Consider the following 101,282-nt stretch of genomic DNA (forward strand, 5'->3'; position numbering starts at 1 on the left):
GGACAAAGTTAACCGGAGGCTCATCTTCCGCCCATGTGTGCCGGTTAGGGTTCACGCCATGACCCAGTCGAACCCCAGGATCAGCAAGGCCGTCATCCCGGCGGCGGGCCTCGGGACCCGCTTCCTGCCGGCCACCAAGGCCACTCCCAAGGAGATGCTGCCTGTCGTCGACAAGCCTGCCATCCAGTACGTCGTCGAGGAAGCGGTGGCCGCCGGACTGCACGACGTCCTGATGATCACCGGTCGCAACAAGCGGCCCCTGGAGGACCACTTCGACCGGAACTACGAGCTGGAGGGCGCGCTGACCCGCAAGGGCGACGCCGACCGGCTGCGCAAGGTCCGCGAGTCGAGCGACCTCGCCACCATGCACTACGTCCGCCAGGGCGACCCGCGCGGCCTCGGCCACGCCGTGCTGTGCGCCGCGCCGCACGTCGGCGACCAGCCCTTCGCGGTGCTGCTCGGCGACGACCTGATCGACCCGCGCGACCCGCTGCTGTCCCGCATGACCGAGGTCCAGGAGCGCGAGGGCGGCAGCGTCATCGCCCTCATGGAGGTCCCGCCGGCGATGATCCACCAGTACGGCTGCGCGGCCGTGGAGACCACCGCCGAGGCGGACGTGGTGCGCGTCACCGGCCTGGTCGAGAAGCCGGACCCCGCCGAGGCGCCCAGCAACCTCGCCGTCATCGGCCGCTACGTCCTGGACCCCGCCGTCTTCGACATACTGCGGAAGACCGAACCGGGCCGGGGAGACGAGATCCAGCTCACCGACGCACTGCAACTGCTCGCCGAGGACGAGAAGGCCGGCGGCCCGGTGCACGGCGTCGTCTTCAAGGGCAGGCGCTACGACACCGGCGACCGCAGCGACTATCTGCGTGCCATTGTCAGACTCGCGTGCGAACGTGAGGATCTGGGGCCGGAGTTCCGCAGCTGGCTCCGCAGTTACGTCACCGAGGAGATGTAGCACGTGAGCAGCACGATCTGGTCGGTGGACGAGCACCTGGAAGACATCCTCGCCGCGGTGAGGCCGCTCGAACCCATCGAGCTGCAACTGCCCGAGGCGCAGGGCTGCGTCCTGGTCGAGGACGTCGTGGTGGAGATCGCCCTGCCGCCCTTCGACAACAGCTCGATGGACGGTTACGCGGTGCGCGTCGCCGACGTCGAGGGCGCGACCGAGGAGTTCCCCGCCGTCCTCACGGTCATCGGCGATGTCGCCGCGGGCGACGACGGCCTCGGCACCGGCCGGCGCGTCGGACCGGGCGAGGCCGCCCGCATCATGACCGGCGCCCCGCTCCCGGAGGGCGCCGAGGCCGTCGTCCCCGTCGAGTGGACCGACGGCGGTACGGGCGAGGGCCCCGCCGCCGCGATGCGCGCCCACAGCGACGCCCCCGAGGGCGCGGGCGGTGAGGTCCGCGTCCACCGCCCGGCCGAGGCCCGCGCCCACGTCCGGGCCAGGGGCAGTGACGTACGCCCCGGCGACCTGGCGCTCAAGGCGGGCACGGTGATCGGGCCACCGCAGATCGGGCTCCTCGCCGCGATCGGCCGCTCCACCATCAAGGTGCGCCCGCGCCCGCGCGTCGTCGTCCTGTCGACCGGCAGCGAACTGGTGCAGCCCGGCGGCGAGCTGAGCGGCGGCCAGATCTACGACTCCAACAGCTTCGCCCTCACCGCGGCCGCCCGGGACGCCGGAGCGATCGCCTACCGCGTCGGTGCCGTCGCCGACGACGCCGAGACGCTGCGCGCCACGATCGAGGACCAGCTGATCCGCGCCGACCTCGTCGTCACCACGGGGGGCGTCAGCGTCGGCGCGTACGACGTGGTCAAGGAGGCCCTGTCCTCGGTGGGCGACGAGGACGAGCCGGGCGGCGGCGTCGACTTCCGCAAGCTCGCCATGCAGCCCGGCAAACCGCAGGGCTTCGGTTCCATCGGCCCCGACCACACCCCGCTGCTCGCCCTGCCGGGCAACCCGGTCTCCAGCTACGTGTCCTTCGAGCTGTTCGTGCGGCCCGCGATCCGCACCCTGATGGGCCTGCCGGAGGTCCACCGCCCCACGGCCAGGGCCACGCTCGCCGCCGACAAGGCCCTGACCTCACCGGCCGGCCGCCGCCAGTTCCTGCGCGGGAGCTACGACGCCGAGGCCGGCACCGTCACGCCCGTCGGTGGTTCCGGATCGCATCTGATCGCCGCACTCGCCCAGGCGGACGCGCTGATCGTGCTGCCCGAGGACGTCACCTCCGCCGAGCCCGGCACCGACACCGAGGTGGTCCTGCTCCGCTGACCGCGGGCCGGTGGCGGTACGGTATCTGCCGCTGTGCCTTCGGGGGACACCCCCCGGGCCCCGGCCCCGCACCCGGTGCGGCACCGGGGAATCGGCGCCCTACCGCTAGGCGGAGTGAGTTGAGTACGCAGAACAGGCTGACGCACATCGACGAGGCGGGGGCCGCCCGGATGGTCGACGTCTCCGGGAAGGACGTCACCGCGCGCGTCGCCCGCGCCAGCGGCCGGGTCCTCGTGTCGCCGCGTGTCGTCGAGCTCCTCCGGGGCGAGGGGGTCCCCAAGGGCGACGCCCTCGCCACCGCCCGGATCGCCGGGATCATGGGCGCCAAGCGGACCCCGGACCTGATCCCCCTCTGCCACCCGCTGGCCGTCTCCGGTGTGGGCGTCGAGCTGAGCGTGGCCGACGACGCCGTGGAGATCACCGCGACGGTGAAGACCACCGACCGCACGGGCGTCGAGATGGAGGCCCTGACCGCGGTGTCGGTCGCCGCGCTCACCGTGGTCGACATGGTCAAGGCCGTCGACAAGTCCGCGGTCATCACGGACGTCCGCGTCGAGGCGAAATCGGGCGGCAAGTCCGGCGACTACGTCCGCACCGCGCCGCCCGGAGCCGACGCGTGAGCGCCGGGCCCCCGTACCGCGCCCTCGTGGTGACCGCGTCGAACCGCGCGTCCGCCGGGGTCTACGCCGACAAGGGCGGACCGCTGATCGCCGAGGCGCTGACCGGGCTCGGCTTCACGGTCGACGGCCCCGAGGTCGTGCCCGACGGCGACCCGGTCGAGCGGGCGCTGCGTGCCGGGAAGGCCGCCGCGTACGACGTCATCGTCACCACCGGGGGTACGGGCATCTCGCCCACCGACCGCACCCCCGAGGCCACCCGCCGGGTCCTGGACCACGAGGTCCCCGGCATCCCGGAGGCGATCCGGGCCGAGGGCCGCGACAAGGTTCCCACCGCCGCGCTCTCGCGGGGCCTCGCGGGCGTCGCCGGGCGCACCCTGATCGTCAACCTGCCCGGCTCGACCGGCGGGGTGCGCGACGGGCTCGCCGTCCTGGAGAGGCTGCTGGTGCACGCCGTCGACCAGCTGCGCGGCGGCGACCACCCCCGACCCGGGAGCCCGAGCTGAACGTCCCGACCTGGCCGGTGATCCTGGCGGACGGCGATGTCGCCCTCCGGCCCATCAAACTGCGCGACCAGCGCGAGTGGCGCGAGGTCAACCGCCGCAACCGGGACTGGCTGCGCCCCTGGGAGGCGACGGTCCCGCCGCCCGCCCCCGGCGGCCCCGTCGCCCAGCGGCCCACGTACCGCCAGATGATCCGCCACCTGCGCGCCGAGGCCAACGCGGGCCGGATGCTGCCGTTCGCCATCGAGTACCGGGGCCGTCTGGTCGGTCAGCTGACCGTGGCCGGGGTCACCTGGGGCTCGATGTGTTCGGGGCACATCGGCTACTGGGTGGACCAGGAGGTGGCCGGGCGGGGAGTGATGCCGACGGCTGTCGCTCTCGCCGTCGACCACTGTTTCCGCGTGGTCGGACTCCATCGGATCGAGGTGTGCATTCGCCCGGAGAACGGGCCGAGCCGCCGCGTCGTGGAGAAACTCGGATTTCGCGAGGAAGGGCTGCGTCCCCGTTATCTGCACATCGACGGGGCCTGGCGGGACCACCTGATCTACGCCCTCACGGCGGAGGAGGTGCCGGACGGGCTGCTGCGCAGATGGCACCGGGCCCGGCCGGAGCGGCCGGAGCACCCCGCAAAATGAAATGCGTGTTCGAATTGGATCGGGACTGTCCGTGTACAAGGCGAAGCATGACCGCTAACGAACACGCAAAGACCCACTGTTGATCTGAACAATCACAAAAAAAGTCCGCGATATCAGCCGGATCGTGCGACACACCGCGCCAATTGGCGGATGCCTCCGCGCAAACCCCTCTACGGTGTGAGATGTGAGCAGCAGCGGCCTCATCTACGCAGTCATCGTCGGGGCCTGGGCCGCCTACTTGGTGCCGATGTGGCTCCGCAGGCAGGACGAACTCAACGAAGCGCGTCCCACGGAACGCTTCAGCACCGCCATCCGGCTGCTGTCCGGCCGGGCGGCGATGGAGCGCCGATATGCCAAGGGGCTGCAGGAGCGCACCGACGACGAGGCGGCACCCGACGCCGACCCGGACGTGAGCACGGACCGAATGGAATCCGTCGACGTCCGGGCCTTCGCCGCGCCCCCGGCGCACACCGAGGCCCGGGTCCACGACCCGGCCGGTGCGCCGGAGCGCGCGCCCCGCAGACGGCGCGAACGGCCCGCCGAGCCCGCCGAGTCCGCCGCCCCGGGCCCCGCCCGGCGGCGCGTGCGCCCCGGCGGAATCGACGCGGAGCGCGCCCGGCGCGCACAGCGCCTCCAGGTCCTCGCGCGCCGTCGGCGCACCACCGTCGTCCTCTTCCTCGTCTTCACGCTCGGCGCGATCGTCGCGGCGGTCGGCGGCCTCCGCTTCCTGTGGGCCCCCGCCGTCCCGGCCGTCCTGCTCAGCGCGTACATCGCGCATCTGCGGGCGCACGAGCGGCGCAGGTTCGCCTTCACCATGGACCAGCGCCGCGCCGAGGTGGCCGCCCAGCGGCTGCGCGAGAACCGCCCCCGCCGCCACCAGCCCGCCGCGCCGGCCCCCGCCGACGCCGACGAGGACTCCGAGGCGCGCCACCCCGCCCCCGAACCCGCCCCCACGGTCTCCCCCCAGGAGGCCGGCCGCCGCGCCCTGGTCGAGCAGACGGACCACGCGGAGTGGGTGGACCAGCAGCGCGAGCGCGGCCCGGTCCAGGGCGACAGCTGGGAGCCCGTCCCGGTCCCCCTCCCCACCTACGTCACCGCCCCGGTCGCCCCCCGCGCCACGGGCGGCGTCGAGGTCGGCAACCCGGAGACCTGGAGCGCGGCCCGCTCCAGCACCGCCGAGCCCGCCCAGGACACCGCGACGCCCCCGGCCGAACCGGCCCCACGCCGGCGCGCGCCCCAGTCCCGCCGCTCCCGCGACCGGGGCCGCACCCCGCTCTTCGACCAGTACGAGGACGGCGACCGCCCCCGCGCCGCCAACGAGTGACCCGCCCGCCCGGCCCGCGGCGACACCGCCACAGCTGACCAGCGCGGAACGGATTTCCGAGCACCCCGTTGAGGGTGCTAGAGTTTCACTCGTTGCAAGGGCCTGTGGCGCAGTCTGGTAGCGCACCTCGTTCGCATCGAGGGGGTCTGGGGTTCAAATCCCCACAGGTCCACCGCATCGCAACAGAAAGCCCCGCCGGGAGACCGGCGGGGCTTTCTGCCGTTCCGGGGCTGCCCTCGCTCCTCGTCAGGACTCTTGTACGGGTCCGGAGTCCCGGTGACACGGCCGCGGGTGCTTCTCTTCCCTGGTTTCGGTCACGTGCTCGTGTCGGCATCCGTTTGAGGGTGATGGTGCGGTTATGCCGCGGCAGCCCTGTCCGCCGCATGATGATCGGCGGCGGCGCTGGTGGTTCGGCTGATGATGCTGATGAACCCGGTGGAGCCGCATCGCGCTGCCGACACATGTTCGTCCCCGGATCCGGAAGAGGCCCCAGGCATCGGTGGATGCGTCCTGGTGGCCCGGAACGCGGCGGAGGCGGGCGGTGTCGTCGTCCCCGGCCGGAGAGCCGGGGGCGCTCTCACCATCACAGAGGAGCACGGATGCATCTGATTCCTTCGGAGCAGGAGAAGCTGCTGCTCAGCATGGCCGGGATGCTGGCCAGCTATCGCAAGGAGCGCGGCATCAAGCTGAACTACCCCGAGGCCGTGGCCTACATCAGTTGCTGGGTCATCGAGGAGGCACGGGCGGGCACTTACACCGTCGACCAGATGACGAGCGACGCCGGCGTTCCCCTGGACGAGCGGAAGGGGGACACCCAGGGCGAGGGCGAGAGCGTTCTGACGACCGCGGACGTCATGGACGGCGTGGCCGAGATGCTCGACATCCTCCAGATCGAGGCGACCTTCCCCGATGGCCGCAAGCTCGTCACCCTCTATGACCCGATCCGTGCCCCGAAGGCCGCGACGACGCCCGCCCCTATCCGCTGAGGACGAACCCATGCCCTACTTCCAGCCGCTGGCTGCGAATCCGTCGACGCCGGTGCCGGTCGTGTGTCCGTGCGCCGACCGGACACATGGTTGTGGCCAGGAGCCCGGAGTCCGGCCGCCCTCCGACCTGGACCCGGGCGAGGCCTGCTCACTTTCCCGGTACAAGGTCGGAGGAGTGTGGGTCAAGGACCCGGCCGCGGAGCATGTGCTCAACTCCCGGGGCGGCAAGGGCACGGTCTACGTGGTCAATGTCGGTGACCGCGACATCCAGGTCGGTTCGCACTTCCACCTGGCCGATGTCAACGAGGACCTGTTGTTCTTCACCGATCTGGAGAGCGCGACGGAGGCGGAGACCGTTCTGACCGATCCCCGGCGCGTGCGGGCCGAGCAGATCGCCGCGGCCCGCGCGCTGGCGTACGACCGGTCGAAGACGCCGGGGAAGGCACCTTGGGGGTGCCGGCTCGACATCGCTCCGGGGGACTCGATGCGGTTCAGCCCCGAGAACGCGCCCAGCGATGCGATCGAGGTCGTGCCGATCGGTGGACGGCGCCGTGTTCCGGGCCTGAGGAAGGGCAAAGGGCCCGACGACGTCGCCCTCGACTGACCGGGCCTCGTACATCCAGCTGGAGGAATGCAATGGCGAACATCACCCGCGCGCAGTACGCGAAGTCCTACGGCCCGACCGTGGGCGACCAGGTCCGCCTGGGCGACACCAGCCTCTGGATCGAGGTCACCGAGGACCTGACGTTCGGTGGTGACGAGGCGATCTTCGGCGGCGGGAAGACCATCCGCGAGTCGATGCTGCAGGGGACGACCACGAGTGCGGAGGGCGCCCCCGACACCGTGATCACCAATGTGATCATTCTGGATGTCGAACCCGCGCTGGAGCGGGGAAACGCCCATTCCATCGTGCGTGCCGACGTCGGAATCAGGGGCGGCAAGGTCGTCGCGGTCGGAAAGGCCGGCAACAGCGATGTCATGGACGGGGTCACTCCGGGGCTGGAGATCGGTTCCTCCACGGACGTGATCTCCGGCGAGGGCAAGATCCTCACCGCCGGAGCCGTCGACACGCATGTCCACTACATCTCCCCCTCGGCGGTGCTGGAGGCCCTGTCCACCGGGACCACCACGCTGATCGGCGGCGGTGTGGGCCCCTCGGAAGGGTCCAAGGCAACCACGGTGACGCCCGGACCTCAGCACCTGGTGAACCTGCACCGCAGCTTCGACGACCTGCCGGTCAACGTGATGCTGCTGGGCAAGGGCAACACCGTCAGCAAGGACGGCCTGGACGAGCAGGCGCTCGCGGGGGCCGGCGGGTACAAGGTCCACGAGGACTGGGGCGCCACCCCGGCAGCGCTGGACGCGGCGTTGAGGGCCGGGGAGGAGTGGGGTCTTCAGGTCACCCTGCACGCCGACTCCCTGAACGAGTCCGGCTTCGTCGAAACCACCCTCGACGCCATCGACGGGCGCGGAGTCCACGTCTTCCACGCCGAGGGCGCCGGCGGCGGGCACGCCCCGGACATCCTGAAGGTGGCCGCCGAGCCGAACGTCCTGCCCGCGTCGACGAACCCGACGCTGCCGTACACCGTGAACACGCTGGCCGAGCACATCGACATGCTGGCCTCGGCCCACCACCTCGATCTGAGCAACGAGAACGATCAGGCGTTCGCCGACTCCCGCATCCGCTCCACGACCATGTTCGCCGAGGACGTGCTGCACGACATGGGTGCCATGTCCATCACCTCCTCCGACGCCCAGGCCATGGGCCGCATCGGGGAGGTCGTGACCCGTACCTGGCAGGTCGCCCACGTCATGAAGGAGTGGAGCCACCTGACCTTCAAGGACGCGAACTTCTTCTACGGGGCCGACCGGGGACGGGGCGACAACGCCCGTGCGCTGCGGTACGTGGCCAAGTACACGATCAATCCCGCCATCGCCCACGGCATCGACGCGTACGCCGGCTCGGTGAAGGCGGGCAAGCTGGCGGACCTCGTGCTGTGGGACCCGCGGTTCTTCGCCGTGCGGCCGGAAGTGGTCATCAAGGGCGGCGCCATGGTGGTCGGCAACCTCGGCGATCCCAACGGCTCGGTCTCGACCCCGCAGCCGACGCTCCTGCGCCCGGCGATGGCCGCCGCCATCGCCGCCCACCTGTCCTACTCGTTCGTCTCGGACGCGGTGCTCAACCCTCCCCCGGACTCCGACCCCTACGACGGAGTGAAGGGCAAGGGTGTGTTCAAGGACTCCCTGGCGACCACCCTCGGCCTGCGGCGTGAACTGAGGGGCGCCAAGCCCGTCAAGGACGTCGGCAAGGCGGACATGATCTTCAACGACGGGCGGTACGGCATCGACATCGACCCGAGCACGTTCAAGATCGCGGTGCAGATCCCACGGGTCGACCCCGCGGCGGGACACAACCTCACCCGGCACAGGAGCCTGAGCGACTACTGGTACCTCGACCAGCCGAAACCGCCGAGGAGCCTGCCCCTCACCCAGCGATACATGCTGTTCTGAGGCGCCCCATGAGCACTTCTCCGCTCCTGCTCGCCCTGCTGGGCGACGCCAGACTCCCGTCCGGAGGACATACGCAGTCCGCCGGTCTGGAGCCGGCGTTGCGGGCCGGTACGACGCCTGCCGAGGTGCCCGCGTACCTGCGCTCCCGTCTTCGTACCGTCACCCGCGTGGAGGCGGGCACCGCCGTCGTCGCGCGTGCGGTCGCGGAGGACGGCGGTGACCTGGCCGAGGTCGAGGCCGCCTGGGCCGCCCGGACCCCCAGCCGGGCGCTGAGGGCGAACGGGCGGCGTCTGGGGCGCGGATACCTGCGGGTCCTGCAGGCGCTCTGGCCCGGCCCCGTCGACGCCCGCGCACGCACCTGGTCCCGCCCGGTCGTCCTCGGCCTGCTCGCGCACCGCGCCGCGATGGACCCCGCCGACGTGGCCCGTCTCGTCGGGTACGACGACGCCCAGACCGTCACAGCGGCCCTGCTCAAGCTCGAACCGCAGGACCCCCTGCTCGTCGCGGCGTGGGTGAACGAACTCCTCCCCGACATCGACGAGATGGCCGATCAGGTCTCCCTCCTCCGCCTCCCGGAGCACATCCCCGCCCACGGCGCTCCCCTCATCGAGCGCTGGGCCGAGACCCACGACACCGCCACAGAGAGGCTCTTCAGTGCCTGAGAACGCCACCGCCCCCACCCGTGCCATGCGCCTGGGCGTCGCCGGGCCCGTCGGCACCGGCAAGAGCTCGCTCATCGCGACGCTGTGCCAGGCCCTCTCCGGGGAACTGAGCCTGGGCGTCATCACGAACGACATCTACACCGACGAGGACGCGCGCTTCCTCAGGAGCGCCGGAGTGCTGGACCCCGAACGCATCCGCCCGGTCGAGACGGGCGCCTGCCCCCACACGGCAATCCGCGACGACGTGACGGCCAATCTGCTGGCGGCCGAGGACCTGGAGGCCGACTTCGGCCCACTGGACCTGGTCATCATCGAATCCGGCGGCGACAACCTCACCGCGACCTTCTCCCCCGCACTGGTGGACGCCCAACTGTTCGTCCTGGACGTCGCCGGCGGCGGTGACGTCGTACGGAAAGGGGGCCCCGGCATCGCTCGCGCCGACCTGCTCGTGATCAACAAGACCGACCTGGGCGAGCATGTGGGCGTGGACGTCGAGCGCATGACACGCGAGGGGCGTGACGCCCGGCAGGGTTCCCCCGTGGTCGCGCTCTCCCGGCACGACGAGGCGTCCGTCCGACTGCTGACCTGCTGGGTCCGCGACACCCTCGCCCGCTACCGCACCGGCGAGCACACCCCGGTCGACCCCGGCCCCATGGCACCGCACTTCCACGCGGGTCAGGACGGCGGGGAAACCCACACGCACACCCGGACCGACGGCACCACGCACACCCACGACCACGCTCCGGCGCATGCGGGGCAGCGCGCGTGACCGGCCCGACCCGCCTGAGCGTCACCCCCGCGGGGAGCCGCAGCCGCGTCCACCGTACGACCGGGCACCTGACGGTGCGGATCATGGATCAGGACGCCCGTGGTGCCAGAGTGGGCCTGCTCGCCACCCAGGCGCTGCTGCTGTCCGGCGACGACGTCCGCATCGAAGTGGACGTCGCTCCCGGCGCGTGGCTGGACGTCGTGGAGTCGACCGGCACGGTCGCGTACGAAGGTGACGCGCCGTCTTCCTGGACGGTCCACGCGACGGTGGGCGACGGAGCGGTGCTGACCTGGGCGGGCAAGCCGTTCGTGGTCTCGGACGGGATCGCCACCCACCGGGACACCAGGATCCGGCTGCACGGCACCGGCAGGATCCTGATGCAGGAGAAGATCGTCCTGGGGCGCGCAGGCCAGACGGGCGGGGACCTGACCACCTCCCTGTGCGCGACCGACGACACAGGGCCGGTGCAGGTGGAGCACCTGGACCTGAGCAGGGGGACCCGCACGATGCCGGGCGTCCTCGGGAACCTTCGTTCCATGGACACGGTCACCGCTCTGGGATGGACACCCGAACCGCCCGGCAGGCCGGAGGCCGGCACCACCGGGCCCGGCGAGACCTACTTCCCTCTGGACCGGGCCGGTGGCGTACTGCGCTGGGTCGGAATCGGCCGGTTCCGTGACCGCGTGTGCGACCCCACCTTCACCGCCTGGTGCGAGGACGCCATGCGAGGGACCCCGGCCGGGCAGCCTGTGGCCTCGTCGGCCTGACGCCCCGGGCGGGCACCCGCCCTGCGCGTGGCCTTGCCCGGGGCCGTCCCCGGTGGGCGGTGCCGCCCGCCCACCGGGCTGCTCGCGAGGGCTACTTCCGCAGCGAGCGGTAGAAGTCCAGGGCCTCGTCCGGGAGCCACGGCATGTCTTCCTGGGGGGTCCATCCCGGGATGCCCAGGACGTCGTCGTGCCAGGTGTTGGTGGTGTGGCGGATCTGTACGTAGTGGGCGTTGTTGAGGACGGTCTCCAGGTGGCCGCCCGCGGCGAGCACCCGGTCGAGGAAGGTCGTCTGCTCGAAGAAGGACAGGTCCGGGTAGCCCTCCGTGCTCTGCCAGGCCTTCTTCGTGTAGACCAGGGTGCCGCAGTGGATGCCGTTCTTGTGGTGCAGCCGCATCAGGCTGTTGGGCGCCGACCAGGTGCGCTGGGTGGGCAGGTGGTAGAAGGGCGCCCCTTCGAATGCCGTGATGGACGCGTTCCCCGCCAGGATGGGCGCCACCTGGGTGGCCATCCGGTTCGGGCCGTGCCAGTCGTCGTCGTCCCACTGGGAGAGGATCTCGCCGTGTGCGGCGTTCGCGCCGGCGTTCATCTTGGAGCCGATGGTGTTCTTTCCGTCGAGACGGAGGTAGCGGATCGAGTCGTTCTGCGGGACGAGGTGGTCCACGGGGGTCAGGCCGTCGTCGACGACCAGGAGTTCCTTGGACCGGTACGTCTGCTCCATGAAGTACTTGATCGCCCGCTGGACGAAGTGCGGCCGGTCGGCGGTCGGCATGACGGCCGTGACCAGGGGGCCGTCGGTGCGGGTCGCGGGGGTGGCGAGGCCCTCGAAGGCGCTCGCCGGGCGGGCGCACGGTGCCAGGCCGCCACGCGGCACGAACGCCCAGTCGCCCCCGCCCGGCCTGGCCCACAGACAGCCGCACGGCTCGGGGACGGTCCAGGGCCACCAGGAGACGTCACGCCTGGTGCCCAGGCTCTCCGTGGGGGTGTGCTGCGGAAGGTCGTACGGGGGCCAGAGCTCGGGGCGTACCTCGGCCTTCCCCTGGTGGCCCACCGCCATGGGGAGCGGTTCGCCGTCGTGGCCGCGTCGGTTCGACTCGGGGCGGCCCACCAGGAGGGAGACGGGGCCGGAGGCGCTGAGTTCCGCGGCGGCCTCGGTGACGGCGCGGGTGAGTTCCGCCTTGCCCCGCTCGCTCAAGCCGTGGACCGGTGCGTCCCCGGCGGCCGGGTCGGTCGCGACCGCCTCCAGGAGCTTGCCCGTCCGCAGCGCGAGCAGGGCGCTCTCGGCGGCAGGGGCGTTTGCACCGTGCCGGTCCATGGCCGCCGTGAACTCCGCAGCGGTGAGCGGTCCGTCACGGAAGAGGGCGAGGGCGCTGAACTCGTCATGCATGGGACAACCTTTCGATGGATGCACGGTGTGTGACGGTGGTTCGGGGGCTGTGAGCGGGCGGGGGCACGTGACCTGGGCGGGACTCAGTCGGTGTTGCCCGGCACGATGCGGTCCAGGCGGATGCGGAGCATCACCCGGGTGCTCTTGATCTCGGCGTCGTAGGGCTTGCCGCGGTACTTCTCGCTCAGTTCGTCTATGTGGGCCCTGGCCCGGTCGCCGTGGATGATCTCCACGACCTCCCCGCGCCCCTCGACGTAGCGGTACGGGTCGGTCCGGTCGAACACCGTGACGGTCACCCGGGGGTCGGCGACGACATTGCGGTATTTCCTGCGGTGCACCTCGGTGTTGACGACGAGGCACGACTCCTCGGCGTCGATCCACATGAGCTGGCTCTGCGGCCGGCCGTCGGGCATGAGCGTGCTGAGTACGGCGAAGTTCGGCTCCGAAGCCATTGCCTTGATGCGTTCCCAACTCATCCGAGCCTCCTGGTGGATTGCTTTCCTGATCGCTTTCAGTTCCCGACGCTCTGGTAGCCGCGGATCTGCCTCCGCCACAGCCGGTAGGCGGCCGCGAACCACAGGGCGCCGATCAGCGGGGCGCCGAAGGCGACGGCCTGCTGTACGTGGAGCTCGCCGGTCTTGTCGAGCAGCACGCTCGACGGGATGTAGGCGACGAAGGCCACCGGGATGATCCAGGTGAAGGCCCAGCTCAGGGCGGACCCGAAGATGCGCGTCGGATAGGAGCCGAACATCAGGTAGATGTTGTCGACGAGATGGTTGGCGGCCCAGGTCTGCACGAACCGGAAGCTGAGCGAGGAGACGATCATGATCACGGCGCCCTCGGCCATCGCGCCTCCGGCGACCGCCAGCAGGAGGTACAGCACGTTCAGTGCCGAGAAGTCCAGGCCGGTGAGGACCGCGGCGACCGAGAACAGGGCGACCGCGGCGACGACGTCTCCGATGACGTTCATCTGGAACCGTGTGGTGACCACCTGGAGGAGCGGGTTCAGGGGGCGCACCAGGTAGCGGTCGAACTTCCCTTCGCGGACCGTGTGGTCCAGGAATTCGATCTGGTGGAACGGGACGACCCAGGCGGCGTGTGCGAGCAGCCTCATGGAGTACAGCAGGGCCAGTTCACCGAACGACCATCCGGCGATGGTGTCGAACTTGCGCAGTACGACCCAGACGAAGGCGAAACCGCTGCCCTGGTAGACCAGGCCGAGGACGGTGAGCATGACGAAGTTGAGACGGTATTGCATCTCGCTTCTGATGGCGGCTTTGTAGAACGCCCAGGTGATGCTCAGGCTCTTCACGGACGCTCACCCTCCCTGCACGACGACGCGATGCAGTGCCGCTTTCCAGATCCGGCGGGCGAGGAGGGCCAGGAGCACCACCCACAGGATCTGGATTCCGATGGCCCGCGCGGCCCGGTCCTCGGCGATCTGGCCGACGTAGATGGCGACCGGTGTGTAGGTCGTGGCCTGGAAGGGAAGCAGGTCGGCCAGGTGCCGTAGGACGTCGGGGAAGAAGGAGAGGGGGACCAGCGCCCCTGCCAGGAACTGGTTGATCAGGTAGTAGAGCACGGTGACCCCGTTGATCTCCATGGTCCAGAAGGCCACCATGCCGATGATCAGATTCAGCAGGATCGCCACCGCGTACCCGCAGACAAGACTCACCAGCCAGTACCCGAGGGCCATGGCCGAGGCGGGCGGGCCGAGCGCGCCGGCGAACGCGACCACGGGCAGCGCCGCGACGGCGAACAGCAGCATGGCCAGGCTGGAGCCGCAGAGGTGGGCCAGCATCTGCGGGACGAAGCCGGGCGGTCGCAGGAGGTCGAAGGCGACTTGTCCCTCGCGGATTCGCCCGTACATGTAGGAGCCGACCGAGGGGTCCTGAAGGGCCCAGTTCTGAAGGTTGGCGAGGGTGAGATACACGAGCAGCGACTGCAACGCGACGCCGTCGACCTCCGCCGCCCCGTCGTAGAGCGTCGTCCACACCTTGCGCAGGATGTAGGTCTGGACGATGACGACGGCCAGCAGGAACGCCGCGTTCTGGCGGTAGACGACCGCCGTCCGCAGGCGGCCCCGGATGATCTGCGCGTATGCCGGTGCGTTACGGAAGCGACGGTGCGGGGCGCGGGCCTCGGTGGCCAAAACCTATGTCACCGTCTTTCGGGCTCCGTAGATCTCCCGTACCACGCCCTCCAGGTCCGGTTCCACGATGGACAGGTCCACCACGGGGTGGAGCGCGTTGAAGGAGGCGATCACTTCCTGCGCCGATGTGCTGTCCGCGTCGAAGGCGACCTTGACCTCGCTGCCCTCCTGGGAGAGCAGCGTCCATTCCGGGCGGCCGTCCAGGGACACCCGCGGGAACTCGCCCGTGGCGGTGTCCAGGGCGATCTGGGCCACGAGGGTCCGGTTCGGGGCGTAGGCCTTCTTGAGCGTGTCCACCGCTCCGTCGTAGAGCACGCGCCCCTGATCGATGAGAACGACCCGGTCGCACAGGCGCTCCACGTCGGCCAGGTCATGGGTGGTGAGGACGATCGTGGTGTTCAGCTCCCTGTTGATCTCCTCGACGAAGACCCGCATGCTCTCCTTCGCCAGCGCGTCGAGGCCGATGGTGGGCTCGTCCAGGTAGAGCAGCGGCGGTTCGTGGAGCATGGAGGCGACCAGGTCGCCGCGCATGCGCTGGCCCAGACTGAGCTGGCGCACCGGGCGGTCGAGGAAGGGGGCCAGGTCGAGCATCTCGATGAAGCGGTCGAGGTTCCTCCGGTAGGTGGCCTGCGGGATTCGGTAGAGCTTCCCGACCAGTTTGAACGATTCGATCAGTGGCAGGTCCCACCAGAGCTGGCTGCGCTGGCCGAAGACGACGCCGATCTGGAGGGCGTTGTTCTCCCGGTCGCTCCAGGGGACGACTCCGTTGACCTCCAGCAGGCCGCTCGTGGGGACCAGGACCCCGCTCATCATCTTGATCGTGGTGCTCTTGCCCGCGCCGTTCGGGCCGAGGTACCCGACCAGTTCGCCCGCCTCGATCGTGAAGCTGACGCCGTCGACCGCGCGGACCTCCTCGACCTCGCGGGTGAACAGCGTGCGCACGCCCCCGAGGAACCCGTCGAAGCTCCTCGGCCGGCGGTAGTACTTGGTGAGTTCCTCGACCCGGATCAGGGGATCGCTCCCGGCCGTCATGAAGTGCCCGGCTTCTGGGCGGTGTGGGGGTGGGCGGCGAGGATGCGGGTCCGCTCCTCGGCTCCGGGCCGGGGGAAATAGACCAGGTCGTGCGGTGTCTCCACGCACTGCGCGAGGGCCGCCAGCTCGCCGTCCCCCGTGTGGTCGATCAGGAGGAGGGGGGACTGCCGGGCCAGTTCGGGCAGTTCGGCGCGCGCCCGCTCCACGTCGGCCTCCGCGACCTCGATGAGCCGGTAAGGGGTCGTTGTGGGGAGCCGGCCCTCGAAGGCGCGTGCCGCGTACTCGAACCGCAGGCAGCATTCCACCCAGCTCAGGTCCGTCGTCGCGGGGTCGAAGGAGCGGTCCAGCACCCATTGGGCAGCCACCTCGGGGGCGGGATGCAGGGTGGTGAAGTGGGAGAGGTTGACCCGCCAGTCCGCGTACATGTCCTTGTCCAGGACCTGTGCGTGCTGGTGGTACAGGACGGCTTGCGGGTTGTAGGCGAAGGCGAGGCCCCGCTGCCGCAGGCGGTAGCCGAGTTCCGAGTCCTCAAGGCCCCAGCCGGTGAAGGACTCCTCGAATCCGCCCACGGCCGACAGATGTTCCCTGCGCACGGAAGCGTTGCAGCTGAAGAGGTAGTGCCAGCACGTCGCCATGTTGTTGAGATTGTGCGAGAGCTTCGCCAGGACTCCGCCTCGGGAATCTCCGCCGATGACCGGCGGCAGCGCGTCGAAGGTGAATTCCGAACTGAGCCGCTCAAGGTCGATGTGTCCTTCGGCGAAATATCCCCGCGGTCCCAGAACGACCAGATCGGGCCGACGTTCGTGGTACCGGATGTGCTCCGCGACGCAGGTGGGCGGTACGACTTCGTCCGCGTCGATCATGACGACGAGGTCGCCCGTTGCCGCTTCGATCCCGGTATTCCGTGCGGCGGACCGGCCGGATTCCGGGGTCCGTGGCTTGTGGATGCAGCGCAGGGGGAATTTGCACGAGAAGTTCTCGACCATGGAGCGGGTGCCGTCGTCGGAGCCGTCGTCGACGACGACGATCTCAAGGCTGTCCGCCGGCCCGAGGCGCTGATGGTTGAGGGATGTCAGGCAGACCTCAAGTGCGTTCCGGGAATTGAAGGACGGAATGATCAGACTTACTAACATTAGTTCACCCCGAGTATGGACGGTCCCGTTGGCTGATGGTCATGTTCTGCAAATGAATCGGCATCGATCCGCGTCTGCCAATGGCGGCGGCCTCCCGGCACGAGGGAGAATATACCCGCGCCGATGGTGATTCACGGGTTCCCGGAAAATTTGCGCCCGATGCCAGCTGGGGTTGGCACCATGTGGCACGAAAGGGGTATCTCTGGCTGCATCTTGTCCGATTCGATCTGATGTTTCCCCTCTGTAGCACATGTGGCCCGATGTCCCGGGCCGGCCGATGGTGCGCGCGCCTCCGAACTGCGGCGTCGCACCGGATTCGGGGGAGCCGGGGGATGTCGACCGATTCGCGCCCTGTCGGATTGCGCGGTATCCCTCACCGTATATGGCGATTAATGGTCCGTGTGACGGGACCCGGGTTCGTTCGCCATTGATGCTTCATCCATCCGGAATGATCAGTCCCGCTAAGCGGCCAATAGGCGCCATTGACGGGCCCACCTGCTTGCGGCAGGATCTCGGCTACGCGTGGACCGGACAGAGTGAGAAGGCGGTCGAATAGTTGACGGGTCGGGAAGCACTGAGCGAGGAGGAGGCTCTTGCTGCTACCTCCGTCATCATTCCTGTGAAAGACGACATCAAGCTGGCGCAATGTCTGGAAAGTATTGACGAGGACGTCGAAGTGGTATTCGCCCTCAATGGTGCCAGCGATGAAGTGCGAGAGATCGTCAAGAACTGCCGGCACCGGCACACCGTGGCGGAGATACCCGAGGCGAATATCGGTGCCGCATACAACATCGGTGCGCAGGTGGCCAGTGGGCGGTTTCTCTTATTCATGGACTCCGACTGCACCTTTCGCCCGGGGACGATCCGGCTCATGGCCCGGGAAGTGGTGGAGCACCCCGTGGTCAAAGGCCAGTGCGTCTTCACCGACGGTAAGGGGTGGAGCAGCAAGGTGATCCGGCGGGCCCGCGAGTTCCAGACGTCGGACCACAGCAATGCCTATTCTCCGCCACTCATCTACGACGTCCGCATCCTGCCGCGGATCGGCGGGTACCACTACTCCGACCTGATCCACTTCCAGGAGGACCGGGAATTCGACTTCCGCCTCCAGCTCGCCGGAATCCCGGTCCGGCTCCGGACCGAAGCGGTGATCCATCACGCCGAGCAGACCGGCGCGGCCGACCTGCGCAGTGGCTACAGATACGGCCTGGGCGAGGCGATCGGGCGGGAGCTGGGCCTCTTCGTGACGCCTTCGCCGTGGTGGCGGCTGGCCGACGACGCCCGCTCGATCGCCGAGGTCTTCCGCGTCAAGGGTGCCGCACCCGCCCTGTACCGGGTGGCCTGGCTGGGGATGTACAACCTCGGCACCTGTGTGCACACGCTGTTCGACCCCTTCAAGGTCCGGCCGCGCTACCCGGCTAGGGCCCGCCGCATCCGTAACCGGGGCGGAGTCCCGGTGCACTCGACGAAATTGGACGCGTCCTACCGGGACGCCCTGCGGAAATCCCACGAGAGGCAGGGACGGAGGATCACGCCGTCCGACAGCGTGTGAAGGAAGCGCGTGGTGCGTCGGCTGCTGTGACGTCCGATGCGGCCCCTGGTGCGTCCCGCATATCTGACGAGCGGTAAGGAGAAGCATGTCGGTCCTGCGCGGGCATTCCGGTCTTCCATCGGCTCCGGCAGCGGAGGGGAGGCCGGCGGAGGGAAGTTCGGCGGAGGGAAGGCCGGCGGCGGAGATCATCGGCGCCTACGCGGCCACGTGCCTGTGGGAGCTGGGCGCCGACCACGTGGAGCTGGAACTGCGGGCGGACGGGCGGCGGGTGCTGTTCACGTTCCGGGAGTCCGACGGCGGGCCCGGGGGCCCCGGACTGCCGCCGGGCACGGCGGGGCCCCGTCCGGTGACGGTCGGCTGCCCGGTGGCGGCGTCGGCCCCCGCTTCCGCCCGCGCCCTGGTCTCCGCCTGCCGGCTCCGGCTCTCCTGGTCCGACGACGGAACGGTCGAACACCGGCTCGTTCCCGCCCCCGGAGCCCGGGTCGAGGCCGGACTCGCGCGCCTGCGGCTCGCCGACCGCCTGGCGCGGCCCGGCGAGGGCATACCCGGCCGCCGCGAGCGCGAAGCACTCACCACGGCACCCTGGACCGGCGGCGGTGAACCCGTGCGGTGGCCCGACCTGTGCGACGCGTTCACCGCGCAGGCGCGGGCCACACCCGGTCTCGTGGCGGTCACGGACGACACCGAGGAGCTGACCTACGCCGAACTGGACCGGTGGACCGGCTCCCTCGCGCTCCGGCTCCGGGCGGAGGGCGTCGGAACCGGCGAGATCGTGGCCGTGGGGGTGGAGCGAGGGGTCGCCTCGGTGGCCGCCGTGCTCGGCGTCCTGCGCGCGGGAGCCGCGTACCTCCCGGTCGGGGTGGACCTGCCGCTCTCCCGGCAGCGGCGGTTCCTCACGGTGAGCGGGGCGCGCGTGGCCGTCGTCGGCGACGGCTCGCCACTGAGGAACCTCGTGGAGCGCCCCATCGATGTCGCTTCCGCGCGTGAGGAGGCCGTGGCGTCCGCGCGCGAAGAGACCATCGCTCCCGCACGCGACGACGACGCGGCCGTGACGCGGCTGCCGTCGCCGCCCGGTCCCGAGACGCTCGCCTACGTCCTGTTCACCTCCGGGTCGACCGGCGAACCCAAGGCCGTCGCCATGCCGAGGCGTTCGCTCAACCATCATGTCGACTGGTACCGGCACCACTCGTCCTCGCCCGTCGGCGGCCGCAGCCTGCACTTCGCGGACCTGGGCTGGGACACCTCCACCGCGGAGATATTCCCGACCCTGTGCTCCGGCGGAACGGTGGTGGTGGCCGGCCGACGGGCCCGGCGGGACCCGGACCGGCTGGTCGACCTCCTGCGCACGTCCGGCGTGCAGAGGATGGTCCTCCCGCCGCAGGTCCTCGCGCAGATCGCGGAACGCTGCCTGCGGTCCGGCGGCCCGGCCCTGCCGCTGCTCGACGTCGTCAGCGGCGGCGAACAGCTCGTCCTCACCGACGTGCTGCGGCGCTGGCTCCTCGGCCTGCCCGGAGCCGTGCTCCAGAACCACTACGGCCCGAGCGAGACCCAGCTCGTCACGGCGTACGTCTCCGATCCGGCGCAGGCGCCCGACCTCCCGCCGATCGGACGCCCCTGCGGCAACAACCGGCTCTACGTGCTGGACGAGACCGGCCGCCCCGCGGCGGTCGGCGAGCCCGGGGAACTCGTCATCGCAGGTCCGGGCGTGGCCTCCGGCTACCTCGGCGACCCCGCCGCCACCGCCGCGGCCTTCGTCCCCGACCCCTCCGGTGCGTCCGACGGCCGGGCCTACCGGTCCGGCGACCTGGTCCGCCGGCTCCCGGACGGGAACCTGCAGTTCGTCGGCCGGGTGGACCGGCAGGTGAAGGTACGGGGATACCGCGTGGAGCCCGCGGAGGTCGAGCGGGTCCTCACCGAGCTGCCCCGGGTGCGGGCCGCCGCGGTGACCGCCGTCGAACGCCCCGGACACCGCTCCCTGGTGGCCTTCGTGGTCACCGACGCGGACCCGGCGGACCTGCTCGGCGAGCTGGAGCGGCGGCTGCCCGGCTACATGGTGCCGTCCAGGATCGAGCCGGTCGACGCGCTGCCGCTCACCCCGAACGGCAAGGTCGACGTATCCGCCCTGCTCGACCACGGGGCGGACGCGCCGGCGGACGAGCCGGTCGCCCGGCCGGTCGCGGCCGTCATCGCGGCCTGGACGGAGGTGCTCGGCACGCCCCCCGGGCCCGACACCGACTTCCGGGCGGCCGGCGGGGATTCGCTGACCGCCATGACGATCGCGGCCCGCTGCCACGTCCGGGGGCTGCGCGTGAGCGCCGTCGACGTGCTCGAAGCGGCGACCCCCCGCCGGCTCGCCGACATCGCCGGCCGGGCCGGCGGAGGAGTGACGCGGGACCTGCCCGGGGCCGGGACGCTGCTTCCGCTGCTCCCCAGCCAGGCGGACGCCCTGCGTACGCCCACACCGGACCGCGACCACTGGTACCAGGCCGCCCTGTTCCGTACCGGAGCCGACCTGGACACCGGCCTGCTGAGGGAGGCCGTACGGGCTGTCGTGGCCGCGCACCCCTCGCTGCGGTGCGCGGTCACCGACGACGGGCAGCGGGTGGTGGAACCGTACGAGGTGGTGGCCGACGCGCGGAGTGACACCGCGTCCGGTGGGCTCACCGGAGCGTTGGCGCGGGTACGGGGCGGTGGTCTGGACCTCGGCTCCGGCCGGCTCGTCGATGTGACGCGGCTGAGCGGCGACCGGCTGCTGCTCGTCGTGCACCAGATGGCGTTCGACGCGGTGTCCTGGGGGACGTTCACCAGCGATTTGCAGGAGGCCTACCGGACGCTGCGCCTCGGGGGAGTGCCCGCGCTCGGTGAGGCCACGTCGACGGCGGCCTGGCTGGAGGCGCTGCGGGGTTACGCGGCGGGCGCGGCCCGCGACGAGCTGCCGGTCTGGCGGGACCAGGTGCGGGGCGAACCGGCCCTGCCGCCCGACGTTCCCGGCGGGTCACGGGCGACGAACCTCGGCGGGACCGCGTGCGGACTGGAAAGGGCCCTGGACGCCGACAGCACGCGGCGGCTGCTGCGGGAGACCCCGCTGACGGCGTCCTGCCGGGCGGACGAGGTGGTCCTGCACGCGCTGGTGAGGACCCTGGCGGCGGGCCGTACCGGCCCGGTCCGGCTGGACACCCTCCAGCACGGCCGCGCCGAGCGGATCGCCCCCGGTCTCGATCTGTCCAGGACCACCGGCTGGTTCACCACCGTCGCCCCCCTGACGGTCGCTCTGCCGCGCTCCGGCGGGCCCCGGGACGAACTCGCCGCGACCGTCGCCGCCAACCGTTCACGGCCCCTGTCGGGAGTGGGCTTCGGGGCGCTGCGCCACTTCGGCACGGGTGCGCCGCGCGAGGCTCTGAACGGCATCGGGCCGGCGGACGTGTCCTTCGACTTCCTGGGCACCGCGGCTTCCCTCTACCCCGGTGAACTCCTCGTGGAGAAGCTCGACGCGGCTCTGGGCCCGTACGTCCACGACGGCTGGGAGCGCCCGCACCCGGTCGAGGTGCAGGCGTACATCAGCGAAGGGCGTCTCGTCATCGGCTGGACGTACTCCAAGGCCCTGCACAGCGAGAGATTGATCCGTCGGACGGCCGATCGTCATATCGCCGACCTCGTCGCCATGGTCGACGGCCGTGCGTGGACGGCTGCTTCGTGAAGGCTCCATTCATCACCCCGGTGGTGTGCACAAGCCCTGGGGGCGACCATTCCTGGAGGGATGGATGTTCCATGTCGAGGACCACCCTTTGCTCACCGCGCTCGACGACATCAGGCCGAGGCTCAGGACGATGCTCGGAGGAATCGACACGGAGCGGTGCCTGTCCGACGCGATCGTGAACGAGATGCGGGAGTCCGGGGTCTTCAGGATGGCCGTCCCCGCCGAGTACGGCGGCTGGGAGGCCGACCCCCTGGTGCAGCTCCGCGCCGTCGAGATGCTCGCGGAAGTGGACGCCTCGATCGGCTGGTACGCGATGATCGGATCGGACGGCGGGTTCTACGGCGCCTTCCTCCAGCCCGAGGTCGCCAAACGTCTCCACAGTCCCGACCCCAACGTCATCACCGCGGGGTTCGTCGATCCGGCGGGCGTGGCGCGCCCGGTGGAGGACGGCTATGTCATCACGGGGCGCTGGCCGTTCGGCAGCGCCAGCCGGCACAGCCAGTGGCTGGCCAGCGGCTGCCGGGTGCGGCACGACGACGGGCGGGCCTCGCCTCCGATCGTCGCCATGCTGGCGTCCGAGGAGTGCGAGATACATGACACCTGGAACGCCATGGGACTGCGGGGGAGCGGCAGCTTCGACTACAGCGTCGGGGAGTACTTCGTCCCCAAGGAGATGACCTTCAGTTTCCAGAATCCTCCCGTGCGCACGGACCCTCTTTACCGGTTTCCGATGATGTACCGCGCCAACGTCCCCGGGGTGGCGCTCGGCCTCGCCCGCGCGGCCATCCGGGAGTTCACGGAATGGGTGAGCGGCCGGCGCGACGCGGCCACCGGCCGCGACCGCCGGGAGAACGCCGGCGTCCAGCACGCCGCGGGCCTCGCCGAGGCGCAGGTCTCGGCGGCCCGCGCCTATGCCGTGGACGTGATCGGGGAGCTGTGGGAGACGCTGCTGCGGGGCGACGAGCCCGCGCCGGACATGCCGGACCGCTTCCGCCTGATGATCGCCCACACCGGAATCTCCTGCCGGCAGGCGGTGCAGAGCCTGTTCACGGCGTGCGGCGGCAGCGCCGTGTACGACCGGCATCCGCTCCAACGCCGCATGCGGGACGCCATGACGGTGACGCAGCACGCCCTGCACGACGAGCAGACGTACTCCACCATGGGCGGAAGACTCCTCGGTCTCCCGGCGGGCGGCGGGGTCTCCTGATGCCGTCCCCGGGCCGTGTCCTGATCACCGGAGCGCGCAGTGGTCTGGGGCGGGCGGCGGCCCTCCTCTTCGCCGAGCGGGGCCATCGCGTCTACGCCACGATGCGCGATCCGCGACCGGGGGAGGGGGCGGCCGGCCGCCACGGCCGGGGCGTCATCCACGTCCTGCCGCTCGATGTGCGCGACCGGGACTCCGTCGACGCGGCCCTCGCGGCCACCGCGGAACTGGGCGGGGAGCCCGACACCGTGGTGCTCAACGCGGGCGTCGAACTGCAGGGGCCGGTGGAGAGCCTGGACCCGGCGGATCTGCGGTGGCAGCTGGAGACCAACCTGTTCGGCGCGCTGACGGTCGTACAGGCCGTCCTGCCGGGCATGCGGCGGCGCGGATCGGGCCGGCTGGTCTTCGTGTCGTCGATCGTGGGACGGGTGGCGCGGCCCCTGCTCGGCGGGTACTGCGCGAGCAAGTTCGCGCTGGAGGGCCTCGCGGAGGCACTGCACCTGGAGACCCGGCATCTGGGCATCCACGTCAGCCTGCTGGAGCCCGGACGCTTCCCCAGTGAACTGGGCGGCCGGGCCCGCCGGGCGGCCTGGGAGGGTGCGGGAGCCGACCCGTACGCATCCGTACGGGCCGGGCTCGCCGGGAGCCTGGACCGCCTCGAACCCCCCGGTTACGCGCCGGAGGTCTCGATGGTGGCCCAGGCGCTGCTGGAGCTGGCGACGGACCCGGAGCCGCCGTTGCGGAAGCTGGTCGGCGACGACGCGCTGTACACCGGCCGGCTCGTCTCGCGCGGCGGCTTCGGGGAGTACGCCACGCTCTTCGGCTGACCGCCGCAGGTCACTTCTTGCGCAGCAGGAACGGGCCGATCGCCATGGCGTCGAGACCGAGGCGGAAGAACGTACGCAACGCGTCCGCCGGGGCCCAGACGATCGGCTCGTCATTGCCGTTGAACGAGGTGTTGAGCACGGCGGGGACACCGGTACGGTCGCCCACCCGGTCCAGCAGCCGGTGGTAGAGCGGGTCGTCGCCGGCCGAGACGGTCTGCGGCCGGGTGGTGCGGTCCTGGTGGCTCACCGCGGCCATCCGGTCGACGGCGGACGGGCGCAGCGGTGTCGTGACGACCATGTACGGAAGTTCGGCGGCCGAGTCGATGAGCTCGCCGTGGCCCTCCACCGTCATGCTCGGAGCGAGCGGCCGCCACCCTTCGCGCCGTTTGATGCGCAGGTTGATGCGGTCGCGGGTCGCCGCGAGTGCCGGGTTGGCGACGATGCTCCGGTGGCCGAGGGCCCTCGGGCCGACCTCGCCGGCCCCTTGGAACCACCCCACGATCCGGTCCGCGGCCACCAGGTCCGCCACGGAGGCCGCGATGTCCGCGGGCTCCTCGTAGGAGACGCCCGCGCTGTCGAGGCCGTCCCGGATGTCCTGGTCCTCGAACGCGGAGCCGAAGGCCAGTGACCCGGAGAACGGTGCGATGGCGTCGCCGTGCCGGTGCGCGAGGTGGAGCGCCGCGCCCAGGGCGACGCCCGCGTCCCCGGCCACCGGCTGGACGAACAGGCGCTCCACGTCGGGGCGGCGCAGCAGCAGGCCGTTGAGCGAGGCGTTGAAGCCGACGCCGCCCGCCACATGCAGGACGCGCGACGGTGTCAGGGCGAACAGCTGGTCCACCAGGGCGTGCACCGCCCGCTCCAGGACGTGCTGGGCGGAGGCGGCGAGGTCCTTGTAGGTGAACGGGTCGTGCCGGGTGTGGGGGACGTACCGGGCGGAGGCGGGATCGTAGCGGGAGGAAGCCGGATTGGCCGGCATGCCCGCCACCTTCTCCACGTGCTGGAGCCAGGCGTCGACCGACTCCGCGCTGTCGTCGATGGACCGGTCGGACCGCAGCCCCGGGTCGATGGAATCGACCCGGTACCCGGGCCCGTCGAACCGGAACGCGTCGAACATGTCCTCGCGCACCGTGCCGTAGGCCGCGAGGCCCATGAGCTTGCCCGCCTGGTCCCGGCCCAGTCCGATGTAGCGCCCGACCGCGTCGTAGAAGTACCCCAGGGACCAGGAGACGGGCACGGTCTCCAGCACGCTGATCGCGCCCGCCCGGCCCACCGCGAGGCTGGCGCTCTCGTTCTCGCCCTGCCCGTCGATGACCAGGACGGCCGCCTCCGGGTCCCCGCTGACGTGGTAGGCGCTCGCGGCGTGGGCCAGGTGGTGCGGGACGAATTCCAGGCGTGGGTCGCGCGTGCGGGGGAAGAGCGCGCGGGGCAGCAGCGCTTCGAGCGCGCCCTTCTCGTCGTACGGCCAGGGCTGCCCCCGGTCGCGGTGCAGGGCCGGGGTGTCCCAGCCGAAGCCGACCACGTCGATGTCGTCCAGAGTGAGGCCGGCCCTGTGCAGGGCGGCGGCGACGGCGTGCACAGGGGCCCGCCCGTAGGCGTGCTTCGCCCGTACGAAGCGCTCCTCCTCGGCGAACGAGATCACCCGGCCGTCCACCACCAGGGCGGCCGCGGCGTCGTGGCCGCGGCCGGCCCATCCGTTCAGTCCCAGAACGCGCATGTCAGCGTCCGTCCTCGGCGGTCGGGTCGCCGCCCCGCCCGGCCAGCAGCGATTCGACCACCTCGATGATCTCCGGGGCCACGTCCTCCAGCTTGCGGCCGTTCAGCATCAGATGGCGGACGGTGGTCACCTCGGACAGGCCCCAGACCAGCGGGGTGTAGTCCTGGTCGTCGTCCAGCACCAGGAGGACGGGCTTGCGGTGTGCGGAGGCCCAGCCCAGCTCGATGTGGACCCCGTAGGACGGGGGCGTCCCGAGGTAGGCGCAGACCACGTCGGTCTCCGTCATCTCCCGGTAGTCGAGCGGAGTGCACTGCTGCGGGGTCATCAACTCCTCACCCCAGGCCTCCCGTTCGTGAGCGAGGAACACGCTGTGGCCACGTTCGAGCATGGCCGCCCGCAGGGTGCTGAGCTGATTGCGGGCGGGGGCTTCCACGATCCGGCTCTCCGTGTCGATCAGCTGGGTGAACGGGGCCGCCAGGAACACCCGGCCGGGACGCCGCGACGCATCAGTCATGATTCATCCTCGTGAGTAGGCTGGTTCCCAGTGCTGGGAAGGTGCGGAAAGGGTGGATCCGGCGCTCTCGCGCAACCGCTGGAGATGAGCCGGGAAGATCGGTACGCGGTCGACCGCCACGCGCAGGGCGTCGGACACGGCGTTGGCAACGGCCGCCGGGACCGGGACGGTTCCCGCCTCACCGACTCCCTTCGCCCCCAGGGCGTTCATCGTGGACGGCGTGCAGATGTGGTGGACCTCGATGTCCGGCAGGTCCGCGGGTCCGGGCAGATGGAAGGTGCGCGGGCCGCTGTTGAGGAGCCGGCCCGCGGCGTCGTACTCCATGCGCTCGTAGAGGGCACCGCCCAGCCCCTGGGCGACGCCGCCGACGATCTGGCCCTCGACGATGCGGGGGTTGAGGATCACCCCGCAGTCGTGGACGACCGCGTAGCGCAGCACGGTGACGGTGAAGGTCCGCGGGTCGACGTCCACGAGCACGGCATGGGCTCCGCTGCCCCAGGCCCCGCGGCTCGCGGCGACGGTCCGGGCCGCGCGCAACTCGGTCGGGGAGTCACCCGGCGCGTGCGGAGCCGGAGGCCCGGGGCGGTGCGCCAGCGCCCGCAGCGCGGTGATGCGGGAGGCCGACTCGCCGACCGAGAAGGCGGCCGGATCGGCGATGCGGGCGAGGTCTCCGAGGCTGATGTGGCGTGCGGGGTCGTCGATGCAGACGACGAAGCCGCCGTCCAGCACGAGCCGGTCGGGGGGCAGCTCCATGCAGCGCGCGGCGAGGCCGATCGCCCGCTCGGCGACCGCGTCGGCCGCGTCCACCGCCGCGTTGGCCGCCAGCACCGCGGTCCGGCTGGCGTACGCCCCCGTGCTGGAGAGCCGGGCCGCCGTGTCCCCGCCGCGCACCCGGACGGCACCCAGCGGGACCCGGAGGCGGTCGGCGACGACCTGGCCGAGCACCGTCTCGTGCCCCTGCCCCTGGCTGGAGAGCGCCACCTCGACGGTGACCTGCCCGTGCGGCCCGACCGAGACCGAGGCGCTCTCGTAGGGCCCCAGCCCGGTGCCCTCCACATACGTGGCGACCCCGAGCCCGCGCGGCCGGCCCGCCCGGCGCCCCTCGTCGCGCAGGGACCGCAGCTCCCCGAGCGCCACGTCCTCCAGCCGGTCCAGCAGAGCGGGGAAGTCGCCCGAGTCGTACGTCGCGGGGAAGCCGTCCTGGTAGGTCACGCCCACCGAGTACGGGAAGTCGTCCGGCGGTATGAGGTTGCGGCGGCGCACCTCGACGGGGTCGACGCCGACGTCCAGGGCGATGAGGTCCATGACCCGCTCCATGACGAAGACGGCCTGCGGCCGGCCCGCGCCCCGGTAGGGGGCGACCGGGACCGTGTTCGTATGGACGCCGGTGAACGTGTACCGGTAGTGCGGCAGCCGGTACATCCCGGGCAGCTGGCTCGCGGTCACCATCGGCACGATCAGGCCGTACTGCGCGGAGGCACCCATGTCGTGGCAGAAGTCCGTCACCAGCGCCCGCAGCCGGCCGTCGTCGTCGTAGCCGACGGTCACCTCGTGGTGCTGGCCGCGCTCGTGGGCGGTGGCCTCGAAGTGCTCGCGCCGGTCCTCCGTCCACTTGACGGGGACGCCCGTGTGCACGGCGAGCCAGGGGACGACGACCTCCTCGGGGTAGAAGTAGACGCCCTTGGCCCCGAAGCTGCCGCCGATGTCGCCGGTGGTGACCCGCACATCGTGCGGGGCCAGGCCCAGCAGGTCGGCGAGGCCCATCTGGATCGAGGTCGGTGACTGGGTGGTGTCCCGGACGTGGAGCAGGCCCTCGGCGAACCGCGCGGAGACGACCCGCCCCTCCATGGGCAGGCCGGCGCTCCGCTCGACGTCGAAGGCGTGCCGCAGTACCCGGGGCGCGTCCCGCAGCGCCTCGTCCACGGCGCCGGTCTCCTCCGACACCACGGCGGCCACCCCGCCGGCCCGCCCGGTGTGGGCGGCGGGGAAGTCGCCCGCGACCGCGGCGGTGAGCCCCACCACCGGGTCGAGCGGTTCGTAGTCGATCCGTACGGCGTCCGCCGCGTCCTCGGCGATGTAGCGGTCACGGGCGACGACGGCCACCACCGGCTGCCCGGCGTAGCAGACCTCGTCCCGGGCCAGCGCGGGCTGTGTGACCGGCTGTTCCAGGGCGGGGTGGCCGAACAGGACGGGCAGCGGTGCCCGGAGGGAGGGCGGCAGGTCGGACCAGTCGGCGACGAGGAGTACGCCCTCCATGGCGAGGGCGGCCGACGTGTCGATGTGCCGCACCAGGGCCCGTGCCAGCGGAGCGCGGACGAAGTGCACATGATGCGCCTCGCCCGCCAGGTCGTCACCGAACCTGCCCCGCCCCGCGAGCAGCCGTTCGTCCTCCGCCCGGCGCACGGAGGCCCCCAGGTAGTGGTCCTTTCCGCGCGAGCGCCGGGAGGTCCAGGACGTGCCGCTCATGGCGCGCCCCCGTCCGCGAGGACATCGCTCACCGCGTCGATGACGGCCGCGTAGCCGGTGCACCTGCACTGCTGACCGGTGAGGCGTTCGCGGATCTCCCGGCGGTCCCTGGGCCGTTCCCCGTCCAGCAGGGCCGCGCAGGCCAGGAACATGCCCGGGGTGCAGAAGCCGCACTGGAGGGCGCCCCGGCTGCGGAAGGCGTGGCGCAGGGCGTCGTGCCGGCTGCTCTCGGCCAGTCCTTCGATCGTGGTCACGGCGGAGCCGTCCAGGGTGATCGCGAGGGTCGTGCACGAGGTCACGGGTTCACCGTCGAGAAGGATCAGGCAGGCGCCGCAACCGCCTTGCTCGCAGCTGACATGGGTGCCGGTCAGGCCGAGTCGGTGCCGCAGGACGTCGGAGAGGAGTGAGCGCGATTCGACGGCGACCCGGTGGGCGGTTCCGTTCACGAGCAGGTCGATCTCGACCGTGTCGTGGGGCTCGACGCGCACGTTCACCCACCCGTGCCGGTCAGGACGCGGCGGGAGACCGAGACCGAGAGCTCGCAGGCCAGGCGCAGGCGGTAGTCGGCCGGGGCGTGGACGTCGCCGCGCACGACCAGCTGACTCCGTACGCGGTGACCGATCTGCTCGGCGAGGTGGTGGGGTGCGGTCCCGGCCGGGCCCTCGGCCGCCAGCTGGAGCGGCTTCGTGCCGGCGCCGAAGACGGCCACCCGGAGGCTGGAGCGGCCGTCGGCCGTGCGCCCGGCCGCCGCGACGGCACCGGCGACCGCGGTCGCCGCGAACCGCCGCCCGCTCTCCTCGAAGGCCATCCGGGTGCCCGGCGCGGGCCGGGAGAGCAGGAGTTCGCTCACCCACTCGCCGTCCGCCGGGCCCCCGGCGACGCGGTCGTGGCGCGGCGAGGTCCGCTCGGTGAGCGGCCGCGTGCGGGTGGACCCGCCGGGGCCGCGCGTCACGACGCGGGCGTCCAGGAGGGCTGCCAGCGCGGGGAGTTCGGCCGCGGACTCGCCGCACATCATGTTGCCGATCACGGTGGCGCGATTGCGTACGGGGACGGTGGCGACGCTCCTGAGCAGCTGCCCGGCGACCGGAACCGCCGTGAGTAATTCGGCGCACCCGAGCAGGGCGGAAATGCGCACCAGCGGGCCGATCCGGAATTCGTTCTTTTCGGCGACGGGGTGCCGCGGTTCGTTTCGGAGGTGATTCAGGTCGACTATATGGACCGGTCGAATGGTGCGTGAGTTCAGGGCCGGCACCAGGGACTGCCCTCCCGCGAGCAGGTAAACATCTGCCGGTAGCTGGGCGAGGAGGGCGTCGACCTCGTCGCGTGTGGTGGGGCGGTGATAGCAGAATGGGGCGGGCTTCACTGCAATGAAGTCGTTCTGGAGGGATTGCCGCATATGGATATTGCGGCACCGATCGAGGACCCCACTGCTTGCCTCCGCATGTCGGTGACGGTTCGTCCGGCAGTGACGGCTTATTAGATCCGATTGTTTGCCCTCCGTCAATCATTGAATACGGAACGGAGGAATCCGGTGGGTTCCTTATGTGTCATCGGGGGAACTTTTCGTACCTGCGCTGGACTGCCCCGTAACCGCCGGGCATAGGCGAAATGACCCGGTGGTGTCCGGTGTGATCGCGTCGCCGGAATCGTCATGGACGCCCCCATTCACTTGCGCGGATTACGGGCATTGCGGCGCCGGCCGATGCGGGTGAGCGCACGTCGGGTCTTTGTATCGGCCACCTCTCCGAAGTTTTTCAAGATCGATTGTTTTGTCGATGTGGGATGAGGGCATTGTGGGCGTTCGCGGGCCGTGAGCGCTTCCGTTCACCGGCCTTGGGTGCCATTGCGGCGCGCGGCGGGCCTCTGTAGGCTCCGGGTGGCTTGCAGGGGCTGATCCGTGAATCAGAATTCCTGTCGCACCATCAATTTATTTCGAAGCCGATGACAAGTCCGGCTGTAATGAAACATAATTCCCGGTCGCTTGCTCGGCGTGTGATGCGCGACAGTGGCTGCTCCGGCCGTGAGTGCGGCGTTGATGCGAAGGGTGGATTCAGATGGCCGAATCAATGACCGAATCATCGAAAATTACCCCCGTCCGGCTCGGAATCTTCGGCTGCGGGGCCGTCGCTCTGCGCTGTCACCTTCCGGCTCTGGCCCTGACCCCCGAGGTGCGCGTCGGGGCCCTGGTCGATTCGGACGTGCGGCAGGCCGAAGTGGCCGCCGAATTCATGGCCGGTGAGGGCCTCGGACCGCGCCCCGCCTACGTCGGGGACTCGCTCGACGCCGCACTGCCCCACATCGACGCGGCACTCGTCTGCACGGCCCACACCTCGCACGGAGACGTGGCCGGTGCGCTGCTGCGCGCCGGCGTCCACGTCCTGGTCGAGAAGCCGCTGACGACGACGGTGGCCCAGGCCCGCGAACTGGCCCGGCTCGCCGCGGACACCGGGCTCGTCGTCCAGGTCGGTCACGTACGCCGCCTCTTCCCGGCCGCCGTATGGGTCGAACGGGCCCTGGCCGCAGGGGACATCGGGGAACCGCTGCGGGTCCGCTGGCGCGAGGGCGGCCCCTACACCTGGCCGCTCGCCTCGCCCTCGATGTGGCGCCCCGATCTCGCCGGGGGCGGTGTCACCCTCGAAGTCGGGGCGCACGTCTTCGACCTGCTGCTGAGCTGGTTCGGCGGCGAGGCCGAGGTGACCGGCTACGCCGACGACCACCGGGGCGGGGTGGAGAGCGAATCGCTCACCCGCCTCACGCTCGGACCGGTGGAGGCCGAGGTCGAGCTGTCCCGCCTGCGCGACCTCGGCAACACCCTGGAGATCGTGGGCTCCGAGGCCACGCTCCGGCTGGGTACGCGCTACCAGACCGAATACGAGATCATTCCCGCGGACGGCGGTCCGGCGCGGAGTGGAACCGTGCCCGTCCTGCCCCCGGCGGCAGGGGCCTGGTCCGAGCTGTTCGCGGCCCAGCTCCGCTCGTTCGCCCGAGCGGTCCGCCTCGGCGAACCCCCGCTGGCGGACGCGGAGGACGGACTGCGCACCGTCGCCATCGCGGAGACCTGCTACGCCGACAAGGGCCGCGGCACACTCGCGCTCCAGCCCGCACCGGCGGCGCCCCTGCCCGATGAGCGCCGCGCCGAGCTGTCCCGCCTCAAGGTCCTCGTGACCGGCGCGAGCGGCTTCGTCGGCGCCCGGACCGTGGAGCGGCTGGTCGGTGAGACGGACGCCGAAGTCGTCGCGGCGGTACGCGGCTACGAGCGGCTGGCCCGGCTCTCCGCGCTCGACCAGAGCCGGCTCTCCTTCGCCGTCACCGACATCGACGAGCCGGCGAAGCTGGCCGAGTCCTTCGCCGGCGCCGATGTCGTCATCCACTGCGCCTACGGCAACGCGGGCGAGGTCGAGGCGCGCTGGCGGACCTCGGTCGAGGGCACCCGCAACGTCGTCGACGCGGCCCGGGACGCCGGTGTCCGTCGGGTCGTCGTCGTGAGTTCGGTTTCCGTGTACGCGCCCTCCGACGCCGAGACCCTCACCGAGGACAGCCCGCTCCTGGCCGAGGACCCGGACGACCGCGAGTACGGTCAGCAGAAGCTCGCGTCCGAGCTGATCGCCCTGGCCGGTGCGGGCGACGGCCCGGAGGTCGTCGTCGTCCAGCCCACCGTCATCTACGGCCCCCACGGACCCGGCTGGACCGTACGCGCGCTCACCAGGATGCCCACCGATTCGGCGGTGCTGCCCAGTGGCGACGAGGGCACGTGCAACGCCGTGCACGTGGACGACGTCGTCACCTCGCTCCTGCTGGCCGCGACCGTGCCCGCCGCGGCCGGCCGCCGCTTCCTGATCTCCGGCGCCGCCGCCACGTCATGGGGGCGCTTCTACGACTCCTACCGGGCGATGCTGCCGCCCGCCACCGCCGCGCCCGAAGCCGGCGAGGGCCTTCCCGACTGGGAGCGGAGCGTCTACGGCTCCCCGTCGGCCGTCCGGATCGACGCGGCCCGCGAGGTGCTGGGCTACCAGCCGGCGTACGACCTGCCGAGCGGCATGGAGACCGTACGCGCCTGGGCCGAACGCACGGGCCTGCTGGGCTGACACCGGACCCCCGCGAACGAGGACTTGGAGCGATTGGTGTGAGAGTAGTAGCGATAGCCCCGCACCCCGATGACGAACTCATCGGTGCCGGGGGCTCCCTGATCGCCCACGCCCGCGACGGCGCGGACATCACGACCGTGCACGTGGTCGAGAGGGACCGCAGCACCCTGGACGACGAACTGGACGACGCGGCGTTCCAGGCGGAGGTCGACCAGGCCAACAAGCTGCTCGGCGTCACGAGGTGCGTGCAGCTGTTCCGCCGCTCCCGGGACCTCTCGCTCAGCCGCGATCTGCGGCTGGCGCTCGTGGAGGTGCTGCGCACGCACCGGCCGGACATCGTCTACCTCCCGCACGCCGACGAGGCGGACCAGGAGCACGAGCTGGTCCACCGGCTGGCGATGGACGCCCTGTGGATGGCCGGTTCGAAGTTCTTCGGGGAGGCCGGCCCCGTCCCCGCGCCCCCGCCCTCCCTGATCCTCGGCTACGAGGTGTGGACGCCGATGAGACGGTTCTCCTACGTCCAGGACATCGGTGACGTGCTGGACCAGAAGGTCGAGGCCATGCGCGCCTACACCTCCCAGCTCCGTCACGCGCGCTGGGACTCCGCGATCCGGGGGCTGAGCGCCTACCGGGGGGCGGTCGCGCTCGGGGGCGGCTCGGCCGAGGTCTTCGAGGTCCTGCGGTACGCGCCACGGGGAGGCGTGCTGCCGGACGGGGCCGGAACGGACCCCGCCCCCCGATGACCGCACACCACTACCCGGCCGACTGCTGGCTCACCCCCGCCGCCGTGGTCCGGCCGTCCGGGATCGAGGGCCTCGGCCTGTTCGCCTCCGAACCGATCAGGGCGGGGGACGTCGTGATGGTGCTGGGCGGGAAGGTCATCGACGACGCGGGGCTCGCCGCGCTCGTACCGCCCTACAGCAGCCTGGCGGTCGACCACGGCCGTCACCTGCTGCTCGATCCCGCGCATCCCGCGCGGTACGGGAACCACTCCTGCGACCCCAGCCTGTGGCACATCAGCGCGACATCGGTCGCCGCGCGCAGGGACATCGGCGTCCACGAGGAGCTGACCGTCGACTACGCCACCCACACGCTCGCCGAGACGTGGTCGATGGCCTGCCGGTGCGGGAGCGCGCTGTGCCGTGGGCGTGTCACCGGGGGCGACTGGCGGCTGAGCGGACTCCGGAACGCCTACGGCACGCACTGGGCGCCGCCCCTGCTCGAACGGATCGAGGCCCGCGGACACTCGACGCCGCCCGGTGACCCGCCGCCCTGAGCGGTCCGGTACGCCCACCCCGGGACCGAACCGCCCACCGGATACGGCCCGGACGCGGTCCGCGTGTCCCGCGCGGTCACCGAAGGGCGCGGCCACTGACGGGTCCGGGGCCGCGGTCACGGGTTGTTCAGATACGCCAGCACCGCCAACACCCGGCGGTTGTTCGTGCCGTCGTCCGTGATGCCCAGCTTGCCGAACAGGGAGGTCGTGTACTTGCTGATCGCGCTGTCGCTGAGGAACAGGCGCCCCGCGATGGCCTGGTTGGACAGGCCCTGCGCCATCAGCGCCAGCACCGAGTGCTCGCGCTTTGTGAGTCCGCCCAGCCGGCGGTGCGACGAGCCGCTGGACAGCAGCTTCGCGATGACCGCCGGGTCCATGGCCGTGCCCCCGGCCGCGACCCGCTCCAGCGCGTCGATGAACTGGTCCGCGTCGAACACGCTCTCCTTCAGGAAGTAGCCCACCCCGCCCGAGCCGTCGGCCAGCAACTCGCGGGCGTACAGCTGCTCCACGTACTGGGACAGGATCAGCACGGGCAGCCCGGGGAGGTCGGCGCGGGCGGCCAGTGCCGCGCGCAGGCCCTCGTCGGTCTGCGTCGGCGGCATGCGGACGTCCACCACCGCCACGTCGGGGCGGAACTCGCGCAGCGCGGCCAGCGTCCCGGGCCCGGTCGTGGCCGTACCCACCACCTCGTGGCCGTACGCCTCGATGAGGCGGACCATGCCGTCGCGCAGGAGATACAGGTCCTCGGCTACAACGATTCGCATGGCACCATGATCCTCGCGCGGGTCGGGCCGCCGGGCGGGCTCGTGAGGTCCAGGGTGCCGTCGAAGACCGCCAGCCGCCCCCGCAGCCCCGCCAGCCCGCCGCCGTCACGGACGACGGCCCCGCCGCGCCCGTCGTCCTCGGCCTCGACCACGAGACCGGTGGCGTCCCGGACGAGGGAGATCCGCAGCCGGGTCGCGCGGGCGTGCTTGACCGCGTTGGTGAGCAGTTCGGCGACACCGAAGTACACCGCCGACTCGACGGGCGCGGCCGGCCGTTCGGGCACGGCGGCACTCACCTCCGTTTCGAGCGGGCTGTCCAGGGCCAGGGCCCGCACGGCGTCGACCAGACCCCGGTCGTTGAGCACGGGCGGGTTGATGCCGCGGACCAGGGCGCGCAGCTCGGCCAGCGAGGCGGTGGCACCGGCCCGCGCCTCGCGCATCAGCGCCCTGGCCCGGTCGGGGTCGGTCTCCATCAGCTTCTCCACCGTGGCCAGCGAGAGCCCGAGCGCGACGAGCCGGGCCTGCGCCCCGTCGTGCAGGTCGCGCTCGATGCGGTGGATCTCGGCGGCCTGCGCGACCGTCGCGTCCGCCCGCCGGCCGGTGAGCTGGTCCACCCGGTCGGCCAGCGCCATCCTGGCCGACGGCCGCAGGAAGCGGACCGCGACCGGGGCGAGGGGCCGCCAGGCGTACGGGGCGGAGGCGACGGCCACGACGAGCCCGGCGACCCGGCCGGCGGTCCCGGTGCCGAGCCCGGCGGCGGCCAGGACCACCCCGGCCGGCGGGACGATCGCGACGAGCCCCGCCGTGAACGGGACGATCGCGGTGAACCGCAGGTCGCGCCAGTTGGCCGGGTCCTTCCAGCGCAACCGCCACCGCTGGTCCAACAGGGCGTCACGGCGGGTGCGGTGGTAGTCGAAGCCGTTCCACCAGTAACCGGTGGCCATCCTCGTGACCGGCGGCGCCTCGCGGTAGCCGGACGCGATCCCGGTGCCCGTCCAGCGGGCGACCAGGAAGCGGACGGCCCGGCAGACGGGCCGCGCCGTCAGGAGCGAACCCACGCCCACCAGCAGCACGGGAGCCACCCACGACCACGGGTTCCCCGGCCCCCACCACACCCCCAGCGCCACCGCGCCCGCCCATACGCCCGGGACCAGCAGCGTGACGGCGGCGACGGCACACGCCCGTACGAAGCCGACGCCGACCCGGGCCGGCCACGAACCCAGCACTCTCATCTCTCGCCCTCCGCGTTCTGTCCGGTGCCTCCACTCTGTACCGCGCGGAACGCGTCGAGACCCTGCTCGGCGAAGGAGTGGGTCCAGCCCCACCCCCTTGTGCGTCCAGACGCATACCGGGCCGGACCGGCGGTTCGTAGCGTCGTCGGCATGGACTTCCGGACGAACACCCGGCCCGCGGAGAATCCCGCCGCCCGGCAGGCGCTCGACGCGGCGCGCAACAGCATCGGGCTCTACGGCGTACTCGGCGCCGCCGCTCTCGTCGCGGTCGCCGCGGTGGCCGCCACCGGGCACACGGTGAACACCTTCATGTGGGTCCGCGCGGCCCTGCTGCCCGTGATCGCGTACGTGGTCCTGCGGGTCCTCGCCGCCGCCGCCCGGGGCTCCCGCCGCGCCTTCGAGCGTGTGAGCGCCCTCGCGGTGATCATGCCGGTCGCGATCATCGGCGTGGACCTGATCCCGGGGGTGTGCCCGCCCTGGTACGCGGTGGTGCAGACGCTCTGCGTGCTGCCGGTGATCCGCGTCGCGTTCCTCACCCGGGGCGCGGCCCTGAAGGCGGCCTTCCCGAAGGCGGGCTGAGGCGGCGGCGGTTGGGCGTTCAGGCCGTGGTCCCGCCCTCCTGGAGCGGCTTGGCGTAGCAGCGGCTGCTGTCGTACGTGCGGTAGTGGCCGAACTTCTCGCACGGCGCGTACCCGCTGGAGAGGTAGAGGGCGATGGCCTCCGGCTGCTGGTCACCGGTCTCCAGCACCATGCGCGTGCGCCCCGCCGCCCGCGCGTCGGCCTCCAGCGCGGCCAGGATGCGGCGGGCCAGGCCCCGGCCGCGCCCCTCGGGTATCACGTACATACGCTTCAGCTCGGCGTCGCCGTCCGAGTAGCCTTCCTCGTTGCGCTCCTGCGCGCGCCAGCCGCCCGTGGCGACCGGCAGGTCCGACGCGTCGTACGCGATCAGGTACAGGCCGTGAGGCGGGTCGAACATCGTCGCGTCCAGCGGTGTGATGTCGCCCTCGTCGCCGTAGCGCTCGGCGTATTCGAGCTGCACGCGATCGTTGAGTTTGACGGCATCGGGGTGGTCGAAGGCCCGGACGTGGATATTCATGCGTGGCATCGTACATGTATGCGGCACTGATCGTCGGTATCGTGCCGGAATGCTCACCGTGACCTCTGTGAATGTAAACGGTCTCCGCGCCGCGGCGAAGAAGGGCTTCGTCGAGTGGCTGGCGCAGACCGACGCCGACGTGATCTGCCTCCAGGAGGTGCGCGCCGAGGCGCGGCAGCTGCCCGATGAGGTCCGTGAGCCCGAGGGCTGGCACACCGTGCACGCCCCGGCCGCCGCCAAGGGCCGGGCCGGCGTCTCCGTCTACTCCCGGCGGGCCCCGGAGCGCGTACAGATCGGCTTCGGCGGGTACGGCCACGCCGGCTGCGAGGAGTTCGACACGAGCGGCCGGTACGTCGAGATCGACCTGCCCGGCGTCACGGTCGCCAGCCTCTACCTGCCCTCCGGCGAGGTCGGCACCGAGCGCCAGGACGAGAAGGAGCGCTTCATGGCGGCCTTCCTGCTCTACCTCGTCGGCCTGAAGGCCCGCGCCGCCGCCGACGGCCGCGAGGTCGTCGTCTGCGGCGACTGGAACATCGCCCATCAGGAGGCGGACCTCAAGAACTGGCGGGCCAACCGCAAGAGCTCCGGCTTCCTCCCCGAGGAACGGGAGTGGCTGACCCGCGTCTTCACCGAGGCCGCGTACGTCGACGTCGTCCGCACCCTGCACCCGGACGTCGAGGGTCCGTATTCGTGGTGGTCCTACCGCGGCCGCGCCTTCGACAACGACACCGGCTGGCGGATCGACTACCAGGTGGCGACCCCGGGCCTCGCCGCCCGCGCGGTGAAGGCCTGGGTCGAGCGCGCCGCCACCCACGGCGAACGCTGGAGCGACCACGCGCCCGTGACGGTGGTGTACGAGCAGTAGGGAGTGGCGGCGGCTCGCCCTCTCTGGGCGGACCGGGACGACGGCCGCCCTGCCGCCGCGTGCCCGGCAGGCCCCGGCGGCAGCACCGCGGCGCCGCTACCTCACAGCGCCCGGCGCATGCAGCTCCGGGGCCACCGGTCCAGGCCGTGTGCCGCTTCGTGTTCGCGGATCCTCCGCAGCCCCGGGGTGAGCCCGCCGTCGTCCAGGAGCTGGAAACCGCAGCGTTCGTAGTAGGGGGCGTTCCAGGGGACCTCGGTGAATGTGGTGAGGGTCAGGGCGGGCGCCCCCTCGCGCGTGGCCTGGTGCGCCAGATGGTCCAGCAGCGACCGGCCGACGCCGCGGCGCGCGCTGTCCGGGTGCACCGAGACCTGTTCGACATGGAGGTTGCCGTCGACACGGTCGGCGATCAGGTAGGCGACCGGGGCGTCGGCTTCGTCGGCCGCGACCCAGGCCAGTGCGGCCTGTTGGTAGCGGGCGAGCTCTTCGAGCGGGAGCGGCTCGTCGTCGGCGATCTCCGGCATGCCGATGTCGCGGAAGCACCGGCCCGCGGCCCGCTCGATCTCCTGGAGAAGGGGCAGCTCGTCCGGCCCCACGGCTCGCATACGCATGGGCGCATTGTTCAGGACCGGCCGTTGCGGGGCCACCGACATATCCGCCGGACGTGGGCGGGCCCCTGCCGTACGCGGCTCACGAGCCGTGGCGGTCCCTGTGCGTCAGGCGCGGCGCCAGCGGTAGTCCGCGCCCTTGCCGTACTGGCACTTCATGAGCGTTCCGGCATCGGTGTAGCCGAGGGCTCCGGGGTCTCCGCACCAGGCTCCGGGGTGTACGCCCCGCTGCGGTCCCGGGGCGGCGGCGGGGCCGTCCCCCGTCGTGCCGTCCCCCGTCGTGCCGTCGTCGGTCGTGTCGTCGGCTTCGTCATCCGTGGGTTCGGGGCCGGGCATGCCGGTCGTGTCGTCGACGTTCTCCTCGGAGCAGCCGCCGTCGTCCGGGTCGGCGATCGTCACGAGCCACAGTTCGTCGCTCTCGTGGACGCCGTCGCCGTAGTCCTCCTGAAGGCTCAGCCGGTGATCGGGGTTGCGGCCCCAGTCGTAGTCGGCCAGACCGTCGTCGGTCGTCAGTTCGGCGGTGCACACGGGCCAGCCGGCGAACGAGGACCGTCCCTCGTAACCGTCGCTGTACCTGTCCAGGTTCAGCGGATCGCCGGTGGCGTGGTTCCTGACGACGACGTGTCCCCGGTCGTGTTCCCGCAGCAGGGACCACGCCTCGGCCCACGTCCTGTCCGGCAGGTCTTCGTCCGTCGCGAGCGACGGCGTACCGCCTCCCTCGTCGTCCGTCCCGGAGGGGGTGGGGCCAGGGGCGGCGGCCACGGATTGCGCGGGCTGCCCGCCATCGGCGTGCTCGGCTATGAGCGCCGTGACGGCGAACGTCAGCAGGAGCGCGAAGACGGCCAGAGTCCACTTCGCGGAGGAGGGCCAACGCGAAGAACGCGAAGAACGCGCCGGGTCGTCGGCCGCAGGTGTCCGCGCCGCGTGCCCGGCCGCCGGCTCCGCCTCCTGGCGGGCGGGGGCGGGTGGGCGCCCTTGGCAGAGGTCGCAGCGGTATACGTCCCGGCTGATCCGGGTACGCGCGGCCCGCGTGGTACCGCACCGGTCGCAGGCCGGCCTCGGCGGCTTCGGCCCCCCGGGGGGCTCGGGAGCGTGCCACCGCTGCACGATCCCGTTGGGCCGCTCCCTGCGCACACCCGCCGGAGGATGCCCCGCGGCGCGCGCGTGTCCGCGCACCGCCGAGGCGATCGTCACCCCCTCGGGCTGAGCGACCGTGCCGCCGCACGCCTCGCACGTCCAGCGATCCGATTCCGCCATGTGCCGCCCCCGTCCCCCGCGTCTCCGGCTGCCGCTCCCGTCCCCTACGCCTCCGGCTGCTGCTCCCGCCGCAGTCGCCGGTCCAGGGCCATCGACAGTTCCGCGTCCATCACCGCGCGGGCCAGCGGGCGGAGTTGGGGTGGTTCGGGCTCCGCGCTGTAGGCACGGAGCACCGTGACGAAGAGGTCGGCCAGCGCCTCCGCGTGCTCGCGGACGTGGCGTCCGGTGGCCAGGACCGTGGCGAGCGGGACGCCCTCCCGTACCAGCTCGGCCGACACCTCCAGCAGGCGGCGGCTGATGTGGACGATCTCCTCGCCGTCCGTGCCGAGGTAGCCCAGCTCCAGGGCGGTCGCCAGGTTCTCCGGGGTCGACTCGTCCTGGAAGTAGTCCGCCAGCTGCTCGGGCGTGAGCCGGACCGGGACCTCCTCGGTCGGCTCGCCCAGGCCCAGGACCTCCGCCACATCGCGCCCGCTCTCGAAGGTGCGGGCCAGGTCGGCGATGCCGGTCAGGGTGTGGCCGCGCTCCAGGAGTCCGGTGATCGTGCGCAGGCGGGCCAGGTGGTGGTCGTCGTACCAGGCGATGCGGCCCTCGCGGCGGGGCGGCGAGATCAGGCCGCGTTCCCGGTAGAAACGCAGGGTCCGTACGGGGATGCCGGCTTCCTTGGCCAGCTCCTCCATGCGGTACTCGCGGTGCTCGCTTCCTTCTGCCACCCCCGCACCCTACCGGCCGCCCCGGTACGGGAGGAGCGTGTTGTACCGCCGGTAACTTTCCCGCGTCCGCCCCCTACCCATCGGTACGAAGCTGCTCTACCCTCCCAACAATGCCAGTGATTGCTGGCAGAGTCGTGTGACGTACCGCGGGAGGCGGCAGCATGGCCCAGCACGAGCATGTACGCGTGGCGGTGATCGGAAGCGGATTCGGGGGCCTCGGGGCGGCGGTCCGGCTGCGCCGCGAAGGCATCACCGATTTCGTGATCCTGGAGCGGGCCGGTTCGGTCGGCGGCACCTGGCGCGACAACAGCTATCCCGGCTGCGCCTGCGACGTACCGTCCCACCTCTACTCCTTCTCGTTCGCCCCCAACCCCGACTGGCCGCGCACCTTCTCCGGGCAGGAGCACATCCGCGCCTACCTGGAGCACGTCGCCGACACCTTCGGGCTCCGCCCGCACCTGCGCCTCGATCACGAGGTGACGCGGATGCGCTGGGACAACGACGAGCTGCACTGGATCATCGACAGCGCGGGCGGCACCACCGTCGTCGCCGACGTCGTCGTCTCCGCGACCGGCCCGCTCTCCGACCCCAAGACGCCCGACATCCCCGGGCTCGCCGACTTCCCGGGCAAGGTCTTCCACTCCGCTCGCTGGGACCACGAGGCCGACCTCGCCGGCAAGCGCGTCGCGATGATCGGAACCGGCGCCTCCGCCATCCAGATCGTCCCCGCGATCCAGCCGAAGGCCGGAAAGCTCACCCTCTTCCAGCGCACCCCGCCCTGGGTCATGCCCCGCATGGACCGCGAGATCAGCGGCGCCGAGCGCTGGCTGCACCGCGCCGTCCCCGCCACCGGCACCGCCCGCCGCGGCCTGCTCTGGGGCATCCGCGAACTCCAGGTCAGCGCCTTCACCAAGCACCCCGACCAACTCGGCCTGGTCGAGCGGATAGCCAAGTCCAACATGGCCCGCGCCATCAAGGACCCCGCCCTGCGCGCCAAGCTCACCCCCTCGTACCGCATCGGCTGCAAGCGCATCCTGCTGTCGAGCACGTACTACCCCGCCCTCGCCCAGCCCAACGTCGATGTCGTCGCCTCCGGCCTCGCCGAGGTGCGCGGCTCGACGGTCGTCGCCTCGGACGGTACGGAGACCGAGGTCGACGCGATCATCTTCGGCACCGGCTTCCACGTCACCGACATGCCGATCGCCGAGCGCGTCGTCGGCGCCGACGGCATCACGCTCGCCGAGTCCTGGAAGGACGGCATGCAGGCGCTGCGCGGCGCGAGCGCCGCCGGCTTCCCGAACTGGATGACCATCATCGGCCCCAACACCGGCCTCGGGAACTCCTCGATGATCCTCATGATCGAGGCCCAGCTGAACTACATGGCCGACTACCTGCGCCAGTTGGACGTCCTCGGCGGCAAGGTCGCCCTCGACGCCCGCCCCTCCGCCGTCGGTGCCTGGAACCGCCGCGTCCAGGACCGCATGAAGCGCACCGTCTGGAACACGGGCGGCTGCAACAGCTGGTACCTGGACGCCAACGGCCGCAACACCACCGTCTGGCCCGGCACCACCACCGAGTTCCGCAAGGTCACCCGCAACGTGGACATCTCCGAGTACCAGGTCCTGCGGACCCCCGTACCCGCGCAGCGCAAGGCCGGCGAGGCCGTCGCCGAGGAGGTGGCCCGATGAGCCGGCCCCTCCCCGTCTCCGGACGCCGTCCCGTGCCCGCCCGCGAACTCCTCGCCGTGTCCGCCGACGGCTCCCGCATACACGTCGAGATCCACGGCCAGGACGGCGCACCCGCCGTCGTCCTCTCCCACGGCTGGACCTGCAACACCCACTTCTGGGACGCCCAGATCAAGGACCTCGCCGTCGACCACCGCGTCATCGCCTACGACCAGCGCGGACACGGCACCTCACCCGCCGCCGCCCGCGACGGCTACAGCACCGACGCCCTCGCCGACGACCTCGAAGCGGTACTCGCCGCCACCCTCGCCCCCGGCGAGAAGGCGGTACTCGCCGGACACTCCATGGGCGGCATGACCATCATGTCCGCCTCCCGCCGCCCCGGGCTCCGCGAGCACGCCGCCGCCGTCCTCCTGTGCAGCACCGGCAGCTCCCGCCTCCTCGCCGAGTCCCGCGTCGTCCCGATGCGCCCCGGCGCCGTCCGAACCCGCCTCACCCGCGCCGTACTCGGCGCCCGCGCCCCCCTCGGACCGGTGACACCGGTGTCCCGCCGGATACTCAAGTACGGGACAATGGGGGCCGGTTCGGCCCCCGATCGGGTCGACACCTGCGCCCGCATCGTGCACGAGTGCCCCCGCAAACCCCGGGTGGCCTGGGGCCACGTCCTCGCCGACCTGGATCTGGACGAGGGCGTACGGGAACTGCGCGTACCCACCGCGGTCGTCGCGGGCACGGAGGACCGGCTCACGCCGCCCGTCCACGCCCGCGCCATCGCGGCAGCGCTGCCCGACTGCCTGGGGCTGACCGAGCTGGCCGGCATGGGCCATATGACTCCGGTGGAGGCTCCGGAGGTGGTCACGGCGAAGATACGGGAACTGGTGACCGCATACCTCCCGGTTCTGCCGGAACGGGACACCACTGACGTCGAGGGCAAGGAGGAGGTCGCATGAGCGGCAGGGGAATTCTCGAAGGACAGGTCGTCGTCGTCACCGGAGCCGCCCGCGGCGTCGGCGAACTCCTCGCCCGCAAGCTCTCGGCCCGCGGCGCGATCCTCGCCCTCGTCGGCCTCGAACCGGACGAGCTGAAGAAGGTCTCCGAACGCCTCCACGGCGAAAGCGACCACTGGCACGCCGACGTCACCGACCACGAGGCCATGGCCCGCGTCGCCCAGGAGGTCAAGGCCCGCTTCGGCAAGGTCGACATCGTCGTCGCCAACGCGGGCGTCGCCACCGGCGGCCCCCTCATCGACTCCGACCCCGTCGCCTGGCGCCGGGTCATCGAGGTCAACCTCATCGGCGGCGCCGTCACCGCCCGCGCCTTCCTGCCCGTACTCATGGAGAGCCGCGGCTACTTCCTCCAGATCGCCTCCCTCGCCGCGATAACCCCGGCCCCGATGATGAGCGCCTACTGCGCCTCCAAATCGGGCGTCGAGGCCTTCGCCCACAGCCTCCGCGCCGAGGTCGGCTACCGGGGCGTGAAGGTCGGCGTCGGCTACCTCTCCTGGACCGACACCGACATGGTCCGCGGCGCCGACGAGGACGACGTCATGCGCGACCTGCGCAAGCGGCTGCCCTGGCCGGCCAACCGCACGTACCCGCTCGGCCCCGCCGTCGACCGCATCGTCGCCGGCATCGAGCGCCGCTCCGCCCATGTCTACGCCCAGTGGTGGCTGCGCGGCATGCAGTCCGTACGCGGCTACCTGCCGACCCTCATCGGCGTCGTCGGCCAGCGCGAGATGCGCCGCTTCGGCCCCCGCCTGGAAGGCGTCAGCAAGGGCCTCGTGGGCGCGGGCGGCGCCGCTGACCAGGACGAACGCTCGGCGCGTACGCAGCGTAACTGATCGACATGCGGAGCGTGGGCGGCCATGTGAATCTGGTCGAGGCCCCACCGGGGCCGTCCCCCACGCACCACATAGGAGTGAACAGCATGGGCATCGCCGACCAGTTCAAGGACAAGGCCAAGGACCTCGCCGACCAGGCGAAGAGCGCGGCGCAGGACCAGGGTCAGAAGCAGTCGAAGGACCGCAAGGGCGGCGAGGGCCGCGACAAGGCCCGCAACACGGCGGAGCAGGGCCGCGACCGTGCGCAGGGCGCTGCGGACGACATGCGGGAGCGCTTCGACCGTTGACCGGTCGACGGCTGCCTTACGCGCCGAGGGGCGCGCCCGGACCACCACCGGGCGCGCCCCTTCGCGCTGCCCGAGGGGCCGCCTCGGCGGGCCCCGACAGCCGCCCTTGCCTCAGCCTCAGCCGCAGATGGACGTCACCCCGCGAACTCCTCTCGGGTCACCCTGCCTTGCTCTCGTGGGCCTGGGGCCCTGCTCCGCCGGCCGTGGATCCATGAAGAGTTGCCGTTCTCAGTTGCTGCGGGCGGTCAGGCCATCACGGAACTCCTGTGACCGCCCCGACATCAACCTCAGGTTGACCGGTCTCTGGCGCCCGGCTAAATTCGCACCGTGCGGCTCATGCGCCTTGACGGAGACCCCCAAAGGAATCTCCCGCGCCGGGACCCGCGACCGTAGGCGTTAACGTCAATCAACGCGTCACACCTTTCTGCCCGCAATGACACGGCAGGAGGCGGCGCGTCGATATACGAGGGCCGTTGCCTGCCGGGAATCGGAGTCCCCGGTGGCCGACAATGCCCCCCAGCCCACCGCGAAGACCGAGGACCCCGAGTCCGCGCCCCCCGGCATCGCCCAGCGCCGCAGACGCTTCACCGTCGACACCACGCCGCTGCGGATCAAGCCCTTCCGCCGCTTGTGGTCCTCCACCATCGTCACCGCGATCGGCAGCCAGCTCACCGCGGTCGCCGTCCCGCTCCAGATCTACGAGGACACGGGATCCTCCGCCCTCGTCGGTGTCGCCGGAGCCGTGGCACTCGTGCCGCTCATCGTCTTCGCACTGTGGGGCGGTGCCATCGCCGACCTGCGTGACCGCCGCACGCTGCTGCTCTTCAGCAACGCCGGCATCGCTGTCACCTCGCTCCTCTTCTGGGTGCAGGCCGCCCTCGGGATGCAGTCCGTCACGGTGCTCTTCGTCCTGCTCGCCTTCCAACAGGCCCTCTTCGGCATCAACTCCCCGACCCGCACCGCCTCCGTCGCACGCCTCGTCCCCGAGGCGCAACTCCCCGCCGCGACCGCGCTCACCTCCACCGTCGCGCAGTTCGGACAGATCCTCGGCCCGCTGCTCGCAGGGGCGCTCGCCCCCGTCCTCGGCATCTCCACGCTCTACCTCATAGACACGCTCGCGCTCGTCATCACGCTGCGGGCGGTGTGGAAGCTGCCGCCGCTGCCGCCGCTCAAGGTCACCGCGCGTCGCGCCCGGCTCACGGACATCTTCGACGGCTTCCGCTACCTCTGGCCGCGCAAGCTCCTCCTCGTCTCCTTCCTCGCCGACATCGCCGCGATGGTGCTCGGGATGCCACGCGCCCTCTTTCCCGAGATGGCGCACTCGTACTTCGGCGGCGATGCCGCGCTCGGCGTGCTCTACGCGGCGCTGCCCGTCGGCGCACTGTTGTGCGGCGTCTTCTCGGGGCTCTACTCACACATCCGCAGGCACGGCATGATGGTCGTTCTCTCGATCGTCGGGTGGGGCCTCGCCGTCGCGGGTCTCGGCCTCGCGCACTCGCTGTGGCTCGCGGCCCTCATGCTCGCGCTCGCGGGAGCCGCCGACATGATCTCCATGGTGTTCCGCGGTGTCATTCTCCAGACCGAGGCCACGGACGAGATGCGCGGCCGGACGCAGGGCGTCTTCACCGTCGTCGTCGCGGGCGGCCCGCGCCTCGCCGATCTCCTGCACGGCACCGTGGGCGAGGCGGCGGGCGCGCGCTCGGCCACGTTCGGCGGGGGACTGCTCGTAGTCGTCGCCGTCGTGGTCCTCGCCCTCGCGGTACCGGCCTTCTGGCGGTACCGACCGGATCCCTTGAAAAGCGCATGACCCGCGATCCGGAGTCCCGCTCGACGACAAGAAGCGCACGAGCCGGCCTTCCGGACGGGACCCGGCGGCTACTGGACAACGGCGGACGCCGGGCTGACGAGAACCAGCAGTACGGATCCGAGTCCGAGCCCGACTCCGACTCCGACGACTCCGACGACTCCGACGTCGAGATGGCTGGGTGGGGGCTCAGCGGTGTCACGCGGCGGTCAGGCGGCGTGCCAGCGCTGGTTGTCACGGCCGTTGCACTCCCAGAGCACGATCTGCGAGCCGCTCGCCCCTCCGAAGAGATCCAGGCACTTTCCGGTGGACGCGGACAGCAGCGCCGTACCGGAAAGGCTGACGCGCTGCGCGGAAGCCCCGGTGCAGCCGCTCAGGACGACCGGAGTGCGGTCCTCGGTTCCGGTGAGCGTCGCGCAGAGTCCGCCCTGCCGCAGACTGCCGTCGGCCCCGGGACTCCAGGACTGGCCGGACGAGCCGTCGCAGGCGGACGCCACGAGCTGCGACCCCGAGCCCGCGCCGGTCAGGCACTTGCCCGACGCCTCGACGGCCAGCGGGAATCCGTGGACCTCGTTTGAACCGCCGCCCTTGCCGGTGGCCGGTTTCCCGGCGCCGTCCGTTCCGGTGCCTTCCGCGTCCGACGACGCCCCGGACCCGGCGGGGGTGGTGCTCCTGCCCGGATCGGGCGTGCTCCGGGGCTCCGTGCTCGATGACGGGGAGGTGGTGGCGGACGGGGCGGCGGTGGGGGACGCCGACTGCTCCGCCGTCGAAGCCCCCGGCAGTGGCGAACGGTCCCCGGCTCCCTCGGCCTCGCCGTCGGGCCGTACGGGACCCTCGGCGGGCGCGTCGGCCCGGCGGCCGGCACCGTCGGAGCCCCTGCCGGCCGTAACGGCCACACCCGCGGCGACGGCAACGGCCACCACCGCGACCACCGCGGCCAGGATGCGCGCCCGTCGCGGGAACGCCCGGCGACGACGAGGGGCGGCGGCCGGTGATATCTCATGAGCCGACTCCGCGGGCGGCTGCGTGGCACCGGGGCCCGCGGGGCCCTGCGCCGGTGCGCTCCGGCCCGCCTCCTTCTCGGCGTTCTCGGCGCGCTGCGCCGCCATGGCGCGAGCCAGTGCGGCGCGGGCGGAATCGAGGTTCGCCGCGTCGTTGCTTCGAAGGGGCTTGACCGGCCGTGAGCTGACGGGACCGGTGACGTTGCGCTTCGGCAGCTCTGACATGCGGCTGTGCTCCTTGGAGATGAGGTCGAGCCCCGAGGAGCGCCCTGGAACGAAGGGGCGGTCCCGTACCAGTGGACGGGGGCCTTCGGGGCGCGTTGAGGAGGGGCGGAGTGGATCAATCCTCATCCAATCGCCGCATGACCTGATAAAGGAAGGCGAACACGCCGGGGAAGGGCGTGTGTTGGCAGCGGTGTGTTCCGCGATGGGGCCAGGACCGAGAAGAGCGCGCCCGGTCGGACCGGGCGCGCTCTGTCTGCGTGGTGGCTGTTGCGTCAGGCGGCCTTGACGCTCTCGATGAAGGGCGCCCAGGCGGCGGCGCCCAGGATGAGCGCGGGCCCGTCGGGCCGCTTGGAGTCCCGGACGGGGACGAGACCGGGGTGGCCGTCGGCCACTTCGAGGCAGTCGCCGCCGCTGGCGTTGCTGTAGCTGCTCTTGCGCCAACTGGCGAAGTTCTGTGCCACTTCGAGGCAGTTCCCGCCATCGCCATTGCTGTGACTGCTCTTGCGCCAGGTCGCAGCGCTGAGATCAAGATCCGTGCTGGCCATGCCGGTACTCCTCAGCCGCCTTTTCGATCAAGGTGAGGGATGCCTCTGGCGGCAGTGCGGCAGCCCTCAAGCGATCGTAGGCCCTGATGTACTGCTTAACGAGTCCTGGATCATCGATGGTCTGGCCGTGGTAGGGCCCCTCCGTGTAGACGAGCGGAGGCTCATCGTCGAAGTCCATGAGGAAGAGCGGCAGGTCTGTGAGGGCCCGGGTGGGGCCGTCCCATGGGAGGACTTGCAGAACGATGCGACGCCGCCGCACCAGGTCGGCGATGTGGTCCAACTGCTGGGCCATTTCCGCAGACGGGATGATGGGATGGCGCAGTAGGGACTCGTGCAGGATCACCCAGTACTCGGGTTTCTTGGGCTCCTCGAAGAGTTTGGCCCGCTGCAACCGTCCCTGGATCTTGGCTTCCACCTCTTCAGGTGTGTCCAGTGTGTGGGCGGAACGGATGACGGCTTCGGCGTACGCCCCGGTCTGAAGCAGCCCCGGAATCAGGGTGCCGGACCACTCACAGATCGCCCGTGCCCGCTTCTCGGCCTCTACGACTCCGGCGAAGTACGCAGAGTGGGCCCCTTGCTTGGCCTTGCGTACATCTTCACAACGGCGCCTGAAAAACCCGTCCGTCCGCAGTACGCGGTCCACATGCTGTGCAAGCTCCGGCGGCATCCGGCGGTTGCCGTGCTCGACCTCGCTCAGGAACGTGATGCTGAAGAAGCTGCCCTCTGTCAGCCCCTCCAGGGTCAGGCCCGCCTCCTCCCTCTTGAAGCGGAGCTCCTTCCCGTAGAACTGCGGGACCCCCGCCGAGCCGTCGATCTCCTTGCGTGTGGCCACCGCTGACCGCCTTTCACATGCATATCCGTGGAGCGGAATCCCCTTTCAAGGTAGAGGTCCATGCGGCAGCGTGTGAGGTGTTCGTCACAGCAAGCAACCGAAAGGTGGACGGCCCTCATGGACCATGCCCCGTACGACATCGGCCCCGACATCGACGCACTGCGCGCGGCGCTCAAGGCGCACGAAATCACGCTGCCGTCACTCGGAGTTGACCCGCTGACGCTCGCCGGCTGGACCACCAGGCCGCCTCTCGTCGCGCTCGGTAACTGCAACGCGGAGACCGCCCGCCGGCTGGCCGAGGTGCTGCGCGAGGCGGCGGGGGGATGAGCGGGCTGCCGCTGACGTGGGAGTTCCTGGCGGTCCCCCGGGCGGTGCCGGAGGTGCGGCGGATACTGCGGGCGCGGTTCGCGGGCGACGACGCGGGCGATCTCGTGTTGTGCGTCTGCGAGTTGCTGACGAACGTGATCACGCATGTGGGGGAGCGCACGCCGGTGACGTTACGAGTGAGCGCCACGCACACGGGGCGGGTACGGGTCGCACTGAGCGACCCCGCGCCGACCGTGTGGCCGGCGCTCCGGGAGGCGGGGCCGGAGGGTACGTCGGGGCGCGGGCTCCAGTTGGTGGACGCCGTGGCCATGCGCTGGGGCGTGGAGCAGGCCCCGTACAGCAAGACGGTGTGGTGCGAGCTGCGGGCCCCGAGAAGCCGGTCGGTTCTCCGGCCCGACGGGGCGGGGCTGCTGAGCGGGGGAAGCGGAGCCCGCTGAGGCCGCAGTCGTCACGGCGGCCGTGGTCGTCCACGGGAAAGCCGGAACGGCCTGCCGGAGAAATCGGCAGGCCGTCACGGAAGCAAACGCGTATTCAGCTCTTCGCCTTGTACGTGGTGTGGGCGACGCTCGACGTGGGCCAGAAGTAGTCGTCCACGCCCAGAATGGCGAGCGTGGCGTTTCCGGAATTCGACGCGCGGTAGGTCCATCCCTTGGTCGCCTTCACGGAAACGGTGGGCGTGGTGCAGGTCTTCGCCTTGCGGCACGCCTTTCCGTTCGACTTGAACGTCTTCCCGTTGTTCCCGGACAGCGCCACCGTGGGGCGCAGGATGAGCCCCTTCTTCTTGCACGTCATCTTGGCGTTGGCGTACACCGTGGAGCCCTTGCGCCAGAGCGTGACGGAATTGGTGCAGCCGCCGTACGCCTTCCCCTTGCCGGTCTGAGCGGCCTGGGCCGCGGTGCCGGAAGCGACGATGAGACCGAGCGCGGCAGTACCGATTGCCACGCCCTGGACGATCCGCTTCTTCAATGTACTTCCTCCCGTTTCACTGACATCTGCCAGTGCAAAGACGGCCTGACTTCTCAGGCCTCGGTGGGAGACTATGCGTGACCGGCGGAAGCAGGCCATGGACTTGAGGGAAACGTGAGCTAGTGGTCCAACTGCGTTTGCAATGGTGAGGGTTGAGCGAAGCGGGAAGTGCGGCTCGGTACACGGGGAGGCCGAGGGAGCGGTCCCTCGCGCGCAGCCGGGGCAGGGCCCGGCGCAGGGCCGACCGGGGCCGCCGGGGGGATGTTCGCGGGCCCGGCGGCGGTGCTGGCCCGCCTTCCGGGCGGCCAGTGGGTCTCATGGCCGTATGACCATCGAACGACCGGTGTACCGGGTCAAGCGGCGGCTTCTCGGCAAGCCGCTCACCACCGAACGCGTCGGCGAGGAGAAGCTGAGCAACCGGACGGCCCTCGACGTGCTCGCTTCCGACTGCATCAGCTCGTCGGCCTATGGCTCGGAGGAGATGCTGAGGGTCCTGATGCCGGTGGTCGGGGCGGCGGCCTTCACTCTGGTGATGCCGGTGACCGGGGCGAGCCTCGCGGTCCTGCTGTTTCTGACGCTCCGTTACAGCGATGTCGTCTCGATCTACACCCGGGCCGGCGGATCCTACGTGGTGGCCCGGGAGAACTTCGATCAACCGCGAGTACTGGCGCGAGGCCGCCGCTCTCGGGCGGCTTCCCAAGGGCGCCGACCGGCCGCGTACACAGCACCACCAGGTGTTCGTCCTGGTCGAGACGTTGGATCTGGCCACGCTGATGGCCCTGTACGCACACGAGTTGCGGCCCGACAACGTCCGCGCGGTGCACTTCGTCATCGACGGGGCGCAGGCGGGTCGGCTGTCCGCTCGCTGGGCGTCGACCTTCGCGACCTCCGTCGAGCTGGAGTTGTCGCGTACCGTGCCCGGTCCGCCGGCGCCGGGCGTCGCTCGCCGGCTGAACGTTCATGCCGTGACGTTGCGTTTCCCGGAGCAGTCCGGGGCGTCGGTGACCACCGAGAACCACATCTGGGCGTCAAGGTCGTCACTGGCCGGACGCGGCGTGCCGAGCATTCCGGAGACTTCGTGCCGATCCGCAGCCCGTGCCCACTCCCGGACGCGCCTTTGACACCGGTCCCGGCCTACGGGACGGTCTTCGCAACTACGCGCAACCCGACCTAAGGGGAGTACGTGATGACGTTACGGTTCGTCGGGATCGACCCGAACACCGGCGGCGAGGGATCACCGACGGTGTGGGTGGAAGAGGAGAGCGCGGACCTGGTCCTCCAGGGTGAGGAAGCCGATGCCCTCCTCAAGGCCCTGGTCGACTCCACCGAGTGGGTGGCCGGCCACAAGACGGGTATCCCGCCGCATGAGCGGGTGATTCGGTTTCCGTTCCGCATGGTGCAGATTCTCAAGGAGGCGTGCGATGCCGCTGAACGCGCAGCAGCTGAACACCGCGACGTTCGCTGAGCTGCTCGCCGACACCCACCACACGGCGTTCCACCTGGAGATGCGCGACCTGTACTCCGTCGGCGACGAGACGGACGACTACGCCGCCTTCCTGCGCACCGGCGTCCCCAACCTCGACCCCGCCCGCTCGTTCTGGCCCCAGTGGATGCCGCTCGTGACGGACGCGGTCGCCCGCGGCGTGGTCATACGCCGCGCACGGATCGTCTCCGAGCCGGTCACCGACTACATCCGCTACGAGCACGCCATCACCCCGCTCAACCTCCAGGCCGGAGAGGACGTGCGCTGGCTGTCCCGCCGCCGTGCCTCCGATATTCCGCTGCCCGGTAACGACTTCTGGCTTCTTGACGGCCGTCTTGTGCAGTTCCACCACTTCACCGGCACCGGCGACTGGGCATCGGACGGCAAGGAGCGCACCACCGACCCGGTCGCCGTCGCGCTGTGCCACGCCGCCTTCGAGACGGTGTGGGAGCGCGGCATCCCGCACGAGAAGTACACCGTCTAGGCCCCTGAGCACCCCCATGACCGCATCCCCGTCGTCCAGTGCACAGGCAGCCCGTGAGGCGCTGGCCGTGCGCTTGAGGCACCTGCGCAAGGACGCCGGCCTCACCGGGAGGGACCTCTCCACCCGATGCGGCTGGCACCCCGCGAAGACCACCCGCATCCAGAAGGGCGACGCGCCGCCCTCCGACGCGGACATCCGCGCCTGGTGCGCGGCGTGCGACGCGGACGACCAGGCCGACGACCTCATCGCCACCGCCCGTGCCGTCGACTCCATGTACATGGAGTGGCGCCGCCTGCACAAGGACGGGATGCGCAAGGTCCAGCAGGACTGGAACACCCTGCACGAACAGACCCGCGTCTGCCGGGTCTACGTCTCCAACGTCCCGCCCGGCTTCTTCCAGACGCCCGGCTTCGCCACCGCCCTCATGGAGCAGATCACCGCCTTCCAGGGCACCCCCAACGACGTGGCCGAAGCGGTCGCCGCCCGCGTCGCCCGCTCCCGGTTCCTCTACGAGGGCGGACACCGCTACGTCGTCCTCATGGAGGAAGCGGTCCTGCGCTACCGCACCGCCGACTCCGGGGCGATGCGTGGCCAGCTGCGTCACCTCCTGACGGTGATGCCGCTGGCCTCCGTCTCGCTGGGGATCATTCCGTTCACCGCGCAACGCACCGTGTGGCCGCTGGAGGCGTTCTACCTCCACGACGACACCACCGCCGTAGTGGAGACCCTGACGGCGGAGATCAAGGTCAAGCAGCCGCGCGAGCTGGCCGACTACGCCAAGGCGTTCACCGGCCTGGCGAAGATGGCCGTCTACGGCGACGCAGCCCGCGACCTCATCCGGGCCGCGATCGACGTCCTGGAGTGAAGTTCCGCAATTACCCGCAACGTTGTTGAGACTCGACCGGTGGCATCCGTAGCGTCGAACCCAGCGCCACGCCCGCCTCGTACGCGCACCAATGGACTCCGGGTGCACGGCGTACGGCACCACCAGGCACCGCACCTGTTCCCATCCGGGATGGGGCGAGCACCACTCGACACCGAGAGGGGCACCACCATGAGCACCGCAACGACCGAGCTGCGCCGGTTCCTGACCATCACCGGCCGGCGTTTCAAGAACGGCCAGAGCGCACCCGAGATGTTCTCCCCGGCTGTGGACAAGGCGTGGCACGACCTGCTCGGCACCCCGGCCTACGAGGCCCTGTGCCAGGAGAGTGCCGGCCAGTCGATCCGGCACGTCGCGAACAACGGCCACGGCCCGATCGCCTGGGTCACCGCCTACGAAGAGGCGTACGGGCCGCTGCCGGAGATCTGGTTCACCGACGCCGAGGGCAACGTCGACCAGGACGCCGTCGCCCGCTACCGGGAGAACGGCATCGTGGTCGCCGAGTGGGACTGCGGCCCCGCCGGTGGCGACGGCGACCTCGTGCCCGACCAGCCGGAGACCGCCCACCGGTGACCACCAGCAGCAGCGCAGCGCCCCGGCCCACCGACGGGGCGCTGCGCCTCGTTGAGGCCGGCACCACCCGACCGCGCTCCGTGGACATCGGTGACTACGCACACCGGATGACCGCCCACTGCCCCTACCTCGCCCCCTCCCTCCAACAGGGCCTGACGACCTGGACGGTTTACCGCGCCGACGGCGACGCCGAAGCCGTCCAGGCGGAGCTCTTCCACGCGGGCGCCCAAGCAGCGGAGTGGCTGCGGCCCTTGCTGAGCCGGCCCCACGGCCTTCTGCGGTGCGAGAACATCGTCCTGCTGGGCGAGGTGCCCGGCACGGGGCACAGGGGCCTGCTGGCCTGGCCGCACTGGGTGTTGAAGAACCTTTACGGACCGGTCGGGGTGATGTTCGGCAAGTTCTACGCCGGAGAAGCGGAAGTCACCGGGGTCGGCCACCCGATTCCGGCCGCGCCCGCCTCGTTTCTCCCTGTGCGGGCCGCCGTCCGCCGCCGCGACCCTCGCTTCCTGCACGCGACCCCCGACCTGGCCGCCGCGCTCGCCACGGCCGAGGACGACGGACGCGACGTGTTCGAGCACATCCCCACCCAGTGGAAGGACATCCGCACATGGGCCAGGGACCACCTCCCCCCACCGAAGCCGTCGCCCTCCTCACCGGACACACCGGCGACCCCACCGCGATCCAGCTCCTGAGCGACCGGCGCGGCTCCCGGGTCTGGAAGGTCCAAGGCCCCGGAGGAGCGGTTGCCGTGAAGGCCAACAACCCCGCCGGTGACAACGCCCACGAGAAGGCCGCGGAGATGGCACAGGAGGACGACCACCTTCTTCGCCTCACGGCCGCCGGCGTCATCAGCCCCGACTACCGGGCGGGCGCCGGGACGTGGGAGGGCGGCCGGTGGCTGGCCGTCAACTGGATCGACGGCGCACCCCTGTGGCGAGCCCTTGCCCTCGCTCGGGGGCCCGAAGGAGACCGCGCTGCGGTCCGCCCCTGGCTCGCGGGCATCGCCCGCGGCTGGACACAGCACCTCGCCCGGATGCACACCGCTGGATGGGCTCACGCCGACGTCCAGCCCACCAACACCCTCGTCACGAACGACGGCCAGGCGGCGGTCATCGACTACGCCCTCGCGTGCGGCCCCGGCGACCGCCGACGCATCCCGTACCGGGGAGCCCTCACCCACACCACCGCCCCCGAGATCGCCACCGCGATCCTCTCCGCTCCCGCCGACACCCACATCCAGGCACACCCGGCCGCCGACATCTGGAGCCTGGGCGCCTCCCTGTTCTGGTGCTGGACCGGCCACCGCCCCGTCTCCTACGACAACGACCTCGACCGGCTGGAGAAGCTGGCCGCCATCGCCAAAGGCACCACCACCGCGCTGCGCGACGTCCGGCCCTGGCCCTTCCCCGCGTTCGAGGACACCATCACCGCATGCCTGGCCCCCGACCCCGCCGACCGGCCCACCGCGAAGGAACTGACCACCGCATGGTGACGCTGCGCGCCCTGCGCACCGACGACGCACGCACCCTCACCCGCGTCTACAGGGGTGCCTCCATCCGGCACACCACCGGCAAACCCCTCACGCTCGACCAGGCCCACGAGAAGATCCGCACCGCCCTCGCCCGAGCCGCCGAAACCCCGCGCGCACAGTGGAGCTGGGGCATCCTCACCGCACACGAGATGATCGGCCTGATCTCCCTGCGGCGACGAACCTCCGCCATGGGCACCATCAGCTACATCCTCCGCGAAGACACCTGGGGCCACGGCTACGCCACCCAGGCCGCGCAGCAGGTCGTCTCCGTAGCCTTCGCCACCGCCGGCCTCAACCGGCTGGAGGCCGCGCACCACCCCGACAACCCCGCTTCCGGCCGCGTCCTGGCCAAAGCCGGGTTCACCCGCATCGGCACATCCGACCGGCACACCGACAACGGAACCGTCCCCTACGAGCTGTACGCCTTGGAGCCACACCCGATCCGCTGCCCCTGCGGTGGCTAGTGCCGCTTCACGCACTAGAAGCTGTCGTACGTGGGTCGTCCCGCTGGGCGGTAGACGCCGACGATCGTGCCGCCCTTCGTCGCCTTGATGCTGACCGGCTCCAGCGCGGTGGGGATCGCGCCGTCGGCGAAGAGCCGCTTGCCGGAGCCGACGATCACGGGGTGGATGGTCAGCCGGTACTCGTCCACGAGGCCGTGCCGGATGAGGGTCTGGGCGAGGTCCCCGCTGCCGACGACGCTGATGCTGCCGCCGTCGGACGCCTTGAGGGCGCGTACGGCGTCGACGGTGTCACCCTCCAGGAGCGTGGAGTTCTGCCACTCGACGGAGGCCAGGGTCCGGGAGGCGACGTACTTGTGCATGCTGTTCATCCGGTCGGTGAACGGGTCGTCCGGGTCTGCGCTCGGCCAGTACGAGGCGAAGATGTCGTACGTCTTGCGGCCGAGCAGCATGGCCTCGGTGTCCTCGTACCAGCCGGCGATGGCCTCGCCGACCTCTTCGTCGGAGGCGTGTACCTGCCAGCCGCCGCACTCGAAGCCGTTTTCGCGGTCCTCGTCGGTGCCGCCGGGTGCCTGCATGACGCCGTCGAGGGTCAGGAACGTGGAAACGATGATCTGGCGCATGGTGCGCTCCCTTCGTCAAAAGGTAGACGGCGGGAGCGCCGGAAACTCATCGGTGACGGTGTCCTCGCGCGGTCTACCGCACGGGGAAGCCGAAGGAGTACCCCTGCTCGCGCAGCCAGGGCAGAACCTGGCCCAGCGCGGCGAGGGTCTGGGAGCGTTCCCCGCCCGCGTCGTGGAAGAGGACGGTCGGTCCGTTGGAGATCTCGCTCTTGACGGTGGCGACGATGGCGTCGACGCCGGGGTGCTCGAAGTCCTTGGTGTCGACGTTCCAGCCGAGCGGGCGCATGCCGTGCGAGGCGGCGAGCTTGCGGCTGAACGGGGTGAACGCGCCGCCGGGGGCGCGGTAGTACTGCGGCCGGACGCCGCCCGAGGCCTTGGTGATCATCCGCTCGGCGTCCAGGATCTCCTTGGTCTGGTACGCCTCGGACTTCTTGTCCATGGTCACGTCGTGCGAGACGGTGTGGTTGCAGAGGCGGTGCCCGGCCGCCACGACGTCCTTGACCAGGTTCGGGTAGGCCTGGGCCTGCGTGCCCACCATGCAGAACGTGGCCTTGACCCCCTTGTCCTTGAGCAGTTGCAGTACCTGGGGCGTCCAGGTGGGGTCCGGTCCGTCGTCGATGGTGATGTTGACGCCCTTGGCGCCCTGGTCCGAGGCGTGGGCGATGTCCTCCGCGACCTTCTCGGTCGCGGGCCGGTCGTCGTCGTGGTGGTGGGAGGCGGACGGCGACGATATGGGTGCCGACGACTGCTTTCCGTCGGCGGTGCCGGCCTGCGCGGTCCATACGGAGGTGGCCGCGGCCAGCGCCGTGACCCCGAGGGCCGCCGCGAGAAGCCGGCTGTGCCAAGCCCGTCCCTTGTGCTTCGCCATGTCCGCCCGCCCCTTTTTACTTCGCCGCCGCTGCCGGTCCCGTGCCTGCCCTGCCTTGCCCCCACGAGGACATACGAATGCGGCCCGGAGGATGCCTCTGTTACGGATCGCGGACAAATCTGCGGGAGACCGGCGACAAACGCGGCCGGAACCGGGCTGCGCGGGGGGCTGCGGGTGCCGGTCGGACGACCCGGAGCAGGCCGGCGCCGAGATGTGGGCGACCGAGCGGGAGACCCGGGAGCAGATCACCGACCGCTACCGCCGCGTCCGGGCGCACACGGACGCGACGATCGCGGCCCTCACCTTCGACGCCCCCGGCCGGGGGCGTCGAAGGTGAGGTGGGGCGGTGGGGTCAGCGCGTCCGTACGCGTACGGCTTCGGAGTGGCTGGGCTCAGCGACGGCAATAGGGCCAGAATCGCCAGCCACTCGGTCGCACCCTCTGCCATATATCGTGGGTGTCATGAACAGCGGGCGGTACTCGATCGAGATCGAGCCGGAGGTGCGGTTGTGGCTGGAGAGCATTCCCGCTCAGCACTACAAGCAGGCCGAACGAGTCGCTGACCTGCTCGCCGAGCAGCCGACCACCCTGGACGAACCGCACTCCCGTCACCTGGGCGGCAAGCTCCGCGAGCTGCGTTTCCGTCTCGGTGACGCCCACCAGCGCATCACGTACTGGCTGGCACCCGACCGGCGCGTCGTACTGCTTACTGTGTTCCGCAAGACCAAGATGCGCGAGAAGGCCGAAGTGGACCGTGCCCATGCCGCTCAGCGGCTGTGCGAAGCCGAACATCAGGCAGCAGTCGAGCACGACCGGTACAGCCGCGACCTCAGGGAGAACCGATGAACCACAGCGAATGGAGGACCCGCCGCCACCGCCGGATGACCGGCGAACACCTCGACGCCGACGCTGAGTACGACCGCGTCTATGAGGAAGCAGGCCTGGCCATGACACTGGGCAAGGCCGTCTACAACCGGCGCAAGCAACTTGGTCTGAGCGAGGCCGACCTGGCCGAACGTATGCACACCACCATCGACGAGATCGAAGGCATCGAGACCGCCACCGAACTGCCGCCCATCGCCGTCATCATGCGCTTGGCGCGAGCCCTGGACCTCACCGTCGACATGCACCTCGCGCCCGGGGACGAGCCCACCGTCACCATCGTCACCCGGGCCGCCTGAACACGGATGGGGCTCATGCATGACGCCCCCACAGCACTCGCCCGCGAGCTGGGCCGACTCGTCCACGGCCGGCGCACCGAACTCGGGCTGTCCCAGGCTGAGCCGGCCCAGCGGTGTGGGATGAAACAACCGCAGATCTCCCGCTTCGAACAGGACGCGTATCTGGACGGCCAGGGCGTCCGCGTGCGCCGCGGCGACCTCGGGGAGCGGGAGTTCCCGATCGGCCACCTTGCGGATGGTCGGCAGATCGATCCCCAGTTCCCGCAGGGTCCGCACGAGTTCGAGGCGCGCGACGGCGTCGATGGTGTAGCGGCGGTATCCGGCCGGGGTGCGGTCGGCCGGCGTCACGATGCCGCGATCGGAGTAGAACCGAATGGTCTTGACACTGAGTCCGGTCCGCCGGGCGATTTCCCCGATCGAGTAGAGCGCGCTGCCGTCCATGGACCCAGCTTCGCGTCTCCCGCTACGGGAGACTCAAGGCGGTGCGGGCGAGGGGCCGGCCGAGGTGTCGGGGCCGGCTGAGGTGTCGGGACCGGCCAGTCCTAAATGGGCCAGTCGTTCCACCACTTCATGAGCGCTTCCCTGTCCTTGCTTTTGGCCGTGATCACGAAGTACTCGTCGTGTGAGTCGACGTAATAGTCATTCGTGAATGTCCAGGTGATCGTGGAGGTCTTCCATACGTTCGCGTGGGTGAATACTTCGCCGATGTTCGTTCCCTCTTTATTCTGCACCGGGCCACGGTACGGGAAATCGTTCACGTCCAGGAGTGGGAGCTTGCTCGGGTCGGCCTTCTGCTCGCCGCGCGCTCCGTCATCCTCGACTTCCTTCTCCTCGCTTTCGAGAAACGACTGGTATTCGTCTGAACCCCAGGTGAAGGAGGCGACAGTCACGGCGATCTGGTTGGCTTGGAACTCGGAGATCACCGTGCCCGGACCGTACCTGGGTTTGCACGAGAGCGTGGCATTTGCCCCGTCGATCTGGTAGAGGGATTTCGCGCTCTCGCAATCCCTCAGCCCTTGGTCCACGCGCTCCTTGAGATTCATTTCGTCCTCCTTCGTGCCAGGAGGTTCTGTCGATGAATCCGTTGGTGACTCTTCCGGGGGCTCTCCCGGGGAATCGGAAGCGGTCGCTCCTGCGCTCGGTCTGCTGTCCGAGGCGCGGTTCCCTTCGTCGTTGTCGCTGTTGCCGTTCCAGGGGGCGATCCAGACGGTGAGCGCTGCGATTCCTGCGGCGGCAATTACCGTAGAACCTACGGCGATCTTTTTTCTCGAATTCCTGGCGGCAGGTTCTGGCGGAGGTGGAACTGTGAAATTACCCGCCGGAATGGGTGAGGGGGGCGGTGTCGATACCGAAACCTCGGTGAACTGTCCGGGCAGCCACCCGGCCTCGGGCAGCACCTCGGTCAGGCCGAGTCGGGTGCCCACCTCCCGGCACGCGGCAACCACCTCGGTGGCTGTGGGGCGGTCAGCGGGGTTCATTGCCAAACAGCGGCCGATCAGGGGCCGCAGCGGCTCCGGGCAAGCGGTGAGATCCGGTGCGTCATCCTGAAGATAAGGGATGGCGGCGAATAATTCTTTCTCGAAGGGATGGAGCCCTGTCGTGGCGACATGGACAGTCAATCCCAGGGAAAACACGTCAGCTGCCGACGTGGTCGGCGCATTGCCCTTGATTTGTTCGGGAGCCATGAAGGCCGGAGTGCCGATGCGGGTATTGGCGCCCGTCAGGGAATCCGAGTCGAGAGCCCGCGCGATACCGAAGTCGATCACGGACAAGCAGGTTTGCGTCAGGACGATGTTGCCGGGCTTGAGGTCACGATGGATGACGCGGGCGGTGTGGATGGTTTCCAGGGCGCTCGCAACGCCGGCCGCCACCCCCAGGCATGTTCTGAGTGGGAGTATCCCGTGATTGGAAATAGCCTGCGCCAGAGATACGCCCGGAACGTATTCTGTTGCCAGCCAGGGCATAGGGCCTTCGGTGTTACTGTCCAACACGTTTGCGATATAACGCCCCCGCACACGTCGAGCGGCCCGAACCTCTTGTTCGAACCGCTGTCGAAATCGTGGGTCCATCGCAAGATCCGGACGCACTGTCTTGATGGCGACCGGTTGCCCGCCGCGCGTGGTCGACAGGTATACGGCCCCCATTCCCCCCGTTCCCAGGCGGCCCTGGAGCACGTACCCCGAGATAGCGCCCGGGTCCCCTTGATCCAGCGGATGCACCACCATGAAAATCCCTCCCCGATCTTGACATGGCTGGACGCGCCATCGTATCCAACGTTTCGTTTTCGCGAGGCGCCTTCTCATCATGGGGCCGCGGAATCCGGGAATACGTGGGTGCGTTGAGATGCAGGATCACCCGAAATGCTCACGCGGGTGGTTGACGCGCGACACTCGCGCTGCGACTGGATCGACCGTTGTCGGAAGTCCGGTTCCGCATCGACATCGCGGGCACACCGGACATGTGCGGATCGTCTCGGCAGTGAACGGGCCTGGCGCTCACCGATCCGTCGGAGACAGACAGAACTCGTTGCCTTCCGGATCGGCCAGCACGATGTTGTCCGTGTGCCGGGCCCGGACAGTCGCGCCGAGAGCGGTCAGGCGTCGGATCTCCGCCTCCGGGTCCGTGGCGAGCAGGTCGAGGTGTACGCGGTTCTTCACCGTCCTGGTCTCCGTCACGAGCTGGAACCACAGACGGGGTCCTCCGTCGGCCGGCTCCACCAGCACGGTGGGGTCGTCCTCGGTGCTGGTGATGCCTTCGGAGCGCAGGCGGGCCAGTTCCGCGTCGTCGTAGGGCGCGACGGCGTAACCGTCCAGGGCCGCCGCCCAGAAGCGGGCCGTGGCCGCGGGCCGAGCGCTGTCGAAGACGATGTCGTGGAGTCGCGCCATGCGGCCATGGTGCCCCGCGCGCGGGGGCGTTGTCGCACGGATTCCCCAGCACGGCGGAACACCGCGGAGCGCGGCGGATGCGCGCGCCCGGGGTGTACCCGGCCTACCAACGGGCCTGGTTTCGGGGGCCCTTGTGCCTGGTGGTGGTCAGGGTGACATCGTGGTTGTCAGGGTGCCGTCAGTGGGACCCACTTCCGGTGAAGACGAGTGAGACGTTCTGTCCGCCGAAGCCGAAGGAATTGCTGAGCACGGCCTCCTGGGGCACGTCCCGTCGCTCTGTGACGACATCCAGATCGATGTCGGGGCCGACTCCGGCCGTGGTGAGGTTGCGGGTCGGCGGGATGACGCCGTGCTCCACGCTGAGGACCGCGATGAGCGCTTCGATCGCGCCCGCCGCGCCGAAGAGATGGCCGAGCGCCGCCTTGGGGGCTGTCACGGTGGCGTGGCCGAAGATCTCGCCGATCGCGTGGGCCTCGGCGACGTCGCCGACCGGGGTTCCGGTGGCGTGGGCGTTGATGTGGCTGATCCGCTCGGCAGCCAGACCGGCTTGCGTCAGGGCCTTGCGCATCGCCGAGACCTGGCCGTGGCCGTCGGGAGCGGGCGCCGTGATGTGGTGGGCGTCGGCGGCGATGCCGGCGCCCGCGAGCACCGCGCGGACGCGGGCGCCCCGGGCGCCGGCGTGCTCGGCGCTTTCGAGCACCATGACGGCCGCGCCCTCGCTGAGGACGAATCCGCTGCGGTCCGCGGCGAACGGCCGGGAGGCCGAAGCGGGTTCCGCGGTGTGCCGTGACAGCGCTTGGGCCTGGGTGAAGCCGGCGACGGTGATCGGGGTGATGGCGGCCTCGGTCCCGCCCGCGATGACGATGTCCGCCTCTCCGGCGCGGATGAGCCTGGCGGCCAGGGCGATGGCTTCGGCGCCGGAGGAGCACGCGGAGACGGGCGTGTAGGTCCCGGCCCGTGCCCCGAATTCGATGCTGATCAGCGCCGCCGCCGCGTTGGGCATGAGCATGGGGACCGTACGGGGTGAGACGCGCCGGGGCCCGGACGCCTCCAGTACGTCGTCCTCCTTCAGCAGCGTACGTACGCCACCGATGCCCGTGCCGATCGCCGATGCGAGGCGGTCGGGGTCCACCTCCGGGGTGCCGGCATCGGCCCAGGCTTCGGCCGCGGCGGCCAGGGCCGCCTGCTGCGAGCGGTCGAGCCGCCTGGCCCGTACCGGCGGCAGCAGCCCGGCGGGGTCGGTCGCCATCGTCCCCCCGAGGACATCGGGAAGGCCGACACGCTCGTGACCAGGCAGAACGCCGCCGCGGATGCCGGATTCGCCGGCAAGCAGGGCGTCCCAGGTGGACGCCACGTCTGCCCCGAGCGGTGTGATCGCGCCGAGTCCGGTCACGACGACTTCAGTCCGGTGCATGCCCTTCAACCTTTCTTGTATGCGATACAAGAGAACGGCTTTGTTGTATCACATACAATTCGAGGGTGGCGAAGAAGCGAACCGAAGCCCGACCGACATCCGCTCCGTCGCGTGACCGCGGTCGCACGACGAGGCGCCGGCTGATCGAGGCAACCGCACAGCTCTGCAAGGAGCGCCCCGGGGCCGAGGTGAGCGTCGCGGAGATCGCGAACGCGGCGGGTGCCTTCCCCAACCAGGTCACGTACCACTTCGGCTCCAAGGACTCGCTGCTCGTGCACGCCGCGTTCCTCGGCCTGCTGCACGACGCCCGACGGATCGAGCGCATCGGCCGCCAGGCCCCTGACGCGGCGACATTTCGGCGCAACATCGCCCGCGCCGTACTGGCCATGCCCTCGCTCCCGTCGGTCGCGCGCGCACTCGCCGCCGGGATCTCCAAGCCCGAACTGGCCCCCGTGGTCGACCAGCACCTCCAGCTGCTGTTCCGGCAGTCCGAGCGCTTCGTGAGCCGGCTCATCGACGGGCGGGGCTGGCAGGCCCGGCGACCGCTCGATGTGGAGGCCAGGACGTTCTGGAGCACCGCGCTCGGCGCGGTGCTGCTCGTCCGCGCCGGGGCGCACGGGACCGTCGCCGACCTCGACCTCGCCGGAGCACTGACCATCCACGACGATCCCGGGCCCGGCTGACTCTGCGCAGGGGGCGGGCGGACCTTCGGCACGTCGAACCCGGCGGGCCCGGTGAACCCGGCGCTGGCCGAGGGCGCCGTGGGGCGCCGGGCTAGCATGGGTGGTGGCTCGTTCTTCGGGACGGGTGGTGCGCCGGGAAGTCTGGTCGGCAGTTCTGTCGTCGTGCCCGGGAAGGCGTGCCATGCCCCTGCCGTTTCCTGTCCGCCCGCGTGGCTGTGAAGCCGTCCGGCCGCGTGGCTGTGAAGCCGTCCGGCCGCGTGGTGAGCTGAACCGTCGTACGGCCGGCCGCGTGTGCGGGAAGCCGTCGAGCGGGCTCGCCGTCGGCCCTGACGTGCTTGAAGCGGACCTGCGCGGAGCCCCGTTCATCAACCCGGAGCAGAGCGCTGCCTCCCTCCGGGCGGAGCGACGCCCGCAGGCCGAGGGCCCGGTTCGTCGTCACGCACCGCACGTACCGCACGCCCCGCATTCTCGGTGTGCGCCGCAAGATCCGCCCGGAACGCCTTCTCGGCGCCCCTCTTCCCTTTGACCAGCAAATTCCGGCCGGACGAGAGTCGAGTCATGCCTGCGCAGCAGCCCTCCCCACCGCCTCAGGCCCTTGTCGAGCAGGTCCTGATCTGCTTCGACGCCTATACCCGGGCCCGGGGAGCGCGGGACAGTCTTCTGTCCGGCGGCCGGGTCTCCCCCCGGGAGGAACAGCGTGCCTTCGACGACCTTCGGCGGGTGATCGAGAAGCTCCGTGACGCGGACACGTCGGAGCTGTACGCGGACGAGACGGATGACAGGTCCTAGTCCCGCGTGACGCCCATCTCCTGGGTTCCCACGACGGACAGCAGTTCCAGTTGCTCGGCTCCCGGGCTTCCGGGCGGGGCGGTGAACCACAGCAGGCGTTGGCGTCCGTCCTCGCTGAGGAGGTTGTAGCAGTCGAGTTCGATGACGCCGAGCATGGAGTGGACGATCCGCTTGTGGTCCATGCGGCGCACCGCGACGTCGTGGGTGTCCCAGAGGGCCGAGAACTCCGGGCTGCGGCGGCGCAGCACGGCGGTCATCTTCGTGACCTCCGCGTCCCGGCCGCGCCGGGCGGCCGCTGCCCTGAGATCGGCCACGAACACCCGGGAGTGCCGCGGGTGGTCCTCGCGCGGGTAGATCTCGCGCGCCCGCGGGTCGGTGAACCAGCGGTACACGAAGCTCGCCGCCGGGCCGCGGTGGGCCGGGGAGCTGCCGAGCAGGGTCCGGGCCAGGTCGTTCTCCACCAGGGTCTCGTGCAGGTCGGTGATGACGCGTGCGGGGGTGTTGGACAGCCGGTCCAGGAGTCCGAGGAGCGCGGGCTGCACATGTGCCGATGGCCCGTGTGCGGACGGCGGCACCAGCCGTTCGGCCAGGTGGAACAGGTGGTCGCGCTCGTCGCCGTTCAGGCGCAGGGCTCGGGCGAGGGCGGCCAGGGTCTGGGCCGACGGCTGCACCCCGTTCTTCGTGCTGCCGCGTTCCAGCTCGGTGTAGTAGTCGGCCGACAGCCCCGCCAGCTGGGCGACCTCCTCGCGGCGCAGCCCGGGGACGCGCCGGCGCGGGCCCTGGGGGAGACCGACCTCGGCGGGGCGGATGCGGTCGCGGCGCGTCCTGAGGAAGGCGCCGAGTTCTGGCAGGTTCACCCCTCCATCGTCCCTCGTACGCCGGAGCGCAGCCAGGGGGTGGCATCCCCCGGGTGGACGCAGCCCTGGCTGGGGTCGGGGAACCGGCGGATCGTGGAGGAGACAGCGGGGCAACGGAGAGCCGGCGGCCCCGCCCCCACTCACCACAGGAGTCAGCCATGCCCACCCCCACTCCCTTCGAAGGGACCGCCGCCTCGGCCCAGCCCTCCGCCTCACCCCGTGTCGCAATCGTCACCGGCGGCTCGCGCGGTATCGGCCGCCGTACCGTCAGCCGGCTGGCCGCCGACGGGTACGCCGTCGTGGTCGGCTACGCCGGCAACCGGGCCGAGGCCGAGGCAGCCGTGAAGGAGGCCGTCGCCGGTGGCGGCCGGGCGATCGCGGTACGCGCCGACGTCGCCGACGAACACGCGGTCGCGGCCCTGTTCGACACGGCCGAAGCGGAGTTCGGCGGGGTCGACGTCGTCGTCCACGCGGCCGGGCGGATGCACCTGGCACCGATCGCCGAGCTGGACCTGGCCGTCCTGGACGACCTGCTCCGCACCAACGTCCGCGGCACGTTCGTCGTCGTCCAGCAGGCGGCCCGGCGGGTGCGCCCCGGCGGCGCGATCGTGACGTTCTCCACCTCCGTGGTGGGGCTCGCCTTCCCGGGCTACGGCGCGTACGCCGCCGGCAAGGGCGCGGTCGAGGCGCTGACGCTGATCCTGGCCCGGGAGCTGCGGGGCCGGGACGTCACCGCCAACACCGTCGCGCCCGGCCCCACGGCCACCGACCTCTTCCTCGACGGCAAGGACGAGGAGACCATCGCCCGCCTCGCCGCCCAGCCCCCGCTGGAGCGCCTCGGCACCCCGGCCGATATCGCCGAGGTCGTGGCGTTCCTGGCCGCACCGGCCGGCCACTGGATCAACGGACAGGTCATCCGCGCCAACGGCGGAATCATCTGACCACTGCCCGCAGGCACCCTTCACCCCACTGAGAAGAGGAACAACCAGCCATGCCCTTCGCGAACTTCAAGGTCCCTGAGAACACCCTCACCCCGAAGCAGAAGCAGGAGATCGTCACCCGCACCACCGAGCTGTACGTCGAGCTCTACGGCGAACGCGCCCGCGACAACACCATGGTGCTGGTCGAAGAGGTCACCGACGGCGGCTGGGGCATCTCCGGCAACGTCCTGACCCTCGCCATGCTCAGCGAGACGACACCGGCCGACGTCAACGACCCCAACGACCCCAACGACGCCTGACCGCACCCGCACCCGCCGGAAACGGTAGCCGCCGGCCGGGTCTTGGGCCCAGCCGACTACGATCTGCGCGGCTGCGCCCTCTCGGCATCGGGGGCCGACAGCCCGCCCCGTACGGGGGAGCCTTCACCTACGCGTGATGGAAGGACTTGCGGGTATGACGTCAGCGCGCAGGGCAATTCGGGCAGGCGCAATACTGATGATCCTGCTGGGATGCCTGGCGGCGGCGTCCAATGTCTTTCCGCGGGGAGCTGACATGTCTGAGCTGCTGAGCGACCTGCGGAGCGGGCGGGCGACGGCGATGCATGTTGTTTACGTCTCTCCGATGGAAGTGCGGGCACGTTGGTCCGTCGGGCTCTTGGGTGACAAGGAACTCACCTACCATTCCGCGGAAACTCCCGGCAGTCCGGATGCGCAAGAGGAGTTCACCGACTTGATTCGGCTGCGCCTCGGCACCGCAGACGAAGGCGTGTCGCTCGACTCGGCCGATCCGCTGTCCAGCCTGGGCGGACTTTCCATCCTGGTCCCCATTCTCTATTGGCGGTTCATCGCGCTGGCATGGCTCAAGTGGGCTGTTCTGCTTGCCTTTCTCATCGTTCTCACGGATATCTGCATGAGAGGTTCTCTGCGCGCCGTCAGCGCCGGCTACTGGCTCGCAGCCTGCGTGCTTCTTGGCTCGGGTGTGCCGGCCTACCTCTGGTCCGAGCCGTCCTCCCTGAGGCGGGAGAGCGGCACGGGCGTGGCCGCTGTTGCCGGAATCTCTGGATGGGGTGTCGTCGTGAGAACGCTGGGTTGGTTCGGGGGCGTGGCGCTTCTCGGGGTGGCGGTACTGGCGTTGCGTTGACTCCGAGAGAGGAAGGAATGAGCCATGAACCCACCGGGGTTGCTGGGCCCTTGGGTCCTCATGGTGATGGGTCGGGAATCAAGTAGTTGATGCAAGAGGGTTCCTCTTCCGCGAACGAACCATCTTCCTGATGTCTGGAGGCCCGCGGGGAGGTGGGCGGGTGACCGTGAGGCCCTGGCCGCGATCACCTCTGTAGCCGCATCGGGCTGCACGTGGCGGCAGCTCCTGCCGGTGTTCGGCCCGCGGAATCCCGCCCATCCGCTACCGCGCGGCACCTGAAGCGTGCTGGTACGGTCGTTGACATTTGGGTGGCCCGGACGCGTAGAGGGCCCCAGACCTTGTGAGGCGGGGCAGTTGCGGTTGGCCTGTCGAGACTTCGGCCTGTCGGATCTGCCGCAGCGGGGCCTCACTCCGCATGAGGCTCCCGTGGAGGTGCTGCTTCTTGATATCGAGGCAGAGCTGTCAATCTGGGAACGAGGGCGGACGGCGTGGTCCGAGGGGCAGTTCCCCGTGGCCGAGTTGGCGTATCACGTGGCGCTCTGGCTCCAGCGTCCCCATGCCGGCCATGAGGACTTCGAGCTCGACTCGATGCAGGCTGAGACGGGGATGATCCGCATCGCGAACTCTGGTCAGGGCTGGCGGATCGGCTCCGTCGCCACGCCGGACTTCTGGACCACGCCCGTGAGTTGGGATGTCCTCGTGTCAGAGATCAAGCACTTCCACCACTCGGTGCGCGAGGGCGTGGCCGCGATGGGCATAGACCCCGCCTTCATGCTGAGGCTCTGACCGCTACCGGGTCCAGCCCGCCCCGAGCACGACGTGTCAGGGAGCAGCCCTGCTGTCGAGTATTGAGGGTCCTCCTACCGCGGTGGCAGCGCCGGTCGGCGGCGGTTCGGGGCTGTCTCGTACGTCGGTGGTGTGGCCGGGGGGTGGGCGGCCAGTAGGTCCAGGGCGATGCGGACCGCGTCGTCCAGGACCGCGTGGCGGCCCTCTGCCCAGTCCAGGGGGGTGCGCAGGGCCTCCTCGTCCGGTTCGACGCCGTGGTTCTCGACCGACCAGCCGTACGTGTCGAACCACGCCGCGTTCATCGGGACCGTGATCACCGTGCCGTCGCCCAGGCGGTGGCGGCCGGTCATGCCGACCACGCCGCCCCAGGTGCGCTGGCCCACCACCGGGCCCAGTTTCAGCAGGCGGAACGCGGCGGTGATCATGTCGCCGTCGGAGGAGGTGGCCTCGTCGGCGAGGGCGACGACCGGGCCCCGGGGGGCGTTGGAGGCGTACGAGACGGGCTGGGCGTTGCGGGTCAAGTCCCAGCCGAGGATGGTGCGGGTGAGTTTCTCGACGACCAGCTCGCTGATGTGGCCGCCCGCGTTGCCCCGTACGTCCACGATCAGCGCCGGGCGGGAGACCTCCATGCGCAGGTCGCGGTTGAACTGGGCCCAGCCGGAGCCGCCCATGTCCGGGATGTGGAGGTAGCCGCAGCGGCCGCCGCTCAGGCCCCGTACGACCTCGCGGCGCTTGGCGACCCAGTCCTGGTAGCGCAGCGGGCGCTCGTCGATGAGGGGGACGACCGCCACGCGGCGGGAGCGGCCCTGGCCCTCGGCCGGGCGGAAGGTCAGCTCGACCGTGGTGCCGCCCGCCGCGGCGAGCAGGGGGTAGGGGCCGGTGACCGGGTCGACCGGGCGGCCGTCCACATGGGTGAGGACCGCGCCCTCGCGGATGCCCGTACCGGCCAGCGGGGAGCGGGCCTTGGAGTCGGAGGAGTCGCCGGGGAGGATGCGCAGCAGGGTCCATTCGCCGTCGCGGCAGGCGAAGTTGGCGCCCAGCAGGCCGATCGCGCGCTGGTAGTGCGGCGGGCCCTCGTTGCGGCGGGCGGGGGAGACGTACGCGTGGGAGGTGCCCAGTTCGCCGAGGACTTCGCGCAGGAGGTCGGCGAACTCGTCGGGGGTGGCGACGCGTTCGACCAGGGGGCGGTACTGGTCCAGGACCGCCGGCCAGTCGATGCCGCACATGTCCGGCTCCCAGAAGTAGGAGCGGATGATGCGGCCCGCCTCGTCGTACGCGCCCCGCCACTCCGCCGCCGGGTCCGCCTCGTGCAGGATGCGGCGCAGGTCCAGGTAGACGGTCGAGTCGAGGTCGCCGGGTTCCGTGGCGGGGACCGCGCGCAGTTCGCCGTCGTCCATGACGACCAGGCGGGAGGCGTCGCCGCTGACGGCGAACCAGTCGAGATGGCTGACCAGTTCGGTCTTCTTCGCCTTGGCGATGCTGAAGTGCTCCAGGGTCGGCCGGCCGGACATGTCCGACGGGTTGGCGAAGGTCTCGCCGAGCGCCCCGGAGATCGGCCAGCGCAGCCACACCAGCCCCCCGCCGCTGACCGGGTGCAGCGCCGAGTACTTGGACGCGGAGACCGGGAAGGGCGTGACCCGGCTCTCCAGGCCCTCGAACTCGACGGTGACCGTCGAGCCCTCGGCCGCCCCGGCCTCGGCGGTGTCGATGGGGTCGAGGCCGCCCGCCGCCGGCCGGCCGTCGGGGAGCAGGGCGAAGGGGGACGGGGTCGCCGAGGAGAGCGGGACCAGGTAGGGGCGGCAGCCGAGCGGGAAGGACAGGTCGCCGGTGTGCACGTCGTACACCGGATCGAAGCCGCGCCAGGACAGGAACGCGAGATAGCGGCCGTCGCCCGTGAAGACCGGGTTCTCGTCCTCGAAGCGGCCGTTGGTGACGTCCACGATCGCGGGGTCGCCGGGGCCCAGGATGCGGGCCAGCTTGATCTTGCGCAGCGAGCGGCCGATGCCGGGGTGCGACCAGGTCAGCCAGGCGCCGTCCGGGGAGAAGGCGAGGTCGCGCACCGGGCCGTTGACGGAGCGGATCAGCTCGGCCGGCTCGCCGGTCGACGTCTCCTCGTCGGTGTCCAGGAGGAGCAGGCGGCCGTCGTGCGAGGCGATGGCGAGGCGTTCGCCGTCCGGGTCGGCGACCAGCTCCTGGACCCGGCCGATCAGGCCGGAGGCGAGGCGGCGCGTCGGGCGGTCGCCGCTGGCGCGCGGCAGCTGGGCGATCTCGATCGCGTCCTCGCCCTCCGCGTCGGTGACGTACGCGACCTGGCCGCCGCTGCCCAGCATCTCCGGCAGCCGCACCCGGACGCCGGGGGTGTCGGAGATGGTGCGGGCGGGCCCGTCGCGGTGCGTGAGCCAGTACAGGCTGCCGCGTACCGACACGGCGCTCGCCCGGCCGGTCTCGTCCACGGACAGGGCGTCCACGTTGCTCGCGGCCGGGACCTGGTACGTACGCCGTCCGGCGCGCGGGCCGCCGAGGCGGACCTCCAGCCTGCGGGGTACGGCGTCGGGCGTCTCCAGGTCGTCCACGAGCCACAGCTCGCCCGCGCACTGGTAGACCACGCGCCGCCCGTCGCTCGACGCGTGCCGCGCGTAGAACGCGTCGTGGTCGGTGTGCCGGCGCAGTCCGGAGCCGTCGGGGCGGCATGAGTAGAGGTTGCCGACGCCCTCGTGGTCGGAGAGGAACGCGATCCGGCCGCCGACGAACATGGGGGAGTCCAGGTGCCCGCCGATGTCCGGGAGCAGCCGCTCGCCGTGCAGCCAGAGCCGTCCCGTCGCCCCGCCCCGGTAGCGCTTCCAGGCGGCCGGTTCGTGCGGCGGGGTGCCGGTGAGGAGCAGGGTGCGGCGCTCGCCGTCGATGTCGGCGACGGCGATGTCCGAGACGGGGCCCCAGGGCAGTTTGCCGCCGGGGCTGCCGTCGGTGGGGACGCTGTAGGCCCAGGAGAAGTACGAGAACGGCTGGCGGTGCGAGGAGACGGCGAGGATCTGCGAGGCGTCGCCGGGGTCGGGCGACCAGCCGCAGACCCGGGCGTCGGTCGAGCCCCAGTAGGTGAGCCGGCGGGCCGGGCCGCCGGCGACCGGGGCGAGGTGGATCTCGGGGTCGAAGGTGCGCCAGGTCGTGTACGCGATCCGGGTCCCGTCGGGGGAGAAACGCGGATGGCTGACCCGGGTGCGGTCGACGGTCAGCCGCCAGGCCCGGCCCGGACGCTCCCCCTCGGCGGCGAGCGGGGCGACCCAGAGATCGTCCTCGGCCGCGAAGCAGAGCAGATCCTCGTGGAGGTGCGGGAACCGGAGATACGAGACGTCGTCACTCACCCCACCCATGCTTTCCGCGCGCGGGGGCGGCGGCAACTCAGGGGGATGTCCGCGCGCTCTGTGGCGCGGGACACAAGCGAAACCATTCCGTTTCGCTGGAGCGGTGCAGTACCGTTCTCGTGTACGAAACAGTTTCGTTCGATTTACTTATGCGCAGCTTACGCGCCGCCCGCCGGGCCCACGGAGGAAGGAGGTCGACCCATGGCACGCACACGGCTCACGCCCGAGCGTGAGAGCGAGCTGTACGCCGCCGTGCTCGACCTGCTCCGCGAGGTCGGCTACGACGCCCTCACGATGGACGCCGTCGCCGCGCGTACGCATTCCAGCAAGGCCACCCTCTACCGCCAGTGGGGGAACAAGCCGGCGCTCGTCGTCACGGCTCTGCGGCACAACAAACCCGGCACCCTCGGCGACGTCGACACCGGCTCGCTCCGTGGTGACTTCCATGCCGTTCTCAGCCGCAGTGACGACTGTCAGATGGAGAAGGACGCCGCGCTGATGCGGGGTCTGAGCCATGCCGTCCACAACAATCCCGACCTCCTCCAGGCCCTGCGTGAACTGCTGGTCGAACCCGAGATGACGGGTCTCGACAAGCTGCTGCGCCGCGCCGTGGAACGGGGAGAGGTGAGCCCGGACAATCCGGCGCTCAGATATGTACCGCACATGCTGATCGGTGCCTTCGCCACCCGGCAGCTGGTCGAGGACCGCCCCGTCGACCAGGCATTCCTCCTCGACTACGTCGACTCCGTGATCATCCCCGCTCTCGGAGCCTGACCGCATCGGTCCCCGCGCGCTTTCCCGCACGGCCCTCTCCCCAAGCTCCACCTGACACGCCGCTCTCGTCGTCGGGCTGGTTCCTCACGCCCATTTCCACTCACCGACCTGACCGGGAGTACGCCCCCGTGGCCACATTCCTCTACAAGCTCGGACGGCTCGCCTTCCGGCGCCGCCGCTATGTCGCCCTGATCTGGGTGGCACTGCTGGCCCTCGCCGGAGTCGGCGCGGCCTCCGCGTCGACCGCCACCTCCAGCTCCTTCTCGATCCCGGGTACCGAGGCCCAGAAGGCCTTCGACCTGCTGGAACAGCGCTTTCCCGCCGCCAGTGCCGACGGTGCCACCGCGCGCGTCGTCTTCAAGGCACCCGAGCACGAGAAGGTGACGGACCCGGCCAACAAGGCCGAGGTCAACAAGATCACCCAGGAGCTGAAGTCCGGCTCCGACCAGATCGCCTCGGTCGTCGACCCGTACGAGGGCGATGCCGTCTCCAAGAACGGCTCGACCGCGTACATCTCCGTCACCTACAAGGTCAACTCGATGGAGCTGACCGACGCGACCCGCGACGCCCTGGAGGACGCGGGCGAGACGGCGCAGAAGAGCGGGATGACCGTGGAGATCGGCGGTGACGCCCTTCAGGTGATGCCGGAGACCGGCGCCACCGAGGTCATCGGTGTGGCCATCGCCGCCGTCGTGCTCGTCGTCACCTTCGGCTCGCTCATCGCGGCCGGGCTGCCCCTGCTGACCGCGCTGATCGGCGTCGGCATCGGTGTCTCCACGATCACCGCCCTGGCCAACGTGCTCGACCTGGGCAACACCACCTCCACCCTCGCGATGATGATCGGCCTCGCCGTCGGCATCGACTACGCGCTGTTCATCGTCTCCCGCTACCGCGCCGAACTGGCCGAGGGCCGGGAACGCGAGGAGGCGGCGGGCCGGGCGGTCGGCACGGCCGGGTCCGCGGTCGTCTTCGCCGGGCTCACCGTGGTCATCGCGCTGGTCGGCCTGGCCGTCGTCAACATCCCGATGCTGTCCAAGATGGGCTTCGCCGCGGCCGGCACCGTCGCCATCGCCGTCCTCATCGCGCTGACCCTCGTCCCGGCCCTGCTGGGCTTCGCGGGCAAGCGGGTCCTGGGACGCAGGGCGCGCAAGGCCGCCGAGGCGGAGAACCGGCCCGAGGCGAAGCCGAACATGGGCACCCGCTGGGCCCGGTTCGTGCTGCGCAAGCCGGTGTGGGTGCTGCTCGTCGGCGTCCTGGGCCTCGGCGCCATCGCCGTGCCGGCCGCCTCGCTGGAGATGGGCCTGCCGGACGACGGCTCCCAGCCCACCAGCACCACCCAGCGCCGCGCCTACGACCTGCTCTCCGACGGCTTCGGCCCCGGCTTCAACGGCCCGCTGCTGGTCGTCGTGGACACGGAGGGCAGCGCCGACGGCAAGGCCGCGGCCAAGCAGGTCGGCGACGAGATCGCCGACATGAAGGGCGTCGTCGCCGTCACCCCGGCCACCTTCAACAAGGCCGGCGACGCGGCGATGATCACCGTCGTCCCGAAGGACCGGCCCAGCTCCGTCGAGACGGAGAACGTGGTCCACGCGATCCGCGACGCGGGCAAGGACATCAAGTCCGACACCGGCGCCGAGGTGCTCGTCACCGGCTCCACCGCGATGAACATCGACTTCTCGCAGAAGATGAACGACGCGCTGCTGCCCTACCTGGCACTCGTCGTCGGCCTCGCCTTCCTGCTGCTGATGGTCGTCTTCCGGTCCGTGCTGGTGCCGCTCAAGGCGGCGCTCGGCTTCCTGCTCTCGGTCGTCGCGGCCCTGGGCGCGGTCGTCGCGGTCTTCCAGTGGGGCTGGCTCGCCTCGCTCTTCGGGGTCGAGCAGACCGGCCCGATCATGTCGATGATGCCGATCTTCATGGTGGGCGTGGTCTTCGGCCTGGCGATGGACTACGAGGTCTTCCTCGTCACCCGGATGCGTGAGGCGTACGTCCACGGCGAGAAGCCCGGCCAGGCCATCGTCACCGGCTTCAACCACGGGGCCCGGGTCGTCACGGCCGCGGCCGTGATCATGATGGCGGTCTTCTCCGGGTTCATCGGCTCCAGCGAGTCGATGATCAAGATGATCGGCTTCTCGCTCGCCATCGCAGTCTTCTTCGACGCGTTCGTCGTCCGCATGGCCATCGTGCCCGCCGTTCTGGCGCTGCTCGGCAAGCGCGCCTGGTGGCTGCCGCGCTGGCTGGACCGGGCCCTGCCCAATGTGGACGTCGAGGGCGAGGGGCTGCGCAAGGATCTGGACGAGCCGTCGGCCGGCGACTCCGGCCCGGACGCCGGGGGCGAGCGCGAGCTGGTCCGCGTCTGAGCCGACCGGCTCCCGGGGCCGCTGAGCCCCGGGAGCCGCTCGGCCGGGAGAGCCGCTGAACTCCGGGGCCGCTGGGACCGGAGAGGCCGCTGAACTCCGGGGCCGCGTCCGACGCGGGGCGCGGCCCCGGGAGCCCGGGTTACCTGTGGGGACGGGGGACCGGGGCGACGAGAGCCCCCGTGCGTCGTGCACGGGGGCTCTCGCCATGTCCGAGTTCAGGCGCGGGTGGCCTCGGGCGCCGGGGCCTCGCGGTGCGTACGCCGTATGAAGCGGACCAGCGGGGCGCTGTCGAACTGGACCACGTCGACGCCGGCCGCGTCGTGCCGTTCCACGACCAGCTGCACCCGGCCGCACGGCCATATCCGCCAGCCGTCCCGCTCGACCGGGTAGCGCAGCCCCCGCTCCAGCAACTCGCGCTCGACCGCCCACTCCGTGCCGCCGGGGTAGGCGACGCGGACGGTGGCGGGGGTGTCGGAGCTGTCGTACCGCAGCTCGACCGGGACGACGGGCAGGTCGCGGGCATCGGTGACGAGCCGGGCTCTGGCATGTTCATGGATCACGGGGGACATGGGCCGGCTCTCCTCCTGTGTATGTAGCTTTGTCCTCTAATGTCCCATATTTTACGTAAAGAGCATCATGGGAGTCCTGTGCAGTTGTGACTGACGTGCTCTTGCGAATCATTCGCAACAGGGTCCTATCATTGAGAGGTTCATGACCCGCGAGAGGTTCATGACCCCGCGCACCCGGCGCAGCAACGCAGGAACGCAGGAAGCGGAGCCTCCCCCATGCATGTACCCGACGGATTCATCAACCCACCTGTATCCGCCGTGGCGGGCGTCGTCGCCGCCGGTGCCGTCGCCGTCAGCCTGAGGGGGGCCCGCCGCGAACTCGATGAGCGGACCGCGCCCCTGGCCGGGCTCGTCGCCGCCTTCATCTTCGCCGTGCAGATGCTGAACTTCCCCGTGGCGGCCGGCACCAGCGGCCATCTGCTCGGCGGGGCGCTGGCCGCGATCCTCGTCGGGCCCTATACCGGCGTGCTCTGCATATCCGTCGTCCTGCTCATGCAGGGCATCCTCTTCGCCGACGGCGGGCTCACCGCGCTCGGCGTCAACATCCTCGACATGGGCATCGTGACGACCGTCGTCGCGTACGCCCTCTTCCGCGGCCTGGTCGGTGTGCTGCCGCGCACCCGCCGCTCCATGACCGTCGCCTCCTTCGTCGCCGCGCTGGTCTCCGTACCGGCCGCCGCCTGCGCCTTCACGCTGATGTACTGGATCGGCGGCACCACGGACATCCCGATCGGCAAGGTCTTCACCGCCATGGTCGGTGTGCACGTCCTCATCGGCCTCGGCGAGGCCCTGATCACCGCGCTGACCGTCGGCGCCGTCATCGCTGTCCGCCCCGACCTGGTCCACGGCGCGCGCGGTCTCGCAGCCCCGCTCAAGCTGCGCGTCGACGGCGAACTGGTCGACGCCCCCGCGCCCACGCCCGAGCCCGCCCCCGCCCGCCGTTCGACCCGCGGCCTGTGGGCCACCGGCCTGATCACCGCCCTCGTGCTGGCCGGCTTCGTCTCCTACTACGCCTCCGCCAACCCGGACGGCCTGGAGAAGGTCGCCACCGACAAGGGCATCGACAAGGAGGCCAAGGAACACGCGGCGAAGGACTCCCCGCTCGCCGACTACGGCGTCAAGGACGTCTCCAACGCCCGGCTCTCCGGCGGACTCGCCGGCGTGATCGGCGTCGGCGCCACCCTCGTCGCCGGCAGCGGCGCCTTCTACATCGTCTCCCGCCGCCGCAGGAACGACGACGACGCCGGCCACCGCACCGACGAGAAGGTCTGACGTGGGTGCGGGTCACACCCACAAGCTCTACCGGCACGGGCACTCGCCGGTCCACGACCTGCCGCCGCACTGCAAGCTCGCCGCCGTCTTCTGCTTCGTCGTGGTCGTCGTCTCCACACCGCGCGAGGCCGTCTGGGCCTTCGGGCTCTACGCGCTGCTCATCGCGGGCGTCACCGCGCTCGCCCGCATCCCGGCCGGCTTCCTGCTGAAACGGCTGCTCATCGAGGTGCCGTTCGTCGCGTTCGCCGTGCTCATGCCGTTCGTCGTGCCCGGCGAGCAGACCCACGTCCTCGGACTCTCCGTCAGCGTCCCCGGCCTCTGGGGCGCCTGGAACGTGCTGGCCAAGGGCACCCTCGGCGTCGCCGCGTCCGTGCTCCTGGCCTCCACCACCGAACTGCGCTCCCTGCTGCTCGGCCTCCAGCGCCTCAGACTGCCGCCGCTGCTCGTCCAGATCGCCTCCTTCATGATCCGCTACGGCGACGTGATCACCGACGAGATGCGCCGCATGTCCATCGCCCGCCGCTCCCGCGGCTTCGAGGCGCGCGGCGTACGGCAGTGGGGCGTCCTCGCCAAGTCGGCCGGCGCCCTGTTCATCCGCTCCTACGAGCGCGGCGAACGCGTCCACCTCGCCATGGTCAGCCGCGGCTACACCGGCTCCATGCCGGTCATCGACGAGGTGACCGCCTCACGCACCCAGTGGGCGTACGCCTCGGCCCTCCCGCTGCTCGCCCTCGCCGTGTGTCTGGTGGGATGGACCGTATGAGCCCCGACCCCGCCCCCGTACCGCCCTCCCTGGAGGTCAGCGGCCTCGCCTACGCCTACCCCGACGGCCACCAGGCCCTCTTCGGCGTCGATCTGACCGTCGGGCGCGGCGAACGCGTCGCGCTGCTCGGCCCGAACGGCGCCGGCAAGACCACCCTGGTCCTCCACCTCAACGGCATCCTGGAGGCGGGCGCGGGATCGGTGCACGTCGCCGGGCTGCCGGTGGGCAAGCGCCACATGGCCGAGATCCGCCGCCGCGTCGGCATCGTCTTCCAGGACCCAGACGACCAGCTCTTCATGCCCACCGTCCGCGAGGACGTCGCCTTCGGGCCCGCCGCCGGCGGGCTGCGCGGCGCCGAGCTGGAGGAGCGGGTCATGGAAGCGCTGAAGCAGGTCGGCATGGAGGAGTACGCGGCCCGGCCGCCGCACCACCTCTCCTTCGGCCAGCGCCGCCGCGTCGCCGTCGCCACCGTCCTCGCCATGCGGCCGGAGATCCTCGTCCTGGACGAACCCTCCTCCAACCTGGACCCCGCCTCCCGCCGCGAACTCGCCGACATCCTGCGCGCGTTGGACGTCACCGTCCTGATGGTCACGCACGACCTGCCGTACGCGCTGGAGCTGTGCGGCCGCGCGGTCATCCTCAGCGACGGGGTCATCGCCGCCGACGACCGCACCCAGGACCTGCTGTGCGACACCGCGCTGATGCGCGCCCACCGCCTGGAACTCCCCTTCGGCTTCGACCCGCGCTCGGTGACGGTCCAGGCACCGTGACGGCGTCGGGCCCATTTGTTCCGTGCCGGTGAAATTGCGGTGACCCGGCCCACCTCCCACCTGCGGCGGCGTGCACCATGGGGGGATGAGCGGGAGCGGAGCAGGGGTGGACGTACGGGGTACGGCGGCGCCCGGATTCGAAGCGGTCCGGGACGCCTTCGTCCGCAACTTCGAACAGCGCGGTGACCGCGGGGCCGCGGTCACCGTCTACCGGCACGGGCGCAAGGTCGTCGACCTGTGGGCCGGCACCAGAGACGTCGACGGCACCGAACCCTGGGCCGTCGACACCGTCCAGGTCGTCCGCTCCGCCGGCAAGGGCATCGCCGCGGCCGTCCCGCTGCTGCTCCACCAGCGCGGCCAGATCGACCTGCACGCCCCGGTCTCCACGTACTGGCCCGAGTTCAAGGCGAACGGCAAGGAACGCGTCCTCGTCCGCCACCTCCTCGCCCACCGGGCCGGAGTCCCCGCCCTGGACCGGCCGCTGACCCCCGACGAGGCCGCCGACGGGGTGAGCGGGGCACGGGCCGTCGCCGCCCAGCGCCCCGCCTGGGAGCCCGGCACCGCCCACGGCTACCACGCGCAGACCTACAGCTGGCTCGTCGGCGAACTCGTGCGGCGCGTCACCGGACGCACCGTCGGCCGCTGGGTCGCCGAGGAGATCGCCCGCCCGCTCGGCCTGGACTTCTGGTTCGGCATCCCGGACGACGAGGCCCACCGCATCGGCCGGATCGGCCCGGTCGAACCGCCGGCCGGCGAGAACACGGGCGCCCTGCGGATGCGCCCCAAGCGCTCGGTCGTGGACGCCTACCGCGACCCGGAATCGCTCACCCGGCGGGCGTTCGGCGCCATCGACCCGCTCCCCGACGAGAACGCCCCCGGCTACCGCGCCGCCGAACTCCCCGCGTCCAACGGCATCGCGACCGCCCGCGGCCTGGCCCGCTGCTACGCGGCGATGATCGGCCCGGTCGACGGCCACCGGCTGTTCGCCCCGGCCACCCTCACCCTCGCCCGCACCGAGGAGTCGGCGGGCCCGGACCAGGTCCTCGTCGTCAACACCCGGTTCGGGCTGGGCTACATGCTCCACGGCCCCGCGAGCCCCCTGCTCGCGCCCGGCTCCTTCGGCCACCCGGGCCGGGGCGGCTCGCTGGGCTTCGCCGACCCGGAGTCCGGCATCGCCCTCGGCTACGTGACCAACGGCCTCCAGAAGGGAGTGACCGCCGACCCCCGGTCCCAGGCCCTGGTCCGCGCGGTACGGTCGGCGCTATGACTCCTGCGCGCTTCGACGGGTACGCCGTCCTCATCACCGGCGCGGGCCGGGGCATCGGCGCCGCCACCGCCCGCCTGCTGGCCGCCGAGGGCGCCCGCGTCCTCGTCACCGACCTGGACGGTAGCCGGGCGGAGTCCGTGGCGGCGGAGATCCGGGCGGACGGGCGCGTGGCCGAGGCGCTGGGCTGCGACGTGGCGGACCGGGCGGCGGTCGACGCGGCGGTGGCGTACGCCGTGGAGACGTTCGGCGGGCTCGACGTCCTGGTCAACAACGCGTACTCGTGCAGCCTCGACAGCATGCTCTTCGAGGACGAGCCGGACGAGACCTGGCACCGCGACCTGGACATCACCCTCGGCGGCGCCTACCGCTGCTCACGCGCCGCGATGCCGCACCTCGCCGCGTCCGGGCGGGGCGCGATCGTCTCCATCGGCTCGGTCAACGGCATGCAGGACTTCGGCAACCACGCCTACAGCGCCGCCAAGGCGGGCCTGGCGAGCCTCACCCGTACGCTCGCCGGCCACGCCGGACCGCGCGGCGTGCGGGCCAACCTCGTCGTGCCCGGCACGATCCGCACCGACGCCTGGGCGGGCCGCGAGGCCGAGCTCGACCGGGTCAGCTCCCTCTACCCGCTCGGCCGGGTCGGCGAACCGGAGGACATCGCGAAGGCGGTCGCGTTCCTCGCGTCGTCGGACGCGGAGTGGATCACGGGCACGTCGCTGTGCGTGGACGGCGGGCTGACCGCGGTCAACACGGGGTTCCGGGCCGCGGTTTCCGAGTAGGGCCTGTCCGGGCGGCTCGCGCCCGTACCGTCTGCGCGAACGCTCACCCCGCCCGTGTGCAAGTACGGGGTGAGACCGCCGCCCGGCGGTCCCGGACAGGAGACTCCATGGATCCGGACGAGGACCTGTTGGCTCGCTCCGCACGCGAGCCAACGGCATTCGAGCCGCTGGTCGCCCGGCACTCCCAGGCCCTGCACGGCTACCTCGTACGCCGCGCGCCGGCAGCCGCCGACGACCTGCTCTCCGAGGTGTGGCTCCAGGCGTACGCCCACCGCAAGACGTTCGACGCCGAGCGCGGCTCCGCCAGGGGCTGGCTGTTCGGCGTCGCCGGGAACGTACTGTCCCGGCACCGGCAGGCCGTGGCACGCGCCGCCGCCCGCGAACAGCGCCAGCACCCCGACGCCACGACGGCCGACCCCTGGCAGGCCGTCGACCAGCGCCTGGACGCCGCCTCCGTCGGCCCCGAGCTGCGCGAGAAGCTGGCTGAACTCCCCGAGAACGAGCGCGAGTTGCTGCTCCTCGTGGCGTGGGAGCAGCTGACCCCCGCCGAGGCCGCCGCCGCCGTCGGCGTCCCCGCCGGCACCGCACGTTCCCGTCTGCACCGGGCCCGTACCCGGCTGCGTGACGGACTTTCCAGAACCACCCGTACGACCCTGACGGGAGACTTCGCATGACGCACGAGAACCAGCACAAGGACCTTCTCGACTTCCCCGGCGCCGCCGCCCTGGAGCGCGCCGGCCGGACCGAACCGCTCGACCCGGCCGTCCAGGCACGAGCCCACTCCCTGGTCCTGGGGGCCATCGCGGCGGACGCCACGGAAACCCAGGAGACCGTCCGGGCCGAGGTCGTCAAGCCCCGCTTCGGCCGGAACCGGATGTTCGCCCTCGCCGCCGCGGTCGCGGCCGTCGCGGTGGGCGCCGCGATCCTCCCGGTCACGGACATCGGCGGCGACGGACCGGCGGCCAGCGCGTCGGCGTCCGAGGTGTTCACCACCATGGCCAACCACTTCAGCATCGCCGACCGTGTCAACAGCGAGTCGATCACCGAACACCTCAAGGGCAAGTCGGCGACCGCCCCGTACTGGAAGACCAAGGTGACGGGGTGGGTGGAGGGTAACCACGCCTCCACCGACACCATCTACCTGAGCCGTCACTCGATGACCATCAAGAGCGAGGACGGGACGACCGCCGTCAAGAAGTTCGACTCGGAACGCGAGTGGGCCGTCGGCAAGGGCTGGGTGGACTGGGACCACCTCAAGAACCTGCCCGCCGAGCCGGACGCACTGCGCCGCGCACTTTCCGCCGGAGCCAAGGGGAGCGACGCCGCCGCGGAGCAGACCGTCCGGCAGGCCGGTGAGCTGCTGATCAGCGCGCCCATCACCGACAAGGTGCGAGCCGCGGTCTTCCGCGTCCTGGCGAAGACTCCCGGCGCCACGGTGCAGGAGGGCGTGAAGGACGCGGTCGGCCGCTCAGGCACCCGGATCACCTGGAAGTGGGACAAGCCCTTCACCGAGCAGAACTCGAGGGCCGGGGGCTTCAGCCCGGCCACGGACGGGAAATCCCCCAAGGGCTACAAGCTGGAACCCGGCCCGATCCTCCGCCAGCACTGGATCGTCTCCCCGTCCGACGGCCGCATCCTGGAGGTCGACCACGACGAGCACGACAAGCCCGGCCACGTCGTCCGCCGCTCGACCTACCTGAGCGTGGGGCCGGCGACGACGACGGACTGATCCCGGCCCCGCTCACCGGACAGGGGCGTCAGGACCCCTCGGCGCCCTCCACGACGGCGGGCCGCCAGCCGGCCACGGGGTCCGTCGGCGCCGCCGACGGGCCCCATGGCGACGGCTCGTACCTGCTCCAACTGGCGGGCGGTGTCCGTTCCGGGCGGCGCGGACGTACGGTGCGAAGCGGGCCCGCTCGCGACTCATCGGCAGACCAATATGCCGCCAAGGCAGGTGACGCGGAAAACGCCCTCTGCCTGGATGGTCTCGTCGACCCGCTCCCGCGCGCGCTCGATCGTCTCCAGGAACGGGACGCCCATCCTGTCCGCCCAGGCTTCGTAGGAGGCCAAGTGCGCGACGACCGGTTCGGCGTCGGTCACCTCGATCACCCCGGGGAGGGGGATCGTGCGGATCTCACCGAAGACCGCTCCCAGGATCGACGGCGCGTCCTCCAGGGTGAACCGGGCGGACAACTGCACTCGGGCCGGGCCCTCCTGGATACCCAGCACATCACCTGCGGCCTGTCGCCAGAGGTGTTCCAGTTCCCGCTTGTCGGTCCGGCTGTTCGTGGAGACGATCGCAATGCCGCCGGGTGCCAATACGCGCCCCAACTCGCGGACAGCCAGGGCTTGGTCCTCGACGTGGTACAGCATGTGAAGCGCAAGAACCGCCCCGAGGGATCGATCCGCAAGGGGCAGCTGCTGGACGTCCGCGACGACCGCTCCGGGGATGGTGCCGAGGATGCCGTGCGAGACGTCCATGGGCAGCACCTTCAGGTCGGGGCGGTCGTCCCGCACCCGGGCGACGAACTTCCCGTTACCGCACCCCACATCAGCGACCACGCCGCGTACGTCGGCCAGTTCGTCAACGACGGTGCCTGGCAGGTCGTGGCTAAGGGGTCTGCCATTGGTAGAGGGACTGACGGGCGGCCAGGTACTGACCCGTTCCGTACGCCTTGGTGGAAAGAAGGCTGCGATTGGTCACCAGATGATCATCTGTGGGCTGGGCGGTCATCGGGGCTCCGTAGAATTGCCGGCGAGAGCGGGCCGGACAGTCACCTCTTGAATATGCGCGCGGAGATCGACCGCCGACTGTGCGCCACGGTACGGCTCGCTTCCGAGGAGCGCGGCCGGATTGCGAAGCCTGATGGTGATGCTCGCCGTGTATGTGTCGGCGCCGAAGACCTCCGAGAGGTTCGCACCAGCTCCCTCGACGTCTCCGCCGGCAAGGTAGGCCGTCGCCAGGTCCAGACGGGCGGCCTGTAGATCGCCGGGGGAGCGGTCTTCTTCCGGCCCGGCCCGGTACAGCTCCACCGCGTGAGTGGACGCGCTTGTAGCGTGCCGAATCTGCTCGTCGCCCCCGACGGCCAGCAGCGTGGTCCCGGCGTACGCCGTGATGCGTTGCTCGCATCGGCGGCGGGTGCCCGGCGACCGGCACGGGAAGCGCGCGAGAAGTCGGCCGCCCCGTACGTGGACACGGCGGTGCAGTGTCAGCTGTCCACGCATGACGCAGGCGAACACTTCGGCCTCCTCACCGACGACGGCGTGTACGGAACCGCGCTGTGGCTCCGCTGGTACGGGGGAGACGAGACGGAACTTGTCCTGCTGTCGGACTGTCCGGCGGTGGCCCCGGGGCCCGACGGCGAGGGCTGCTGTCTGTTCGCCGACCACGCCGAGCAGCACACCTGGGCCGCCGGCCTGGCTTCTCGACCACGCCCGCACGGCCTGGAACCTGGACCTGGCGGACGCGGCGATGCGGGACGCCGTTCTCGTACGCTCCGAGACCCGCCTCGGGTACGGCCGAGCCACGTACGAGATCAACAAGGGCCGCCAACGCCAACGTCCGGTCCGAGATCAGCAGTGCCGACCCCGACCCCGACCCATGGACCCTGCGCCTCGCGGCAGCCGCCACCACCTGGCACGCACACCGTCCGGGCCGGTGACAGCGCGGTGCGCATACGCTGGTGAGCATGACCTCAGTGGAGGAGAAGCGCCCGCGCGCGCTGCTCGCGGGCGCTTCGCGGCGGTGGGTGCGGGCGCTGCCGTGGGCCGTGGCGTTCGTGCTGTGCGTCGCCCTGCTGCCCACCACCATCCAGGTCCTCACCGCCGACTACGGCCTGAACGGGGGCGTCGCCGGCGCGCTGGCCGTCGCCCAGGCCGCACCGCTGCTGCTCGCCGTCGTACGGCCGCTGCACGCCTGGTACGTGGTCTTCGCCGCCGACGTGGCGGGGGCGCTCGCCCTGCTCGCCGTCGACTTCGAGGAGCGGCTGCTGTGGCCGTTCCCGCCCATGGAGATCGTCGGGTACGTCGGCCTCTGCCTGGCCCTGGGCCTGCGCGAGCGGCGCCGGACGCTGCTGCTGGTGTGGCTGGCCACGGCGGTCGCGAACGTGGCCCTCGGGTTCGCCGCGCCCCACGGCTTCGGCGCCGGGGACCTGCTGTTCACCATCCTCGGGGGCGTGGCGCTCCTGCTGGGCGGTGCGCTGCGCGAGCGGTCCGAGGTTCAGCGCAGGCTGACCGAGCAGGAGACGATCAGCGAGGCCGAGCGCGGCCGGCGCACGCTGCTGGAGGAGCGCGCCCGGATCGCCCGCGAACTGCACGACGTGGTGGCCCACCACATGTCCGTCATCACGGTGCAGGCGGACACCGCGGAGTACCGCCACGACGGGCTGCCGCCGCGGATGCGGGAGGAATTCACCACCATCGCGGCCACCGCGCGCCAGTCGCTCGGCGAGATGCGCAGGCTCCTCGGCGTGCTGCGCAACGAGGAGGCGGACGGCGAACTCGTGCCCCAGCCGGGCCTGGCGCAGATCGGTTCCCTGGCGGAGGCGACGGCGAGGGCCGGCGGGCCGGTGGAGTTCACCCCCTGCGACGCCGACGTGCCGGAAGCGGTGGGCCTGTCCGCGTACCGGATCGTCCAGGAGGCCCTCGCGAACGTCGTACGGCACGCGCCGGGAGCACCCACGCGGGTCTCGCTGTCCGTGTCGGAACCCGAACCGCCGGCCGGCCCCCGGCTCACCGTCCTGGTCGTCAACGGCCCGCCGCCCGAGCCTCCCGCCGGGCCGCTCGAAGCGAGCGGTACCGGGCACGGGCTCGTCGGCATGCGCGAGCGGGTACGGATCATCGGCGGCACCCTCGACGCGGGGCCGCTCCCGGACGGCGGCTTCCGCGTCGCCGCCCGGCTTCCTCTGACCGGAACGGACACCACGTGACGACACGCGTCATCATCGTCGACGACCAGGCCATGGTGCGGGCGGGCTTCGCCGCGCTGCTGGCAGCCCAGAGCGACATCGACGTGGTGGGCGAGGCCCCCGACGGCGCGCAGGGCGTCGAGCTGAGCCGGCACACCCGCCCCGATGTCGTGCTGATGGACGTCCGGATGCCCGGGATGAACGGCCTGGAGGCCGCACGCGACCTCCTGCACCCGCCGTCGGGCGTGACCCACCGGCCCCGCGTCCTGATGCTCACCACCTTCGACGTCGACGACTACGTCTACGAGGCGCTCCGGGCGGGCGCGAGCGGCTTCCTCCTCAAGGACGCGCCACCGGCCGACCTGATCGCGGCGGTCCGCGTCGTGGCCGCGGGCGACGCGCTGCTCGCCCCGTCCGTGACGCGCCGCCTCATCGCGGACTTCGTCAAGCAGCGCCCCGCCGCCCGGGGCAAGCCCGCGCAGCGGCTGAAGGGCCTGACGGAGCGCGAGACCGAGGTCCTCGCACTGGTGGCCCGCGGCCTGTCGAACGGCGAGATCGCGCGGACGCTGGTGCTGGCCGAGCAGACGGTGAAGACCCACGTCAGCCGCGTCCTCACCAAGCTCGACCTGCGCGACCGCGCCCAGGCGGTGGTCTTCGCCTACGAGTCGGGGCTGGTGGCCCCGGGCGAGTAGGCGGTGGGCGGCCCACCCGCTCTCCTCCACCCCCTACGGCCGTAGTACCGCCGGTTTGGCTCCCGGGTATGACGCCCGGCGCACAGCCTTCCCCGCACTCTTCATCCGTCGGAGAAGCGCACGTGTGAAGGAGAGCGGAAAATGAGGCTACGCAGCGGCAAGCGGCAGAAGGCGGGCGACCGGCCGGAGGCGGACAACCGGCCCGGGGGCCCGGCCGCCACGCCCGGCCTCGCCGTGGAACTGCGCGACGTCCGGCGGCACTACGGACGCGGGGCGGGCACGGTGCACGCCCTCGCGGGCATCGACCTGGCCCTGCCGCGCGGCACGTTCACCGCGGTCATGGGCCCGTCCGGGTCCGGAAAGTCGACCTTCCTGCAGTGCGCCGCCGGACTCGACCGGCCGTCGGCGGGATCGGTACGGCTCGGCGGTACGGAGATCACCGGCATGAGCGAGAACGAGCTCACCGAGCTGCGCCGCAGCCGCCTCGGCTTCGTCTTCCAGGCGTTCAACCTGTTGCCTTCGCTGAACGTGGAGCAGAACGTGCTGCTGCCGATGCGCCTGGCCGGGCAGCGCCAGGACCGGCACCGGGCGCAGGCGGTGCTCGCCCAGGTCGGGCTCGCGGACAAGGCGCGGCGCAGGCCGGCGGAGCTCTCCGGCGGCCAGCAGCAGCGCGTGGCCGTCGCCCGCGCCCTGGTCACCGAACCGGACGTGATCTTCGCGGACGAGCCCACCGGCGCCCTGGACACCGGCACCGCCGCCGAGGTCCTCGGCCTGCTGCGCAACGCGGTGGACGCCCTCGGCGCCACCGTCGTCATGGTCACCCACGACCCGGCAGCCGCCGCCTGGGCCGACCGCGTGCTGTTCCTCGCCGACGGCGCCTTCGCCGGCCACGTCGAGCGGGGCTCGGCGGAGCGCATCGCGGCCGGGATGGCCGCGCTCACCTCCCGTACCGCCCGCGCCGGGGCGATGGCGGGGGCGGCGGCATGAGGCGCCCCAACGGACTCGCCCGCGAGGCCATCCGCTTCAAGCCCGCGTCCTTCGCGGGAACCTTCCTCGCGCTGCTCATGTCCGCACTGATCGTCTCGGCCTGCGGAACCCTGCTGGAAACCAGCCTGCGCGCCTCCGTGCCGCCCGAGCGGTACGCCGCCGCGCCGGTCGTCGCGGCGGCGGACCAGAACGAGTACGTCGTCACCGGCAGTGGCGAGGACCTGGAGAAGGAGGCGACGCCGCTGCCGGACACCGCACGGATGGACGCCGGGCTGGCGGCGAAGGCCGCCGAGGCACCGGGCGCGGCCGCCGCCGTCGCGGACTTCACCTTCCCGGTGCACGCACCGGGCGCCGGGGCCGGCTCCGGCGCCCGCGAACCGCACGTCCCGGGCGGTGTGCTCACCGCGCACGGATGGGGCGCGCACACCTTCACCGGCACCTCGCTGACCGCCGGCTCCGCGCCCCGCGAGGGCGAGGTCGTGCTCGACGCGGGTACGGCCCGCGCCGCGCGGGCTGTCGTCGGCGACACCGTCGTACTGGAGACCGCCGCCGGGCAGCAGGACTTCCGCGTCGCAGGCGTCGCCGAGGCCGGTCCCCGGGAAACCGCCCGGGACTCCGGCGAGGCGGGCGCCACGACCTGGTTCGCGGACGCCCAGGCCCCCACCCTCGCCGGGCACCCCGGCAAGGCCGACGCCGTCGTCGTGCTGGCGGAGAAGGGCACCGGCGCCGACGCCCTCGCCGACGCCGTGAAGAAGGCCCTCGCCGGCTCCGGTGTCCTGGTCCACACGGGCGACGACCGGGGCGCCGTCGAGGACCCTGGCCTCGGGTACGCCAAGGTGACGCTCTTCGGGATCGGCGGCTCCTTCGGTGGCATCGCCGCCATCGTCGCCGTCTTCACCGCCGCCGGGACCGTGGCGCTCTCGGTCGGCCAGCGGGCCCGCTCCTTCGCCCTGCTGCGCGCCATCGGCGCCACCCCGCGCCAGGTCCGCCGCGCGGTCGCCTCCGAGGCGCTGCTCGTCGCACCGCTCGCCGGGATCGTCGGGTGCCTGCCCGGCATCGGGCTCGCGCACTGGTGGTTCGGGCAGCTCCAGGACCGGGGCGCCGTCCCGCGCGCCGTGGACCTGCACGTCTCCGGGCTCCCGCTGCTCGCCGCCGTCGTCATGGGGCTGCTCACCGCGCTCGGCGCGGGCTGGGCGGCCGGGCGCCGGCCCGCGAGGATCAAGCCGGGACAGGCGCTGTCGGAGGCGTCGGTGGAGCGGCTGCGGCCCGGCCCGGTCCGCACCCTCCTCGGCCTCGCCGCCCTCGTCGGAGGGGCGATCCTCACCGGGGTGGCCGCCCGCTCCTCCGGAGACGACGCGGCCGGTGCCGCCCTCGGCGTGGTCATGCTCTTCATGCTCGCCGTCGGGCTGCTCGGCCCGCTGGTGGCCCGGCTGTGCGCGGGCCTGTTCGGGCTGCCGCTGCGCGGCGCGGGGCCGGCGGCCGGGCTCGCGGCCGCCAACTCCCGTGCCAACGCCCGCCGCCTCGCCTCCGCTATCACCCCGATCGTGCTCGCCGTGGCCTTCTCCTCGACCCTCGTGTTCATGCACACGAGCGAGAGCCACGCCGCCGACAAGCAGCTGCGCGCCGGCATCACCGCGGACCACGTGGTGACGGACCCGGCCGGGCTCCCGGTGGACGCGGCCACCCGCGCGGCCCGCGCGCCGGGTGTCCAGGCATCCGTCGGGCTCCTGAACACACAGGTGCTGGTGCCGACCGGCTCCGGCGAGTTCAAGTCGCTGCTGGGCGCGGCCACCCAGGGGGTCACCGGTTCCGGCGCCGAACTGGCGAAGGTGCAGGACCTGGACGTACGCGAGGGCAGCCTCGACCGGCTCGGCACGGGCCGTATCGCGATCGACCGCACCCTGGCGGCCTCGGCGGGCGCCGGTGTCGGCGACCGGCTCCCGCTCTACCTCCCCGACGGGACCGAGGCCGCCCCCGAGATCGTCGCGGTCTACGGCCGCGGGCTCGGCGTGGCCACGGTGACCATGGACCGGGCCTCCCTGGCCGGGCACGTCACCTCGGGCTTCGACAGCACACTGCTGGTGCGGGGCGGCTCGGAGAAGTCGCTGGCCGCCCTGGGCGAGGTCACCGACGCCTCCGGCTACGCCACCGAGCAGAACCGCGACGCGAAGCTGGGCGCCTGGATGAACAACACCATGGCCGCGGTCCTCGGCGGATTCGCCGCCGTCGCAGCGGTCAACACCCTGGTGATGACGGTCCTGGACCGCCGCCCCGAACTGGGCGCGCTGCGCCTCGTCGGTGCCACCCGGCGGCAGGTGATGACGATGCTGCGCTGGGAGGCCCTGCTGGTCTCCGCGGTGGGCCTGGTCCTCGGCTCCGCGATCGCCGCGGCCACGCTGATCCCGATGATGAACGGCGTGACCGGTGACGCGCCGTACGTGCCCCCCGCGATGTACGGGGCCCTCACGGCGGCCGTCGGCGGCCTGGCCCTGCTCGCGGTCGCCCTGCCGGCCAGGGGCGCGCTGCGCCGCCGGTCGTAGCGGAGCCGTACGGGGCGGGAGTCCGGGTGGTGCGGCCCCCGCCTCCGGGCCGGCGGGGGACGCCGAACGGCCTCCCGGGGGCAGTCCCGGGAGGCCGTTCGGCGGCGTAGCCGTTCCCTCAAACGGGGACGCCGAGATGGTGTTCCGGCCGCTCGTCCGAGGCCCGGCGGCCGGGCAGCAGACGGGCCGCCGACAGGGTGCCGGGGCCCGTGAAGACGAGCAGCAGGAGGGTCCAGCAGAACAGGACCGCCGCCTCGCCGCCGTTCTCGATGGGCAGGAGGGCCGCCCGCTGGTGCACGTCGAAGTACGCGAAGGCCATCGAGCCGGAGCCCAGGAACGCGGCCGTTCTCGTACCGATGCCGAGTGCCACCAGGACACCGCCGGCCAGTTGGACGACGGCCGCGTACCAGCCGGGCCAGGCGCCCGCCGGTTCGGGCGCGCGGCCCAGGGTGCCGAAGAGCGAGGCGATCCCGTGGCAGGTGAACAGCAACCCGATGACGATACGGAACAGGCCGAGCACGTGGGGCCGGACGCGGTCCAGGTGAGTGATCATCATGAGTGCCGTCCTCCGGTCAGCTGTAGACGCCGAACTCGTAGAGCGAGTAGCCGTAACCCGAGCCGCGCTCGGTGCCGTTGATCCGGACGTAGCGGCCGGTCCCGTTGACGTCGAGGTCGTCGATGTCACCGTTGCCGTCCGTCACGGACTCGACCGTCGTCCAGTTCTGGCCGTCCTCGGACGTCTGGATCTCGTAGGACTTGGCGTACGCCGGGTCCCAGGCGAGCTGCACGTGCTTGAAGGTCGTGGACGTGCCCAGGTCGACCTGGAGCCACTGCGGGTCGCTCCAGTCACTGGCCCAGCGGGTGTCGAAACTGCCGTCCACCGCGTTGTCCGCGCCGCACGGGCAGCCGCCCGTCGGGTCCGTCTGGAAGGAGGAGGCCGTGGCGGGCTTGCCCTGGGCGACGTTCGTGCCGTCCACCTTCGGCGGGACCACCTTGAGGGACTTGGTCTCGATGCCCACGTTGCCGTGGCCGTCCGTGGCCTTCACGTAGACCTTGTAGACGCCCGTTTTGCCCGGGGCCTTCGCGGTCAGGGAGCCGTCGCCGTTGTCGGTGGTCCCGGCGGGGACGAGCGCCTTGTTCTCGTCGATGTAGTTGCTGCTGAAGAGGACCTGATAGGTGATCGCGTCACCGTCGGGGTCGCTGGTGCGGGTGCTGATGTGCACGTCGGAGCCGGTCGGGACACCCTCGGTGGCGTTGTCGACCGTCATGTCCGTGATCACCGGCGGGGTGTTGTCGCCGGAGGTGTCGGCGCCGTACGCCTTCTTCACCGCGTAGTACGAGAGCCGCTTCTCGCCGCCCGGCAGCAGGTTGAACCAGACACCGCCGAAGTCGTCCTCGACGCCGTAGTGGAACATCGTCGCGCCCAGGGCCACCCCCGTGTGACCGGTGACGCAGTCCCACGCCTTGGTGTATCCCTCGGCCTTCGCGGGGTCGGTGGGCTCGTCCGGTACGCCGTTGGCGTCGTCGTCCACCTCCCACTCACCGGCCGGCCCCGTCTCGGTGACGATGTACGGCTTGTCGTAACCGCCCTGCTCCCAGTCGGACTTGATGCCGCACACCGCGTCGTAGGCGTTCACGGCGTACAGGTCGAGGTCGGGGGCGTTCCTCTTGTAGTACGGCCAGGCGCCGGTCCAGGCGTCCGTGGAGGTGACCGGGTGGTTCGGGTCCACCTCGTGGATCTTCCTGGCGATGTCGTTGACGAAGGAGGTGTACGCGTTGCGCTGGGCCTCCAGCTCGTCGCCGCCGTAACAGTTCTGAAGTCCGAGCGTGGACTCGTTGCCGACGTTCCACATGAGGACGCCGGGGTTGTCCTTGTAGGTGTCGACCCACTTGGGGAACTCGGCGAGCATGTCGTTCTTGTACTGCGTGTCCGTCAGGTAGTTGACGCAGCCGCCGCTGCCGGGGCCGCCGCCGGGCTGGAGCCAGAAGCCGGCGATCACCTTGACGCCGTTGGCCGCCGCCGTATCGAAGAGCGGCTTGCTGGTGGCGTCCGTGCCCCAGGTGCGGATGGTGTTGACGCCCATCGACGCCACATCGGGCAGGTACTTCTCGGCGTCGGCGACCGACGGTCCCCAGGTGAGGCCCTTGACGGTATACGGCGAACCGTCCACGGTCAGCTGCCAGTCGCCCTGCGAACCGGTGACCTTCACGACGTTGCCGGCCGCCTGGGCCGCCGGTGCCTGGAGGGCGAGCAGACCGCCGCCGAGCAGGGCGGCCGCCGCGACCGGTGCGACGAGGCGCCGGGCGGTACGGGTGGGGGGATGGTGCATGTGAATCTCCTTGCCAGTGGGGGGAGTTGGGGGGACGGAGGAGCGAGTGGGGGGAAGGGGCGGCCGGGTGGGGCGGCCGGGTCGCGCGTGGTCCGGGGCCGATCTTGGAGAGCGCTCTCCGGCGCGGTCCGAAAAAAGGCCCCGGACGTGGGGGTGCGCGGGGTGCCGGCTACGGCAGTTCGTAGTTCTCGTCGAGCACCGCACCCTGGTCGGGGTGGTTCTCGTCGTAGCCGTGCGGGTCGCACTGGAGGCCGCCCTTGACGCAGTGGGTGACCATCGCGTCGAGCGTGGCGGCGTCCCAGCCGTTCATGAAGTCGTAGTGGAACGAGAAGCCGGCGCCGCTCGCCAGCTTCACCTGCGACATGTCACCGTTGACCGGCCAGGCCATCTTGAACTCGATCATCGGCAGCGCGACCGGGTGGTCGGCCGGGCAGGCGTTGTAGTTGTTGCCCGAGGCCACCGGGTAGGCCATGTGACTCGTGTGGTCCGGCGTGTCCAGGTGGATGCCGTCCCAGCAACTCGGCGCCTGGAGGCGCAGGTTGAGCTGCACGTCCTGGCGGTCGGGGCAGGTCGCCGGGAAGTCGTAGTTCTTGAACGAGTCACCGCACTCCCAGCCCTCGACGGTGCCCTTGAGGTTCTTGAACTCCTCCTGGCTCTGCATCGGGCTGCCGACGACGTACCGCAGGCCCTTGGGGAAGGGGCGGACGCTGGTGTAGTCGGTGACGCCCGACTTGTAGTAGATGGTCTGGACGCCGTCCGGGAGGATCTTCGTCTCCCCGTCGAAGAGACTCGGCATCCAGTAGCCGGACTTGTCGCCGGGCGCCAGGCACGTGGTGTCCCCGGACTCCAGCGAGGCGGCGGTGGTGTAGGCGTCGGTCGTGGTGTTGCCCATGAACGTGTGGTCGTGGGACTTGCCGGGCTGGCCCGGGTAGACGATCGGGTCGTCCGGGGCGGTGTGCGTGGGGGCGCACTTGGCCTGGAACTCGTGGAAGTACGCCTGCGGCGGGACCGCCGTCGAGGGTACGACCCCGGTGACCGGCGGGTCGGCCATGATGTAGCCGTCCCCGTCCGGGTCGTCGCCCGAAGCCTTGGTGGACGCCTCCATGCCGGGCATCCCCGGCATGGAGTACGCGGCGTGCTCCGCGTGCGCGGAGGTGGCCGACGTGGTGGTTTCGGTGGATGCGTTCGCCGTCGCCGCGATTCCGGCGATGCCCGCCGTGGTCAGGCCGAGCGAGGTGAACAAGAGCAGTCCGGTGAGGGTTCTGGACCTCCGTGGCATGGAGAGACCTCCTGCTGCGTCGTGGGGGAGCGTGGAGTGGGAGAGCGTGGACCGGGCAACCGCGGGAGTGCTGCGAGGGTTTGGGAGAGCGCTCTCCCGCTGTGGAGTGTTCCGCTCCTGACAAGAGCGTGTCAATAGTTCGTGTCGTCACTTCACGAGTCGCGCCCCTCGTGTACGGGAATGCCGAGCGCCCCCAGGAACGCCGTGGCCGCCGGGGTGCGGCCCGAGCGGCTCCAGGCGGCGTGCTGTACGCGGGCCGGCGCGTCGGACACCTCGACGGCGACGATCCCGGGGAGCCGGTCGGCGTACGCCGGGGGCAGCATCGCCACCGCGAGGCCGGGGGCGACGAGGGCGGCGATGTAGTCGGCGGTGGTGACCTCGAAGGCGACGTCGCGGACGAGGCCGGCGGCCGAGAAGGCCTGGTCGGTCTGGGCGCGGCCGGCCGTTCCCGCCGGGAAGTCCACGAACACCTCCGAGGCGAGCCGGCGCAGGTCAACGGCGGGCGCGCCGGCCAGCGGATGACCCGGGGCGACCACGGCGACGAGCCGGTCGCGGCCGATCTCGTGGAAGGCGAGGCCCCGGGGCGTCGCGGTGGCGGGCAGCCCGAGGAAGGCCACGTCGAGCGCGCCCCGGCGGACCTGCTCGGCCAGCTCGTCGCTCGCGCCGACCCGCAGGCTGATCCGCACCTGCGGGTAGCGGCGGCGGAAGTCGCGCAGCGCCGCGGGGATGTCGACGGCGGTGACCGTCGGGATCAGGCCCACGGCGAGCCGTCCGCGCACCTCGCCCACCGCCGCGGCGACCTCGGCGGCGGCGCGTTCCGCGGCCTCCAGGCACTGGCGGGCCGCCGGGAGGAACGCCTCACCGGCCGGGGTGAGCCGCACCCGGCGGGTGGTGCGCTCGAAGAGCCGTGCGCCCAGCTCCCGTTCGAGCCGGCCGATCTGGTGGCTCAGGGCCGACTGCACGACGAGGCACCGCTCGGCGGCCCGCGTGAAGCTGTTCGTCTCGGCCACCGCGATCACGTAACGCATCTGCTGAAGCTCCATGGACTCATCGTGAATCCATCTCGGATCGAGATCAATGACGTGACAGACATGTGTTGGACTCATCAATGGTGGCCGCGTGAGACTTCGGGACATGACAAGCCGACCCACGCGGGGGGCTGCCGGGGCGTTGCCCCGCACCGCCCTGACCGCGCTCGCCCCGGCGGTGTGGGGCACGACCTACATCGTCACCACGGAGTTCCTGCCGGCCGGGCACCCCCTGTTCGCCGGACTCCTGCGCGCCCTGCCCGCCGGTCTGATCGCCCTCGCCCTCACCCGCACGCTGCCGCGCGGGGCGTGGTGGGGGAAGGCGGCGGTGCTCGGGGTGCTGAACATAGGCCTGTTCCTGCCGCTGCTGTTCATCGCCGCCGAACGCCTCCCGGGAGGCGTCGCCGCGACCCTGGGCGCCGCCCAGCCGCTCGTCGTCGCCGTGCTGGCGGTGGCCGTCCTGCGCCAACCCCTGTCCGCGCGCCCGCTGTTGTGGGGAGTTACGGGGGTGCTCGGCGTCGGCCTGGTGGTGATCGGGCCCGGGGCCGAGCTGGACGCCGCAGGGGTGGTGGCCGGTCTCGCCGGGGCGGCCACGATGGGCCTCGGCGTGACGCTCACGAAGCGGTGGGGGCGGCCCGAGGGCATCGGCCCGCTCGCCTTCACCGGCTGGCAGCTCACCGCGGGCGGCCTGTTCCTGGCGCCCCTGACCTTCCTGGCCGAGGGCGCGCCGCCCGCGATCGACGGCCGGGCCGCGCTGGGCTACCTCTGGCTGGGGCTGGTCGGCGGGCTGCTCACGTACGCGCTGTGGTTCCAGGGCATCGCGGCTCTGCGGGTGACCTCGGTGGCGGTCCTCGGGCTGCTCTCCCCGCTGGTCGCCGCCGGCCTGGGCGCGCTGGTGCTCGGCCAGACGCTGGGCCCGGTCCAGCTCGTGGGCTTCGCGCTCGCCCTGGCGTCGATCGTCGGGGGCCAGCTCCCGGGGCGCGCCCCTGTTGTCCTCCCCACTCCCGTACCGGAAAGGACCCCTCGATGAGGATCGCCGTCATCGGAGCCGCAGGCATGGCCGGCTCCCGCGTCGTCACCGAAGCCGCGAGCCGGGGCCACGCGCTCCTCGCGGTGTACCGCCGCAGCCGGCCGGACACCCTGCCGCCCGGCGTCACCGCGGCCGGGGGCGACGCGGACGACCCCGACGCCATGGCCGCCCTGTTCGAGGGCGTGGACGCGGTCGTGGCCGCGACCCGGCCCCCCGCCGGGCACGAGCACACGATCGCGGCGACCACGACGTCCCTGCTCGACGCGGCGGCCAGGACCGGCACGCGCATCCTGGTGATCGGCGGCGCGGGCCCGCTGAAGGTCCCCGGCCGCCCCGCACAACTCGTCCTGGACAGCCCGGAGTACGTACCTCCGCGGTGGCGCACGGTGGCCGCCGCCAGCTCCGCGCAACTGGCCGCCTGCCGCGCGCACCCGGCCGACTGGGTCTACCTCAGCCCGCCCGCCGTACTGGAACCGGGCACCCGCACGGGTGTGTACCGCCGAGGCACGACGACCCTGCTCACCGCACCCGACGGCACGTCCCGGATATCGGCGGAGGACCTCGCGGCGGCGGCCATCGACGAACTCGAAATGCCTTACGGGGCCCGGCACTTCACGGTCGGCTACTGAGAGCGCGGGGCCGTCCCGTCACGGCCCCGCACGCAGGACCTCGGCGACGACCGGGCCCGCCGCGTCGCCGCCGTGGCCGCCGGACTGGACGAGGGCGGCTGCCGCGAGGTCGTTGCAGAAGCCGGTGAACCAGCTGTCGGACGTGGCGTGGCCGTCGACCTCCGCCGAGCCGGTCTTGGCGCCCTTGTCACCGCGCACACCCGCCATGGCCTGGGTGGCGGTGCCCTCGGGGGCGGTCGCGGCGTAGCGCAGCATGTTCTTCAGCTGCGAGGACACCCCGGGCGGCAGCGGGCTCGCGGTGGCGAAGGTCCGGTTGTCGAGGTCCTTCGGGACGATGTAGGGCTGGAGGAACTGGCCCCTGACCGCGGTCGCGGTGACGGAGGCCATGTTCAGCGGGTTCATCTGGATCTTGCCCTGGCCGATGAACGAGGCGGCCGTCTCGGCGTCGGAGGACGCCGGCACCTCGCCGTCGGCCGTCACCATGCCCGTCTGCCAGTTGAGGCCGATCCCGAAGTACTGCTTGGCCTCGGTGCCGAGGGCGGTGTCGCGCTTGTTGCCCAGGGGCAGCACCGGTTTGATGAACGCGGTGTTGCAGGACCTGGCGAACGCCCGCTTCAGCGTGGGGTTGTCCGTCATCGAGAAGTCGTCCAGGTTGTGGAAGACGACCCCCACCCAGGGCACGGTCGAGGGGCACTCGACGGGCGTGTTCTCGCCGCCCAGGCCGTTCTGGATGATCATCGCGGCGGTGATGATCTTCATCGTGGAGCCGGGGGCGACCCGGCCCTGCCGGGCCGCGTCGAAGCTGTCGTCCCGGTTGTTCGCGATGGCCCGGATCGCCCCCGTCGACGGCTCGACCGCCGCGACCGACGCCTGCGCGAACTTCTTCACGCCCCGCTCGGCCGCCGCCTGGATCTTCGCGTCCAGTGTGGTCTGCACCCGGCCCGGCTTGCCCTTGACCAGGGTCAGCAGAGTCCTGTCCGCGCCGTCGGCGTTCGCGCTGTTGATCCAGGTCTCGACGCCGGCGGTGCCACCGGCCTTCTCGCCGTACTTCTTGCGGAGCTCGTCCAGGATGCCGCCCAGCGACGGGTACTTCTCGGTACTGAGCACCTGGCCGTTGCGGTCGACCGCCTCGATCGCCGCGGAGGACGCCTCGCCCGTCTCCAGCGACTCGCCCTTCGCGAGGTCCGGATGGATGACCGAGGGCTCCCAGTCGACCAGCGCGTGCCCGGTCGTCAGTCCGCGGACCACGGTCAGCTTCGAGGCGTACGACCAGGGCTTGGACGTGCCCTTGTACGAGACGGTCGCCTTCACGGTGTACGGGACGGTCGAGCCGGTCGCCGCGCCCGGGGTGATGACCGCCTTGGTTACGTGGGCCGTCTCGCTGTAGCCGGCCAGCGCCGGTTCCGCGTCGCCCTTGTTGTTGGTGAGCTCCGCCGCGACCGCCGCTTCGCCCTTCGCCCACGCGGCGAGGAACTTCTCGGACGTCTCGGCGATCTCCTTCTCGGTGACCGGGCCGGTCCTCACCTCGGACGAGTCGGCGGCCGTACTCGTACCGCCGCCCCCGCCACCGAGCCCGTCCAGGACGTTGTACGCCCCGTATCCCACCCCGCCCAGCACGAGCGCGAACGCCCCGCCGACTATGCCTATCTTCGCTCCACTACGCATTCCCTGTCGTCCCCATCCCCCCGGAGCCCCCTCTTGAACGCGTTCAAGAGGGCTGTGCGAGGCACTTTACGGGACAGTAGTGACAAGGGACTTGGTTGTTATCGGAATGCGATGCGCTACGGCGTCAACAAGCCCATCAAATCCAGGTATCCAGCCACATCCGGTCCCGCCAGGAATCCTCCGGAATGGGAGTTCCCGTGTACAGCGGCCAGAAATAGATGAAATTCCAGACGATCAACAGAACCAGCACACCGGCCGCCACCGCCCCCAGTGTCCGGCGCCGTTCGCCCGAGGGATCGGGTTTCGCCAGGCCCAGTTCGTACCGGGGCCCGGAGTCCGCCGCCGGGCCCAGCATCGCGCCGATCATCATCGCCACCGCGAGACACAGGAACGGCACGAACACCACCGCGTAGAAAAGGAAGATGGTGCGTTCCTGGTACAGGAACCACGGCACCCAGCCCGCGGCCACCCCGCAGGCGATCGCGCCCGCCCGCCAGTCGCGGCGGAAGATCCAGCGCCACAGCACGTACGCCAGGGCGAAACAGGCCGCCCACCACAGCAGAGGGGTGCCGATGGCCAGGACCTCGCGGGAGCACTTGCCGGTCGCCGACGCCGCGCAGCCGTTCTGCTCCTCGTAGAAGTACGAGACGGGCCGGCCCAGCACGATCCAGCTCCACGGATTGGACTGGTACGTGTGACCCGACGTCAGGTTCACATGGAAGTCGAACACCTGGTTCTCGTAGTGCCACAGGCTGCGCAGCCAGTCCGGCAGCCACGTCCAGTGGCCGCCCCTGCCGTCGGTCGCCGCCCAGTCCCGGTAGTAGCCGTGCCGGTCCGGGCCGTCGCGGACGATCCAGCCGGTCCACGACGCGAGGTACGTGAGGACCGCGACCGGCACCGTCGAGACGAACGCCGGCACCACATCCCGCCGCAGCACCGCCAGGTACGGGCGCACCGCGCCGGCCGTGCGGCGCGCGCCCACATCCCACAACACCGTCATCAGGCAGAACGCGACCAGGACGTACAGCCCGTTCCACTTCGTGGCGGAGGCCAGGCCCAGCGAGATCCCGGCGGCGATCCGCCACGGGCGCCAGCCCAGGCGCAGCCTCTCGGCGACCGCGGCGTCCGGACGCAGCACACCCTCCGCGTCGACCGGCAGCGCTGCCGCGAGCCGCTGCCTGGACCGGTCGCGGTCGATCAGCAGACAGCCGAACGCGGCCAGCACGAAGAACATCAGCACCAGGTCGAGCAGCGCGGTGCGGCTCATCACGAAATGCAGCCCGTCCACCGCGAGCAGCAGCCCCGCCAGACAGCCCAGGAACGTCGAGCGGAACAGCCTGCGGCCGATCCGGCACAGCATCAGCACCGACAGCGTGCCGAGCACCGCGACCATGAACCGCCAGCCGAACGGCGTGAACCCGAACATCTGCTCACCGAGGCCGATGATCCACTTGCCGACCGGCGGGTGCACCACATAGCCCGGGTCCGTCGGCACCGGCACCTGCGACGGGTCGTTCAGGATCAGCTTGTCGACGTCCTTCGGCCACGCCCCCTCGTACCCCTGGTTGATCAGCGCCCAGGAGTCCTTGGCGTAGTACGTCTCGTCGAATATCACCGCGTGCGGGCTGCCCAGCTTCCAGAACCGCAGCACACCCGCGACCAGCGCCACCAGCAGCGGCCCGCCCCACGCCGACCAGCGCACCACCCGCTCCGCGAGCAGCGGCGGCACGCCGAGCACCGCCCACAGCTGGAACCCGGGCCGCGTGTACGGCGGAATCAGCCGCTCCCGCAGCCCGATCCCGGGGCGCGGGTAATGGCCGAAGCGGCGGAGCCGCTGCTGCCAGGAAGTCGGCTCCGGGCCGTGCTGCTCCCCGGCGTCTTGGCCCTGCCGGGCTTCGGGCGCTGTACTCGTCACCGCGCCATCGTAGGGAACGCGACTGTGCGGGTCTCGCTGCCCGTGCTGGGAGGATGGGCGTTGTGACTGGAACGACTGGAACGCTCGTGCTCGCAGGGACCCCCATCGGCGACCTGGCGGACGCCCCGCCACGCCTCGCCGCCGAACTGGAGGCCGCCGACGTCATCGCCGCCGAGGACACCCGCAGGCTGCGCCGGCTGACCCAGGGGCTCGGCGTCCACACCACGGGCCGCGTCGTCTCCTACTTCGAGGGCAACGAGACCGCCCGTACGCCCGAACTCGTCGAGGCGCTGGCCGGCGGCGCCCGGGTCCTGCTCGTCACGGACGCCGGCATGCCCTCCGTCTCCGACCCCGGCTACCGGCTCGTCGCCGCCGCCGTGGAACGCGGCATCAAGGTCACCGCCGTCCCCGGCCCGTCCGCAGTGCTCACCGCGCTCGCCCTGTCCGCGCTGCCGGTGGACCGCTTCTGCTTCGAGGGCTTCCTGCCGCGCAAGGGCGGCGAACGCCTCTCCAAGCTCCGCGAGGTCGCCCGCGAGCCCCGCACGATGGTCTTCTTCGAGGCCCCCCACCGGCTCGACGACACCCTCGCCGCGATGGCCGAGGTCTTCGGCGCGGAGCGGCGGGCCGCCGTCTGCCGCGAGCTGACCAAGACGTACGAGGAGGTCAAGCGCGGCCCCCTGGCCGACCTCGCCGCCTGGTCGGCCGCCGAGCAGGTACGCGGTGAGATCACCGTCGTCGTGGAGGGCGTGGCCCCGGGAGGCGAGGAACTGGACGCCGAGGAGCTGGTACGCAGGGTGCGGGTGCGCGAGGAGGCGGGGGAGCGGCGCAAGGAGGCCATCTCCGCCGTCGCCGCCGACGCCGGACTGCCCAAACGCGAGGTGTTCGACGCCGTCGTCGCGGCAAAGAATGCGGCCAGGACCGGCCATGCGGACGGTAAAGGACTATCGTGAAAAGCAAAGCGAGAGCCGCGTACCGGGCCGTTTCGCCACGACAAGGCCAAAACCGCTCCAACACTCGACAGGGCCCGGTGCGCTTCCGCCGGTAGAGGCGTCCACTGGATCCAGGACGCATTCTCCGGAGTGCTTGTCCAGCGGACAAGAGGAGCAGGCATGAGCGACATAGCAACCACCGTGCACGAGGCCTACGCCTTCGCCTGCATGAGGTGCGGATACGGCTGGGAACAGTCCTACGAGATCGAGCACCACGTCGACGCCTCCCAGCACGCCTACGTGGTCTACAAGGCGGACGGCGAGCGGGTGCCCTCCCCCCTCTCCACCCCCACCTGCGGGAACTGCGGCGGGCACGTCGTACGGATCATGCGGGCCGGCCGGGTATCGACCGTCCAGCAGCTCCTGCGCAACCCGGACCGCACCCGGCCGGCGGCGGGGCCGCTGACCCCCGAGGAGCCGCGCGAGGAGCCCGTCGCCGCCACCGCGGTCCCGGCCGCCGGCCACCACTGGCACTTCTCCGACCTTCTGCACCCCTTCCGCAAATGAGCCGTAGGCCGTGTGCGGCCTGAGCCCGTCCGCCGCGGTCCTCGTACGATCGTGGCCATGAGCCGTACCGAAGCCCCGCCGCTGCCCGAACCCCTCCGGGTGCCGGTCGCCGATTCGCACACCCACCTGGACATGCAGGACGGCACCGTCGAGGAGGGCCTCGCCAGGGCCGCCGCGGTCAACGTGACGACCGTGGTGCAGGTGGGGTGCGACGTGAAGGGGTCCCGCTGGGCCGCGGAGACCGCCGCCGCGCACCCCGGTGTGCACGCGGCGGTGGCCCTGCACCCCAACGAGGCGCCGCGCATCGTGCACGGTGACCAGGATGGCTGGTCGCGGCAGGGGGCCCGGGAGGGCGGTGGCGCCGCCGCCCTCCACGAGGCCCTCGCCGAGATCGACGCACTGGCCGCGCTGCCGCACGTGCGCGGGGTCGGCGAGACCGGCCTCGACTACTTCCGCACCGGGCCCGAGGGCATGGCCGCCCAGGAGGAGTCCTTCCGCGCCCACATCGAGATCGCCAAACGCCACGGCAAGGCGCTCGTCATCCACGACCGCGAGGCCCACGCGGACGTCCTGCGCATCCTCGCGGACGCGGGGGCGCCGGAGCGGACCGTCTTCCACTGCTACTCCGGCGACGCGGAGATGGCGCGGGTGTGCGCCCGCGCCGGGTACTTCATGTCGTTCGCCGGCAACGTGACCTTCAAGAACGCCCAGCCGCTGCGCGACGCGCTGGCGGTGGCGCCGGTGGAGCTCGTCCTCGTCGAGACCGACGCGCCCTTCCTGACCCCGGCCCCCTTCCGGGGCCGCCCCAACGCGCCGTACCTGATCCCGGTCACGCTCCGGGCGATGGCGACGGTGAAGGGGCTGGAGGAGGACGAGCTGGCGGCGGCGGTGGCGGACAATACGGCGCGGGCGTTCGACTACTGAGTCGCCCCGGGTCCGGGGCGCGGGGTTCCGTCCTCAATCGCCGGACGGGCTTGGGGTGGCGTCGTCGTCCGTGGGGTGCGGGTCGCCCACCGTCCGGTGGGTGGGGGCGGGGTCCCTCCGGGCAGACTCCTCAAAAATGGCGTGTTCACCCGACGACGAACAGGTACCCGGGTCGTACGCCATTTTCTGCGGGGACTGCCCTGCACGCCCCCACCCGGACGCGTATGCGTCTGCGACAGTCGTCCC

General features: G+C 71.3%; 99 protein-coding genes, 1 tRNA gene and 3 pseudogenes. 65 read left to right on the forward strand and 38 right to left on the reverse strand.

The features are described 5' to 3' along the window. Positions 1-58: 58 nt before the first annotated feature. The 13 genes from galU (at position 59) to B082_RS0111330 (ending at position 11,049) form a co-directional block, all read left to right on the forward strand. Entirely contained in the window at positions 59-961 is a 903-nt protein-coding gene (galU, locus tag B082_RS0111270) for a UTP--glucose-1-phosphate uridylyltransferase GalU (protein ID WP_018551899.1), read from the forward strand. Between the two features lie 3 nt (positions 962-964). Next, entirely contained in the window at positions 965-2,275 is a 1,311-nt protein-coding gene (gene glp / locus B082_RS0111275; RefSeq protein WP_018551900.1) for a gephyrin-like molybdotransferase Glp, read from the forward strand. Positions 2,276-2,394: 119 nt separating this feature from the next. Continuing rightward, a complete protein-coding gene (gene moaC / locus B082_RS0111280; RefSeq protein WP_018551901.1) occupies positions 2,395-2,895 on the forward strand; it encodes a cyclic pyranopterin monophosphate synthase MoaC in 501 nt (166 codons plus the stop codon). Further along, entirely contained in the window at positions 2,892-3,398 is a 507-nt protein-coding gene (locus B082_RS0111285) for a MogA/MoaB family molybdenum cofactor biosynthesis protein (RefSeq protein WP_018551902.1), read from the forward strand. The genes moaC and B082_RS0111285 overlap by 4 nt, the downstream gene beginning before the upstream one ends. A 17-nt stretch (positions 3,399-3,415) precedes the next feature. Further along, positions 3,416-4,030, forward strand: coding sequence for a GNAT family N-acetyltransferase (locus B082_RS0111290; protein ID WP_018551903.1), 615 nt, complete (start codon positions 3,416-3,418; stop codon positions 4,028-4,030). 184 nt (positions 4,031-4,214) lie between these two features. Continuing rightward, positions 4,215-5,354, forward strand: coding sequence for a gephyrin-like molybdotransferase receptor GlpR (glpR, locus tag B082_RS0111295; RefSeq protein ID WP_018551904.1), 1,140 nt, complete (start codon positions 4,215-4,217; stop codon positions 5,352-5,354). Positions 5,355-5,452: 98 nt separating this feature from the next. Further along, a tRNA-Ala gene (locus B082_RS0111300) sits at positions 5,453-5,526 on the forward strand. Positions 5,527-5,953: 427 nt separating this feature from the next. Next, a complete protein-coding gene (gene ureA, locus B082_RS0111305; RefSeq protein WP_018551905.1) occupies positions 5,954-6,340 on the forward strand; it encodes an urease subunit gamma in 387 nt (128 codons plus the stop codon). Between the two features lie 175 nt (positions 6,341-6,515). After that, entirely contained in the window at positions 6,516-6,944 is a 429-nt protein-coding gene (locus tag B082_RS0111310; RefSeq protein WP_018551906.1) for an urease subunit beta, read from the forward strand. A 32-nt stretch (positions 6,945-6,976) separates the two neighbouring features. Next, positions 6,977-8,851, forward strand: coding sequence for an urease subunit alpha (gene ureC / locus B082_RS0111315; protein ID WP_018551907.1), 1,875 nt, complete (start codon positions 6,977-6,979; stop codon positions 8,849-8,851). Positions 8,852-8,859: 8 nt separating this feature from the next. Next, a complete protein-coding gene (locus B082_RS0111320; protein ID WP_026249669.1) occupies positions 8,860-9,513 on the forward strand; it encodes an urease accessory protein UreF in 654 nt (217 codons plus the stop codon). A gap of 25 nt (positions 9,514-9,538) precedes the next feature. Further along, positions 9,539-10,282, forward strand: a complete 744-nt coding sequence (ureG, locus tag B082_RS0111325) for an urease accessory protein UreG (protein WP_018551909.1) — start codon at positions 9,539-9,541, stop codon at positions 10,280-10,282. Next, positions 10,279-11,049, forward strand: a complete 771-nt coding sequence (locus B082_RS0111330; protein ID WP_018551910.1) for an urease accessory protein UreD — start codon at positions 10,279-10,281, stop codon at positions 11,047-11,049. The genes ureG and B082_RS0111330 overlap by 4 nt, the downstream gene beginning before the upstream one ends. Positions 11,050-11,140: 91 nt before the next feature. On the opposite strand, the gene B082_RS37430 is transcribed toward B082_RS0111330, so the two are convergent. The 6 genes from B082_RS37430 to B082_RS35940 form a co-directional block, all read right to left on the reverse strand. Further along, on the reverse strand, positions 11,141-12,433 hold the full coding sequence (locus tag B082_RS37430; protein WP_018551911.1) for a glycosyltransferase family 2 protein: 1,293 nt from the start codon (positions 12,431-12,433) through the stop codon (positions 11,141-11,143). A gap of 83 nt (positions 12,434-12,516) precedes the next feature. Continuing rightward, on the reverse strand, positions 12,517-12,909 hold the full coding sequence (locus tag B082_RS0111340) for a PPOX class F420-dependent oxidoreductase (protein WP_026249671.1): 393 nt from the start codon (positions 12,907-12,909) through the stop codon (positions 12,517-12,519). A 35-nt stretch (positions 12,910-12,944) separates the two neighbouring features. Next, positions 12,945-13,745 (reverse strand): ABC transporter permease, encoded by an 801-nt coding sequence (locus tag B082_RS0111345; RefSeq protein ID WP_018551913.1) that lies wholly within the window; start codon positions 13,743-13,745, stop codon positions 12,945-12,947. A gap of 6 nt (positions 13,746-13,751) precedes the next feature. Then, positions 13,752-14,585: an ABC transporter permease gene (locus tag B082_RS0111350; RefSeq protein WP_018551914.1), complete on the reverse strand. Its 834-nt coding sequence runs from the start codon at positions 14,583-14,585 to the stop codon at positions 13,752-13,754. Between the two features lie 3 nt (positions 14,586-14,588). Beyond that, positions 14,589-15,617 carry an ABC transporter ATP-binding protein gene (locus B082_RS0111355; protein ID WP_018551915.1) on the reverse strand — a complete coding sequence of 343 codons (1,029 nt, stop codon included), beginning with the start codon at positions 15,615-15,617 and terminating at the stop codon, positions 14,589-14,591. After that, positions 15,614-16,750 (reverse strand): glycosyltransferase family 2 protein, encoded by a 1,137-nt coding sequence (locus B082_RS35940; protein WP_018551916.1) that lies wholly within the window; start codon positions 16,748-16,750, stop codon positions 15,614-15,616. Before B082_RS35940 ends, B082_RS0111355 begins: the two co-directional genes overlap by 4 nt. Before the next feature lie 556 nt (positions 16,751-17,306). Between B082_RS35940 and B082_RS35945 the strand changes: the two genes are divergently transcribed. From B082_RS35945 to B082_RS35955, 4 genes are all read left to right on the forward strand, one after another. After that, complete coding sequence (locus B082_RS35945) at positions 17,307-18,299, forward strand: glycosyltransferase family 2 protein (protein WP_078622551.1); 993 nt, start codon at positions 17,307-17,309, stop codon at positions 18,297-18,299. Positions 18,300-18,384: 85 nt separating this feature from the next. Continuing rightward, the gene (locus B082_RS0111370) at positions 18,385-21,996 is read left to right on the forward strand and encodes a non-ribosomal peptide synthetase (protein ID WP_018551918.1); all 3,612 of its coding nucleotides are present in this window, start codon (positions 18,385-18,387) and stop codon (positions 21,994-21,996) included. A 64-nt stretch (positions 21,997-22,060) separates the two neighbouring features. Then, entirely contained in the window at positions 22,061-23,203 is a 1,143-nt protein-coding gene (locus B082_RS35950; RefSeq protein WP_018551919.1) for an acyl-CoA dehydrogenase family protein, read from the forward strand. Further along, positions 23,203-24,027 (forward strand): SDR family oxidoreductase, encoded by an 825-nt coding sequence (locus B082_RS35955; protein WP_018551920.1) that lies wholly within the window; start codon positions 23,203-23,205, stop codon positions 24,025-24,027. The genes B082_RS35950 and B082_RS35955 overlap by 1 nt, the downstream gene beginning before the upstream one ends. A gap of 10 nt (positions 24,028-24,037) precedes the next feature. On the opposite strand, the gene B082_RS0111385 is transcribed toward B082_RS35955, so the two are convergent. From B082_RS0111385 to B082_RS37435, 5 genes are read right to left on the reverse strand one after another with little or no spacing between them, the layout of a single operon-like run. Continuing rightward, positions 24,038-25,741: a carbamoyltransferase gene (locus B082_RS0111385; protein ID WP_018551921.1), complete on the reverse strand. Its 1,704-nt coding sequence runs from the start codon at positions 25,739-25,741 to the stop codon at positions 24,038-24,040. Position 25,742: 1 nt separating this feature from the next. Continuing rightward, entirely contained in the window at positions 25,743-26,255 is a 513-nt protein-coding gene (locus tag B082_RS35960) for a nucleoside 2-deoxyribosyltransferase (RefSeq protein ID WP_063831050.1), read from the reverse strand. Between the two features lie 3 nt (positions 26,256-26,258). Then, a complete protein-coding gene (locus tag B082_RS35965) occupies positions 26,259-28,721 on the reverse strand; it encodes a xanthine dehydrogenase family protein molybdopterin-binding subunit (RefSeq protein ID WP_018551923.1) in 2,463 nt (820 codons plus the stop codon). Next, complete coding sequence (locus tag B082_RS0111400; RefSeq protein ID WP_026249674.1) at positions 28,718-29,209, reverse strand: (2Fe-2S)-binding protein; 492 nt, start codon at positions 29,207-29,209, stop codon at positions 28,718-28,720. The genes B082_RS35965 and B082_RS0111400 overlap by 4 nt, the downstream gene beginning before the upstream one ends. Positions 29,210-29,211: 2 nt before the next feature. Then, positions 29,212-30,117 (reverse strand): FAD binding domain-containing protein, encoded by a 906-nt coding sequence (locus B082_RS37435; RefSeq protein WP_078622552.1) that lies wholly within the window; start codon positions 30,115-30,117, stop codon positions 29,212-29,214. A 670-nt stretch (positions 30,118-30,787) separates the two neighbouring features. Between B082_RS37435 and B082_RS35975 the strand changes: the two genes are divergently transcribed. The 3 genes from B082_RS35975 to B082_RS37440 are packed head-to-tail and all read left to right on the forward strand — an operon-like array spanning position 30,788 to position 34,082. Continuing rightward, on the forward strand, positions 30,788-32,806 hold the full coding sequence (locus B082_RS35975) for an NAD-dependent epimerase/dehydratase family protein (protein ID WP_158688863.1): 2,019 nt from the start codon (positions 30,788-30,790) through the stop codon (positions 32,804-32,806). A gap of 38 nt (positions 32,807-32,844) precedes the next feature. Further along, positions 32,845-33,549 carry a PIG-L deacetylase family protein gene (locus B082_RS35980; protein WP_018551927.1) on the forward strand — a complete coding sequence of 235 codons (705 nt, stop codon included), beginning with the start codon at positions 32,845-32,847 and terminating at the stop codon, positions 33,547-33,549. Further along, positions 33,546-34,082, forward strand: a complete 537-nt coding sequence (locus tag B082_RS37440) for an SET domain-containing protein (RefSeq protein WP_018551928.1) — start codon at positions 33,546-33,548, stop codon at positions 34,080-34,082. The genes B082_RS35980 and B082_RS37440 overlap by 4 nt, the downstream gene beginning before the upstream one ends. Before the next feature lie 116 nt (positions 34,083-34,198). Here the strand turns inward: B082_RS37440 and B082_RS0111425 are convergent, their stop codons facing one another. Then, complete coding sequence (locus tag B082_RS0111425; protein ID WP_018551929.1) at positions 34,199-34,846, reverse strand: response regulator transcription factor; 648 nt, start codon at positions 34,844-34,846, stop codon at positions 34,199-34,201. After that, positions 34,831-36,078, reverse strand: coding sequence for a sensor histidine kinase (locus tag B082_RS0111430; RefSeq protein ID WP_026249675.1), 1,248 nt, complete (start codon positions 36,076-36,078; stop codon positions 34,831-34,833). Before B082_RS0111430 ends, B082_RS0111425 begins: the two co-directional genes overlap by 16 nt. Before the next feature lie 150 nt (positions 36,079-36,228). On the opposite strand from B082_RS0111430, the gene B082_RS0111435 reads away from it, so the two are divergent. Next, positions 36,229-36,657, forward strand: a complete 429-nt coding sequence (locus tag B082_RS0111435) for a hypothetical protein (RefSeq protein ID WP_018551931.1) — start codon at positions 36,229-36,231, stop codon at positions 36,655-36,657. Positions 36,658-36,676: 19 nt separating this feature from the next. Here the strand turns inward: B082_RS0111435 and B082_RS0111440 are convergent, their stop codons facing one another. Beyond that, positions 36,677-37,174 (reverse strand): GNAT family N-acetyltransferase, encoded by a 498-nt coding sequence (locus B082_RS0111440; RefSeq protein WP_018551932.1) that lies wholly within the window; start codon positions 37,172-37,174, stop codon positions 36,677-36,679. Between the two features lie 49 nt (positions 37,175-37,223). Between B082_RS0111440 and B082_RS0111445 the strand changes: the two genes are divergently transcribed. Further along, positions 37,224-38,039, forward strand: a complete 816-nt coding sequence (locus tag B082_RS0111445; protein WP_018551933.1) for an exodeoxyribonuclease III — start codon at positions 37,224-37,226, stop codon at positions 38,037-38,039. Positions 38,040-38,140: 101 nt separating this feature from the next. Here B082_RS0111445 and B082_RS0111450 read toward each other — a convergent pair whose 3' ends face one another. From B082_RS0111450 to B082_RS0111460, 3 genes are all read right to left on the reverse strand, one after another. Next, the gene (locus tag B082_RS0111450; protein WP_026249676.1) at positions 38,141-38,647 is read right to left on the reverse strand and encodes a GNAT family N-acetyltransferase; all 507 of its coding nucleotides are present in this window, start codon (positions 38,645-38,647) and stop codon (positions 38,141-38,143) included. A 105-nt stretch (positions 38,648-38,752) separates the two neighbouring features. Beyond that, entirely contained in the window at positions 38,753-39,901 is a 1,149-nt protein-coding gene (locus tag B082_RS39155; protein WP_158688864.1) for a hypothetical protein, read from the reverse strand. 44 nt (positions 39,902-39,945) lie between these two features. Further along, positions 39,946-40,578, reverse strand: coding sequence for a MerR family transcriptional regulator (locus B082_RS0111460; protein WP_018551936.1), 633 nt, complete (start codon positions 40,576-40,578; stop codon positions 39,946-39,948). 194 nt (positions 40,579-40,772) lie between these two features. Here B082_RS0111460 and B082_RS0111465 point away from each other — a divergent pair, with 194 nt between their 5' ends. The 5 genes from B082_RS0111465 (at position 40,773) to B082_RS0111485 (ending at position 46,230) form a co-directional block, all read left to right on the forward strand. Further along, positions 40,773-42,299, forward strand: coding sequence for a flavin-containing monooxygenase (locus tag B082_RS0111465; RefSeq protein ID WP_018551937.1), 1,527 nt, complete (start codon positions 40,773-40,775; stop codon positions 42,297-42,299). Then, complete coding sequence (locus B082_RS0111470; protein ID WP_018551938.1) at positions 42,296-43,246, forward strand: alpha/beta fold hydrolase; 951 nt, start codon at positions 42,296-42,298, stop codon at positions 43,244-43,246. The genes B082_RS0111465 and B082_RS0111470 overlap by 4 nt, the downstream gene beginning before the upstream one ends. Then, the gene (locus tag B082_RS0111475; RefSeq protein ID WP_018551939.1) at positions 43,243-44,136 is read left to right on the forward strand and encodes an SDR family oxidoreductase; all 894 of its coding nucleotides are present in this window, start codon (positions 43,243-43,245) and stop codon (positions 44,134-44,136) included. Before B082_RS0111470 ends, B082_RS0111475 begins: the two co-directional genes overlap by 4 nt. Before the next feature lie 86 nt (positions 44,137-44,222). Next, positions 44,223-44,423: a hypothetical protein gene (locus B082_RS0111480; RefSeq protein WP_018551940.1), complete on the forward strand. Its 201-nt coding sequence runs from the start codon at positions 44,223-44,225 to the stop codon at positions 44,421-44,423. 499 nt (positions 44,424-44,922) lie between these two features. Further along, positions 44,923-46,230: an MFS transporter gene (locus tag B082_RS0111485; RefSeq protein WP_018551941.1), complete on the forward strand. Its 1,308-nt coding sequence runs from the start codon at positions 44,923-44,925 to the stop codon at positions 46,228-46,230. Positions 46,231-46,436: 206 nt separating this feature from the next. Here B082_RS0111485 and B082_RS35990 read toward each other — a convergent pair whose 3' ends face one another. From B082_RS35990 to B082_RS0111500, 3 genes are all read right to left on the reverse strand, one after another. Further along, the gene (locus B082_RS35990) at positions 46,437-47,453 is read right to left on the reverse strand and encodes an RICIN domain-containing protein (RefSeq protein WP_018551942.1); all 1,017 of its coding nucleotides are present in this window, start codon (positions 47,451-47,453) and stop codon (positions 46,437-46,439) included. A 272-nt stretch (positions 47,454-47,725) separates the two neighbouring features. Beyond that, positions 47,726-47,998 carry a DUF397 domain-containing protein gene (locus B082_RS0111495; RefSeq protein WP_078622555.1) on the reverse strand — a complete coding sequence of 91 codons (273 nt, stop codon included), beginning with the start codon at positions 47,996-47,998 and terminating at the stop codon, positions 47,726-47,728. Further along, a complete protein-coding gene (locus B082_RS0111500) occupies positions 47,979-48,830 on the reverse strand; it encodes a helix-turn-helix domain-containing protein (RefSeq protein WP_018551944.1) in 852 nt (283 codons plus the stop codon). Before B082_RS0111500 ends, B082_RS0111495 begins: the two co-directional genes overlap by 20 nt. Positions 48,831-48,947: 117 nt before the next feature. On the opposite strand from B082_RS0111500, the gene B082_RS0111505 reads away from it, so the two are divergent. Further along, positions 48,948-49,157, forward strand: coding sequence for a hypothetical protein (locus B082_RS0111505; protein ID WP_018551945.1), 210 nt, complete (start codon positions 48,948-48,950; stop codon positions 49,155-49,157). Further along, positions 49,154-49,594: an ATP-binding protein gene (locus B082_RS0111510; RefSeq protein WP_018551946.1), complete on the forward strand. Its 441-nt coding sequence runs from the start codon at positions 49,154-49,156 to the stop codon at positions 49,592-49,594. The genes B082_RS0111505 and B082_RS0111510 overlap by 4 nt, the downstream gene beginning before the upstream one ends. Before the next feature lie 94 nt (positions 49,595-49,688). Here the strand turns inward: B082_RS0111510 and B082_RS0111515 are convergent, their stop codons facing one another. Next, complete coding sequence (locus B082_RS0111515) at positions 49,689-50,099, reverse strand: hypothetical protein (protein WP_158688865.1); 411 nt, start codon at positions 50,097-50,099, stop codon at positions 49,689-49,691. A 349-nt stretch (positions 50,100-50,448) separates the two neighbouring features. Between B082_RS0111515 and B082_RS39815 the strand changes: the two are divergent. From B082_RS39815 to B082_RS0111555, 9 genes and pseudogenes are all read left to right on the forward strand, one after another. Next, positions 50,449-50,772: pseudogene (locus B082_RS39815) on the forward strand (DNA-binding protein); the annotation flags it as partial. A gap of 85 nt (positions 50,773-50,857) precedes the next feature. Next, positions 50,858-51,244, forward strand: coding sequence for a hypothetical protein (locus B082_RS39450; protein WP_018551948.1), 387 nt, complete (start codon positions 50,858-50,860; stop codon positions 51,242-51,244). A gap of 65 nt (positions 51,245-51,309) precedes the next feature. Next, the gene (locus B082_RS0111525; protein WP_018551949.1) at positions 51,310-51,588 is read left to right on the forward strand and encodes a hypothetical protein; all 279 of its coding nucleotides are present in this window, start codon (positions 51,310-51,312) and stop codon (positions 51,586-51,588) included. Continuing rightward, a complete protein-coding gene (locus B082_RS0111530; protein WP_018551950.1) occupies positions 51,545-52,090 on the forward strand; it encodes a DUF6879 family protein in 546 nt (181 codons plus the stop codon). Before B082_RS0111525 ends, B082_RS0111530 begins: the two co-directional genes overlap by 44 nt. Positions 52,091-52,106: 16 nt before the next feature. Then, entirely contained in the window at positions 52,107-52,955 is an 849-nt protein-coding gene (locus B082_RS0111535) for a helix-turn-helix domain-containing protein (protein ID WP_026249677.1), read from the forward strand. 189 nt (positions 52,956-53,144) lie between these two features. Next, positions 53,145-53,546: a hypothetical protein gene (locus tag B082_RS0111540; RefSeq protein WP_018551952.1), complete on the forward strand. Its 402-nt coding sequence runs from the start codon at positions 53,145-53,147 to the stop codon at positions 53,544-53,546. After that, on the forward strand, positions 53,543-54,238 hold the full coding sequence (locus tag B082_RS0111545) for a DUF6875 domain-containing protein (RefSeq protein ID WP_018551953.1): 696 nt from the start codon (positions 53,543-53,545) through the stop codon (positions 54,236-54,238). Before B082_RS0111540 ends, B082_RS0111545 begins: the two co-directional genes overlap by 4 nt. Beyond that, positions 54,154-55,038, forward strand: a complete 885-nt coding sequence (locus B082_RS0111550) for a protein kinase domain-containing protein (RefSeq protein ID WP_026249678.1) — start codon at positions 54,154-54,156, stop codon at positions 55,036-55,038. Before B082_RS0111545 ends, B082_RS0111550 begins: the two co-directional genes overlap by 85 nt. After that, positions 55,032-55,541, forward strand: coding sequence for a GNAT family N-acetyltransferase (locus B082_RS0111555; protein ID WP_018551955.1), 510 nt, complete (start codon positions 55,032-55,034; stop codon positions 55,539-55,541). The genes B082_RS0111550 and B082_RS0111555 overlap by 7 nt, the downstream gene beginning before the upstream one ends. 14 nt (positions 55,542-55,555) lie before the next feature. On the opposite strand, the gene B082_RS0111560 is transcribed toward B082_RS0111555, so the two are convergent. Both B082_RS0111560 and B082_RS0111565 read right to left on the reverse strand, forming a co-directional pair. After that, the gene (locus tag B082_RS0111560) at positions 55,556-56,161 is read right to left on the reverse strand and encodes a dihydrofolate reductase family protein (protein ID WP_018551956.1); all 606 of its coding nucleotides are present in this window, start codon (positions 56,159-56,161) and stop codon (positions 55,556-55,558) included. A gap of 73 nt (positions 56,162-56,234) precedes the next feature. Beyond that, positions 56,235-57,029, reverse strand: a complete 795-nt coding sequence (locus tag B082_RS0111565; RefSeq protein WP_018551957.1) for a polysaccharide deacetylase family protein — start codon at positions 57,027-57,029, stop codon at positions 56,235-56,237. A 211-nt stretch (positions 57,030-57,240) separates the two neighbouring features. On the opposite strand from B082_RS0111565, the gene B082_RS40225 reads away from it, so the two are divergent. The 3 genes from B082_RS40225 (at position 57,241) to B082_RS0111580 (ending at position 58,209) form a co-directional block, all read left to right on the forward strand. Continuing rightward, complete coding sequence (locus B082_RS40225) at positions 57,241-57,366, forward strand: hypothetical protein (RefSeq protein WP_018551958.1); 126 nt, start codon at positions 57,241-57,243, stop codon at positions 57,364-57,366. A gap of 124 nt (positions 57,367-57,490) precedes the next feature. Beyond that, positions 57,491-57,874, forward strand: coding sequence for a type II toxin-antitoxin system RelE/ParE family toxin (locus B082_RS0111575; RefSeq protein ID WP_018551959.1), 384 nt, complete (start codon positions 57,491-57,493; stop codon positions 57,872-57,874). A 173-nt stretch (positions 57,875-58,047) separates the two neighbouring features. Beyond that, on the forward strand, positions 58,048-58,209 hold the full coding sequence (locus B082_RS0111580; RefSeq protein ID WP_324608499.1) for a hypothetical protein: 162 nt from the start codon (positions 58,048-58,050) through the stop codon (positions 58,207-58,209). A 150-nt stretch (positions 58,210-58,359) separates the two neighbouring features. Here the strand turns inward: B082_RS0111580 and B082_RS37900 are convergent. From B082_RS37900 to B082_RS0111600, 4 genes and pseudogenes are all read right to left on the reverse strand, one after another. Next, positions 58,360-58,650: pseudogene (locus B082_RS37900) on the reverse strand (MerR family transcriptional regulator); the annotation flags it as partial. Between the two features lie 101 nt (positions 58,651-58,751). Continuing rightward, complete coding sequence (locus B082_RS37905; protein WP_158688866.1) at positions 58,752-60,434, reverse strand: serine/threonine protein kinase; 1,683 nt, start codon at positions 60,432-60,434, stop codon at positions 58,752-58,754. Between the two features lie 270 nt (positions 60,435-60,704). Continuing rightward, entirely contained in the window at positions 60,705-61,094 is a 390-nt protein-coding gene (locus B082_RS0111595) for a VOC family protein (RefSeq protein ID WP_018551962.1), read from the reverse strand. A gap of 178 nt (positions 61,095-61,272) precedes the next feature. Next, on the reverse strand, positions 61,273-62,508 hold the full coding sequence (locus B082_RS0111600) for a beta-ketoacyl-[acyl-carrier-protein] synthase family protein (protein ID WP_018551963.1): 1,236 nt from the start codon (positions 62,506-62,508) through the stop codon (positions 61,273-61,275). 65 nt (positions 62,509-62,573) lie between these two features. Here B082_RS0111600 and B082_RS0111605 point away from each other — a divergent pair, with 65 nt between their 5' ends. Then, positions 62,574-63,191 (forward strand): TetR/AcrR family transcriptional regulator C-terminal domain-containing protein, encoded by a 618-nt coding sequence (locus tag B082_RS0111605; RefSeq protein WP_026249680.1) that lies wholly within the window; start codon positions 62,574-62,576, stop codon positions 63,189-63,191. 558 nt (positions 63,192-63,749) lie between these two features. Further along, positions 63,750-63,980: a hypothetical protein gene (locus B082_RS36005; protein WP_018551965.1), complete on the forward strand. Its 231-nt coding sequence runs from the start codon at positions 63,750-63,752 to the stop codon at positions 63,978-63,980. On the opposite strand, the gene B082_RS0111615 is transcribed toward B082_RS36005, so the two are convergent. Continuing rightward, on the reverse strand, positions 63,977-64,837 hold the full coding sequence (locus tag B082_RS0111615) for a helix-turn-helix transcriptional regulator (RefSeq protein WP_018551966.1): 861 nt from the start codon (positions 64,835-64,837) through the stop codon (positions 63,977-63,979). The two genes, B082_RS36005 and B082_RS0111615, sit on opposite strands and share 4 nt — an antisense overlap. Before the next feature lie 158 nt (positions 64,838-64,995). Here B082_RS0111615 and B082_RS0111620 point away from each other — a divergent pair, with 158 nt between their 5' ends. The 4 genes from B082_RS0111620 (at position 64,996) to B082_RS36010 (ending at position 67,704) form a co-directional block, all read left to right on the forward strand. Then, on the forward strand, positions 64,996-65,778 hold the full coding sequence (locus B082_RS0111620) for an SDR family oxidoreductase (protein ID WP_018551967.1): 783 nt from the start codon (positions 64,996-64,998) through the stop codon (positions 65,776-65,778). A gap of 50 nt (positions 65,779-65,828) precedes the next feature. Beyond that, on the forward strand, positions 65,829-66,077 hold the full coding sequence (locus B082_RS0111625) for a tautomerase family protein (protein ID WP_018551968.1): 249 nt from the start codon (positions 65,829-65,831) through the stop codon (positions 66,075-66,077). A 253-nt stretch (positions 66,078-66,330) separates the two neighbouring features. After that, a complete protein-coding gene (locus B082_RS0111630; RefSeq protein WP_018551969.1) occupies positions 66,331-66,918 on the forward strand; it encodes a hypothetical protein in 588 nt (195 codons plus the stop codon). A gap of 426 nt (positions 66,919-67,344) precedes the next feature. Then, positions 67,345-67,704, forward strand: coding sequence for a hypothetical protein (locus tag B082_RS36010; RefSeq protein WP_018551970.1), 360 nt, complete (start codon positions 67,345-67,347; stop codon positions 67,702-67,704). 74 nt (positions 67,705-67,778) lie between these two features. On the opposite strand, the gene B082_RS0111640 is transcribed toward B082_RS36010, so the two are convergent. Then, positions 67,779-71,063 carry a S41 family peptidase gene (locus B082_RS0111640; protein WP_018551971.1) on the reverse strand — a complete coding sequence of 1,095 codons (3,285 nt, stop codon included), beginning with the start codon at positions 71,061-71,063 and terminating at the stop codon, positions 67,779-67,781. Positions 71,064-71,264: 201 nt separating this feature from the next. Between B082_RS0111640 and B082_RS0111645 the strand changes: the two genes are divergently transcribed. Both B082_RS0111645 and B082_RS0111650 read left to right on the forward strand, forming a co-directional pair. Further along, positions 71,265-71,837 carry a TetR/AcrR family transcriptional regulator gene (locus B082_RS0111645; RefSeq protein WP_018551972.1) on the forward strand — a complete coding sequence of 191 codons (573 nt, stop codon included), beginning with the start codon at positions 71,265-71,267 and terminating at the stop codon, positions 71,835-71,837. Between the two features lie 128 nt (positions 71,838-71,965). Then, positions 71,966-74,194: an MMPL family transporter gene (locus B082_RS0111650; RefSeq protein WP_018551973.1), complete on the forward strand. Its 2,229-nt coding sequence runs from the start codon at positions 71,966-71,968 to the stop codon at positions 74,192-74,194. A 215-nt stretch (positions 74,195-74,409) separates the two neighbouring features. Here the strand turns inward: B082_RS0111650 and B082_RS0111655 are convergent, their stop codons facing one another. Beyond that, complete coding sequence (locus tag B082_RS0111655; RefSeq protein WP_018551974.1) at positions 74,410-74,763, reverse strand: SsgA family sporulation/cell division regulator; 354 nt, start codon at positions 74,761-74,763, stop codon at positions 74,410-74,412. 216 nt (positions 74,764-74,979) lie between these two features. Between B082_RS0111655 and B082_RS0111660 the strand changes: the two genes are divergently transcribed. From B082_RS0111660 to B082_RS0111690, 7 genes are all read left to right on the forward strand, one after another. Further along, a complete protein-coding gene (locus B082_RS0111660) occupies positions 74,980-76,035 on the forward strand; it encodes an energy-coupling factor ABC transporter permease (protein WP_018551975.1) in 1,056 nt (351 codons plus the stop codon). 1 nt (position 76,036) lies between these two features. Further along, positions 76,037-76,798, forward strand: coding sequence for a cobalt ECF transporter T component CbiQ (cbiQ, locus tag B082_RS0111665; protein ID WP_018551976.1), 762 nt, complete (start codon positions 76,037-76,039; stop codon positions 76,796-76,798). After that, entirely contained in the window at positions 76,795-77,568 is a 774-nt protein-coding gene (locus B082_RS0111670) for an energy-coupling factor ABC transporter ATP-binding protein (RefSeq protein WP_018551977.1), read from the forward strand. Before cbiQ ends, B082_RS0111670 begins: the two co-directional genes overlap by 4 nt. A gap of 106 nt (positions 77,569-77,674) precedes the next feature. Beyond that, on the forward strand, positions 77,675-78,835 hold the full coding sequence (locus B082_RS0111675) for a serine hydrolase domain-containing protein (RefSeq protein ID WP_018551978.1): 1,161 nt from the start codon (positions 77,675-77,677) through the stop codon (positions 78,833-78,835). Next, positions 78,832-79,614 carry an SDR family NAD(P)-dependent oxidoreductase gene (locus B082_RS0111680; protein ID WP_018551979.1) on the forward strand — a complete coding sequence of 261 codons (783 nt, stop codon included), beginning with the start codon at positions 78,832-78,834 and terminating at the stop codon, positions 79,612-79,614. The genes B082_RS0111675 and B082_RS0111680 overlap by 4 nt, the downstream gene beginning before the upstream one ends. A gap of 107 nt (positions 79,615-79,721) precedes the next feature. Further along, on the forward strand, positions 79,722-80,288 hold the full coding sequence (locus tag B082_RS0111685; protein WP_018551980.1) for an RNA polymerase sigma factor: 567 nt from the start codon (positions 79,722-79,724) through the stop codon (positions 80,286-80,288). Then, positions 80,285-81,343, forward strand: a complete 1,059-nt coding sequence (locus B082_RS0111690; protein ID WP_018551981.1) for a hypothetical protein — start codon at positions 80,285-80,287, stop codon at positions 81,341-81,343. Before B082_RS0111685 ends, B082_RS0111690 begins: the two co-directional genes overlap by 4 nt. A 194-nt stretch (positions 81,344-81,537) precedes the next feature. On the opposite strand, the pseudogene B082_RS0111695 reads toward B082_RS0111690, so the two are convergent. Next, a pseudogene (locus tag B082_RS0111695) lies at positions 81,538-82,348 on the reverse strand (class I SAM-dependent methyltransferase). Beyond that, positions 82,345-83,004 carry a hypothetical protein gene (locus B082_RS40390; RefSeq protein WP_324608498.1) on the reverse strand — a complete coding sequence of 220 codons (660 nt, stop codon included), beginning with the start codon at positions 83,002-83,004 and terminating at the stop codon, positions 82,345-82,347. The pseudogene B082_RS0111695 and the gene B082_RS40390 overlap by 4 nt, the downstream one beginning before the upstream one ends. Before the next feature lie 299 nt (positions 83,005-83,303). Between B082_RS40390 and B082_RS0111705 the strand changes: the two genes are divergently transcribed. The 4 genes from B082_RS0111705 (at position 83,304) to B082_RS0111720 (ending at position 88,740) form a co-directional block, all read left to right on the forward strand. Then, positions 83,304-84,542, forward strand: a complete 1,239-nt coding sequence (locus B082_RS0111705) for a sensor histidine kinase (RefSeq protein ID WP_026249682.1) — start codon at positions 83,304-83,306, stop codon at positions 84,540-84,542. Beyond that, positions 84,539-85,213 (forward strand): response regulator, encoded by a 675-nt coding sequence (locus B082_RS0111710; protein ID WP_018551985.1) that lies wholly within the window; start codon positions 84,539-84,541, stop codon positions 85,211-85,213. The genes B082_RS0111705 and B082_RS0111710 overlap by 4 nt, the downstream gene beginning before the upstream one ends. Before the next feature lie 141 nt (positions 85,214-85,354). Beyond that, entirely contained in the window at positions 85,355-86,200 is an 846-nt protein-coding gene (locus tag B082_RS0111715; RefSeq protein WP_018551986.1) for an ABC transporter ATP-binding protein, read from the forward strand. Continuing rightward, positions 86,197-88,740: an ABC transporter permease gene (locus B082_RS0111720; RefSeq protein ID WP_018551987.1), complete on the forward strand. Its 2,544-nt coding sequence runs from the start codon at positions 86,197-86,199 to the stop codon at positions 88,738-88,740. Before B082_RS0111715 ends, B082_RS0111720 begins: the two co-directional genes overlap by 4 nt. Positions 88,741-88,858: 118 nt before the next feature. Here the strand turns inward: B082_RS0111720 and B082_RS0111725 are convergent, their stop codons facing one another. The 4 genes from B082_RS0111725 to B082_RS0111740 all read right to left on the reverse strand — a co-directional run bounded on the left by B082_RS0111725 (position 88,859) and on the right by B082_RS0111740 (position 93,392). Further along, a complete protein-coding gene (locus B082_RS0111725) occupies positions 88,859-89,296 on the reverse strand; it encodes a DoxX family protein (protein WP_018551988.1) in 438 nt (145 codons plus the stop codon). 16 nt (positions 89,297-89,312) lie between these two features. Further along, complete coding sequence (locus B082_RS0111730) at positions 89,313-91,070, reverse strand: discoidin domain-containing protein (RefSeq protein ID WP_018551989.1); 1,758 nt, start codon at positions 91,068-91,070, stop codon at positions 89,313-89,315. Positions 91,071-91,239: 169 nt separating this feature from the next. After that, on the reverse strand, positions 91,240-92,313 hold the full coding sequence (locus B082_RS0111735) for a DUF1996 domain-containing protein (protein WP_018551990.1): 1,074 nt from the start codon (positions 92,311-92,313) through the stop codon (positions 91,240-91,242). 188 nt (positions 92,314-92,501) lie between these two features. Then, complete coding sequence (locus B082_RS0111740; protein WP_018551991.1) at positions 92,502-93,392, reverse strand: LysR family transcriptional regulator; 891 nt, start codon at positions 93,390-93,392, stop codon at positions 92,502-92,504. Between the two features lie 91 nt (positions 93,393-93,483). On the opposite strand from B082_RS0111740, the gene B082_RS0111745 reads away from it, so the two are divergent. Then, positions 93,484-94,407, forward strand: a complete 924-nt coding sequence (locus tag B082_RS0111745) for an EamA family transporter (RefSeq protein ID WP_026249685.1) — start codon at positions 93,484-93,486, stop codon at positions 94,405-94,407. Next, positions 94,404-95,036 carry an NAD(P)-dependent oxidoreductase gene (locus B082_RS0111750; RefSeq protein WP_018551993.1) on the forward strand — a complete coding sequence of 211 codons (633 nt, stop codon included), beginning with the start codon at positions 94,404-94,406 and terminating at the stop codon, positions 95,034-95,036. Before B082_RS0111745 ends, B082_RS0111750 begins: the two co-directional genes overlap by 4 nt. An 18-nt stretch (positions 95,037-95,054) precedes the next feature. Here the strand turns inward: B082_RS0111750 and B082_RS0111755 are convergent, their stop codons facing one another. Continuing rightward, entirely contained in the window at positions 95,055-96,701 is a 1,647-nt protein-coding gene (locus B082_RS0111755; RefSeq protein ID WP_037709910.1) for a penicillin-binding transpeptidase domain-containing protein, read from the reverse strand. 136 nt (positions 96,702-96,837) lie between these two features. Next, on the reverse strand, positions 96,838-98,616 hold the full coding sequence (locus tag B082_RS0111760) for a dolichyl-phosphate-mannose--protein mannosyltransferase (protein WP_018551995.1): 1,779 nt from the start codon (positions 98,614-98,616) through the stop codon (positions 96,838-96,840). 53 nt (positions 98,617-98,669) lie between these two features. Between B082_RS0111760 and rsmI the strand changes: the two genes are divergently transcribed. The 3 genes from rsmI to B082_RS0111775 all read left to right on the forward strand — a co-directional run bounded on the left by rsmI (position 98,670) and on the right by B082_RS0111775 (position 101,036). Further along, positions 98,670-99,566, forward strand: coding sequence for a 16S rRNA (cytidine(1402)-2'-O)-methyltransferase (rsmI, locus tag B082_RS0111765; RefSeq protein ID WP_037709911.1), 897 nt, complete (start codon positions 98,670-98,672; stop codon positions 99,564-99,566). A gap of 159 nt (positions 99,567-99,725) precedes the next feature. Further along, complete coding sequence (locus B082_RS0111770) at positions 99,726-100,112, forward strand: hypothetical protein (protein ID WP_018551997.1); 387 nt, start codon at positions 99,726-99,728, stop codon at positions 100,110-100,112. Positions 100,113-100,169: 57 nt separating this feature from the next. Continuing rightward, on the forward strand, positions 100,170-101,036 hold the full coding sequence (locus B082_RS0111775; RefSeq protein WP_018551998.1) for a TatD family hydrolase: 867 nt from the start codon (positions 100,170-100,172) through the stop codon (positions 101,034-101,036). The last annotated feature ends 246 nt before the right edge of the window (positions 101,037-101,282 follow it).

Origin of the sequence: Streptomyces sp. ATexAB-D23 (assembly GCF_000373645.1) — a bacterium.
Lineage (GTDB): Bacteria > Actinomycetota > Actinomycetes > Streptomycetales > Streptomycetaceae > Streptomyces > Streptomyces castrisilvae.

Bases quoted from the DNA above. Each gene is read 5' to 3' on its own strand.
- B082_RS0111385 (WP_018551921.1), bottom strand. From the start codon at position 25,741: ATGCGCGTTCTGGGACTGAACGGATGGGCCGGCCGCGGCCACGACGCC.
- B082_RS0111600 (WP_018551963.1), bottom strand. From the start codon at position 62,508: ATGCACCGGACTGAAGTCGTCGTGACCGGACTCGGCGCGATCACACCG.
- ureA (WP_018551905.1), top strand. From the start codon at position 5,954: ATGCATCTGATTCCTTCGGAGCAGGAGAAGCTGCTGCTCAGCATGGCC.
- B082_RS0111740 (WP_018551991.1), bottom strand. From the start codon at position 93,392: ATGGAGCTTCAGCAGATGCGTTACGTGATCGCGGTGGCCGAGACGAAC.
- B082_RS0111320 (WP_026249669.1), top strand. From the start codon at position 8,860: ATGAGCACTTCTCCGCTCCTGCTCGCCCTGCTGGGCGACGCCAGACTC.
- B082_RS0111745 (WP_026249685.1), top strand. From the start codon at position 93,484: ATGACAAGCCGACCCACGCGGGGGGCTGCCGGGGCGTTGCCCCGCACC.
- B082_RS0111770 (WP_018551997.1), top strand. From the start codon at position 99,726: ATGAGCGACATAGCAACCACCGTGCACGAGGCCTACGCCTTCGCCTGC.
- B082_RS0111530 (WP_018551950.1), top strand. From the start codon at position 51,545: ATGCCGCTGAACGCGCAGCAGCTGAACACCGCGACGTTCGCTGAGCTG.
- B082_RS0111435 (WP_018551931.1), top strand. From the start codon at position 36,229: ATGGACTTCCGGACGAACACCCGGCCCGCGGAGAATCCCGCCGCCCGG.
- B082_RS35990 (WP_018551942.1), bottom strand. From the start codon at position 47,453: ATGTCAGAGCTGCCGAAGCGCAACGTCACCGGTCCCGTCAGCTCACGG.
- B082_RS35965 (WP_018551923.1), bottom strand. From the start codon at position 28,721: ATGAGCGGCACGTCCTGGACCTCCCGGCGCTCGCGCGGAAAGGACCAC.
- B082_RS0111705 (WP_026249682.1), top strand. From the start codon at position 83,304: ATGACCTCAGTGGAGGAGAAGCGCCCGCGCGCGCTGCTCGCGGGCGCT.
- B082_RS40225 (WP_018551958.1), top strand. From the start codon at position 57,241: ATGTGGGCGACCGAGCGGGAGACCCGGGAGCAGATCACCGACCGCTAC.
- B082_RS0111450 (WP_026249676.1), bottom strand. From the start codon at position 38,647: ATGCGTATGCGAGCCGTGGGGCCGGACGAGCTGCCCCTTCTCCAGGAG.
- B082_RS0111535 (WP_026249677.1), top strand. From the start codon at position 52,107: ATGACCGCATCCCCGTCGTCCAGTGCACAGGCAGCCCGTGAGGCGCTG.
- B082_RS0111370 (WP_018551918.1), top strand. From the start codon at position 18,385: ATGTCGGTCCTGCGCGGGCATTCCGGTCTTCCATCGGCTCCGGCAGCG.
- B082_RS39155 (WP_158688864.1), bottom strand. From the start codon at position 39,901: ATGGCGGAATCGGATCGCTGGACGTGCGAGGCGTGCGGCGGCACGGTC.
- B082_RS0111645 (WP_018551972.1), top strand. From the start codon at position 71,265: ATGGCACGCACACGGCTCACGCCCGAGCGTGAGAGCGAGCTGTACGCC.
- B082_RS0111565 (WP_018551957.1), bottom strand. From the start codon at position 57,029: ATGGCGAAGCACAAGGGACGGGCTTGGCACAGCCGGCTTCTCGCGGCG.
- B082_RS0111560 (WP_018551956.1), bottom strand. From the start codon at position 56,161: ATGCGCCAGATCATCGTTTCCACGTTCCTGACCCTCGACGGCGTCATG.
- B082_RS36005 (WP_018551965.1), top strand. From the start codon at position 63,750: ATGCCTGCGCAGCAGCCCTCCCCACCGCCTCAGGCCCTTGTCGAGCAG.
- B082_RS0111510 (WP_018551946.1), top strand. From the start codon at position 49,154: ATGAGCGGGCTGCCGCTGACGTGGGAGTTCCTGGCGGTCCCCCGGGCG.
- B082_RS0111355 (WP_018551915.1), bottom strand. From the start codon at position 15,617: ATGACGGCCGGGAGCGATCCCCTGATCCGGGTCGAGGAACTCACCAAG.
- B082_RS37440 (WP_018551928.1), top strand. From the start codon at position 33,546: ATGACCGCACACCACTACCCGGCCGACTGCTGGCTCACCCCCGCCGCC.
- B082_RS0111730 (WP_018551989.1), bottom strand. From the start codon at position 91,070: ATGCACCATCCCCCCACCCGTACCGCCCGGCGCCTCGTCGCACCGGTC.
- B082_RS0111660 (WP_018551975.1), top strand. From the start codon at position 74,980: ATGCATGTACCCGACGGATTCATCAACCCACCTGTATCCGCCGTGGCG.
- B082_RS0111680 (WP_018551979.1), top strand. From the start codon at position 78,832: ATGACTCCTGCGCGCTTCGACGGGTACGCCGTCCTCATCACCGGCGCG.
- B082_RS35960 (WP_063831050.1), bottom strand. From the start codon at position 26,255: ATGACTGATGCGTCGCGGCGTCCCGGCCGGGTGTTCCTGGCGGCCCCG.
- B082_RS0111550 (WP_026249678.1), top strand. From the start codon at position 54,154: ATGGGCCAGGGACCACCTCCCCCCACCGAAGCCGTCGCCCTCCTCACC.
- B082_RS37905 (WP_158688866.1), bottom strand. From the start codon at position 60,434: ATGGTGGTGCATCCGCTGGATCAAGGGGACCCGGGCGCTATCTCGGGG.
- B082_RS0111555 (WP_018551955.1), top strand. From the start codon at position 55,032: ATGGTGACGCTGCGCGCCCTGCGCACCGACGACGCACGCACCCTCACC.
- B082_RS0111445 (WP_018551933.1), top strand. From the start codon at position 37,224: ATGCTCACCGTGACCTCTGTGAATGTAAACGGTCTCCGCGCCGCGGCG.
- B082_RS0111670 (WP_018551977.1), top strand. From the start codon at position 76,795: ATGAGCCCCGACCCCGCCCCCGTACCGCCCTCCCTGGAGGTCAGCGGC.
- B082_RS0111775 (WP_018551998.1), top strand. From the start codon at position 100,170: ATGAGCCGTACCGAAGCCCCGCCGCTGCCCGAACCCCTCCGGGTGCCG.
- B082_RS0111725 (WP_018551988.1), bottom strand. From the start codon at position 89,296: ATGATGATCACTCACCTGGACCGCGTCCGGCCCCACGTGCTCGGCCTG.
- galU (WP_018551899.1), top strand. From the start codon at position 59: ATGACCCAGTCGAACCCCAGGATCAGCAAGGCCGTCATCCCGGCGGCG.
- B082_RS37430 (WP_018551911.1), bottom strand. From the start codon at position 12,433: ATGCATGACGAGTTCAGCGCCCTCGCCCTCTTCCGTGACGGACCGCTC.
- B082_RS35950 (WP_018551919.1), top strand. From the start codon at position 22,061: ATGTTCCATGTCGAGGACCACCCTTTGCTCACCGCGCTCGACGACATC.
- B082_RS0111685 (WP_018551980.1), top strand. From the start codon at position 79,722: ATGGATCCGGACGAGGACCTGTTGGCTCGCTCCGCACGCGAGCCAACG.
- B082_RS0111715 (WP_018551986.1), top strand. From the start codon at position 85,355: ATGAGGCTACGCAGCGGCAAGCGGCAGAAGGCGGGCGACCGGCCGGAG.
- B082_RS0111750 (WP_018551993.1), top strand. From the start codon at position 94,404: ATGAGGATCGCCGTCATCGGAGCCGCAGGCATGGCCGGCTCCCGCGTC.
- B082_RS0111505 (WP_018551945.1), top strand. From the start codon at position 48,948: ATGGACCATGCCCCGTACGACATCGGCCCCGACATCGACGCACTGCGC.
- B082_RS0111465 (WP_018551937.1), top strand. From the start codon at position 40,773: ATGGCCCAGCACGAGCATGTACGCGTGGCGGTGATCGGAAGCGGATTC.
- B082_RS0111425 (WP_018551929.1), bottom strand. From the start codon at position 34,846: ATGCGAATCGTTGTAGCCGAGGACCTGTATCTCCTGCGCGACGGCATG.
- B082_RS35940 (WP_018551916.1), bottom strand. From the start codon at position 16,750: ATGTTAGTAAGTCTGATCATTCCGTCCTTCAATTCCCGGAACGCACTT.
- B082_RS35955 (WP_018551920.1), top strand. From the start codon at position 23,203: ATGCCGTCCCCGGGCCGTGTCCTGATCACCGGAGCGCGCAGTGGTCTG.
- B082_RS0111575 (WP_018551959.1), top strand. From the start codon at position 57,491: ATGAACAGCGGGCGGTACTCGATCGAGATCGAGCCGGAGGTGCGGTTG.
- B082_RS0111595 (WP_018551962.1), bottom strand. From the start codon at position 61,094: ATGGCGCGACTCCACGACATCGTCTTCGACAGCGCTCGGCCCGCGGCC.
- ureC (WP_018551907.1), top strand. From the start codon at position 6,977: ATGGCGAACATCACCCGCGCGCAGTACGCGAAGTCCTACGGCCCGACC.
- B082_RS0111475 (WP_018551939.1), top strand. From the start codon at position 43,243: ATGAGCGGCAGGGGAATTCTCGAAGGACAGGTCGTCGTCGTCACCGGA.
- B082_RS0111540 (WP_018551952.1), top strand. From the start codon at position 53,145: ATGAGCACCGCAACGACCGAGCTGCGCCGGTTCCTGACCATCACCGGC.
- B082_RS0111460 (WP_018551936.1), bottom strand. From the start codon at position 40,578: ATGGAGGAGCTGGCCAAGGAAGCCGGCATCCCCGTACGGACCCTGCGT.
- B082_RS0111755 (WP_037709910.1), bottom strand. From the start codon at position 96,701: ATGCGTAGTGGAGCGAAGATAGGCATAGTCGGCGGGGCGTTCGCGCTC.
- B082_RS0111525 (WP_018551949.1), top strand. From the start codon at position 51,310: ATGACGTTACGGTTCGTCGGGATCGACCCGAACACCGGCGGCGAGGGA.
- B082_RS35975 (WP_158688863.1), top strand. From the start codon at position 30,788: ATGACCGAATCATCGAAAATTACCCCCGTCCGGCTCGGAATCTTCGGC.
- B082_RS0111340 (WP_026249671.1), bottom strand. From the start codon at position 12,909: ATGAGTTGGGAACGCATCAAGGCAATGGCTTCGGAGCCGAACTTCGCC.
- ureG (WP_018551909.1), top strand. From the start codon at position 9,539: ATGCGCCTGGGCGTCGCCGGGCCCGTCGGCACCGGCAAGAGCTCGCTC.
- B082_RS37435 (WP_078622552.1), bottom strand. From the start codon at position 30,117: ATGCGGCAATCCCTCCAGAACGACTTCATTGCAGTGAAGCCCGCCCCA.
- B082_RS0111690 (WP_018551981.1), top strand. From the start codon at position 80,285: ATGACGCACGAGAACCAGCACAAGGACCTTCTCGACTTCCCCGGCGCC.
- B082_RS0111620 (WP_018551967.1), top strand. From the start codon at position 64,996: ATGCCCACCCCCACTCCCTTCGAAGGGACCGCCGCCTCGGCCCAGCCC.
- B082_RS0111440 (WP_018551932.1), bottom strand. From the start codon at position 37,174: ATGAATATCCACGTCCGGGCCTTCGACCACCCCGATGCCGTCAAACTC.
- B082_RS0111655 (WP_018551974.1), bottom strand. From the start codon at position 74,763: ATGTCCCCCGTGATCCATGAACATGCCAGAGCCCGGCTCGTCACCGAT.
- rsmI (WP_037709911.1), top strand. From the start codon at position 98,670: ATGGGCGTTGTGACTGGAACGACTGGAACGCTCGTGCTCGCAGGGACC.
- B082_RS0111580 (WP_324608499.1), top strand. From the start codon at position 58,048: ATGCACACCACCATCGACGAGATCGAAGGCATCGAGACCGCCACCGAA.
- B082_RS0111625 (WP_018551968.1), top strand. From the start codon at position 65,829: ATGCCCTTCGCGAACTTCAAGGTCCCTGAGAACACCCTCACCCCGAAG.
- B082_RS0111470 (WP_018551938.1), top strand. From the start codon at position 42,296: ATGAGCCGGCCCCTCCCCGTCTCCGGACGCCGTCCCGTGCCCGCCCGC.
- B082_RS0111430 (WP_026249675.1), bottom strand. From the start codon at position 36,078: ATGAGAGTGCTGGGTTCGTGGCCGGCCCGGGTCGGCGTCGGCTTCGTA.
- B082_RS0111630 (WP_018551969.1), top strand. From the start codon at position 66,331: ATGTCTGAGCTGCTGAGCGACCTGCGGAGCGGGCGGGCGACGGCGATG.
- B082_RS0111480 (WP_018551940.1), top strand. From the start codon at position 44,223: ATGGGCATCGCCGACCAGTTCAAGGACAAGGCCAAGGACCTCGCCGAC.
- B082_RS0111720 (WP_018551987.1), top strand. From the start codon at position 86,197: ATGAGGCGCCCCAACGGACTCGCCCGCGAGGCCATCCGCTTCAAGCCC.
- B082_RS0111495 (WP_078622555.1), bottom strand. From the start codon at position 47,998: ATGGCCAGCACGGATCTTGATCTCAGCGCTGCGACCTGGCGCAAGAGC.